General features: G+C 35.7%; 112 protein-coding genes, 1 tRNA gene and 1 pseudogene (2 of these 114 cut by a window edge). 73 read left to right on the top strand and 41 right to left on the bottom strand.

Going from position 1 to position 115,343, the window contains the following annotated elements; genetic code table 11:
* The 3 genes in view from MBBTH_RS11125 to MBBTH_RS09690 are tightly spaced (at most 33 nt apart) and all read left to right on the top strand, a layout consistent with a single transcriptional unit that may run on beyond the window.
* Positions 1 to 1,131, top strand: partial view of a GumC domain-containing protein gene (locus MBBTH_RS11125; protein WP_243409798.1) — the 3' portion only. 18 nt of this gene lie to the left of the window's left edge; only the last 1,131 of its 1,149 coding nucleotides appear in the window; its start codon lies beyond the left edge, outside the window; its stop codon occupies positions 1,129 to 1,131.
* A 33-nt stretch (positions 1,132 to 1,164) separates the two neighbouring features.
* Positions 1,165 to 1,659 carry a nucleoside deaminase gene (locus tag MBBTH_RS09695; RefSeq protein ID WP_116592833.1) on the top strand — a complete coding sequence of 165 codons (495 nt, stop codon included), beginning with the start codon at positions 1,165 to 1,167 and terminating at the stop codon, positions 1,657 to 1,659.
* Positions 1,637 to 2,014, top strand: coding sequence for a hypothetical protein (locus MBBTH_RS09690; RefSeq protein ID WP_116592832.1), 378 nt, complete (start codon positions 1,637 to 1,639; stop codon positions 2,012 to 2,014). Before MBBTH_RS09695 ends, MBBTH_RS09690 begins: the two co-directional genes overlap by 23 nt.
* A 22-nt stretch (positions 2,015 to 2,036) precedes the next feature.
* On the opposite strand, the gene lysS is transcribed toward MBBTH_RS09690, so the two are convergent.
* The 6 genes and pseudogenes from lysS to MBBTH_RS09660 all read right to left on the bottom strand — a co-directional run bounded on the left by lysS (position 2,037) and on the right by MBBTH_RS09660 (position 8,811).
* Positions 2,037 to 3,620: a lysine--tRNA ligase gene (lysS, locus tag MBBTH_RS09685; RefSeq protein ID WP_116592831.1), complete on the bottom strand. Its 1,584-nt coding sequence runs from the start codon at positions 3,618 to 3,620 to the stop codon at positions 2,037 to 2,039.
* 116 nt (positions 3,621 to 3,736) lie between these two features.
* Positions 3,737 to 4,675: a bile acid:sodium symporter family protein gene (locus MBBTH_RS09680; protein WP_116592830.1), complete on the bottom strand. Its 939-nt coding sequence runs from the start codon at positions 4,673 to 4,675 to the stop codon at positions 3,737 to 3,739.
* A 69-nt stretch (positions 4,676 to 4,744) separates the two neighbouring features.
* Positions 4,745 to 5,191 (bottom strand): annotated as a pseudogene (locus MBBTH_RS09675) (PfkB family carbohydrate kinase); the annotation flags it as partial.
* A gap of 131 nt (positions 5,192 to 5,322) precedes the next feature.
* Positions 5,323 to 6,621, bottom strand: a complete 1,299-nt coding sequence (gene thiC, locus MBBTH_RS09670) for a phosphomethylpyrimidine synthase (RefSeq protein ID WP_116592829.1) — start codon at positions 6,619 to 6,621, stop codon at positions 5,323 to 5,325.
* A 233-nt stretch (positions 6,622 to 6,854) separates the two neighbouring features.
* Positions 6,855 to 7,769 carry a carbohydrate kinase family protein gene (locus tag MBBTH_RS09665; RefSeq protein ID WP_116592828.1) on the bottom strand — a complete coding sequence of 305 codons (915 nt, stop codon included), beginning with the start codon at positions 7,767 to 7,769 and terminating at the stop codon, positions 6,855 to 6,857.
* A 172-nt stretch (positions 7,770 to 7,941) separates the two neighbouring features.
* Positions 7,942 to 8,811 carry a LysR family transcriptional regulator gene (locus MBBTH_RS09660; RefSeq protein ID WP_116592827.1) on the bottom strand — a complete coding sequence of 290 codons (870 nt, stop codon included), beginning with the start codon at positions 8,809 to 8,811 and terminating at the stop codon, positions 7,942 to 7,944.
* Between the two features lie 58 nt (positions 8,812 to 8,869).
* Between MBBTH_RS09660 and hxlB the strand changes: the two genes are divergently transcribed.
* Positions 8,870 to 9,460, top strand: coding sequence for a 6-phospho-3-hexuloisomerase (gene hxlB / locus MBBTH_RS09655; RefSeq protein WP_116592826.1), 591 nt, complete (start codon positions 8,870 to 8,872; stop codon positions 9,458 to 9,460).
* On the opposite strand, the gene fdhD is transcribed toward hxlB, so the two are convergent.
* Positions 9,452 to 10,198, bottom strand: coding sequence for a formate dehydrogenase accessory sulfurtransferase FdhD (gene fdhD, locus MBBTH_RS09650; protein ID WP_116592825.1), 747 nt, complete (start codon positions 10,196 to 10,198; stop codon positions 9,452 to 9,454). The genes hxlB and fdhD overlap by 9 nt on opposite strands.
* A 620-nt stretch (positions 10,199 to 10,818) precedes the next feature.
* On the opposite strand from fdhD, the gene MBBTH_RS09645 reads away from it, so the two are divergent.
* The 3 genes from MBBTH_RS09645 (at position 10,819) to MBBTH_RS09635 (ending at position 15,104) form a co-directional block, all read left to right on the top strand.
* Complete coding sequence (locus MBBTH_RS09645) at positions 10,819 to 11,625, top strand: formate/nitrite transporter family protein (protein ID WP_116592824.1); 807 nt, start codon at positions 10,819 to 10,821, stop codon at positions 11,623 to 11,625.
* Positions 11,626 to 11,715: 90 nt separating this feature from the next.
* Positions 11,716 to 13,881, top strand: a complete 2,166-nt coding sequence (gene fdhF / locus MBBTH_RS09640; protein ID WP_116592823.1) for a formate dehydrogenase subunit alpha — start codon at positions 11,716 to 11,718, stop codon at positions 13,879 to 13,881.
* Positions 13,882 to 13,898: 17 nt separating this feature from the next.
* Complete coding sequence (locus MBBTH_RS09635) at positions 13,899 to 15,104, top strand: Coenzyme F420 hydrogenase/dehydrogenase, beta subunit C-terminal domain (protein ID WP_116592822.1); 1,206 nt, start codon at positions 13,899 to 13,901, stop codon at positions 15,102 to 15,104.
* Between the two features lie 82 nt (positions 15,105 to 15,186).
* Here the strand turns inward: MBBTH_RS09635 and moaA are convergent, their stop codons facing one another.
* On the bottom strand, positions 15,187 to 16,116 hold the full coding sequence (gene moaA / locus MBBTH_RS09630) for a GTP 3',8-cyclase MoaA (protein WP_116592821.1): 930 nt from the start codon (positions 16,114 to 16,116) through the stop codon (positions 15,187 to 15,189).
* 4 nt (positions 16,117 to 16,120) lie between these two features.
* Positions 16,121 to 17,155, bottom strand: a complete 1,035-nt coding sequence (gene mobB, locus MBBTH_RS09625) for a molybdopterin-guanine dinucleotide biosynthesis protein B (protein ID WP_116592820.1) — start codon at positions 17,153 to 17,155, stop codon at positions 16,121 to 16,123.
* A 590-nt stretch (positions 17,156 to 17,745) separates the two neighbouring features.
* Here mobB and MBBTH_RS09620 point away from each other — a divergent pair.
* The 9 genes from MBBTH_RS09620 (at position 17,746) to MBBTH_RS09580 (ending at position 24,811) form a co-directional block, all read left to right on the top strand.
* A complete protein-coding gene (locus MBBTH_RS09620) occupies positions 17,746 to 18,216 on the top strand; it encodes a 4Fe-4S binding protein (protein ID WP_116592899.1) in 471 nt (156 codons plus the stop codon).
* The gene (gene fwdF, locus MBBTH_RS09615; RefSeq protein WP_116592819.1) at positions 18,209 to 19,306 is read left to right on the top strand and encodes a tungsten-dependent formylmethanofuran dehydrogenase subunit FwdF; all 1,098 of its coding nucleotides are present in this window, start codon (positions 18,209 to 18,211) and stop codon (positions 19,304 to 19,306) included. Before MBBTH_RS09620 ends, fwdF begins: the two co-directional genes overlap by 8 nt.
* A gap of 8 nt (positions 19,307 to 19,314) precedes the next feature.
* Entirely contained in the window at positions 19,315 to 19,545 is a 231-nt protein-coding gene (locus MBBTH_RS09610) for a 4Fe-4S dicluster domain-containing protein (RefSeq protein WP_116592818.1), read from the top strand.
* 12 nt (positions 19,546 to 19,557) lie between these two features.
* The gene (locus MBBTH_RS09605) at positions 19,558 to 20,127 is read left to right on the top strand and encodes a molybdopterin dinucleotide binding domain-containing protein (RefSeq protein WP_067040048.1); all 570 of its coding nucleotides are present in this window, start codon (positions 19,558 to 19,560) and stop codon (positions 20,125 to 20,127) included.
* Positions 20,117 to 21,493, top strand: a complete 1,377-nt coding sequence (locus MBBTH_RS09600; RefSeq protein ID WP_116592817.1) for a formylmethanofuran dehydrogenase subunit B — start codon at positions 20,117 to 20,119, stop codon at positions 21,491 to 21,493. Before MBBTH_RS09605 ends, MBBTH_RS09600 begins: the two co-directional genes overlap by 11 nt.
* Positions 21,494 to 21,500: 7 nt before the next feature.
* The gene (locus tag MBBTH_RS09595; RefSeq protein WP_116592898.1) at positions 21,501 to 23,219 is read left to right on the top strand and encodes a formylmethanofuran dehydrogenase subunit A; all 1,719 of its coding nucleotides are present in this window, start codon (positions 21,501 to 21,503) and stop codon (positions 23,217 to 23,219) included.
* Between the two features lie 2 nt (positions 23,220 to 23,221).
* Positions 23,222 to 24,097 (top strand): formylmethanofuran dehydrogenase subunit C, encoded by an 876-nt coding sequence (locus MBBTH_RS09590; RefSeq protein WP_116592816.1) that lies wholly within the window; start codon positions 23,222 to 23,224, stop codon positions 24,095 to 24,097.
* Between the two features lie 42 nt (positions 24,098 to 24,139).
* A complete protein-coding gene (locus MBBTH_RS09585; protein ID WP_116592815.1) occupies positions 24,140 to 24,430 on the top strand; it encodes a DUF2097 domain-containing protein in 291 nt (96 codons plus the stop codon).
* Between the two features lie 90 nt (positions 24,431 to 24,520).
* Positions 24,521 to 24,811 (top strand): DUF2097 domain-containing protein, encoded by a 291-nt coding sequence (locus MBBTH_RS09580; RefSeq protein WP_116592814.1) that lies wholly within the window; start codon positions 24,521 to 24,523, stop codon positions 24,809 to 24,811.
* Here MBBTH_RS09580 and MBBTH_RS09575 read toward each other — a convergent pair whose 3' ends face one another.
* The 4 genes from MBBTH_RS09575 to MBBTH_RS09560 form a co-directional block, all read right to left on the bottom strand.
* Positions 24,812 to 26,494, bottom strand: a complete 1,683-nt coding sequence (locus tag MBBTH_RS09575; RefSeq protein WP_116592813.1) for a DUF128 domain-containing protein — start codon at positions 26,492 to 26,494, stop codon at positions 24,812 to 24,814.
* Positions 26,495 to 26,530: 36 nt separating this feature from the next.
* Entirely contained in the window at positions 26,531 to 27,886 is a 1,356-nt protein-coding gene (gene glnA, locus MBBTH_RS09570) for a type I glutamate--ammonia ligase (protein WP_116592812.1), read from the bottom strand.
* A 236-nt stretch (positions 27,887 to 28,122) separates the two neighbouring features.
* Positions 28,123 to 29,289 (bottom strand): aldo/keto reductase, encoded by a 1,167-nt coding sequence (locus MBBTH_RS09565; protein ID WP_116592811.1) that lies wholly within the window; start codon positions 29,287 to 29,289, stop codon positions 28,123 to 28,125.
* 107 nt (positions 29,290 to 29,396) lie between these two features.
* A tRNA-Met gene (locus MBBTH_RS09560) sits at positions 29,397 to 29,506 on the bottom strand.
* 164 nt (positions 29,507 to 29,670) lie between these two features.
* Here MBBTH_RS09560 and MBBTH_RS09555 point away from each other — a divergent pair.
* On the top strand, positions 29,671 to 30,921 hold the full coding sequence (locus MBBTH_RS09555) for an adenosylhomocysteinase (protein WP_116592810.1): 1,251 nt from the start codon (positions 29,671 to 29,673) through the stop codon (positions 30,919 to 30,921).
* Positions 30,922 to 30,948: 27 nt separating this feature from the next.
* A complete protein-coding gene (locus tag MBBTH_RS09550) occupies positions 30,949 to 31,599 on the top strand; it encodes a DUF2119 domain-containing protein (RefSeq protein WP_116592809.1) in 651 nt (216 codons plus the stop codon).
* A gap of 48 nt (positions 31,600 to 31,647) precedes the next feature.
* Here MBBTH_RS09550 and fen read toward each other — a convergent pair whose 3' ends face one another.
* From fen to cyaB, 5 genes are read right to left on the bottom strand one after another with little or no spacing between them, the layout of a single operon-like run.
* Entirely contained in the window at positions 31,648 to 32,631 is a 984-nt protein-coding gene (fen, locus tag MBBTH_RS09545; RefSeq protein ID WP_116592808.1) for a flap endonuclease-1, read from the bottom strand.
* A 9-nt stretch (positions 32,632 to 32,640) separates the two neighbouring features.
* Complete coding sequence (locus MBBTH_RS09540; protein ID WP_116592807.1) at positions 32,641 to 33,204, bottom strand: chorismate--pyruvate lyase family protein; 564 nt, start codon at positions 33,202 to 33,204, stop codon at positions 32,641 to 32,643.
* A 9-nt stretch (positions 33,205 to 33,213) separates the two neighbouring features.
* Positions 33,214 to 34,467 carry a homoaconitase large subunit gene (gene hacA, locus MBBTH_RS09535; protein WP_116592806.1) on the bottom strand — a complete coding sequence of 418 codons (1,254 nt, stop codon included), beginning with the start codon at positions 34,465 to 34,467 and terminating at the stop codon, positions 33,214 to 33,216.
* 9 nt (positions 34,468 to 34,476) lie between these two features.
* Positions 34,477 to 35,640: a homocitrate synthase family protein gene (locus tag MBBTH_RS09530; RefSeq protein WP_116592805.1), complete on the bottom strand. Its 1,164-nt coding sequence runs from the start codon at positions 35,638 to 35,640 to the stop codon at positions 34,477 to 34,479.
* Positions 35,641 to 35,678: 38 nt separating this feature from the next.
* Complete coding sequence (cyaB, locus tag MBBTH_RS09525; RefSeq protein ID WP_116592804.1) at positions 35,679 to 36,215, bottom strand: class IV adenylate cyclase; 537 nt, start codon at positions 36,213 to 36,215, stop codon at positions 35,679 to 35,681.
* 358 nt (positions 36,216 to 36,573) lie between these two features.
* Here cyaB and MBBTH_RS09520 point away from each other — a divergent pair, with 358 nt between their 5' ends.
* From MBBTH_RS09520 to MBBTH_RS10950, 3 genes are read left to right on the top strand one after another with little or no spacing between them, the layout of a single operon-like run.
* Positions 36,574 to 37,122 carry a TATA-box-binding protein gene (locus MBBTH_RS09520; protein WP_116592803.1) on the top strand — a complete coding sequence of 183 codons (549 nt, stop codon included), beginning with the start codon at positions 36,574 to 36,576 and terminating at the stop codon, positions 37,120 to 37,122.
* A 12-nt stretch (positions 37,123 to 37,134) separates the two neighbouring features.
* Positions 37,135 to 38,886 carry a phosphoserine phosphatase SerB gene (serB, locus tag MBBTH_RS09515; protein ID WP_116592802.1) on the top strand — a complete coding sequence of 584 codons (1,752 nt, stop codon included), beginning with the start codon at positions 37,135 to 37,137 and terminating at the stop codon, positions 38,884 to 38,886.
* 44 nt (positions 38,887 to 38,930) lie between these two features.
* Positions 38,931 to 39,089 (top strand): hypothetical protein, encoded by a 159-nt coding sequence (locus MBBTH_RS10950; protein ID WP_165814068.1) that lies wholly within the window; start codon positions 38,931 to 38,933, stop codon positions 39,087 to 39,089.
* 35 nt (positions 39,090 to 39,124) lie between these two features.
* Here the strand turns inward: MBBTH_RS10950 and MBBTH_RS09510 are convergent, their stop codons facing one another.
* Positions 39,125 to 40,228, bottom strand: a complete 1,104-nt coding sequence (locus tag MBBTH_RS09510; protein WP_116592801.1) for a glycosyltransferase family 2 protein — start codon at positions 40,226 to 40,228, stop codon at positions 39,125 to 39,127.
* A gap of 142 nt (positions 40,229 to 40,370) precedes the next feature.
* On the opposite strand from MBBTH_RS09510, the gene topA reads away from it, so the two are divergent.
* The 19 genes from topA to MBBTH_RS09415 all read left to right on the top strand — a co-directional run bounded on the left by topA (position 40,371) and on the right by MBBTH_RS09415 (position 58,329).
* Positions 40,371 to 42,551: a DNA topoisomerase I gene (gene topA / locus MBBTH_RS09505; protein ID WP_116592800.1), complete on the top strand. Its 2,181-nt coding sequence runs from the start codon at positions 40,371 to 40,373 to the stop codon at positions 42,549 to 42,551.
* A gap of 159 nt (positions 42,552 to 42,710) precedes the next feature.
* Positions 42,711 to 45,398, top strand: a complete 2,688-nt coding sequence (locus MBBTH_RS09500) for an STT3 domain-containing protein (protein WP_116592799.1) — start codon at positions 42,711 to 42,713, stop codon at positions 45,396 to 45,398.
* A gap of 175 nt (positions 45,399 to 45,573) precedes the next feature.
* Positions 45,574 to 46,311 (top strand): Cna B-type domain-containing protein, encoded by a 738-nt coding sequence (locus MBBTH_RS09495; RefSeq protein WP_116592798.1) that lies wholly within the window; start codon positions 45,574 to 45,576, stop codon positions 46,309 to 46,311.
* Between the two features lie 93 nt (positions 46,312 to 46,404).
* Complete coding sequence (locus MBBTH_RS09490; protein ID WP_116592797.1) at positions 46,405 to 47,499, top strand: OBG GTPase family GTP-binding protein; 1,095 nt, start codon at positions 46,405 to 46,407, stop codon at positions 47,497 to 47,499.
* A gap of 1 nt (position 47,500) precedes the next feature.
* Entirely contained in the window at positions 47,501 to 48,025 is a 525-nt protein-coding gene (locus tag MBBTH_RS09485; protein WP_116592796.1) for an adenylate kinase family protein, read from the top strand.
* Between the two features lie 229 nt (positions 48,026 to 48,254).
* Entirely contained in the window at positions 48,255 to 48,620 is a 366-nt protein-coding gene (locus tag MBBTH_RS09480; RefSeq protein ID WP_116592795.1) for a ribonuclease P protein component 4, read from the top strand.
* On the top strand, positions 48,589 to 48,846 hold the full coding sequence (locus tag MBBTH_RS09475; protein ID WP_116592794.1) for a YhbY family RNA-binding protein: 258 nt from the start codon (positions 48,589 to 48,591) through the stop codon (positions 48,844 to 48,846). Before MBBTH_RS09480 ends, MBBTH_RS09475 begins: the two co-directional genes overlap by 32 nt.
* Before the next feature lie 93 nt (positions 48,847 to 48,939).
* Entirely contained in the window at positions 48,940 to 49,377 is a 438-nt protein-coding gene (locus MBBTH_RS09470; RefSeq protein ID WP_116592793.1) for a 30S ribosomal protein S19e, read from the top strand.
* Positions 49,378 to 49,398: 21 nt separating this feature from the next.
* Positions 49,399 to 49,755 (top strand): DNA-binding protein, encoded by a 357-nt coding sequence (locus MBBTH_RS09465; protein WP_116592792.1) that lies wholly within the window; start codon positions 49,399 to 49,401, stop codon positions 49,753 to 49,755.
* A gap of 5 nt (positions 49,756 to 49,760) precedes the next feature.
* Positions 49,761 to 50,345 (top strand): DUF7411 family protein, encoded by a 585-nt coding sequence (locus tag MBBTH_RS09460; protein ID WP_116592791.1) that lies wholly within the window; start codon positions 49,761 to 49,763, stop codon positions 50,343 to 50,345.
* A 20-nt stretch (positions 50,346 to 50,365) separates the two neighbouring features.
* The gene (locus tag MBBTH_RS09455; RefSeq protein WP_004032463.1) at positions 50,366 to 50,521 is read left to right on the top strand and encodes a 50S ribosomal protein L39e; all 156 of its coding nucleotides are present in this window, start codon (positions 50,366 to 50,368) and stop codon (positions 50,519 to 50,521) included.
* A gap of 13 nt (positions 50,522 to 50,534) precedes the next feature.
* Positions 50,535 to 50,780 carry a 50S ribosomal protein L31e gene (locus MBBTH_RS09450; RefSeq protein WP_116592790.1) on the top strand — a complete coding sequence of 82 codons (246 nt, stop codon included), beginning with the start codon at positions 50,535 to 50,537 and terminating at the stop codon, positions 50,778 to 50,780.
* 28 nt (positions 50,781 to 50,808) lie between these two features.
* Positions 50,809 to 51,483: a translation initiation factor IF-6 gene (locus tag MBBTH_RS09445; protein WP_116592789.1), complete on the top strand. Its 675-nt coding sequence runs from the start codon at positions 50,809 to 50,811 to the stop codon at positions 51,481 to 51,483.
* Between the two features lie 24 nt (positions 51,484 to 51,507).
* On the top strand, positions 51,508 to 51,732 hold the full coding sequence (gene rpl18a / locus MBBTH_RS09440) for a 50S ribosomal protein L18Ae (protein WP_116592788.1): 225 nt from the start codon (positions 51,508 to 51,510) through the stop codon (positions 51,730 to 51,732).
* 18 nt (positions 51,733 to 51,750) lie between these two features.
* Positions 51,751 to 52,185 carry a prefoldin subunit alpha gene (gene pfdA, locus MBBTH_RS09435; protein ID WP_116592787.1) on the top strand — a complete coding sequence of 145 codons (435 nt, stop codon included), beginning with the start codon at positions 51,751 to 51,753 and terminating at the stop codon, positions 52,183 to 52,185.
* A 116-nt stretch (positions 52,186 to 52,301) separates the two neighbouring features.
* Complete coding sequence (ftsY, locus tag MBBTH_RS09430) at positions 52,302 to 53,666, top strand: signal recognition particle-docking protein FtsY (protein WP_116592786.1); 1,365 nt, start codon at positions 52,302 to 52,304, stop codon at positions 53,664 to 53,666.
* Positions 53,656 to 54,720, top strand: a complete 1,065-nt coding sequence (locus MBBTH_RS09425) for a CapA family protein (RefSeq protein WP_116592785.1) — start codon at positions 53,656 to 53,658, stop codon at positions 54,718 to 54,720. Before ftsY ends, MBBTH_RS09425 begins: the two co-directional genes overlap by 11 nt.
* Positions 54,721 to 55,006: 286 nt before the next feature.
* On the top strand, positions 55,007 to 56,788 hold the full coding sequence (locus MBBTH_RS09420) for a putative glycoside hydrolase (protein WP_165814067.1): 1,782 nt from the start codon (positions 55,007 to 55,009) through the stop codon (positions 56,786 to 56,788).
* A gap of 2 nt (positions 56,789 to 56,790) precedes the next feature.
* Positions 56,791 to 58,329, top strand: coding sequence for a putative glycoside hydrolase (locus tag MBBTH_RS09415; protein WP_116592783.1), 1,539 nt, complete (start codon positions 56,791 to 56,793; stop codon positions 58,327 to 58,329).
* Between the two features lie 8 nt (positions 58,330 to 58,337).
* Here the strand turns inward: MBBTH_RS09415 and MBBTH_RS09410 are convergent, their stop codons facing one another.
* Positions 58,338 to 58,691 (bottom strand): DUF4258 domain-containing protein, encoded by a 354-nt coding sequence (locus MBBTH_RS09410; RefSeq protein WP_243409796.1) that lies wholly within the window; start codon positions 58,689 to 58,691, stop codon positions 58,338 to 58,340.
* A gap of 61 nt (positions 58,692 to 58,752) precedes the next feature.
* Here MBBTH_RS09410 and MBBTH_RS09405 point away from each other — a divergent pair, with 61 nt between their 5' ends.
* Positions 58,753 to 60,207 (top strand): sodium-dependent transporter, encoded by a 1,455-nt coding sequence (locus MBBTH_RS09405; RefSeq protein WP_116592782.1) that lies wholly within the window; start codon positions 58,753 to 58,755, stop codon positions 60,205 to 60,207.
* A 23-nt stretch (positions 60,208 to 60,230) separates the two neighbouring features.
* On the opposite strand, the gene MBBTH_RS09400 is transcribed toward MBBTH_RS09405, so the two are convergent.
* Positions 60,231 to 60,446 carry a hypothetical protein gene (locus MBBTH_RS09400; protein WP_116592781.1) on the bottom strand — a complete coding sequence of 72 codons (216 nt, stop codon included), beginning with the start codon at positions 60,444 to 60,446 and terminating at the stop codon, positions 60,231 to 60,233.
* 198 nt (positions 60,447 to 60,644) lie between these two features.
* Here MBBTH_RS09400 and MBBTH_RS09395 point away from each other — a divergent pair, with 198 nt between their 5' ends.
* From MBBTH_RS09395 to MBBTH_RS09380, 4 genes are all read left to right on the top strand, one after another.
* Positions 60,645 to 61,076 (top strand): hypothetical protein, encoded by a 432-nt coding sequence (locus MBBTH_RS09395; RefSeq protein ID WP_116592780.1) that lies wholly within the window; start codon positions 60,645 to 60,647, stop codon positions 61,074 to 61,076.
* A 333-nt stretch (positions 61,077 to 61,409) separates the two neighbouring features.
* Positions 61,410 to 61,871 carry a hypothetical protein gene (locus MBBTH_RS09390; protein ID WP_116592779.1) on the top strand — a complete coding sequence of 154 codons (462 nt, stop codon included), beginning with the start codon at positions 61,410 to 61,412 and terminating at the stop codon, positions 61,869 to 61,871.
* Between the two features lie 49 nt (positions 61,872 to 61,920).
* Positions 61,921 to 62,370 (top strand): hypothetical protein, encoded by a 450-nt coding sequence (locus MBBTH_RS09385; RefSeq protein WP_133241960.1) that lies wholly within the window; start codon positions 61,921 to 61,923, stop codon positions 62,368 to 62,370.
* A 350-nt stretch (positions 62,371 to 62,720) separates the two neighbouring features.
* Positions 62,721 to 63,740: a Fic family protein gene (locus MBBTH_RS09380; protein WP_116592777.1), complete on the top strand. Its 1,020-nt coding sequence runs from the start codon at positions 62,721 to 62,723 to the stop codon at positions 63,738 to 63,740.
* 356 nt (positions 63,741 to 64,096) lie between these two features.
* On the opposite strand, the gene MBBTH_RS09375 is transcribed toward MBBTH_RS09380, so the two are convergent.
* Entirely contained in the window at positions 64,097 to 64,480 is a 384-nt protein-coding gene (locus MBBTH_RS09375; RefSeq protein ID WP_116592776.1) for a DUF2283 domain-containing protein, read from the bottom strand.
* Complete coding sequence (locus MBBTH_RS09370; protein WP_116592775.1) at positions 64,461 to 64,784, bottom strand: hypothetical protein; 324 nt, start codon at positions 64,782 to 64,784, stop codon at positions 64,461 to 64,463. Before MBBTH_RS09370 ends, MBBTH_RS09375 begins: the two co-directional genes overlap by 20 nt.
* A 501-nt stretch (positions 64,785 to 65,285) precedes the next feature.
* Between MBBTH_RS09370 and MBBTH_RS09365 the strand changes: the two genes are divergently transcribed.
* Positions 65,286 to 67,205 (top strand): peptidoglycan-binding protein, encoded by a 1,920-nt coding sequence (locus MBBTH_RS09365; protein WP_116592774.1) that lies wholly within the window; start codon positions 65,286 to 65,288, stop codon positions 67,203 to 67,205.
* Positions 67,206 to 67,375: 170 nt separating this feature from the next.
* On the opposite strand, the gene MBBTH_RS10830 is transcribed toward MBBTH_RS09365, so the two are convergent.
* On the bottom strand, positions 67,376 to 67,960 hold the full coding sequence (locus MBBTH_RS10830; protein WP_133241959.1) for a hypothetical protein: 585 nt from the start codon (positions 67,958 to 67,960) through the stop codon (positions 67,376 to 67,378).
* Between the two features lie 59 nt (positions 67,961 to 68,019).
* Here MBBTH_RS10830 and MBBTH_RS09360 point away from each other — a divergent pair, with 59 nt between their 5' ends.
* Positions 68,020 to 68,427: a hypothetical protein gene (locus tag MBBTH_RS09360; RefSeq protein ID WP_116592773.1), complete on the top strand. Its 408-nt coding sequence runs from the start codon at positions 68,020 to 68,022 to the stop codon at positions 68,425 to 68,427.
* Positions 68,428 to 68,456: 29 nt separating this feature from the next.
* Here MBBTH_RS09360 and MBBTH_RS09355 read toward each other — a convergent pair whose 3' ends face one another.
* Positions 68,457 to 68,819 carry a hypothetical protein gene (locus MBBTH_RS09355; protein ID WP_116592772.1) on the bottom strand — a complete coding sequence of 121 codons (363 nt, stop codon included), beginning with the start codon at positions 68,817 to 68,819 and terminating at the stop codon, positions 68,457 to 68,459.
* A 119-nt stretch (positions 68,820 to 68,938) separates the two neighbouring features.
* On the opposite strand from MBBTH_RS09355, the gene MBBTH_RS09350 reads away from it, so the two are divergent.
* Positions 68,939 to 69,982 carry a hypothetical protein gene (locus tag MBBTH_RS09350; protein WP_116592771.1) on the top strand — a complete coding sequence of 348 codons (1,044 nt, stop codon included), beginning with the start codon at positions 68,939 to 68,941 and terminating at the stop codon, positions 69,980 to 69,982.
* A gap of 3 nt (positions 69,983 to 69,985) precedes the next feature.
* On the opposite strand, the gene MBBTH_RS10825 is transcribed toward MBBTH_RS09350, so the two are convergent.
* Positions 69,986 to 70,291 (bottom strand): hypothetical protein, encoded by a 306-nt coding sequence (locus MBBTH_RS10825; RefSeq protein ID WP_165814066.1) that lies wholly within the window; start codon positions 70,289 to 70,291, stop codon positions 69,986 to 69,988.
* A 30-nt stretch (positions 70,292 to 70,321) separates the two neighbouring features.
* Here MBBTH_RS10825 and MBBTH_RS09345 point away from each other — a divergent pair, with 30 nt between their 5' ends.
* The 15 genes from MBBTH_RS09345 (at position 70,322) to rhuM (ending at position 88,047) form a co-directional block, all read left to right on the top strand.
* Positions 70,322 to 70,696 carry a LapA family protein gene (locus MBBTH_RS09345; RefSeq protein ID WP_116592770.1) on the top strand — a complete coding sequence of 125 codons (375 nt, stop codon included), beginning with the start codon at positions 70,322 to 70,324 and terminating at the stop codon, positions 70,694 to 70,696.
* Positions 70,697 to 70,939: 243 nt separating this feature from the next.
* Positions 70,940 to 71,227, top strand: a complete 288-nt coding sequence (locus tag MBBTH_RS09340) for a hypothetical protein (RefSeq protein ID WP_116592769.1) — start codon at positions 70,940 to 70,942, stop codon at positions 71,225 to 71,227.
* A 333-nt stretch (positions 71,228 to 71,560) separates the two neighbouring features.
* Entirely contained in the window at positions 71,561 to 74,716 is a 3,156-nt protein-coding gene (locus tag MBBTH_RS09335) for a helicase C-terminal domain-containing protein (protein WP_116592768.1), read from the top strand.
* Positions 74,717 to 74,730: 14 nt separating this feature from the next.
* Complete coding sequence (locus MBBTH_RS09330; RefSeq protein WP_116592767.1) at positions 74,731 to 76,551, top strand: RNA-binding protein; 1,821 nt, start codon at positions 74,731 to 74,733, stop codon at positions 76,549 to 76,551.
* A 1-nt stretch (position 76,552) separates the two neighbouring features.
* Positions 76,553 to 79,135 (top strand): DISARM anti-phage system protein DrmE domain-containing protein, encoded by a 2,583-nt coding sequence (locus MBBTH_RS09325; RefSeq protein ID WP_116592766.1) that lies wholly within the window; start codon positions 76,553 to 76,555, stop codon positions 79,133 to 79,135.
* Positions 79,136 to 79,191: 56 nt separating this feature from the next.
* A complete protein-coding gene (locus MBBTH_RS09320; protein ID WP_116592765.1) occupies positions 79,192 to 80,160 on the top strand; it encodes a hypothetical protein in 969 nt (322 codons plus the stop codon).
* A 109-nt stretch (positions 80,161 to 80,269) separates the two neighbouring features.
* Positions 80,270 to 81,376, top strand: coding sequence for a tyrosine-type recombinase/integrase (locus MBBTH_RS09315; protein WP_116592764.1), 1,107 nt, complete (start codon positions 80,270 to 80,272; stop codon positions 81,374 to 81,376).
* 674 nt (positions 81,377 to 82,050) lie between these two features.
* Positions 82,051 to 82,209: a hypothetical protein gene (locus MBBTH_RS10945; protein ID WP_165814064.1), complete on the top strand. Its 159-nt coding sequence runs from the start codon at positions 82,051 to 82,053 to the stop codon at positions 82,207 to 82,209.
* A gap of 152 nt (positions 82,210 to 82,361) precedes the next feature.
* Positions 82,362 to 82,703 carry a hypothetical protein gene (locus MBBTH_RS09310; RefSeq protein ID WP_116592763.1) on the top strand — a complete coding sequence of 114 codons (342 nt, stop codon included), beginning with the start codon at positions 82,362 to 82,364 and terminating at the stop codon, positions 82,701 to 82,703.
* A 138-nt stretch (positions 82,704 to 82,841) separates the two neighbouring features.
* Complete coding sequence (locus tag MBBTH_RS09305) at positions 82,842 to 83,183, top strand: hypothetical protein (RefSeq protein WP_116592762.1); 342 nt, start codon at positions 82,842 to 82,844, stop codon at positions 83,181 to 83,183.
* Between the two features lie 63 nt (positions 83,184 to 83,246).
* The gene (locus MBBTH_RS10940; RefSeq protein WP_165814063.1) at positions 83,247 to 83,402 is read left to right on the top strand and encodes a hypothetical protein; all 156 of its coding nucleotides are present in this window, start codon (positions 83,247 to 83,249) and stop codon (positions 83,400 to 83,402) included.
* Between the two features lie 33 nt (positions 83,403 to 83,435).
* A complete protein-coding gene (locus MBBTH_RS09300; RefSeq protein ID WP_116592761.1) occupies positions 83,436 to 83,936 on the top strand; it encodes a hypothetical protein in 501 nt (166 codons plus the stop codon).
* A gap of 25 nt (positions 83,937 to 83,961) precedes the next feature.
* Positions 83,962 to 85,938, top strand: a complete 1,977-nt coding sequence (locus tag MBBTH_RS09295; protein WP_116592760.1) for an AAA family ATPase — start codon at positions 83,962 to 83,964, stop codon at positions 85,936 to 85,938.
* Between the two features lie 95 nt (positions 85,939 to 86,033).
* Positions 86,034 to 86,507 carry a BTB/POZ domain-containing protein gene (locus MBBTH_RS09290; RefSeq protein WP_116592759.1) on the top strand — a complete coding sequence of 158 codons (474 nt, stop codon included), beginning with the start codon at positions 86,034 to 86,036 and terminating at the stop codon, positions 86,505 to 86,507.
* A gap of 496 nt (positions 86,508 to 87,003) precedes the next feature.
* Positions 87,004 to 88,047 (top strand): RhuM family protein, encoded by a 1,044-nt coding sequence (rhuM, locus tag MBBTH_RS09285; protein WP_012955174.1) that lies wholly within the window; start codon positions 87,004 to 87,006, stop codon positions 88,045 to 88,047.
* Between the two features lie 189 nt (positions 88,048 to 88,236).
* Here rhuM and MBBTH_RS09275 read toward each other — a convergent pair whose 3' ends face one another.
* Complete coding sequence (locus MBBTH_RS09275) at positions 88,237 to 90,222, bottom strand: ABC transporter transmembrane domain-containing protein (RefSeq protein WP_083777622.1); 1,986 nt, start codon at positions 90,220 to 90,222, stop codon at positions 88,237 to 88,239.
* A gap of 594 nt (positions 90,223 to 90,816) precedes the next feature.
* Complete coding sequence (locus MBBTH_RS09270) at positions 90,817 to 91,518, bottom strand: winged helix-turn-helix domain-containing protein (protein ID WP_012955172.1); 702 nt, start codon at positions 91,516 to 91,518, stop codon at positions 90,817 to 90,819.
* Between the two features lie 166 nt (positions 91,519 to 91,684).
* On the opposite strand from MBBTH_RS09270, the gene MBBTH_RS09265 reads away from it, so the two are divergent.
* Entirely contained in the window at positions 91,685 to 92,230 is a 546-nt protein-coding gene (locus tag MBBTH_RS09265; RefSeq protein ID WP_116592757.1) for a flavodoxin family protein, read from the top strand.
* Between the two features lie 26 nt (positions 92,231 to 92,256).
* On the top strand, positions 92,257 to 92,664 hold the full coding sequence (locus tag MBBTH_RS09260; protein WP_012955170.1) for a flavodoxin family protein: 408 nt from the start codon (positions 92,257 to 92,259) through the stop codon (positions 92,662 to 92,664).
* A 447-nt stretch (positions 92,665 to 93,111) separates the two neighbouring features.
* Here the strand turns inward: MBBTH_RS09260 and MBBTH_RS09250 are convergent, their stop codons facing one another.
* The 6 genes from MBBTH_RS09250 to MBBTH_RS09225 form a co-directional block, all read right to left on the bottom strand.
* On the bottom strand, positions 93,112 to 94,521 hold the full coding sequence (locus MBBTH_RS09250; RefSeq protein ID WP_165814062.1) for a phage terminase large subunit: 1,410 nt from the start codon (positions 94,519 to 94,521) through the stop codon (positions 93,112 to 93,114).
* Complete coding sequence (locus MBBTH_RS09245) at positions 94,514 to 95,323, bottom strand: hypothetical protein (protein ID WP_116592754.1); 810 nt, start codon at positions 95,321 to 95,323, stop codon at positions 94,514 to 94,516. Before MBBTH_RS09245 ends, MBBTH_RS09250 begins: the two co-directional genes overlap by 8 nt.
* Positions 95,324 to 95,333: 10 nt before the next feature.
* Positions 95,334 to 95,582: a hypothetical protein gene (locus MBBTH_RS09240; protein ID WP_116592753.1), complete on the bottom strand. Its 249-nt coding sequence runs from the start codon at positions 95,580 to 95,582 to the stop codon at positions 95,334 to 95,336.
* 147 nt (positions 95,583 to 95,729) lie between these two features.
* Positions 95,730 to 95,927, bottom strand: a complete 198-nt coding sequence (locus tag MBBTH_RS09235; protein WP_116592752.1) for a hypothetical protein — start codon at positions 95,925 to 95,927, stop codon at positions 95,730 to 95,732.
* Between the two features lie 359 nt (positions 95,928 to 96,286).
* Positions 96,287 to 97,468, bottom strand: coding sequence for an alpha/beta fold hydrolase (locus MBBTH_RS09230; protein WP_207773363.1), 1,182 nt, complete (start codon positions 97,466 to 97,468; stop codon positions 96,287 to 96,289).
* A 5-nt stretch (positions 97,469 to 97,473) separates the two neighbouring features.
* Positions 97,474 to 97,917 (bottom strand): flavodoxin family protein, encoded by a 444-nt coding sequence (locus tag MBBTH_RS09225; RefSeq protein ID WP_116592751.1) that lies wholly within the window; start codon positions 97,915 to 97,917, stop codon positions 97,474 to 97,476.
* Between the two features lie 99 nt (positions 97,918 to 98,016).
* On the opposite strand from MBBTH_RS09225, the gene MBBTH_RS09220 reads away from it, so the two are divergent.
* Entirely contained in the window at positions 98,017 to 98,436 is a 420-nt protein-coding gene (locus MBBTH_RS09220; RefSeq protein ID WP_116592750.1) for a MarR family winged helix-turn-helix transcriptional regulator, read from the top strand.
* Between the two features lie 293 nt (positions 98,437 to 98,729).
* Here the strand turns inward: MBBTH_RS09220 and MBBTH_RS09215 are convergent, their stop codons facing one another.
* On the bottom strand, positions 98,730 to 99,539 hold the full coding sequence (locus MBBTH_RS09215) for a pseudomurein-binding repeat-containing protein (RefSeq protein ID WP_243409795.1): 810 nt from the start codon (positions 99,537 to 99,539) through the stop codon (positions 98,730 to 98,732).
* 251 nt (positions 99,540 to 99,790) lie between these two features.
* On the opposite strand from MBBTH_RS09215, the gene MBBTH_RS09210 reads away from it, so the two are divergent.
* A complete protein-coding gene (locus tag MBBTH_RS09210; protein ID WP_116592749.1) occupies positions 99,791 to 100,513 on the top strand; it encodes an abortive infection family protein in 723 nt (240 codons plus the stop codon).
* A gap of 16 nt (positions 100,514 to 100,529) precedes the next feature.
* Here MBBTH_RS09210 and MBBTH_RS09205 read toward each other — a convergent pair whose 3' ends face one another.
* The 5 genes from MBBTH_RS09205 to MBBTH_RS09175 form a co-directional block, all read right to left on the bottom strand.
* Positions 100,530 to 100,928, bottom strand: coding sequence for a hypothetical protein (locus tag MBBTH_RS09205; RefSeq protein ID WP_116592748.1), 399 nt, complete (start codon positions 100,926 to 100,928; stop codon positions 100,530 to 100,532).
* Positions 100,929 to 101,039: 111 nt separating this feature from the next.
* Positions 101,040 to 101,966, bottom strand: coding sequence for a phage major capsid protein (locus MBBTH_RS09200; RefSeq protein WP_243409794.1), 927 nt, complete (start codon positions 101,964 to 101,966; stop codon positions 101,040 to 101,042).
* Positions 101,967 to 101,978: 12 nt separating this feature from the next.
* The gene (locus tag MBBTH_RS11120) at positions 101,979 to 102,917 is read right to left on the bottom strand and encodes a hypothetical protein (protein ID WP_243409793.1); all 939 of its coding nucleotides are present in this window, start codon (positions 102,915 to 102,917) and stop codon (positions 101,979 to 101,981) included.
* 11 nt (positions 102,918 to 102,928) lie between these two features.
* Positions 102,929 to 103,423 (bottom strand): hypothetical protein, encoded by a 495-nt coding sequence (locus tag MBBTH_RS11115; RefSeq protein WP_243409791.1) that lies wholly within the window; start codon positions 103,421 to 103,423, stop codon positions 102,929 to 102,931.
* Positions 103,424 to 103,661: 238 nt separating this feature from the next.
* Entirely contained in the window at positions 103,662 to 104,060 is a 399-nt protein-coding gene (locus MBBTH_RS09175) for a hypothetical protein (protein ID WP_116592747.1), read from the bottom strand.
* A 146-nt stretch (positions 104,061 to 104,206) separates the two neighbouring features.
* On the opposite strand from MBBTH_RS09175, the gene MBBTH_RS09170 reads away from it, so the two are divergent.
* Genes MBBTH_RS09170 through MBBTH_RS09145 form a run of 6 tightly spaced genes read left to right on the top strand, consistent with a single transcriptional unit; the run spans position 104,207 to position 114,967 of the window.
* Positions 104,207 to 107,443, top strand: a complete 3,237-nt coding sequence (locus tag MBBTH_RS09170) for a helicase-related protein (RefSeq protein WP_116592893.1) — start codon at positions 104,207 to 104,209, stop codon at positions 107,441 to 107,443.
* 4 nt (positions 107,444 to 107,447) lie between these two features.
* Positions 107,448 to 108,239 (top strand): DUF4391 domain-containing protein, encoded by a 792-nt coding sequence (locus MBBTH_RS09165; RefSeq protein ID WP_116592746.1) that lies wholly within the window; start codon positions 107,448 to 107,450, stop codon positions 108,237 to 108,239.
* A gap of 1 nt (position 108,240) precedes the next feature.
* Positions 108,241 to 110,217, top strand: coding sequence for a site-specific DNA-methyltransferase (locus tag MBBTH_RS09160; protein ID WP_116592745.1), 1,977 nt, complete (start codon positions 108,241 to 108,243; stop codon positions 110,215 to 110,217).
* A gap of 9 nt (positions 110,218 to 110,226) precedes the next feature.
* Positions 110,227 to 113,202 carry a type III restriction-modification system endonuclease gene (locus MBBTH_RS09155; RefSeq protein WP_116592744.1) on the top strand — a complete coding sequence of 992 codons (2,976 nt, stop codon included), beginning with the start codon at positions 110,227 to 110,229 and terminating at the stop codon, positions 113,200 to 113,202.
* A gap of 19 nt (positions 113,203 to 113,221) precedes the next feature.
* A complete protein-coding gene (locus MBBTH_RS09150) occupies positions 113,222 to 113,998 on the top strand; it encodes an HNH endonuclease (protein WP_165814061.1) in 777 nt (258 codons plus the stop codon).
* A 21-nt stretch (positions 113,999 to 114,019) separates the two neighbouring features.
* Complete coding sequence (locus MBBTH_RS09145; RefSeq protein WP_116592742.1) at positions 114,020 to 114,967, top strand: hypothetical protein; 948 nt, start codon at positions 114,020 to 114,022, stop codon at positions 114,965 to 114,967.
* Here MBBTH_RS09145 and MBBTH_RS09140 read toward each other — a convergent pair.
* On the bottom strand, positions 114,964 to 115,343 hold the 3' portion of the coding sequence (locus tag MBBTH_RS09140; protein ID WP_116592741.1) for a hypothetical protein. 136 nt of this gene lie beyond the right edge of the window; only the last 380 of its 516 coding nucleotides appear in the window; its start codon lies off the right edge, out of view — the gene reads right to left on this strand; the stop codon is at positions 114,964 to 114,966. The two genes, MBBTH_RS09145 and MBBTH_RS09140, sit on opposite strands and share 4 nt — an antisense overlap.

The following is a 115,343-nucleotide window of genomic DNA, read 5'->3' as shown; positions in this document are numbered from 1 at the left end:
ATGAACACCATGTATGGTGGAAAGATAAAATTGGATTTAGATAAACTCAAAAATAGATCTAAAAGTAAAACAGAAGAAAAGACAGTTGAAGCGATGGATGTGGAACCTGTAAAAGAACAAGTTCCGGAACCTGTTGTTGAAACTCAAGAAGAAGTAGTTGTTGAAGAATCTGTGGAAGAAGTTGACGACCTTCCAGAACTGGTTGATGAGGAAATCGTTGAGAGTGTTTCCGAACCTGCTGAAGAGGTTGTTGAGGAGCCGGTCGTTGAGGATGTTCCTGAGCCTGTTGAAGAGGTTGTTGAGGAAGCAGTTGTTGAGGATGTTCCTGAGCCTGTTGAAGAGGTTTTTGAGGAAGTTCCTGAAGTTAAGAAGAAATCTTCCAAACCTAAGAAATCAAAAAAATCCAATAAGAAATCCTCTGACAATGCAGATTTGAAACAGAAATTGGATGAGAAAGATAAAAAACTGTCCAACCAATCAAATGAACTAAACTACTTGACCAACAAAGTAATTCCAAAACTCAAAAAGGAAAACGCTGAACTCAAAAACATTAAAAACGAGTTAACTACCGCACTGGAAAAGACATCAAGAAAATACTTTGACCAATTGGACATCAATGCCGATTTAAGTAACACTATAGGAAAAATCGGTGCAGAAAGTGCAGTTCACAAAGTAAGAGCCGATAAACTTGAATCCCAATTGGATTCAGTCAAGGAAGATTTGGAATCCCAAATCGCAGAGTTGAAAGAAGAGCTTGACAACTCCAACGTTGTTGAAATCAAAAAGGAAAACGGCAAGCTATCCAATGAAGTCAAAGAGTTAAAAGAAAAGTTATCCGATGCAAGAAAAGAAAACATATCACTTTCCGAAGAAGTCGATAAGTTAAGAGCTGAAATCATCGAGTTTGGAAATTATAAGGAAGAAGTCGATGCCCAAAACAAGAAGGAAATCGACGGATACAAGGAAGAGATTTCCTCACTTAAAACACAACTCAAGATTAAGGAAAGCAGTTACGACAAACTTTCAAACGAATCCAGCAAGACTATTGCCGATTTAAGAAAGCAAGTAACCAAACTTGAGGAATCTGCGGAAAAAGCATCCGGCAAAGGATTATTAAACAGATTTAGATAGATGATTGATTTCATCTATTAACTTATTTTTTTCATGAAAACTGACGCTTATTTTATGGATGAGGCCATCAAGGAGGCTGAAAAATCCTTAGAGGAAGGGGGAATTCCGATAGGGGCCGTCCTCGTTAAGGATGATGAGGTAATATCCAGAGGGCATAACAGACTGATTCAAAACGATTCCGTAGTTCTGCATGCCGAAATGGATGCCATTGAAAATGCGGGACGCCTGGAATATGAGGATTACCGCAGATGCACATTGTACACAACACTGTCTCCCTGCCCGATGTGCTCAGGGGCGGTGATATTATATAACATTCCCCGTGTCGTGATAGGGGAGAACACAACACTGATGGGGGCCGAAGGCCTTTTGAGATGCAATGATGTGGAAGTCATTGTGCTTAATGATATAAAATGCAGGGATTTGTTCTTAAGATTTGCGGCCAACAATCCTGAAATATGGGATGAGGAGCTTAAGAAAGTTGGAAACACTACCGAGGTGGAAATGAATGGAGATAACAGTAACAGATGAGCAAGATGAACGTTTTATTGAATTTTGCAAATCTTTCGGATGTGAAGTAAACGATCCTCAGGTTGTGCTGCTTTTAAACAACTACAAAAAAACAGTTGGATGCGCCAGCTTCAAGGTGTACGACAGTGAGTCCGCTGAAATCATAACTCTTTTTTTAAACTCATATGACGATAGGGACAAGATAGCATATAAGCTGATAAGGCAGCTTGAAAAGGTAGCGATGGACTATGAATTCAAAAGCATTGTCGTCAGCTTCGATTCAAAAGAGGACATTCTCGTTGATATCTTTGAAAAGTTAGATTATACGTTCGTGGATGATCTTCTAATGAAAAAAGAGTTTAAAAGTTTAATTTGAAAAAAAAGAAAAGTTTGAAAGATTAAGCTTCTTTTCTTAATCTTTTTACTACAAAGTCTTTGTCCAAACTCAATAAGAATGATGCTGCTCTTGGGCCTTGTTTTTGACCGAGAATCATTTTATAGATAGCTTGGAAACCTTTTTGTGGTTTTAATCCTTGAGCTTCCAGGATTTCATACATCGCATCGTGCAATTCGGTTGCATCGGTGAAATCATTGTTTTCAATCAAATCGGCAAGGTCAGCCAGGAATTGATCTTGCTCAGGGGTCAACGGCAATTTAGGCACGCTTTTTTCCTGAACTTTGAATTTCACGAAGTTAGGTGCATAAGTGTCAAGCCAGTAGATTACGTTGTCGACCCTTTCCCTGTATTGTGCCAATTCGGTTTCGGTCAAGTCGCCGAACTCCTTGTCCTTGAAGCTTTTGGTCAATTGGGAATTTCTCTTGAGGATGTCAAATATTTTCTCAAGGTCATCTCCGGCAATCTGATAAGCGTTGACGAGGAATCTGAATGGCGGTCTGAAAGGTAGTGGACTTCCAGGTTCCATTTGGACAATCTCATAGATTTCCTTGAATTTTCTTCCTTCTTTTTCTGATGGAGCTTCAACTTCATCGTAGAACACTTTTTCAACAGTATCGAACTGGTCGATAAAGTCTAAGAAAGGCATTTTCGGGGAGAAATCCTTTGCTTTCATTGGTTTTGACCTGAACAGATAGTAGTGAAGACTTTCAGCAGGTCCGATTTTAAGCCATTCTTCAGGAGCGAAGAAAACCCCGTGGGATTTACTCATCGCTTCACCGTCAAGTGTAATCCATTCGTATGGCACTGGGTATGGTGCAGGATAGTCGAAAATCTTTTCGGATATCACGCTACTTACATCGTAGGATCCGCCGCTTGCTGCGTGGTCTTTTCCGAACGGTTCGCATGTGGTTCCGAATATCTTCCATCTTGCTGCCCATTCAACTCTCCATGTGAGCTTACCGTTTCCGGACTTGATGTCCATTTCACCTTCGTGGCCACATTCACATCTGTACTTGATGATGTCGCCGTCGTAATCGTATGCGTATGTGGTATTTACACGTCCACACTCATCACAGATAGGGTTGTATGGCAGCCAGTCGTCAGCTAATGGCTCCCTTCTGTATTGGTTAAAGATTTCCTTGATTTCATCTACTTTTTCCAAGGAAGTCCTGATGTAATCGTTATAGTCTCCGTTCTTGTACATTTCAAAACCGGATTTAGCTTCCATTTCAATGCCATAATCGTCCATGACTGAAAGCAGCGGTTTTTCAAAGTGCTCTACAAAGTTTGCACAGCAGCCGTCTGGGCATGGAATCATTGAGTATGGCATTCCTAAGTATTTGTCGTAAGATTCAGGTAAAGGATATGGAACTTTTCTGAGCGGGTCGTGGTCGTCTGCAATCCATATTGTTTTAGCCTTCTTTCCCATTTCCCTTAATTTTTTTCCAATTCCGTTAGCTACAAATATGTCGCATGAGTTTCCAATATGAATAGAACCTGAAATGGAGGTTCCACTCGCAATAACATGCTCTTCTGTGTCTCTTTTAGCTAGTTCAATAGCTACATTTTCAATCCAATGTGTCATTTATATTCACCGTTTCTAATAAAAGAATTATCATAAAATAAGTATTATAATAATATTATCTTTCTATTAATATAAAAAGATTATTTTAATGGGAAAGTTACCCAAATCATTGATGTTCACAAATATCTTCTAAATAAATATGCAAGAATTGACCCCGCAAAATTCTGCCAGACGGAATAAAGCGCTCCTGGCACCGTTGCCTGGGACAAGGTTGGAAAATGGGTCTTTGCAAGGCTTGTTGACAAGCCTGAATTTTGAAATGCCAGTTCTATAGCTACAGTAATGATTTGTTTTCTGCCCATTCCCACCAGGTATCCCACTCCAAATCCAAGCGCCATCGCAATGAAGTACTGAAGGACAATCACGACGATTATGATTGTGGATGAAGTTAGGATGGCCTGCTTGTTGGCACCGATCACTCCCGCAACAATCAGACAGATTACAATTGAGGATATTGCAGGCAGATAGTCTTTCAGCTTTTCGCAGAAATCCGGGAATTTGTAGTTCAAGGTCAAACCTATGGCGATTGGCACAATCACGATTTCGACAATGGAGATGAACATGTCAACAGGATTGAATTGAATCTGATTGCCGATTAAAAGCAATGTGATCAATGGTGTCAGGATAGGCGAAATCACTGTGGAAACCGCAGTCAGGGAAACGGACAGTGCCACATCACCCTTTGCAAGAAAAGTGATGACGTCGGAGGCTGTTCCTCCAGGCACGGTTCCGACAAGGATGATTCCAACTGTCAGAGCTGTGTCAAGTGAAAATGCGCTTGCAAGGCAAAATGCTATCAGGGGCATTATAATGTACTGCGCTGATATTCCCGCTGCAATCTCTTTGGGATTTTTAAACACGTTAATGAAGTCATCCACTTTCAATGTGGTTCCCATTGTAAAAAGAACAATACTTAAAAGTAGATTTATGATATTGATGCCGTTGTATTCGCTCAATACCCATGCGAATGAATTCGGATAAAGCAATGAAATGCCTACGGCCAGCAATATGATTATGAAAAAATACTTCTCAATAAATTTAAAAATCCTTTTCATGCTTCAATATTAGGTTTGAGCATTTAAAAAAATTATGATAAAAAAAGTAAAAGAGAAAAAATAAAAGAATTAGTAGAATTCATTCATTCTTTCAAAAGCCTCATCAAAGGTTGGCATGTTGGTTTGGCAGCCTTGGTGTTGAATGATAAATGATGAGACGGATGATGCGAATTTTGCGGATTCTTCAAGTGATTCTCCGTTCAGGAATCTTGATAAAAATCCTGCCCTATAGGAATCTCCCGCACCGGTCGGGTCGATGGCTTCGGTTGGGATTGCATCGATTTTTATTTTATCCTCATTTGAGTAGATTTCACATCCGCTGGCTCCGCAGGTCTTGACAAGGATTTTAGGACCCATTTCCCTTAATCCGTTAAGGTCGACTTCAAGCGCATCAAGAATCCTTTCATATTCATGATGGTTACCGAAAAGGATTGTAGTGTTTTCAATCACGTCAATCAGCTTTTTGGTGTCATACATTCCAAGGTCTTGGCCAGGATCGAATGAAACAAGCAAGTCTTCTTTTGAAGATTCACTAACGGATCCCATCAAATCACCTTTGAGGGGGATATATGTAAAAAATAGTATTTATTTTATGGTGAATTCCAGAGTTTAAAAAAATAAGAATAAATAGATTAATGTTAATCTATCTATTTTATGAGGTCGGAATCGGATTGGTCCAACCATTCGTTAACGATTTTCACTGCACAATAGTTTCCGCACATTGTACAGGTGTCTTCCTCTTCAGGAGGTCTTTGGTCTCTTTTTGCACGTGCAGCTTCCGGAAACATTGCACAAGCGTATTGTGCTTCCCAGTCAAGTCTCTTACGTGCTTCTGCCATTGCAAGGTCTTGTGAACCGTCGATTTGGCCGGTTGCAAGGTCTCCTGCATATGCTCCAATCTTGGTTGCGATGACTCCTTCCCTAACGTCATCAGGGTTAGGCAATGCAAGGTGCTCAGCAGGAGTAACATAGCAGATGAAGTCTGCTCCTGCTTTTGCTGAAGATGCAGCTCCGATAGCGGATACGATGTGGTCGTAACCTGGTGCAACATCACATACGATAGGTCCGAGCATGTAGAAAGGAGCGTTGGAACACATTTTCTTTTGAATCATTACATTTGTTGGAATCTCGTTGATTGGAATGTGTCCTGGCCCTTCAATCATACATTGCACTCCGGCTTCACGGGATCTGTCGATTAATTCTCCTAAAATGATCAATTCTTGTATTTGTGCCCTGTCTGTTGAATCGGCAATGGATCCTGCTCTCATACCGTTTGCAAGTGATAATACCACATCATGTTCCTTTGCGATTTCGAGAACGTAATCGAAGTTGGCGTACAATGGGTTTTCCTTTTCATTTTCAACAATCCATCCGGACATGAATGACCCTCCACGGGAAACGAGTCCTGTCACACGGCCTTGTCTTTTGAGTCTGGTTAATGTTTCGATATTGATACTGCTGTGAACGGCCATAAAGTCAATACCGTCTTTTGCTTGCTTTTCAATGGTGTTGAAGAGGTCATCCTCATCCATGTAAACCACTGAACCGTCTCTTCTGATGCTTTCAATTGCTGCTTGATAAACTGGTACGGATCCCACTGGCAATGGGGACATGTCAAGAACTCTTCTTCTTATTACGTCAAGGTCTCCTCCAATACTTAATTCCATAAGGCAGTCTGCACCATGGTCTATTGCGATTTGTGCCTTGTGCACTTCCTCATCAAAATCAACGATATCTGTGGAGGTTCCGACGGTTGCGTTCACTTTTGTCCTGAGTCCGGCTCCAATTCCTGCAGCCTCAATGTCTCTGTGTACGTTGCTTGGAATTACAATGGTTCCCTGTGCCACTGATTTTAATATAAAATCTTGTGAAACACCTTCAATTTCTGCAACGTGCTTCATTTCATCTGTTAATATGCCTTTTTTTGCATCGCTAATTTGTGTCATAACAATTCCTCAATTTCATTTTAAAACAGTCAAATTTAATTTAAAAATTTCTCATATTTATTTGATAATTTCTTATCTTAATTTAATAGTATTTAAATTAATGGGATAAATTTTAATTCCACTGTTATTGATATAAATCAAGTTTTTTTTAAAAAATAGTTATTATGTAGGATTATATTGGAAATAAAGCAGTATTGATAAAAATAAAGAAAAATTGAAAAAAATGTAGGAATTTAGTAAAATTCGTTCATTCTTTCAAATGCTTCATCAAAGGTTGGCATATTGGTCTGACAGCCTTGATGCTGAATAATGAATGATGAAACGGATGATGCAAACTTGGCTGATTCTTCAAGTGATTCTCCGTTTATGAATCTTGATAGGAATCCTGCCCTATATGAATCTCCCGCACCGGTCGGATCGATGGCTTCGGTTGGGATTGCATCGATTTTGATTTTGTCCTCGCTTGAGTAGATTTCACATCCGCTGGCTCCGCAGGTCTTGACAAGGATTTTAGGACCCATTTCCCTCAATCCGTTAAGGTCGACTTCAAGCGCATCAAGAATCCTTTCATATTCATGGTGGTTACCGAAAAGGATTGTAGTGTTTTCAATGACGTCAATCAGCTTTTTGGTGTCATACATTCCAAGGTCTTGGCCAGGGTCGAATGAAACAAGCATGTCTTGGTCTTTTGCTTCAAGGGAACATTTCCAATTGAATTCAGGGTCTCCTGTTGCAAGGTGAACTGCTTCGGCATCCTTGATTGCTTTTGTAGGAACTTTGCTTTCGCTGAATTCCTTTGCAGCTCCCCAATAGAAGTAGCTTATCTGGTCATCGTCATCGTTGGTTAAAACAAATGCGGTAGGTGTTTCCTCGCCCGGAACAAAGATTAGGGATTCGGTGTCAATACCCAAGTTCTGCATGTGTTCATAATATTCTGTTCTTTTGAAATCTCCTCCAACAGCGGAAACGAGGGAGGTTTTTAAACCTAATTTTGCTCCAACACAAGCTACATTTGCAGCGGCTCCACCATTAAAAGTTTTCATCTTGGTTATTGGTGCTGAAAAGTTAGCTTTTGGAAATTCCGGCACTCTAATAATGTAATCATGAGCAGAGTGGCCAATTGCTAGTAAATCTCTGTTTTTTGCCATAATATCGCCTTTTTATAATTTCAATTTTATATTGGTTCTTATCATTATTTAATGTTTTGAAAGTGCACATTGTCGCACATGTGAACCCATTAAACATTAATTTCCGATGTGTGATGGTATGTACTATATAATAATATTATATTACAGTTTTGCCGAGAGCATTTGGAAAGTACTATCCCATTGGTGTGAAGCCCTGCTGCTCAATCAGCCTCTGGCCTTCGTTTATCAGGAACCTGACATATTCATCAACTTCGGCCTTGTCCTCGTTGACCTTGATGACGCTGATTACATGCTGGGTGTCATACTTCAGGAGGTCATTTCCCTTGAAATAGCTGGCATTCAAAAAGGTATAGAGATTCTTTGAGTTTCTCACAATCTTGAATGCATCGAATTGGGAATTGACGCTTTCCTTTATGTTGTATTCAATGTCATAATGGTTAAGGCTGTTCCATGCAAGCCTTTGGGCGGAACCGTTGACGTTTACAAAATCAAGCCCCTCCAGGTCGGATATGCTCTCGATGCTTTTGGATTCCGGGCTTGAGACCAGAACGAGATAGTCATAGGCTATCGGCATGAAATTGATGTCCCTTTCATACGCAATCAGAGGGTCGTCCAATGTCAGAATATCCACCGCACCCCTTTTTGCAAGCTCGAATGCGTCCTCGTCGCTGCTGCTGTAGATGTTGGTGTTGAATGGTGTGTGTATGCTTTCAAGAAGCCCTGTGCTGATGTGCCCTCCGGCAATGTTGATGTTTGGTGTCTTCTCGATTTGGATCATATACTTCTTGAACTCCTCAAGCAGGGCATCGCCATCCGGTGTCAAGAGTGTGCCGTTGCCGACCTTTCGGGTAATCTTGACGCCTAACTTGTCCTCAGCCTTAAGCAATCTCCTGTTAAAGACTGTATGTGAAATGCCCAATTCCTTGGCGGATTTTCTTTGGGACTGGGTTCGAGAGAGTGATTCCAGGCTTTGGTATAATTTATAGTCGTAAACCTTTCCGTCAATCTCTATACTTATCAATCCCTTACTTTCAAATTTCATTAATTATAAATAAAATTGTAATCATAATTAATAATATCGATTTATGGATTAGATAAAAATGGAAATAATGAAAACCTCTATCAGGGCTATATTGGACAATATTGAAAGTGCACAAGACTATTTGGATGAAGAAGCTATTGAAAAATTTGAAGATATCATCATAAGCTCCAAAAACATCTTTGTTACTGGAGCGGGAAGATCTGGACTTGCCGCAAAGGCATTTGCCATGAGGTTAATGCATCTGGGATTGAGTGCCTATGTTGTGGGCGAAACCATATCTCCGGCCATTTATGAAGATGACTGCATTATTGCCATTTCAGGTTCAGGTGAAACAAATACCATAGTGTCCGCAGCCAAAATCGCTAAAAATAGAGGTTCCAAGGTATTGGCCCTAACATCTTATCCTGACTCCACATTAGGTCAAATGTGTGACAGCTATATCCTTGTCAAAGGAAGAACAAAAAAAGAAGTGGATGATGAAAACTACATCAAACGTCAAATCCACGGAAACTACACTTCCTTGACTCCATTGGGAACAGCTTTCGAGCTGACCACTCTCGTATTTTTGGATGCAATCGTTTCCGAGCTGATGGAAAAGATGCATCAGACTGAAAGTGACTTGAAGGCAAGACACACAGTTCTAGAATAAGATCCTATTCTGGTTATTATATATATTACAGCGTTGGCCCCTTAAGAAGCCGACCAATGTAATATTTCCTTTTTTTGCGATATTGTATCCTGAGTTAGCGGGAGCTGCGTTTGATGCCAGAATCGGAACGCCGGCCCTTGTCATTTTGATGACCATGTCCGCAGGCATTCTTCCGCTGTATATCACATATGAGTTTTTCAGGTCGAAATCGTGCAATATTCCATATCCTATTACCTTGTCCACGGCCACATGGCGGCTTACGTCTTCCTTGACGACGAACTGACCATCATAAACGATTCCCGCAACATGTGTTCCTCCGGTGGCCTGCCAGATTTCAGCATTGTTTTTAAGTTCCTCTATCCTGTCGAGCAGTTCCCTGACGCTTACCTGAAAATCGGATTCGACAGGGTTGACGTCCTTGATCTTGCTTCTCCATCCTCCTGCTGAATCGGAGCACAGAACTGTCTCATTTGTCCTTAAAAGGGTGTCGTCGATTTCGACATTGATCTGCGGACCGTCGATTTCAATGCTTTTGATGTCGTCAAGGGATTTCACCATGTTCTCGTTGAACAGGTACCCGACTGCAAATTCCTTAAGGGAATCCTCGATTGCAGACAGGCTGCGTGAGATGTTTCCGTTGATTGTCAATGTTATTGTTTCATCCTTCACAACATTTTCCTTAACTTCTGTGGCCTGATCGTTTTTGAATTTTATTGCATCGATTTCTTCTATTTTCATGCCTTCCACCATATATTATTTTAAGTGTCATTATATTTTAAAATTATTTGATAAATCTCGTTATCATCGACGCTTTTCAATGATTTTTCAAGTGTTTCTTAACAAATCTTTTTTTGTTATCCAATCGATTTTGACCTTTCATATAATTTTAGTTGGCTTAAATTTGAATTTTGTCAAAATTATCTTTCATCGATTTTCATTTTTAATTTTCCATTATTTTGAAGTGATGTTAATTTTAAGCAATTTTTTGTTAAAATAAGACGATATAAATATATTTTCATATTGTAACTTTTTCAGAATTATTAAATTAAAACAAGTGTAAAGTCAATATTAATAATCTTCAACGATTTTTAATATAGTATAATAAAATTTAAGATATAATTAAAGGTATTTTCGGAAAAGAAGAATAATTTCACGATGTGTATGTAATCCATCATGATTTATCATTATGTTTAATTTTGTAGCTTTGTAGTATTTAAATATTTCTTTTAGAGTCTAATGAAAAATCCTTTTTATATATAAAAGTAATATATAATATCATAATACTCTTTGAACTAAATTGTGGGTTTCATTAGTATTATAAAAAATTAATAAAAAAGGGAATAAAAGAGGTTGATAATATGAGTTCATCTTTTAAAAGTCCAGTAGACACTGCGAAAGCAATTTCCGCAACTGCTGGAGCAAAAAACTCTGCAAATATTGTTAATGTAATATTGCTTTCCTTCTTAGCAGGAGCATATATTGCATTTGGTGGTTTATTAGCTGTTGTAGCTAGTGCTGGTATGTTAAAAGCCGGCGCACCAATCGGTTTAGAAAAATTCGTATTCGGTGCAGTGTTCCCTGTAGGTTTGATCATTGTAGTTCTCGCAGGATCAGAACTCTTCACAGGTAACGTAATGTTCATGACCCTCGGTGTTTTAGACGGTAACGCATCTGTTGGCGGTCTCGCTAAAAACTGGGTAATAAGTTGGATTTTCAACTTTGTAGGTGCATTATTCGTAGCATACGTTCTCGCTTTCATGGGAGGAATTACTCCTACTGACGCAACCGCACCAGCTTACGCAATTTCTGCAAAAGCAATCGCTGTAGCAGAAGGTAAAGTAACTATGCCATTCACAGTTGCAATGATTAAAGGTATTGGTTGTAACTGGCTTGTATGTTTAGCTGTATGGTTAGCTAACGCATCAGACGATATCATCGGTAAAATCGTTGGTATTTGGTTCCCAATCATGGCATTTGTATGTATCGGATTTGAGCACAGTGTTGCAAACATGTTCTTCATACCATTAGGTATGTTCTTAGGTGCTAAAGGTGTAACCTGGAGTACTATTATTATTAATAACTTAGTACCAGTTACTATCGGTAACATCATTGGTGGAGCAGTCTTTGTAGCATGTATCTACTGGTACACTTACTTAAAAGACTAAGCTAGTAAATTCAAGAAGAAGCTTTAAAGCTTCTTTCTTTATTTATTTATTTATTTAAATAAACAAAAATATTATTTTGGAGATTATAAAATGGTTGAAATTAAATATGTACCAACTATCTGTCCGTACTGTGGTACAGGTTGTGGACTCAACTTTGTAGTCAAAGACGGAAAAATCGTTGGTGTAGAACCTTTAAAAAGACACCCTGTAAACGAGGGTAAAGTATGTCCAAAAGGTAACTTTGGATATCAGTTTATTAATAGGGAAGACAGATTGACTACTCCTTTAATAAAAGAAAACGGTGAATTCAGAGAAGCTTCTTGGGATGAAGCATTAGATTTAGTTGCTAACAAACTCAAAGAAGTATCTGACGAAGATCCAAACAAAGTTGGATTCTACGCATGTGCTCGTTCACCTAACGAAAACATTTACATTACTCAAAAATTAGCAAGAGTAGCTTGTGGTACCCAAAACGTAGACCACTGTGCACGTATCTGTCACGGTCCTACTGTAGCAGGTTTAGCTACCACTTTCGGTTCCGGTGCTATGACCAACGGATTCGACAGTATTAAGGAAGCTGACTACATATTCTGTATTGGATCAAACAACATGGAAGCACACCCATTATTTGGACGTAAATTAATCCAAGCAAAACAAAACGGTGCTAAATTAGTTGTATTAGACCCAAGATTCACTCCTACTGCTAAAATCGCAGACGAATATGTACAATTCGAAACTGGTACTGACGTAGCTTTAATGAACGCTATGATTAAAGTCATCATCGACAAAGACTTGCAAGATGATGAGTTTATTGCAAACAGAACCAAAGGTTTCGAAGAAATGAAAGAAGTTGTACAAAAATACACCTTAGACATGGCTTCTGAAATTACCGGTATCAAACCTGAAGTAATCGAACACTTAGCTGTAGAATACGCATCTGCTGACAAAGCAGCTATCGTATACTCCTTAGGTATTACCGAACACTCCCACGGTGCTGACAACGTAATGTCCACTGCAAACCTTGCAATGTTAACTGGTAACATTGGTAAACAAGGTACTGGTGTAAACCCATTAAGAGGACAAAACAACGTACAAGGTGCTTGTGATATGGGTGCATTACCTTCCGATTACGTAGGTTACAGAAAAGTTAAAGACCCAGAAACCACCGCATGGTTCAACGACTACTACAGTGGAGAAGGTTACGAAGTTAACTTACCAACCACTCCTGGTTTAACCTTAGTAGAAATGATGAACGCTGCTCACGCTGGCGACTTAAAAGTATTATACATCCACGGGGAAGACCCTGTACTCTCCGATGCTGACGTACAACACACCAAAGAAGCACTCGCTAACTTAGAAATGTTAGTTGTTCAAGAATGTTTCTTAACCGATACCGCACAATGTGCTGATGTTGTATTACCTGCAGCAGGTTGGGGTGAACAAGAAGGTACCTTCACCAGTGGTGAAAGAAGAGTACAATGCTTACACAAAGCACAAGAACCTCCTGAAGGCGCATGGTTAGATTGGAAAATTATGGAAGAAATCGCTGTCAGAATGGGCGTACCAAGACCATTATTCCACTACGAATCTGCTGAAGAAATCTTTGATGAAATCAGAGAATGTGCTCCTATCATGGCAGGTATGAACCGTGAAAGATTAGACACTCCTGAAGCACTTCACTGGCCTTGTCCTTCCGAAGACGACCCATGTCAACCATTAATGCACAAAGAAAAATTCGCACACCCTGATGGTTTAGGTGTCTTCCAAGCATTAGAACACAAAGGACCTGTTGAAACTGTAGATGATGAATACCCATTATTATTAACCACTACAAGGATCTTGTTCCACTACCACGCTGCAATGACCAGAAGATGTGAAACTTTATCCAACGAAGTTAAAACCGGTTTCATTGAAATCAACACTAAAGATGCTGAAGCTAGAGGAATTATCAACGGTGAAGTAGTAAGAGCATTCTCAAGAAGAGGAGAAATCGCAATTCCTGCTCGTGTAACCGATGACATCAGAGAAGGTATTGTAAACATTCCAATGCACTTCGTAGAATGTGCAGCAAATGTATTAACCAACTCCGATTCCTTCGACCCTAAATCCAAAATGGTTGAATTGAAAGCTTGTGCTATCCAAGTCGAAAAACTCGATGAAGTTGTCGAAATGAAAGGTGAAGTATACAAAGATGGTACTGACACCGAAATCAAAGCTGAAAACATGGCAACTACCACCGTAAAAGTGGGTAAATAAACAAGGAGTAGATTTAAATGAGCGCAAAAATTAACGATATGTATTACGCATACTCTGCAATTGATGATATCAAACAAAAAGGAGAATACGGTGGAGTTGTAACTACTATCATGAAATACCTCTTAGAAGAAGGTATTGTTGATGGTGTCGTTGGAGTAACCGAAGGTCACGATATTTACGACGGTGTACCAACTCTCATTACCGACCCTGCTGATGTTATCAAAACCGCAGGTTCCATTCACTGTGGTACCTTAAACATTGCTAAATTCGTATCCAAATACTTAGACGGTGCAAGATACATGAAACTCGCTGTTGCATGTAAACCTTGTGATGCAATGACCATCCGTGAATTAATGAAAAAAGGCAAAATCATCGAAGAAAACGTAATTATGATTGGTGTTAACTGTGGTGGAACTATGTCACCTGTTCCAACCATGAACATGATTAGAGATGTATACGAATTAGATCCTAAAGACGTTATCAAAGAAGAAATCGCTAAAGGAAAACTCATCATGGAAACAGCTGATGGTGAAAAAGGTTTCAAAATCGATGAATTAGAAGAACAAGGTATGGGAAGAAGAGAAAACTGTCAAAGATGTAATCTCAAAATCCCTTCCAACGCTGACTTAGCTTTAGGTAACTGGGGAGTTATCGGTGAATTAGCTGGTAAAGCTACCTTCGTTGAAGTATTCTCAGAAACTGGTGCAGAAGTATTAGACAAAGTTATTGAAGCTGGTTTAATCGAAACTGCTGAACCTATTGAAAAAGGTATCAAAATCAGAGAAAACATCAACAACTTCATGTTAAAAGAATCTCAAGCTAAGAAAGAAGTTGATTACGCAGGCACCACTGGAGACATCATCGACGTATTCTACCAATACGAAGACGAATTCTCCAAATGTATGAAATGTTACGGCTGTCGTGAAGCATGTCCATTATGTTTCTGTGAAGACTGCTGTCTCGAAGCTGAAGGTCCTGAATGGGTACCTGGTGGATACACTCCTGCTGCTCCATTCTTCCACTTAACACGTTTAGTGCACATGGTTGACGCATGTACCAACTGTGGACAATGTTCCGAAGTATGTCCATGTGAAATCCCTGTAGCTAAAGTATGGAGTACTGTAAACAACAAAGTAAGAGAAATCTACGGATACATCCCAGGTATGGGCAGTGACGACCCACTTCCATTTACCGACCACGTATCCAAAGCTAAATGGTTATAAGGATTTTTCCTTATTTCCTATTTTTTTCTTTTTTTTGAGATGAAAAGTTAACACTGTTATATTATTTGCTAAAAAAATAAGGTTAGGAATTGAAGGGTTCCCTTTTGTTAATTCCCTTGATGAAGATTTCCTCTAGTTTTTCCTCGCTTTCGCCATTTCTCACATGTGAAATCAACTCGACCAGGTTATCATTTCTCAAAAGACATGGCTTGATTTTACCATCCGGTGTAATCCTCAATCTGGAGCAATTTGCGCAAAATTTAGCATTATCGACAGGCTTGACTACCTCGATTTCTCCACCGTTAATGTAATATTTCTTACGGCCCTGCATAAATTCACGTTCTCGCACATCATCAGCTATATCAGCCAACTCTTTTTCGATGTCATCGAGCTTGTAGTGGTAGTCCACACTGAACTTGTCGTCGTCACAGTTTTCACTTTCAATAAGTTCAATCAGCTGAAGCACGATGTTGTTCTCCTTACAGAATTCGAACATGTCGTCAATCTCATCCTGGTTGATGTCCTTCATTATGACCATGTTGATCTTTACGGGATAGAGTCCAACCTCAACGGCCTTGAGAATTCCCCTTTTTGCATCTTCAAGATAATCCTTTTTGGTGATGAACTCGAATGTTTCACGGTTGAGGGTATCCAGGCTCACGTTGACCCTGTCAAGACCGGCATCCTTTAACTCTTGAGCATACTTTTCCAAAAGGATTCCATTTGTTGTCATTGAAATGTCCTTAAAGTCAAGGCTTGCAATTCTCTCAACGATTTCAACGATGTCATTCTTGAGGAGTGGCTCTCCTCCTGAAAGCCTGATTTTTCTAACGCCTATCTTCTTGGCTATTTTACATATGGTGTAGAGTTCATCAGCGGTCATCTCATCCTTTGACTTGACCATACCGTCATGATGGCAGTATAGGCAGTTAACGTTACACCTGTTTGTCAATGTGATTCTCAGTGAAAGAATCGGTCTTTCATACTTATCCAAAACAACTCCGTCCAACATGATATCATTCTTCCACTTTTATTTTTATTTCTTTAATCTTCTCGTCAACTTTCAGGCTGCTGATTATGGCGAATATTGTCTCTTTCAGGATTCCTTGTGTGAATTCATTTATTTCAACGTCATGGCCGTTTGTCTTAAGGCTGATATCAGCATCAATCAGCTCCTTTTCGATATTCATTATTTCGATATCTATTGTCCTGACGTTGTCTTCGGTTTTGATGGCGCTGACCATTCCCTTGATGGAATTTGAAACGATTGTCCTTGTGAAACTGTTGATTTCAAGGTCCTTGTCATTGATTTTTATTGCGCATTCCGCATCCGCCGGACTTTTTGGAGTATTTTCATTAGGAATCAGCAGTTCTATCTTGCCGATGTCGTCCACTCCGAAGTCCTTGAGGTTCAATGTGTTTATAACGCCAATAACGCTCCGTTTGAGGTAATCGCTTACAAACCTGTTGAGGCCGACCACCTTGCCGTCTATTGACAGGTAACTTTTCACGTCATCCAGATCGTCAACGGTCAGCTCGCCCTGACGGATTTTTCCTGCGATGACTTCGCCGTCATTGTATCCGCAATTGTTTGCAAATAGGGTGTCGACGATGTCATGGCCCCTTTCCTCTATCAGGTCGGCCAATTCGCTCACTTCTTCAGGGGTTATTGTGAATGAATCCACTTCCTTGATTGTGTATTCGTCCTTTACATCTGGGGAGGTTATGATCTTAGGGTAATTGTAACTCTTGTATCCTTCTATTATCACGAAATCAAAGTCGTCGAAGTGCTTGAGCAGGTATAGTATTCTGTTCAGGTCATGCTCCTTTCTGGCATTGAAGAAAGTGGTTGACCCGACGCCCACCACCAGGTTGGCACCGGCCTGCTTGTGCTTCCAGGTGTCGGTGTTCTCCTTGTCCATCTCTATTGAGTGGTGAGAATGCTTTATTGAGGCCACATTGTAGCCCCTTTTTGTCAGCTCCTCAATAACCTTGACAGTTAGAGAGGTCTTTCCCGTATTTTTCTTACCTACTATGGATACAATTTTCATTTTTACTCCCCTTGTAATAATATATGTTTTTGTATTAATTATATCTTTTTGATAAGGATGTGTAGTTACTACACATTTTGATAAAATGGCATGTTTTTTTAACATAATTCGATGGCTCTAAAATCTGAAATCCAATCGGTTTTTGATGAATTTTTGAAAAAGATTTCAATTTTGGCAAAGCAAAAAAATTGAAGATTATGGGGTATTTCGATGTTTTTATTGATTTTCATGTGTTTTTGCAATTTTGATGTGTAGTTACTACACATTTTAGGTTAACCTAAAAATTTTTTATAAATTTTCACGATTTCGTAATACTTTTTTGATAAATTATTATTACAAATTTTCATGAATTTTCTTCTTTATTCAACAAAATTATGATTGTTATCATCTAATTTTTTATAATGCTTATTAAAATTCATTATCAATTCTTATGGCATCATGATTTATTGATATTGATGATTTTAGCTTGTTTCAATCAATATCTCAATGTTTAAATGTGTACTATTACCACAGTAATATATAAGTATTTCTATTTAAATCTAGTAGGCAACTATATTTATATAAGTAAATATATTTTATATCATTACACATTGGTGGTTCAAATGCCGAAACATATTGCATCTGGTTTAAAATATTTGGCTGCGGTCAAGTTGAAGGATGCGGGTGAAAGTCATCAAGCAATTGCTGACGAGTTGGGTGTTGACAGGTCTACCATTTCACACTATCTGAATGGCAGAAACCTTTCTTGGAACTCAATAGACGTTGCAAGAACAATAATCGAACTATGTCCCAGAGATTTCTTGAAAATGACCGAGGCAATATTTGAGGAACCAGAACAGAGTCGAAAAATTGTGAATATTTGCAGAGAAAGAGATTTCGAAGTAAAGATAGAAGATTCCTGTATTGGTTGCGGCTTATGTGTAAGTGCATGTACGATGAAAGCTATTAAGTTAGAATCATTAAAAGCACATGCAGACTCCATACAATGTTGCGGTTGTCAGCTATGTAGCGAGGATTGCCCAACTAATTCTATAAAAATTTTGGAGATTGAATATGATTAGAAATTTAAAAGAGGTTAAAGACAACAACTTTGACATCACAAGATCTGCTGAGGAAGTCAGAAACTTGTCTTTTAATGACGATGTATGTTTAGGTTGTGGGATTTGTGAATCTACCTGTCCTGTAGAAGCAATTACCTTAAACGCAATTGCTGTGGACGCACGTCACAGAATCTCAAACGACGTATACTTCAGTGGTCATGAAAAGATTGCTCAAAACTTCAAAGATGATTTTGATGTTCAAAGAATAAGCATTGACGAAAGTAAATGTGTATTATGTGGTATGTGCAGTGGTTTATGTCCTGTTGATGCATTAGTATTAACTATTGACGGCACACCAATCAAAGAAATCGACGCATATCCTCATTATAACGCTTTCTCAGAAATCGATGATGATGAATGTATTTACTGTAAAAGATGTGAAATCGCATGTCCTCGTGATGCAATTGTCATTGAAAGAATTTTACCAAACCGTGCTGATTTAGTAACTGGTGAAATCGAAGTAAATGAAGATGATTGTATTTACTGTGGCGTATGTGAAGAATTATGTCCTGCAGAAGCAATCGTTGTAGATAAAGAAACTGGAAAAGAATCCATTGTTATCGACAAAGATGCATGTGTATACTGTTTAGTATGTAAAAAATCTTGTCCTACCAACGCTATCAAAGCATTATGTAGAGCATGCAGCTATGGTGAATATGATTTAGACCCAGCTAAAGCTGTTGTTACCGGAAACTCCGTTATCGACCCAGATTTATGTGTATTCTGTGGATGGTGTGAAGGAGTATGTCCAACTGACGCTGCTAAACACAAAAAACCATTCCAAGGTTCTATTGAAATCGACGATGACAAATGTCAAGCTTGTGGAGCTTGTGTAGATATTTGTGGATGTAACGCATTAGCATTCCCTGTATCCTCAGGTCCTGGTTCTAGAATGGAACACGTAATTGCTTACAATGACTACTGTGTAAAATGTAAAGCATGTGCAAAAGCATGTCCTAACGGCGCAATTACCGTAACAAGAACTGAAATTGACCACACACCTATTAGCTCAACTACTTGGAAAGAAGCTTTAGATGCAATTAAAGACTAGGTGATTATATGGAACTTAAAGTAGAACAAGATAATTGTTTAGGATGCGGGATTTGTGTAATTGCATGTCCTGTAAACGCTGCTATCAGTCCAGAAAACGCTGGTGGAGCAGGTGCAAAGACTGAAGAAGTTATTATGATGGTTGAAAACGGTTTTATCAAACTTTTCAGTCCTGAAAAATGTGAAGAGTGTGGAACATGTCAAATGTTCTGCCCAGTAAATGCTATATGGTTAGAATAGGGGGATTAACTTATGCATTATGCTAATACTTATTTAGAAAAACCTGTAGTACCTGATGTAAAAATTACTGGTGAAGGAACAACCGATGTTTTAAAATGTATGTTAAACACTGGTTCTGACATTTACCAAGGTGCTTGTAAGAAAAGAGGATCCACTTTAAAAGAAGAATACAAAAACGCTTCCGGTACTTGTTACATGGATCCTAGAGATATGGCAAAATTAGGTGTAAACAACTGGGATACCGTACTCGTAAAAACCGATTTCGGTGAAGTAGTAGTAAACTGTGCAGTATCAAGAGATGCACCTCACGAAGGAACTGTATTCATTTGTAAAGGACCATGGGCTAACACCATTGTAAGTCACGACACTTACTGCTGTTCTGACCCTACCTACAAAGGAATCAGATGTACTGTCGAAAAAACCGACAGAAAAGTATTACTCATGGCAGACTTAATGAGATGGGTATACAAAAAATACGTTGATGAAGAAGATGACGATGTTGTTGAAAACATGGAATCTTTAGGTGAATTACCTGTTTATCACGGACGTAAATGGGAGGAGTTGATTGATCATGACTTATGAACCACCTGTAACTGATTATGATTACATTGTTGAAAATTGTACCTGTGCATTCTGTGGTTGTAACTGTGACGACTTAGATTACTTAGTTAAAGATAATCACGTAGTTGCTGTAAGACACGCATGCAGATTAGGGGCAAGTAAAATCATGGAAGATATGGACCAAAGGTTACTTGTTCCAATGATTAGGGATGAAAACGGAGAACTCAAAGAAGTTGACTGGGATACCGCTTTAGACAAAGCTGCTGAATACATCGCTAATTCCATCAGACCAGTATTCTACGGTTGGTCAGAAACTTCAACTGAATGTATGAAAGAAGGTGTAGCATTAGGTGAATACATCGGTGCAGTATTAGATAACCAAGCTACCATCTGTCACGGACCTTCTCTCCAAGCTGTGCAAAACGCAGGTTACCCTATTCAAACCTTAGGGGAAGTTCAAAACAGAGCAGACGTTATTGCTTACTCTGGAAGTAACGCTATGAACTCTCACCCAAGACACATGGCAAGATACGCAGTATTCTGCCGTGGATACTTCAGACAAAGAGGAAGATTCGACAGAACCGTTATTACCATGGATCCAAAATTCTCAGATACCGCAAAATGTTCTGACAAATGGATCGGATTCGAACAAAACGGAGACTACGGTTTCTACAACGCTATTAGAGCAGTTCTCAGAGGAAAAGAATTATATCAAGACGTAATTTCCGGTATTCCTAAAGAAGACATTTACGAATTAGCAGAAGAAATGAAAAACGCAGAATTCGGTGTTCTCTTCTTCGGTTTAGGTTTAACCCACACTTTATCAAAACAAAGAAACATTGATATCGCAATTAAAATGGTACAAGACCTAAACAAATACAGTAAATGGGGTCTTACTCCAATGAGAGGTCACTTTAACGTAAACGGATTCAACATTTTCATGGCATTCGAATGTGGATTTGCTTTCGGTGTTGACTACTGTAGAGGTTACCCAAGATATATGATGGGTGAAACCAACACTATCGATTTATTAGTAAGGAAAGAACCAGACTGTTTCATGGTTATTGCAGCTGACCCAGGTGCTCACTTCCCTAACGGAGCAAACCAACACTTAGCTAACATTCCTGTTATTCAAATCGATATTCACTGGGGTCCATCAACCGAACTCGCTGACGTAGTATTACCAGGTTCATTCATCGCTGTAGAATGTGCTGGTACCAGTTATCGTATGGATGGAGTTCCTATCTACATGAAGAAAGCTATCGACAAACCAGAAACCTGTCGTGACGACGAATGGATTGTCCGTGAATTGAAAGAAAGAGTAATGAAACTCAGAGAAGAGCCAAACGTAGCTCCAAAATATGTGCCAAATCCAAACGCACTATAAAGGTGATATAATGGAATATATTCTTAAAAATGGTATTGTCTACGACCCTGCTAACGAAATCAACGGGGAAAAGATGGACGTCATGTTCAAAGACGGCCTTATTGTAGATAACGTTTCCGCTGATGCTGAAGTCTTAGATGTTACCGATAAAATAGTCATGCCAGCAGGTATTGACCCTCACGCACACGTTGCAGGTCCTAAATTAGTAGTAGGAAGATTATACAGACCTGAAGATTCCAGAAGAGGTGTTACTCAAAAAACTAAAGTATTAAGATCAGAATCTGGATTCTCCATTCCAAGTTGTCCTGCAACCGGTTACAGATACTCAAGATTAGGTTACGGTACTGTTGTAGAAGCAGCTATGCCTCCTCTTGAAGCAAAACACACTCACGAAGAAATTGCAACTATTCCACAATTAGACATCCCAGCTATGCCTTTATTCGGTAACAACTGGTTTGTAATGGAATACGCAAAAGATAATAATATTGAAGACATTGCAGCATTCGTAGCTGCATGGTTAAAAATATCCAAAGGTTACGGAATTAAAATCGTAAACCCATGTGGAAGTGAAGCATGGGGTTGGGGTATGAACGTACACGGTGTAAACGACAAAGCTCCTTACTTTGACGTAACTTCCAAAGAAGTTATCGTTGCACTCGCAAAAGCTAACGAAATGTTAAACTTACCTCACTCTATTCACATTCACCCTAACGACTTAGGACACCCTGGTAACGTACCAACTACTATCGAAACCATGGACGCTGTTAAAGATGTTAAAAAAGGTTCCAAAGCAGCTGAAATCAGAGATCAAGTTATGCACGTTTGCCACTTACAATTCCACTCTTACACTGGTAACAGTTGGAAAGATGCAGGATCTGGTGCAGAAGAAGTTGCTAAATATGTTAACAAACACGACCACATCACTTGTGACGTAGGTCAAGTAACTTTAGACGAAACCACCACAATGACTGCAGACGCTCCTATGGAATACGACTTATTCAAATTATCCGGTCTTAAATGGACCAACAAGGATATTGAATGTGAAACCGCAGCAGGTATTATTCCATGTATTTACTCTGGTAAAAACCCTGTTAACACTTTACAATGGGCTATCGGTTTAGAATTGTTCTTACACATTGACGACCCTTGGAAAGTATGTTTAACCACTGACCACCCTAACGCAGGACCATTCACTAGATATCCTAGAATCATCTCCTGGTTAATGAGTAACTACAGAAGAATGGAAATGATTGAAAACAGAGAAGTTCACAAATGGGCAGAAAAAAGAACTACCCTTGCAACTCTCGACAGAGAATACGATTTCTACGATATTGCAACTATTTCCAGAGCTGCTCCTGCTAGAATCTACGGATTCACTGACAGAGGTGCACTCACCCCTGGTTACAGAGCAGACATTGCAGTATACGACATAAATCCTAATGAAATTGACCCATCCAGACAATACGCTGAAATCGAAAAAGGTTTCAATGTTGCTGATTACACAATCAAAGATGGTCAAATCTTAGTAAAAGACAAAGAAATTGTTAAAGTTAAAGAAAGTCAAAACATTTGGGTTAACGTAAAAGGATGGGAACAAAACGAACAAAAAGTTCTCGACAACATTATGCCATTCTTTACACAATACTACTCAGTCAAATGGGAAAACTACCCAGTACACGACCACTACGTATCCAACCCAATTAGAGTTGACGTTGACGGTAAATAGGGGTGATTAGTGTGAAAACAATTACATTCGATCAAATTAAAACTTCATCAATCGCTTTAGAATTTGATGAATTGATTCCTGATGAAATTTACTCATGGACCGAAGCTGATTTCGCTAAATATCAAGTCCCAATTGGAAACTCCAGATTCCCAATCACTGACTTCTTCAAAATAACCGTTGAAGGAGAAGCTAACGGACCTGAAGAAGTTGAAATGATTTTAAACGGTGACTTAAACAGAGTAAAATACATCGGTTGTAAAATGAGTGCTGGTAACATTCTCTGTAACAGCAGTGTAGACTTACACGTAGGTGCAGAAATGTCCGGTGGATCCATTCTCGTTAAAGGTGACGCAGCTGCTCACGCTGGAAGAGAAATGTCTGGTGGATACCTTGAAATTGAAGGAAACACCAAAGAATTCACTGGTGCTTCTTACATTGGTGAATGGAGAGGTATGACCGGAGGACAAATCGTTGTTGGCGGTAACGCTGGAAAACAATGTGGTGAATGTTTAACTGGTGGTAGAATCCACGTTAAAGGTAACTGTGATATCTTAGCTGGTATTCACATGACCAAAGGTATCATTGAAATTGACGGTGACGTAAACCGTTGGCCTGGTGGACAAATGAAAAACGGTAACATTATCATCCACGGTTTCCTTGGAAGATTACTCGAAGGATTCGTTCTCGACGGTATTGTCGTAGATCCTGAAGTAGACGGTGTTACCTTCCCTGGTAAATACATTAAATATACTGGAGATATTGGTCTTAACGGTAAAGGTAACCTTTACTTAGGCGCTGAAGCTAACAAAGAAAAATTAGCTGAATACGGCGAATTAGACGACGAATATACTTCAATCAGAGAATACAGGAATTTATAATTCCTCATCTCTTTTCTTTTTTTATTTTTAAAGGCGATTATTATGGTAGAAGAAGTTCAGATGACTCTTGAAGAAGCAATTGAATATGTTAGAAACGAAGTTAAGGAAACTGACACTCTAGAAATTTCCTACAATCGTATTTTTGCTCCTGGTGAAGTTTTAGGAATCACAGAAGAAGATGAAGAAACAGGAGAAGGACTTAGAGTCGCATTGCAATTGAATGGTGAAATATTAAATCAGTCCATTGAAGTCGATTTCAACGAAATCGGTGAGGATTTAATTGAAATGCGCCACATAAACGAAGATAAAGAAATAATTATAGAACTCCTATAATTCTATTTTTTTATCAAAATTTTTTTTGTTCGTAATATTACAAACATTTATATACATGAAAGTCTATCTTAATATATCGGAGTTGATATCATGAAAACTTTAGAGTTAACTACACAAGAAGCGGTCAATTACCTAAAAGAAAATGTTAAGATTCATGATAGGATCGAACTTTCATATAACAGAATCTTTGCGGAAGGAGAAATCCTAAACGTCGATTTTTCAAAATATTTCGGCGAACCTGGCTTCAGACTGCTGATTTCCCTTGACGAAAGCGATCTCGGCGCCACAATTGAAGTTGACGTGTATGAGGTTCAGGAAGATATAATAGAATTTGTTCATTATCCAAAAGATGGTGAAGATGTGGATGTCACTGTAATCTAATTACAGTCTTTCCATCTTTTCAAAAGGCATCAGTTTCTCGATTGCCTTTACGTGTATGTCCACGCCTTTTTCTCTAACGGCAGCTATCAGATTCAGACCACTTCCGGCAACGATACCGAAGTTATAGTTGTCTGCCTTTGCATTATATGCCAATTCCCTTGGCTTTCCTATTTTGTATATTGAAAATCCTATCTTGTCAAGGGTGTCCAATAGTTCCACCGCATAATCCCTGGATATGTAAGGGATCTCTTTAAAACTAGCCAATATTTTTTTAGGACCCATTTCCGGAGCCACTGCAGTCATGTCCTTTGCTATGAATATCTTATGAGGGTCCACTGTTGAACCGTTATATGAAATCAGGTCAATGAACAGTGACGGTTCAGTAAGTTCCAACAGGCCGCCGTATTTCGGATTGCATATTATTCCGTTGTTTATCAGGATGCCGTCAATGCTTAAGCTGCATATTGTGGCTATTCCAACCTTGTCTTTGTCTGTCGGATGGTCCACAACCTTATAATACGGATTGATGTGCTTAGGGTCCTTGTTGTAGGCATCTTCCATAATCTCCAATGCCTCATTGAGGTCTTCCCTTTGAAGGTAGGAAATGTTCGCTACAATGTTGCCCTTTCTTTTTTCAACGTCGAAGTCCACCTGCTGAATCAGATTCCATGATTTGGAAAGCACGAATGATATTTTCGGCTGCAGGTCATGTGTGACCGGTTTCAGGTGGTTTTTAATGGTTGATGTAATCGGGGACAATGTCTTGAAGTCGGTTATTTCCTCAGCTATCTTTATGTTGATTTCTTCGCCGTTTTCCTGAACTGCCCTGAATGGGGTTATTCCACCGACTATTGCAATTCCGACCATTCCTTCAGGAACCGGAATTCCAAGGATGTCCTTTCCCTCATCGGATATTCCAATCACTCCGCCGATTCCGATATTGTCAAGCTTCTTGATTATATCGACGGTCTTTTCGCGCCCGACGCCTGGAATTAGCCTGAAGTTTGCAGGTATAAGTCCTGTTCCGGAATCTATAACGTCCAAAACTGATGTCCTGTTAGGTGATGAGAAAGCGTCCAGCGGTGTCAGTGAGGTCTTCTTGTAGGATATCAGTTCCTCGAACCTTACCGGCTGGTAGTCCTCGATTTTCAGAAGTCCCCCGTATTGCGGTTGTGAGGATATTCCCTCATTCAAAAGTATCCCATCGATTGTTGTTCCGCACAAAGTGGTGACTTCGATTTCGCCCTTGCCTTTTCCTTCATTTATATTGACATAAGGGCTAACAGAAAGGCCACTTTCAATAATGCTTTTAATTATATTGATTGATTCTTCATTATAAATGGTTGATGTGTTGACAACAACATTTCCTGTTTGTGTCATATAGTTAAAGTCAGTCAGATAAATCATTTCTTCAAATTTTGAATAAATGAAATCGACTTGGTCATAAATGAGCCCCTTTTCCAATTTTTCGAGGCCAAGGTCAGTAATCACCCTTCCGGAATACCCCTTTCTTTCGGTGTATCCCTTCTGATCCAAAATCTGCATGTGATATCTTACAGCACGTTCTCCCAAGTTGAAGCCCTTCTCCCTCAGCTCATCGGCAATCAGCTTGGATCCGGTGGGATTTTCCTGCTGGCTCAATATTCTCAATATCTCTATCATTCGAGGTTCTGAATCTGACATGATTACTCCTAAAAAAATAAAAAGTCAATATTTAGATTAGATATCTAAATATTTTCTTTGTTCGTATCCGAACACTTGGACACGGTATTCGTCCCATTCCTTATACTTGAGCTCTAGGAATTTTTCACTTATGTGAGGTCCCAATGCATTCAATATCAATGGGTCATCTTCAAGGGCATGATATGCTTCCCACAAACTTGTAGGCAAGACTTTGATGCCTCTTGCTTCGATTTCCTCTTCGCTTAACTGGTAAAGGTCAACCTCAACAGGGTCTCCAGGGTCGATTTTGTTGACGATACCGTCAATACCTGCCTCAAGCATTACAGTGAACGCAAGGTATGGGTTACATGCAGGGTCAGGTGACCTGTACTCGATACGTGTAGCTTTTCCACGTGCTGCAGGCACTCTGATTAAAGCGGACCTGTTTCTAAGACCGTATGCCCTGTAAACTGGAGCCTCATAACCTGGAACTAGACGTTTGTATGAGTTAACGATAGGGTTTGTGATTGCTGTTATAGCTGGAGCGTGCTTGAGTAATCCTCCCATGAAGTAAAGTGCGTCTTTTGAAAGTCCGGTTTCTGAATCAGGGTCTGAGAATAGGTTTTTGTCTCCCTTGAACATGGATTGGTGACAGTGCATTCCACTTCCGCTCACGCCGAAGAAAGGTTTTGGCATGAATGTTACCCTGTAATCCATTTGGTCAAAGGTAGCCATGTTGTCTACGATTGCCTTGATAGCCTGTTTGAATGTTATGACCGCATCAGCAGTTTTAAGCGCATCCTTGAACTTGAATGCGATTTCGTTTTGACCTGGAGCGACTTCGTGGTGGGAAGCTTCCACTTCAAAGTCAAGGTCCTCGAGGTTCAGGGTCAGTTCCCTTCTGAAGTCAGGGCCCTTGTCCAAAGGTTCAACATCGAAGTATCCCGCTTCGTCGTATGGCATAGGGTATCCTTTTTCATCGATGTCCACAATGAAGAATTCAGGTTCAGGACCGATGTTGTATTGCATTCCCATGTCTGCGATATGCTTGAGGGATTTTTTCAAAAGTCCCCTTGGGTCGCCTATGAACGGCTCTCCGTCGGCTGTCCATACGTCACAGATAAATCTGCAGGTTGCTGACTCCTCTGGTCTCCATGATAATCTTGAATAAGTGCTGATGTCCGGTTTTAGGACCAAATCACTTTCATTGATTCCAACGAATCCTGCTATTGAGGATCCATCAAATAACATTCCTTCGTTAAATAATTCACTCATGTCTTCGCCATTGAATGGTATGACGATATTTTTTACGGTTCCGTTAATGTCGACAAATTGCAAACGGATAAACTTGATGTTATCCTCTTTCATCTGTTCGACTACTCTTTCAATTTTTTCTTCTGGAATATCGCTCATTAAAATCAAGCTCCACTTTTAATAGTCGGAAAACATCTTCCTATTAGAATTATATTTCCAATTTGTAGTATATAAATCTTTATATATATTGTAATATGTCATTTTTAATATATAAAATAAAGAGTTTTATTTTTTTCACTGTATAAAATACACTAATTTTTAAAAATTAATATAAAATTGTTCAATACAATATGGAAATGAATAAAAAATTTGACTTAATGTATAAACAAGCCAAACTAGAAATGGTCAAACTCACTTCCGAAATACTCATACACCTTCTGAAGTTCCGCCGGAATATCGATCATCTGGGTGCAGAATGGAATGCATTCCCTGCAATCAACGCAGCTGTCCGCCCTTGAGTCGTCATCAATCAGGCTGAAATACTGCATTGCGCTGGCCTTAGGGTCTCCCATCATGTGTGCAATGTTGTACTCGGTGAGACAGTTGATGATGTCAACGCCGTGAGGACAAGGCATGCAATAGCCACAGCGGGTGCACCTATTTCCCAAAAATGTCCTATATGTTCTTGCAACTTCACGAATCAGTTCCTGGTCATTGTCGGATATGAGGTCCTCTGTTGAAGCTATCCTGATGTTGTCCTTGACCTGCTCCAGGCTGGTCATGCCGCTGAACACACAATCGACATCGTCACGGTTCCATAGGTATTGAAGGGCCCATTCGACAGGAGTCCTTTTAGTTTCGGCCATGTCCCATAGCTCCTGGATCTCCTTTGGAATGTTGTTGACCAGTCTGCCTCCGCGCAGTGGTTCCATAATCATGCTGCCCATATTGACCTCCTTGAGGTAGTTTGTTCCCATGACTCCTGACTGGTAATACTCGTCCAGATAGTTCAGTTGGGTAAGGGCAACCTCCCATTTCGGATACTCGTCAATGATCTCGACAATGTAGTCGACTTCAATGTGTGATGAAAAGCCCACATGTCTTATCTTGCCGCTTGAAAGGGCGTCATCCAAAAAGTCAAAGACATCCAGTTCCTTGACCTTTTCCCAATCAGGAACGGTCAGTGAATGAAGAAGGTAAACGTCAATGTAGTCTGTCTGGAGCTTTTCAAGCTGCTCATCCAAAAAGTCGTCAAAGTCAGACTTTTGCTCCACTGCCCAAACGGGTGATTTGGTCTGAAGAATGATGTCGTCCCTATATGAATTTTCACTGAAGAATTCGCCGAGGAACCTTTCACTCTCTCCGCTTCCTTCCAGGCCCTTTGCGTGATATGGGTAGGCTGTGTCGATGATGTTCACGCCGTTCTCAATGGCATATTCAAGCATTTTTGTGGCTTCAACCTTGTCGATGTCTGAATTGTCACTTTTGGTTGGAAGCCTCATTGTTCCAAAACCGAGTCTTGAGACTTTCAGACCGGTTTTTCCAAGTGTATTATATATCATTTCAAATCCTCAATGGTATTTTAGTCAAAATAAGTATAAAATTGTTATGATTTTGAAAAAAGCTTAAAAAAATAGTAGTTAGATGGAAATATTCCTGGGATTTAGGATGCCGGGGGCGGGATTCGAACCCGCGATCTCACGGTATCCCAGGAATAAGCTAGAGCACTGCTTTATTACCCTATGAGCCGTGCGCTCTAACCAGCTGAGCCACCCCGGCATCTAACAAATATATATATTTTAATCATTACATTTAAAGTTTTTGCTTTAATGGCATTTTTTGTCGAATTTTCAATAATTTATAAAATATTAATAGTAAAAAGGTAATATTTAATAACATTCAAATTCAAAAATCTATTTAATTAAACAATTAATGATGATATTATGAGCAAAGTAAAAGACATGTCACTAGCACCTGAAGGTGTAAGAAAAATCGAATGGGTTCAAAAACACATGCCTGTTTTAGAACACATCAAAGCAGAATACTTAGAGACCCAACCATTCAAAGGAATAACAATCGGGTCATGTTTGCACTTGGAACCTAAAACCATCAATTTAGGTTTGACATTGATGGCCGGTGGGGCAGAAGTTGCAATGACCGGATGCAACCCGCTATCCACACACGACGATGCAGTTGCAGGGGCAGCCGATTTAGGTTTGAACGTTTACGGTTGGAGAGAACAGGACGACGAAGAATACTATCAGACCATCAACATGGTACTTGACCACAAGCCTGACATTATCATTGACGACGGAGCAGACATGATCATGGTGCTTCACAATGAAAGAAAGGAATTGTTAAGCCACATTAAAGGTGCATGTGAAGAGACCACAACCGGTGTTCACAGGTTACAAGCAATGCATGCTGACGGCGCATTGAAATTCCCTGTTATCGCAGTAAATGACGCTTACACAAAATACCTATTTGACAACCGTTACGGAACCGGGCAATCAAGTTTCGACGCAATCATGGGAACAACCAACATGGTTATTGCAGGAAAAACTGTTGTAGTATGCGGATACGGATGGTGTGGAAGAGGACTTGCTTTAAGAGCAGCAGGTCTTGGTGCTGATGTAATCGTAACAGAAGTCGACCCAATCAGAGCATTGGAAGCAAGAATGGACGGATACAGAGTAATGACCATTCGCGAAGCTGTCAAACAGGCTGACTTAATCATTACCGTTACAGGAAATGCAGACATCATCTGCGGCGATGACTTCAAGTACATGAAAGACGGATGTATGCTTGCAAACTCCGGACACTTCAACGTTGAAATCAACAGGCCAGACCTTGAAGCTATTTCAACCGAAGTGAAAGAGGTACGTGAAAGTATCGAGGAGTTCACCACCAAGGACGGACGTAAGATTTATCTTTTAGCCGATGGCCGTTTGGTAAACCTATCCGCAGCACGTGGACAAGGACACCCTGCCGAAATCATGGACATGAGTTTTGCAGTACAGGCATTGTCCGCAAAACACATCTTGGAAAACGATTTACCTGTTGGCGTGACCAAAGCGCCTGATGAAATCGACTACAATGTGGCAAGCATGAAATTGAATGCAATGGGCATTGAAATCGATTCATTAACCCAAAAACAGAAAGACTATTTGGCAAATTGGCAAGAAGGAACATAGGTTTCCTTCCAACTCTTCTTTTTTTTCATGTCATATTTCAGATACATTGACAATGGCAAGGGACCCACTAAACTGTTTATTGGAGGGGTCCACGGCAATGAGGGATTGACATCCTTAAAGTTCATTAAAAGAATTAAAGACAGCGATTTGTCCCTAGGACAGTTCTACTTTTATAACTTCGACAAGACACCTTATATCTCAACCATAAAAAAGGAATACTATGAAAGCGAATTGGGATTGAAGATTCTTGATCTGATCAACTATTTCCAGCCTGATTTCTACACGGAGCTTCACTGCTATAACCTTAAGAACTATGAGAAGCTGACATCAATGGAACGTTACAGAAAGACTGGAATTCCTCCATTGATAAAGCTCGGAAATCATGTTTTAGTGTCCTCAGTATCTCCTTTGATACGCATGACCTATTTTTCAACCGAGACTGTATGCAAGACACTTGAATTTCCATGTTTTGAGAAATTGACTCCTGAAATCGTTGAGAAATATGATTTCAATAAGGATTTGGCAGTAAAGACCTATGAAGATTTGCTTAAGCTAATTTTAAAGTCTCCATCACGTGATTATTTTGAAAGGCAGATGCTGATTGATTATGCCGATCAGGTTGCTTTGGCGGTTGAGTATGCAAGAAAAGTTTTCGGTGAAGATTTCCCTCCTTATTAAAGCAAATCCTTTATTCTAAAAATTAGGGTATTTAGTTTGGTTTTAATGTTAGAACCATGCATCAAGGCTTCCCTGTGATGAATTCAAGTTCTTAAGCCTGTCACTGGCTCTGCTGACACGTTCAACTGAAAAACCATGCTCATAGCACATGAATTCAATTAGCTTGTCCTTGTCAGGCTTTTCCCATTTGATTTTGTAGTCGGTGTTGACGTTATGCTTCAGGAATATGTCTCTCACTTCATCAAGGTCATGTGTGGATTCCTTTTGAAGTTCAGCTATTTTTTCTTTCAGTTGTCCGTTGTGGGCCAATTTAAGTGCGGTTTTTGCACCCACTCCCTTAAGGCCTTCACAGAAGTCGGTTCCTATCAGGATTCCCATGTCAACAAGCTCCTCACGGGTCACGTTCAATTGCCTTAGCACCTTGTCCAGCTGGTAGAATTCAAGGTCTCCAAGGTTTGAGCTTACCGCAAGGTTTCTCACAACCCTTTTGGCGCCAAACATCAGACAATCGTAATCCTGTGATGCCACTGCATATGCGTCTCCATTTGCCACCAGGTATGCGGCTTGCGCTTCACCTTCGCCTTTGGCCTCGACATATGGAATTCCCATAAGGGTCAATAGCTTTTTGGATGATTCGATTATTTCCGGTGACAGTTTTGATGATCTCATTGCAAACTTGCGGGCCTTTTCGGTGTCTCCGGCTTTCAGGGCTTCCTTATAGATTTGTTCAGCCTCATCCCTAACCTCTCGCCTTTTGGCCTGGGTTTCGCTTTTGAGTTCAGGGGCTTTTCCATCAAAGATATAGATAGGTTTAATGTCCTTTTCAATCATTGAGGAGTTACGGTAGAGTATTCCACTTAAGTGTGAGGTAACGTTGCCGTGCTCGTCTGTCAGTGGCCTTCCGTCCCTTTGCCTTATGGTTGACAGGAACTGGTAAAGAGTGTTGAATGCGTCTATTGACACTACCCTTCCCTCCAAGTCCTTGAAGCTTATTGATTCCGGTTCAACTATATCCTTTAATTTTACGCCCATTTTATTCACCTATATCTCTGCAAAATAGCTTACAGGGAACATTTCCTTAATCCACATAAGTATCTCATCGTTGTTTATGATGACATAGTCACGTGCCAGGAAATCCTCATCCGTGCCGAAGAGCTCTTTCAGCTTGTCGTTTGGCTTTTCGATGAAGATGTTGTTGACTTCCCTTCTTGATTCGATGTGGTAATTCTTTAAAATCCTTCCGATTGGGATGTCCGCCCGGAGCAGGTCATTGCAGACTTCCTTTGAGCAGCGTCCCAATGGAACGTGTGAGATTGCATATATCAATGGCTGCTCACCCTTATGCATCAGGACTTCCCTGAAGTTGATCTCATCACCCTCATTGACGTTTACCAGCTTTGCATGTTCCGCATCAGCATCCTCGAGATGCTGGTCAAGTGTGTCCAGTTCGATTTTCCCGTATAGGACATCTAAAATCGCTGTTATTGATCCGTCTGTGGTTAACAGTATTTTCTGTGTATTGGAAAATTTCTGACCGTAATCATCTTCAAGGTCGTTCATTTTCTCAATAAGCCGTTTGTTTGCTTCGTTTTTGTCTTGTGCCATTTAAAACACCTATATGTCTTTTGGATTTGTTATGACTCCGGTGAGTGCAGATGCTGCAACAACTTTGGAGTTGGATAAGTATACTGATGAGGCAGGATCTCCCATTCTTCCCTTGAAGTTCCTGTTGGTTGTGGATATGCATGATTCGCCTTCTGAAAGCACTCCCATGTGTCCTCCAAGGCATGGTCCACAGCCGGGATTGCAGATGATTGCTCCTGCGTTGATGAAGGTGTCGATGTATCCCAAATGGATTGCCTGCTGATAGATTTCCCTTGAAGCAGGTAATATTAACAGTCTGATGCTGTCGTCGATGCTGTTTCCTTCGAGGATTTCAGCCGCATCCTTGAGGTCTGACAGTCTTCCGTTTGTGCATGAACCAATCAGGCACTGGTCGATTGATGTTCCCTCGATTTTTGAGATTCCCTTGACGTTGTCGACATCGTTTGGACATGCAATCTGCGGTTCCAAGTCATTGATGTCAAAGTGCATTTCCTTTTCGTAAACGGCATCGTCATCCGATTTCACGATGTTCAGTTCGGATTCCCTCTTGCCTGTTCTCTGGCAGATGTAGTCGATGACTTCCCTGTTAGGTTCCATTATGCCGTTTTTGGCACCCATTTCGATTGCCATGTTACACATGGTGGCCCTTCCTTCGACTCCCATGTTCTCGATGGTCTCTCCGCAGAACTCCGCTGTCTTGTAGGTTGCCCCGGCTATTCCGATTTCACCGATTATGTTTAGGATGATGTCTTTAGGTGCGATATACTGGTTAATCTCACCGGTCACTTCCATCTTGATTGCGGACGGAACCATGAACCATGTCTTTCCGGTTGCCCAGACCATTGCAAGGTCGGTTGCTCCCATACCTGTGGAGAATGCTCCGAATGCGCCGTAGGTACATGTGTGTGAATCGGCACCCACAATCACCTTGCCCGGTTCGACAAGTCCCATTTCGGGAACGACCTGGTGGCAGATTCCTTCGCCGTGAATGTAGTTTTTAGTGATATTTTGCTTGCTTATGAAGTCACGGCAAACCTTCTGGAACTCCGCTGAGCCTATTGTGTTTGCCGGAACGTTGTGGTCGAATATGATGGCTATCTTTTCAGGGTCCCATACCTTCTCCGCAATCCTTTCGAATGTCTTGATTGCAGGGGGGCTTGTTCCGTCATGAGACATTGCAAGGTCCACCGGGATTTCGATTATTTCTCCTGGTGTAACTTCATGTCCCGCCTTTTTTGAGAGAATTTTTTCAGTGATATTCATGATCATGACCTATTTCTTGGTGTTCTTGACTATTTCCTTGAAAACCTTGTCGTTGATGTATTTTCCTTCTTCCCTTTGCTTTTTGACTTGCCTTACGATTTCGATAAGCTCGTCATCGGTAACGTCAAGTTCGCATTCGTTGAGCTTTGCCCTTACTGCCCTGCAGCCTGAATGCTTACCGAGCACCAGCTGGCGTTTTTGTCCGACAAGTTCGGGAAGGTATGGCTCGTAGCATAACGGTTCCTCGATGACCGCATCGACGTGGATTCCTGATTCGTGTCTGAACACGTTGTTTCCGACAACAGGCTTGTTGTAAGGGATTGGAAGTCCGCTTGCCTTTGAGACGAGGTCGGAAAGTTCCTTGATGTATTTTGTCTTGAATCCGTAGTCCTTTCCATAGAGGATTTTTATTGCCATGATTAACTCTTCGAGTGATGCGTTACCGGCCCTTTCGCCGATTCCGTTGACTGTTGTTGAAACGGCTTTTGCACCTGCAAGGACTCCGACGATTGAGTTGATTACCGCAAGACCGAAGTCATTGTGAAGGTGAACCGCAAGGTCAAGCTTCAAGTCCTTTACAAGCTCTTTGACAAGATAGTCAATACCTTGAGGGGTGATTGCACCTGTGGTGTCTGCAATGTGCACCCTGTCGGCTCCGCACTCTTCAGCTTTGCCGTATATGCGTTTCAGGAATTCAATATCGGTTCTTGTGGCGTCCTCTGCTGAGAATGCAACGAACAGTCCGTGGTCTTTCGCATAGTCGACTGCGGTTTCGCACAGGTTGATTGCGTCCTGCCTTGTGATGTGCATCTTGTGGTCAAGGTGGATGTCGGATGTTCCCACAAAGGTGATTACCCCGTCCACGTCACAGTCAAGGGCAGCATCGATGTCTTCTGTCTTTGTCCTGGTCAGACCGAGGATTGTTGCGTCAAGACCCTCATTTGCGATTGCCTTAACTGATTCCTTTTCCTTTTCAGAGACTATAGGAAAACCCGCTTCAATCTGGTGTATCTTGAACTGATCCAGTTTTCTTGCGATTTCCAATTTCTCATCAAAGCTGAAACAGACTCCAGGGGTCTGTTCACCGTCTCTTAATGTTGTATCATAAATGGTAATGTCTTCAGGAAATGTCAATTCACATTCCTTGTTATAATGACTTATAAAATATTGCAAAATTATCACTTCTTAAATTTAATATTTAATATTAGTAATTATATACTATTTAAATTTTCCAAAAGTTCCATATATGATGTCCTCTCAAAGCCGTCTGTGATGCCCAATTTCTCAAACAGCTCAAATATTTTGCCTTGGGCTTCGGTGTAATCTGCATCGTCTTTCATTTCTATTTCTATTTCCATATATGGTGGAAGACCTTCAACGTCGTCCAGTGATATTTCAAAGTTTTCATAGGTGTAGTACTGGCGGTTCTTTCTCACGGTCCTCACTTCCCTGAAGCCGATTTCCTCAAATATATCCTTTGCCTTTGCAGCACTTTCGATACTCATCTCGACCTCTTTTCTTGTTTTGGCCTTGTCGTTGAGTTTCGGACCCTTGTATGTTATGAAAATGTCATTGTCAGTGGTCCTTATTCTCAATGCCTCATCGGTTTGGGCAAAATCGACTATTGGGCTTGCAAAGTAAATGTCCTCTTGGAATTCCGTTTTGCTCTTTTCGGCGCCCAGTGTTTCAAGTTTGTTTTCGATTTCTTCGAAACTGTTTATTTTCGCTTTGACTTCTACTTCTATCATGACAATCAACTAGTTAAAACTTTTGGATTAATGTATTATTATATATTTCTCAAGTTTTTGAAAATGGATTTTCCTAAAATTAATATTCTTATTTGTTTTTTTGTTTTTTTCACTTAAATGTAGTAACATTTATAAATGAGTATTTTCTATATACTGTTTGCAATTTCATTTATAAATAAAAAGTTTTTTTGATGAAATTTAAAATTTTGAATTTTTTTAAAATTTTTGTTAAAATTTCAAATAAACATACCTTTATATACTATTTAAATATAATATTTAATTAGTAAAAATTTAAATCGATTTTTCGTTTTCTATAATTTTTACTTACTACTTTTAATAATTGATTGGAGGTTTTAAATTGACCGATGTTGAAATTAAAATTGAAAACATTGTAGCTTCTGCTAGTATTGGTAAAGATATTGACCTTTCCGTAGTAAAAACAGCTTTAGAACCTGATGTTACTTTTAATCGTGAACAGTTTCCGGGATTAGTTTTTAAACTCAAAGATCCTAAGACTGCAGCATTGATTTTCAGCTCAGGAAAGCTTGTTTGTACCGGCGCAAAGTCTATTGACAATTCTAAAACAGCAATTAAGAAGACTGTTGATTTGATGAGGTCAGTGGATACCGATATTCCTGAAGAGTTTGAAATTAAAATTCAAAACATTGTGGCTTCTGCAAACTTGGAATCCACATTAAATTTAGAAGCAGTAGCTTTGGAACTTGAAGATACTGAATACGAACCGGAACAATTCCCTGGTTTGGTATACAGATTATCTGACCCTAAAGTGGTATTATTATTATTTGGTTCCGGTAAAGTTGTTTGTACCGGTGCGAAAACCAAAAGTGACGCTAAGTTAGGCGTCGAAAGAGCTTACGATAGATTAAGTGAGCTAGATTTAATATAATTGGTGGTATTATTGATTGAACTTGTAGTATTTGACTTAGATAACGTTATTATTGATGGTGAAGCAATAGATGAGATAGGAAAATTAGCAAATGTTGAAGATGACATAGCTGCAATAACTGAAAAGGCTATGCAAGGTGAAATAGACTTTGAAACTTCTATTAAAGATAGAGTTCAACTTCTTGAAGGAACTTCTATTGAAGATATCGAGAAATTAGCTGATGAACTTCCATTAATGCCTGGTGCTTGCAAAACCATCAAATGTCTAAAAGAAAAAGATGTAGATGTAGCTATCATTAGTGGTAGTTTTGATGTAGTGGCTGATAAAGTTAAAGATAAACTCGGTGTTGACACAGTTTATACTAATAGTTTCACAGTCGAAGATGGTAAATTAACTGGTGAAGTGACTGGTCCTCTCGTTTCCGGAAACAAATTGGACGTATTGAAAGACCATGTCGAAAAAGCAGGAATTGCATTAGAAAATGTAGTTGCTGTTGGAGATGGCGCTAACGACATTTCCATGATTGAATCAGCTGGATGCGGAATTGCATTCAATGCAAAAGATTCCGTAAAAGAAATAGCTGATGTAGTAGTAGAAGAAAAAGACTTGTGCAAAGTCTTATGTGAAATCCTTAATCAATTAACCACTGAAACTGTAGAAGACGAAATCGAAGAAGCTACTGAAGAAGAAGCTAGCGAAGAAGAAGTTGTTGCAGAAGCAGCTGAAGAAGAAGCAACCGAGGAAGCTGTCGAAGAAGAGGCTACCGAAGAAGTTGCTGAAGAAGAAGCAGAAGAAGAAGCAGCTGAAGAAGAAGTTGCTGATGAAACTGTCGAAGAAGAAGCTAGTGAAGAGGAAGCTACCGAAGAAGTTGCTGAAGAGGAAGCAACCGAGGAAGCTGCAGAAGAAGAAGCTCCTAAAGAAGAATTTGTTCTCGCTGACACCATGGAAGGCGTTAGAAAACAAAAAGATGAAAAAGAAGCTGAAATTGCAAAAGTAGCTGAAGAAAGGGAAGAATTCAACAAAACAGCTAGAGAACAACGTAAAATAAGAGATGAATTAAACGCATCCTTAAAAGAAAACTTAAACAAAGCTATTGAATTCAGAAATGAGCGTAATGAAATCAACAAACAAGTTGAAGAAGCTAAAAAAGCTCGTAATGAAGCTAATGCAAAAATCAAAAGTCTCGAATGGAATTCTGGTAAACGTAACAAAATCAAAATTGAAAACGAGATTAAAAAGATCGATAAGATTATCGAAACCCGTGTATTAGACATCAAGAAAGAAAACCAACTTGTTAAAAACGCTAATGACTTAAGAAAACAATTAATGGAAATCCATGAGGATGAAGCAGCTAAAGGCGAAGCTGAAGAACTCAAGAAAGTTTCCGAAGAAGAACACGAAAAAGTCATTGAACTTTCCGAAAAAGCTCAAGCAGCTCACGAAGAAATGCTTAAATACTTCAGAAAAACCGATGACATTAGAACCGCAGCTGATGAAGCACACAAAAAATTCATCGAAGCACGTAGAAATGCATCCGAAAAACACGAAGAATTCAAAGCAATCTTAAGTGACATCCATGTTATCAACAAGAAGTTAGGTTCCAACAAACCTAAACGCAGAAAATCCGATAACAAAGGATCTTCCGGTTCCAACAAAAACCGTGAAGAAAGACAAAGAGCTCAAGAAATCTTTGAAAAATTCAAACAAGGTGGAAAAGTCTCTACCGAAGAGATTTTACTCTTGCAAAAATACAATATAGGTTAAATTCAATTTTAACCTTTAATCTTTTCTTTTTTTAAGGTTTTAACATGTCTGAAGAAAAAATAGAAACATGTTTTATCTGCGGTCAGAAATTTGACATGAACAAGGCAGAACTTGGATATTACCGTAACGGCAAGTTTCCAATTTGCGATTTCTGTGCTGATTTTTACCGTTTTTACAATGAAGACCTGACTTCAAAAAAATAATTTTTTTTATGCAATTATCTTTTTTTCTTTTCGAATCACTCTTTTGAAGTGTAGATTTTAGTTTCTATTGCGGTTGTCATTGATGAGAGCAGCCATTTGGTTTTTGTATCTGTTTTATGTATTTTCTTAAGCTTGTTGACCTTGCTCAGCAGCAATTTATTTTCTTCCTTGGTGAATGGTGAGTTTTTCCATGTGTACATCCAATGGAGGAGGTGCGGATTGACGCTGATGTTTTTAATTTCCTTGGAATATCCTTCTGTGCATTTCCTGCAGTAAATATAGGATTCCATCAGCTCATCCAAAAGGCGCACATTCACATTATTTGTGATTGACTTGTCGCTTGGAAGATCGCGTATATAATAGTCATAGCACATGAAATTGTTCAGGAACACGATTCCGTCAGCCTTCAGGAGGGTTTCCAGGGCAAATGCCATGTCGTCGCCTGAAACGTATGGCTGGAAACGAATGTCGTTATCCATGATAAGGTCCCTTCTATATATTTTACTCCACACTGAAGGGTGCATCTTTAAGATGTCAGGTTCCTGTTCGATGCTGTCAACGTGAATTGTGTCCAGCGGACTGTTGCGGGGATAGGTCCCTTCGATGGTCTTGCCGTAAATAATGCTTTCAAGGACATTGTCCCAAATGAAATCCGGAACATTGATGAAGTTTTCGGTTTCAAAGGTCTCATCCGGATAGGCCTGCTCCAGGCTGTCCATGTATGGAGAGTATGATTTCTGGACAGTTCCTCCGTATTCGAATATTCTTCTGAAACGTCCGAAAGCCACTTGCGCATTATTTGCCTTAACTGCCCTGTACAATGTCTCACATGAATCAAGTGTGTACCTGTCGTCAGGGTCCAGAAACATTATGTAGTCCCCAGTGGATGCTTCAATACCTGTATTGCGGGGAGTGTAAGCCGCACCGCTGTTTTTTTCATGATGAATAGCTATGCAGCAGTCATATTTCTCGGCGTACTCATCTATGATTTTATCAGATCCGTCTGTTGAACAGTCATTTACCATTATTATCTCTAGATTTTCATTTCCTATGGTTTGGTTGACCAATGAATCTATTCCACCTCTCAGGTGGTCTCCAACATTAAAAATTGGCAAAATAATACTAATTTTATCATTCATTTTATCATCGAACAAGATTTAATTATATAATATATTTTTTAAAATGATATTTAAAATCTCCTTTTCTGTTCATAGTAATACTTTTATATGATAACTTTCTTTAAAATATATTTAATAAAAAAATTGAGATAGGTACGAAATAATGCATGAAGTAATAGTTTGCGAAAAACCAACATCTGCGGAAAAGATTGCAAAAGCGCTTTCACCAAGCGCCAAAAAGAAAGTATACAATAAGAAAGTTAAATATTGGGAACTCAAGAAGGATTCAAAGGATATCACTGTCGTATCCGCTGTGGGACACCTATATTCATTGACACCGGACAACCCTAAGGACAGGGTCTATTTCGACCTTCACTGGGCACCGGCATATGAGGTGAACAAGAAGGGCAGCGGATTTACAAAGGATTATGTCAGGGCAATCAAGAAGCTGGGCAAGAACGCCGATTCATATGTTCATGCCTGCGATTATGATACCGAAGGGACATTAATCGGCTACAATGCATTGAAATATGCATGCGGTCAGGATAATCTCAGTAAAATCTCAAGAATGAAGTTCTCCACATTGACAAAAAAGGATTTGCTTGAGGCATATGACAACAGAATTGATTTGGACATGAACCAGGTCGATACTGGTATTGCAAGGCACGTTCTAGACTATTATTTTGGCGTAAATATCTCAAAAGCTTTAATGAAATCTGTAAGCAGCGCAAAACACAGATTCTTAAAATTATCCGCAGGACGTGTGCAGACTCCTACACTATCCATTCTCGTTGAAAGGGAAAACGAAATAAAGGATTTCGTTCCCGAACCGTATTGGCTCATCAAGGCATTGGTTGAAGGCAGGACCGAAGACGGCGTTGAGGACCACATTGAAGTGGACCACGTCGACGGCAAGATATTCGACAAGGCCCGTGCCGAGGAAATCATGACCAAGTGCCAAGGCAAGGACGCCAAGGTTCACAAGATTTCCCTGTCAAACTCCAAAACACAACCTCCGGTTCCGTTTAACCTGGGAGGACTTCAGTCTGAGGCTTATAACGTTTTTGGATTTTCTCCTAAAAAGACACAGGTCATAGCCCAAAACCTATATACTTCAGGTTACACTTCATATCCGCGTACCTCATCACAAAAATTGCCTGAAAGCTTAGGTTTCAAGGAGATCTTTTCACAATTGTCACATGACGGAGAGTTTAAAAAGCACATTTCACAATTGCCGTCTAAACTAAGGCCAAACAACGGTAAGAAAGAGGATGCGGCTCACCCTGCAATTCACCCTACAGGAATATTGCCTCAAGGCCTATCCAGAGACGACAAGAAAATCTATGACTTGATTGTCTACAGGTTCATTTCAGTTTTCTTTGAGGCGGCCAAGTTCGAGACAATGAGCACAACCCTGGACATTGAGGGCGAAAAGTTCCGCTTCAGAAGGAGACGGGTCACCCATAAGGGCTGGATGGAGCACTATCCTTATAGGAATATTGACAATGAGGAATTCCCTGACATCAAGGAAGGCGACATCCTGAAGGTCTTAAAGCTTCTTGCCGATGAGAAGGAAACCAAACCTCCTGCAAGGTATAACCAGGCATCCCTAATCAAGGAGCTTGAAAAGAGGGAGTTAGGTACAAAGGCCACACGTGCGGACATCATAGACAAGCTTTATGACAGAAAGTACATCACAGGCGACAAGCAGATTGAAGTAAACCAGCTGGGAACCAACATGATTGACACACTGTCCACCTACTGTAATGACCTTACTTCAGAGGAACTCACAAGGGCCTTTGAAAACAAGCTTGAGGGCATTGACAACAACACCTCCACACGTTCAGAGGTAATTGAAGAGGGTAAGAAAGAGGTTAAGATCATTTTGGGTGACATCACCAAGAATTCCAAGGAGATCGGAACCAAACTATATGAATCCTATCAGGAAAGCAACATTGTCGGCACCTGTCCGACATGTGGAGGAAATCTGGTTAAAAGGTACTCTTTTAAGACCAAGGCGTCATTTGTCGGATGTTCCAATTATCCGGATTGCACAACCATTTACTCCATTCCTAAGGGAACCAATTTCCTTAAGAAAAAATGTGAGAAGTGCGGTCTGCCAATCATTTCATTCGGAAAGCCTAGACAAAGGGCATGTCTTGACCCTAACTGCGGAAAGGACACCACAAAACCTCATCAGCCTGAAAAAGTTGGTGAATGTCCTGAATGTGGAAAACAATTGCTTAAGCGTTCCGGACGTTATGGAGATTTCATTGGTTGCAGCGGTTTTCCAAAATGCCGTTTCACTTGCTCAGTTGAAGAGCTCGAGCAAAAACTAAAATGAAATTTATTTTTTCTTATTTTTCTTTTAAAGGATAATGTATTAATAATATAAAGATAAAATATATTATTCAATAAAAATATTTCTTCACATTGTGAAATTATTTTTATTTTATTTAATAATTTTGATTTTTATTAATGAAATTAAAGTAGAGGATTTTTAATGAATAGAGAAACGTTATTGACAGTGGGTAAAGGAATTATCATAATTTTAATTCTTTTAGCTGTTGTTTTCGCATTAAAAGCTCCTGCAGCTGATTTGAATATGCTCGATGACAGCATCAAGTCCGAGTATGTTGACTCATCTGGTCTTCCTTATTTCAGTGAAATGGATTCATACTATAACTATAGGCTGACCAATGATTATGTCGATCACGGCTATGTGGGAGATGAAATTGTAAATGGTAGTGAATGGGATATGCATAGGCTAGCTCCGACAGGAAACCAGATTAATTATGAGCTAGGTATTGTATGGCTGACTTCCTGGTTGCATGACGTTGCAAACAGTTTCCTTGGAGGAAATTATTCAGTTAAGGAAGTTGCATTTTGGACTGGAGCCATTATATCTACATTGGCAGTAATCCCAGCATTCATATTTGCTAGAAGACTTACTAATGATTATGGGGCGATTGTAGCAACATTGCTTATTGTGCTAGCTCCGAATTACTTTGCACACACATTCCCAGGATTTTTCGATACAGATATGTTCTATTACATATTCTCGATATTCTTCATATTCTTCTTTGTTGAGTCAATCAGAAGCAATAACTGGATATGGAAAATTGTCTTTGCAATCTTGTCCATCGCATCAATAGGATTGTTCTCACAACAATGGACTGGTTACATCTTTTATGTAGCTTTAATGGGACTGTTTGCTGTGCTATACTTAATCGCAACATTTATTTTCAATGTTGGCGATGATAGAAATGATTATCCGAATGTTATTCAATGGCTAATCCATCAAAAGGCATTTTTATCAATTGTGGCCTTGGGTATAGTCGGATTTATGGGTCTTGCTGTCTTCCAAGGTGTTGACGGTGTGCTCGGAATCTTTGGCCGTGTACTCAACTTATTGAACTTGCAATCTGCTTCAGTAGTTGTTGGCGGATTCCCTAACGTACTTATTTCCGTTGCAGAGATGCAAACACCATCAATGCTTGGTGCAGGAATGACTTCATTGTTCTTGGCTAACACCAATGGTGCTGTTAACGGTATAGGTGGTATCCTGGTACTGTTCGCAGCGTTAGTTGTATTATATATCTTAGTATCAAGAGCATGGAAATTCAGAAGTGCTGATATGGCAGTCGATGATTCCAAACCTCAAAAAGGTCAAAGGTTATCCGCTGCTAAAAAGTTAGACAATGACCGCAAATTCCAATTTTCCATGGCTGACTTGAAATTTGGTGGAGATAATCCGATTTTAGCCGACAAACGTTTGACTGTATTATATGCAACTTTATTTGTTGTATGGGTAGTAATTACCGCTCTTGCTGCAACCCGTGGTTCAAGGTTCATTACCACTCTCGTATTGCCATTTGCGTTCCTTACAGGTATTTTCGTTGGATTCGCATGTGATTATATCAAATCCAGATTGGATAATGACAAATGGATAGTTGTTGCAGTGATATTCTGTGCAGTATTTGCTGCTGTGCCATTGGCTACAATCAACAATGTTTTAGGTGCGGTTCTATTCGTTGTAATTGTTGCAGTTGGTTTGGCTTCAGTTTACCTTCTTAAAGATAATTCCGCTGACAAAAAACATGTTCCAATCAAAAAATATGTTTTAATCGTTGCTTTGGTCCTTGCACTTGTAACTCCAAGTATTTGTGGAGCTTACCAAACTTCCGAACAGGTAGTTCCAGGTACCAGCGATTCAATGTGGAACGCTATGAAATGGATTAATGAAACCCAACCTGAAGACACAGTAGTCACATCCTGGTGGGACTTCGGTTACCTCTTCGAGGTTGCGGCCGACAGGCAAGTAACATTCGACGGAGGTTCTCAGTCAGGGGAACGTGCTTTCTGGCTGGGTCAGGCGATGACAACAGACAATCTGGAATTGTCTGCAGGTATATTTAGAATGCTGAACACTAAAGGTACCTTGGCTGATGAATATTTAACAACAAATGTAACAGGTTCAACAGGTAACACTACCGCCATTCTCATTGACATTTTACCTAGAACCGCTGATGATGCTCAAAAAGTGCTTACAACTAAATATGGATTGTCTGCTGCAGAAGCTAATCAGACAATCGAGTACACTCACCCAAGCAACCCAAGACCTGTAACCTTCGTTGCTTCCAGCGATATGTTAAGCAAAGCGGGCTGGTGGAGTTTCTTCGGAGCATGGAACTTTGAGAATCAATCTTCCGAAAATTACAATTACTACGTGCCATATGATCAGGTAACAGTTAAGTCAGGCGAAAGCGGCAAGCTTCAATTGTTAGAGGATCAAGGTATGACTGTTAATGCTGTAATTGAAAGAGGAAGTGGTAACAATACCACAACCGCGCATGTGGAATCTGTTTACACTGACAGTGGTGAACCAATCAAGGTCAACGGTAGTGAATACAACCCATTGAAGGCATCCAGATTAATATTAATTGAAGATGGATACATCATGAAAAACGAGTCCATCAAGGGTGCGGACGATGGTAACTATACCCTGTTCATTATGGGCGACAAAGATCAGTACACTCCACTTCTCATGAGTAATGAACTTGAAAATTCAATGTTCACAAGGCTATACCTGTTAGGTGGAGCAAATCAGGACATCTTCGAGCCTGTACATGCTGAGAATGGTGTAATGCTGTTCAATGTAAACTTTAATAATACCAAAGCCGGTAGTTAGATGAATTAGTCATCTAATCTACTCTTTTTCTTTTTTTTATTTTGAAATTGTCAAAATAACGATTTTTCTCACATCATCTAGTAAACTATATATGGCCCTTGAGGTTTGTCCATTTCAAGGGGGATTAAGAAATTTTAAATAGTTCTCAAATCAAACTCTAATTAAGGTGTTTATAATGAAAAAGATAACATTAATTTTTGCATTCCTGATTCTGTTGGTTGTGTCTGTTTCCATCGTAACCGCAGATACTAATGATTCAGATATCATATCCTCCGATGATAGTCAGGATGACCAAATTTCACAGGCTGATGATTTGGATAAGGTTTCAACAGATGATGACAAGGACAAGGTATCTAGTAGTGATGATAAAGACAAGTTAAAAGAGGACCAGGGATTCTCAGTTAAGAAAGTATGGAATGACAATAACGACTCTAAAAACAAAAGGCCAGATTCAATCAAATTCAAAATAAAACTCAATGGTAATTATTGGGGCGATGAAAAGGAATTAAACAAATCTCAAGATTGGAAAACTACCATCCAATCAAAGTTTTCAGCTAATGATGAAATTGAAATTGTTGAAGTGGAAGTTCCAGGTTATACCTCCAAAGTATCTGGAAATCCTGAAACAGGTTTCACAATCACCAACACCCTAGATGATCAGGATAATGAAACATCCGCTGATGATGGTGATGATTCACCCGATGATGGTGATGATGACTCATCAGACAAGGATTCACAAATAACAACCAAGATAACAACCAAGACAACAACTAAAACAACCACCACTAAACACCCTGATAAAAAACAACCTGACAAAAAGAAAGACAAAAATAAAACTGGTAATCCAGTCTTATTAGGTGTTCTTGCAATTTCTGTTGCAGGTTTAGCTTATCAATTACGTAGAAAAGAATAGATAAATATTCTTTTCATTATTATTTTTTTAAGATTTAAATAATATAACAATCTTAAATATTAACTAATTATTCTTATTAGGAGTTTAACCTAAATGGGTATTGAAGAAAAGATTAAAGATATTGAGGAAGAAATTCAAAAAACACCTTACAATAAAGCAACTTCCCACCATATTGGAAAATTAAAGGCCAAATTATCCAAATTGAAAGAAGAGTCTTTGCAAAGAAGCAGCGGTGGGTCCAAGGGACAAGGTTTCCACGTCAAAAAGTCCGGTGATGCTACTGTAGTATTGGTTGGTTTCCCATCTGTTGGAAAATCCACATTGTTGAACAACATCACCAACGCTGAAAGTAAGGTGGGCGCTTATCAGTTCACAACTTTGGATATAGTTCCGGGTGTTATGGAGCATAAGAATGCAAAAATCCAGATTTTCGACATTCCTGGAATCATCACAGGCGCAAGCAGCGGTAAGGGAAGAGGTAAGGAAATTCTATCCGTAGCTAGAACCGCAGATTTGATTCTTGTCGTGCTGGACACATTCAATCCACAGCATATTGATGTTATTTTAAAAGAATTGAGGGCAATTGGTATCAGGCCAAACGAAAGGCCTCCTGATGTCACTGTAAAAAGGAAAAAGCTCGGTGGTGTCAAGGTATCCTCAACCTGCAAGCTGACCCATTTGGATGAAAAGACAATCCGTTCAATTCTAAACGAGTACGGATACATCAATGCCGATGTGCTCTTTAGGGACGATGTCACCATGGACCAGTTCATTGACGTGTTGGACCGCAACAAGTCATATGTTCCAATGTTGATCCTATTGAATAAGGTTGATCTCGTCGATGAGGCATACATTGAGGAGTTAAAGAAATACATTCCCGAATTCATCCCGATTTCAGCGGACAAGAACACCAACATCGATGAATTGAAGGACATCATATTTGATAATCTGGACCTTGTCAGGGTCTACCTGAAGCCGCAAGGGCGCAAGGCTGACATGGAGGATCCTCTGGTTATCAAGAAAGGCTCAACAGTAATCGATGCATGTGGCAAGCTTCACCGTGAATTCGTTAAGAACTTCCGCCATGCGAAGGTATGGGGGACATCCGTAAAGTTCCCTGGCCAGAAGGTGGGTCCGGACCATGTCCTTGAGGATGAGGATGTATTAAGGGTAATCCTGAAGAAATAACATGACAGCTATTTTTATAACCGGCACTCCATGCACCGGAAAGACAACTCTTGCAAGCAAATTGAATGGGCATCTGATTAAAATAAATGATATTGCCATTGAACATGATTTTGTCCTGGGCATCGATGAGGATAAGGGATATAAGGTCATTGACATTGAGAAATTGAACGCCCATATAGGTAAGATAATCGACAATTGCGACGAGACACTTATTTTTGAGGGGCACCTGTCACATCTCTGCGATGGCGCCGACAAGGTGATTGTGCTGAGGGTGAATCCGGAGATTCTGGAAAAGAGACTAGAGGCAAGGCAATATTCACAATCAAAAATCAGGGAAAATCTTGAGGCCGAAGCGCTTGGCGTGTGTTCAGCTGAGGCATATGAAAAATATCAGGACGATGTCTATGAGCTGGACGTCAGCGACTTGACAATAGACGAGGCGGTTGATTTGATTGGTAATGTAATCTCTGACGGCGGCAATTATCCGGTGGGTTCGGTTGACTATATGGATTGGTTAATGCAATAGATAAATCACCGGTTTTGGTCAATAAATCAAATTCATTATTTTTAATTATTTTTTCAAATTTTAAAAAAATCCCTAAAATTCGCAACCTTTATAAATGGTGATATACATATTTATTCTTAATATTCATATTAACCTAAGGTTAAATTATTTTAACTATGGTTTTTGTTTTAAATTGCGCAAATCATTTTAATCCAATTTTGAATATTATATCCTACAGAGGGAGGATATTTTGACTAGAGGAAAACGACCGAAGTGGATGATTGATATAGCGATTGAAAGAATGAATATTCTTTTTAATCGGGCTGAGATGGAATTCATCACCCATCCGGAAAGATCCAATCGCTACGTGGAACTAGCACTTAAATTGTCCACCAAATACAATACCCCTGTACCTGAAGAATGGTCCCGAAGGTATTGTAGGAATTGCAAGAGTTTCCTCAGGCCTGGTCGCAATAGCACCGTCCGGCTAGTTGACGAATCGGTCAACATTTTTTGTGGTGAATGCGGTCATGTAATGAAAATTCCTTACAAAAAGGAAAAGAAGTTTAAAAGGAGAGCTAAATATGAGTCACGAAAAGAAAGAAATGATGAATAGAGCTCTTAATGCGATGACAATTAACATTGGCAAGTCAGGCGTTAACGATAATGTAATCGAAGAAATCAAACGCCAATTGAAAGCTAATGAAATCGTTAAACTTAAATTTGCAAAAAATATCGCTAGAGATAAAGATAAATACATCGACGAAATAGTCTCTAAAACAAGAGCAAAGCTCATTGACGTTAGAGGACACGTTGCTGTTATTTACAAGAAAAAGCCTTAAACATTATAAATTTAGAGTTACAGGCCCTATTTTTTTAGGTCTTAAATTTACAGTGGATTAAGCTACAATAAAAATAAATATTGGAGAATTAATATGACTACTGTATTTGATGTACCTGCAGATTTATTAATTGAAAAAGTCGCAGAAGAATTTAAAAATAACGATAAAATCGAATCTCCTGTATGGTCCAATTTTGTTAGAACTGGTGTTCACAAAGAAAGAAAACCAGAAAATCCTGATTGGTGGTTTGTAAGAGCTGCTTCAATTATCAGAAGAGTTTACATTGACGGACCTGTTGGTGTTGAAAGTTTAAGAACCTTTTACGGTGGTAAAAAAGACCGTGGAGTACGCCCTGAAAAATTCATGAAAGGTAGCGGATCCATTATCAGAACTGCACTCCACCAACTTGAAGACGCAGGATATGTAGAGAAAGTTGAAGGCGGAAGAGTTGTTACTCCTCAAGGAAGATCCTTTTTAGATAAAATTTCTGGAGAAATAATTAAAGACATTCCTGAACTTGAAAAATATTAATTATGATTTGGAGAGTTTGATATGAGCGATTTAGATGAAATTCGTCAAAGAAGAATGGCTGAATTGCAAGCTCAACAAGCTGCTGCACAAAACCAAGCTCAACAACAAGCTATGGCGCAAGCTCAACAGCAAGAAGCTCAAGCACAATTCGAAGCTCAGAAAAAACAAATCTTAGGTCAGATTATGACTCCCGAAGCTCGTCAAAGATTGGCTAATTTGAAGTTGACAAAACCTGAATTGGTTAATCAGATTGAAATCCAATTGATTCAATCCGCACAAGCTGGAAGCCTAAGAGGAAAAGTAACTGACGATCAATTAAAAGTCTTGTTAAGACAAATTGCTGGTCAGAAAAGAGAAATTAAAATTACAAGGAAATAATATCGATGAAGGCAGCTGTTTTGTATAGTGGAGGCAAGGATTCATCCTTTGTGGCAGTCATGCTTGAAAGGTTGGGTCTTGACGTTGAATTATACACTGCAAATTTCGGTGTTTATGATTCATTTGTTCCTGCCGGAAAATCCGCAGAGGCATTGGGTTTCAAGCACAACGTTTTGAAAATGGATAAATGCATCCTCGAAAAAACCTGTGACATGATAATGGCCGACGGATTTCCAAACGATGGGATAAAATACATCCACGAAAAAACCGTTGAAAAGCTGGCTGAAAATCATGATATTATAGCTGACGGGACAAGAAGAGACGACAGGACCCCAAAGCTAAACATCAATCAGATAAGAAGTCTCGAAGACAGAAAACAGGTCCAATACATTAACCTGGACAGTTTCGGTCACAAGTCAGTAAAGCTGATAACCGAAAACCTCTTTGAAATTTCAAAGGAAAAATCCAACAAGGACAACAGTTCTGATTTTGAGGTGGAAATAAGAACATTGATTGATGAGAGGGGCGGAAACTCTTTGGACATATTCCCTGAGCATTATCAAACTCGCGTTATCGGATATAAAAAATAATTATTATTACAGGTGAGAAAATGAGTAGAAATAAACCATTAGCTAAAAAATTAAGAATGGCAAAAGCAAACAAACAAAATAGGAGAATTCCAATCTGGGCTTATGCTAAAACTAACCGTAAACTTAGATACAGACCTAAACCTAGACATTGGAGAAGAAACAGTCTTAAATTATAATTGAGGGGTTAACATGGAAAGAGTTTACACAATTCCACTAAGAAACGTAAAAGATATTAAAAGGACTATCAGAGCTCCTAGAGCTATTAGGGAAATTAAAATCTTCTTAACCAAACACATGAAAGCAAGTGAAGTTAAAATTGACGAATCTGTTAATCATGCTATTTGGGCAAGAGGTATTCAAAAAATACCTTCTAAAATTACTGTGAAAGCAGTTAAAGATGATGATGGTGTTGTAACAGCTACTTTAGCAGAATAGACACTAATTTAAAATGTGAGGTAACAATATGTTAAAAAGAGTTGATATTGTAGGAAATCCAAATTTAGGAGTATTCATCACTGCAACCGATGATGTAGCTATTGTTCCTTATAACCTTTTAGATGAAAAAGTAGATATTATTAAGGAAACATTAGAGGTTGACGTAATCAAATCTTCTATTGCTGGAAGCAGCCTTATAGGATCTTTAACTGTAGCTAATTCAAATGGTATAGTTGTTTCCCCACATGTTCTAGATAGAGAAGTTAAACAATTAGAGGATTTAGGTTTAAAAGTTGCTACTATTCCTGGAAGATACACTGCTGTCGGTAACATTGTCGCAGCAAATGACAAAGGAGCAATAGCTAGCCCATTTTTAGACCAGGAAGCTATTGAAGTTATTGAGGAAACCCTGGACGTTAATGTTCAAACCAGCCACATCGTTGGAAGCGACATTATCGGTTCCCTTATTAAGGTGACCAACAAAGGATTCCTTATAAGCACAAACGCTTTGCAATCCGAAGTTAACTTTGCTCGTGAAGTATTTGGTGTTGAAGGAGATATCGGTACTGTTGGAAGAGGAATCTCACTTGTGGGAGCATGCATCATTGCAAACTCAAACGGTGCAATTGTTGCCAAAGACAGTACTGGTCCTGAAATGGCTAGAGTTGAAGAGGCGTTAGGCTTTTTAGATGATGATTTTTAATTAATATATCATGAGGGATTTTATATGATAACAAAAATTTACAGAGTTAAAGGTACTTTTGTAATGGGTGACGAATACCATGATTTCACTAAAGAATACAAAGCTACCAGCGAAAGCGACATAGAACAAAAAATCTATGAAAGATTCGGTAGTAAACATGGTATCAACAGGAACCAAATTTCAATTGAATCAATTGAAGAAATTGCTCCTGAAGACGTTTTAGACCCAATTGTAAAAGAAATTTTATAAACACATTGAGGCGTTATTATGGAAGATCAACAAAGATTAAACAGTCTTCTTAATGAAATTAATGTGTACAGACAACAAGCGGAATTAATTCAACAACAAATTGAATTGATTCAGGCTTCCATTGCGGAAGTTGATGCATTATTCAATACTTTGGATGACATTGAAGGCAAAGAATCCGTTGAGGCATTCGTTCCTGTCGGTGCAGGTTCCTTTGTTAAAGGGGAATTGAAAAGCACTGATGAAATCATTGTAAGTATTGGTGCAGGGCTTGCGGTCAAGAAAGATGCCGCTGGTGCTCGTGAAATTATTTCTGGGCAAAAAGAAGAATTGAAAGAGAGCATGGACAAAATGCTTGCCAACTTACAGCAAGTAACTGACATTGCCGGCAATCTTCAGGCTCAAGCTGAGCAAATCGCAGCTGCAGCTCAAGGTAATATGACCCAAATGGGTTAGATTATCTTCACTTTATTTTTTTTTAACTATTTTTTTAACAATTTTTTAAATATTATAAGCAACATAATAATACATAATTTTTGAAATACTAACTAATTTATTAGGTTGGGTTAATTTTGTTTGAATCATTGAAGAAGAAATTCTCACGAACAAGTGAAAAATTGGAAGAAGAGTTAATCGAGGAAGCGGAAGCGGAAGATAATCTTCAAGAGGAATCAGGTTCAAGGTTTTCATTTTTCTCTTTCGGTAGGAAAACGGATGAAAAAAAGGAAGAGGAAGTTGTAGAGGAAGAGGAGAATCTCCTTCCTGAAGCCGAGGAAATTGAGGAAGTACCTGAAGCCGAAGAGGTAGAGGAAATTCCTGAAGTTGAGGATGAGGAGATTGAAGAGGAACCTAAAGAGGAAAAGAAATCCCGCTTCTGGCATAGGAATAAGGATAAGGACGAGCCCGCTGAAGAAGCTGAGGATGAAGAGATTGAAGAGGAGCCTAAAGAGGAAAAGAAATCCCGCTTCTGGAGCAGGAACAAGGACAAGGATGAAGATGAAGAAGATGTTTCTGCCGACGGCGAGGCAAAAGGTGGAATATTCTCATTTGTACGTGAAAAAACCATTCAGGAAAAACACGTTGAAGACATTCTGTTTGAACTTGAAATGGAACTCCTGCAAGGTGACGTTGCAATGGAGGTCGCAACAGAGGTTGTGGAAAACGTCAAGGAAAACCTTGTAGGTAAAAAGATTAAAAGAAGCAATGATATCACAGAGTACACTTATTATGCCCTTAAGGATGCGGTTGAGGAAATCATCAGCATTCCGGGCAAATCAATGACTGAGATGATTGAGGAGAAGAAAGCTCAGGGTGAGCCATTGGTCGTTATGTTCGTTGGAATCAACGGTACAGGTAAGACAACAACCATTGGAAAGCTGGCCAATTATTACCTGAAAAAAGGCTACACTCCTGTTATTGCAGCATCAGACACTTTCAGGGCTGGTGCAATCGAGCAGGTCACCTACCATGCAGACAATGTCGGGGTTAAAATCATCAAGCACCAAAAGGGTTCAGACCCGGCTGCCGTTGCATATGACGCAGTTGAGCATGCCCGTGCCCAAGGCAAGGAATTGGTTTTAATCGACACTGCAGGAAGGATGCAAACCAACACAAACCTTATGGATGAGATGAAAAAGATCAAAAGGGTTTCCAATCCTGACCTGGTCATTTTCGTTGGTGATGCAATCACAGGTAATGACGCAACCGAGCAGGCCCGTAAGTTCAATGACGCAATCGACATTGACGGTGTAATTCTCACCAAGGCCGATGCGGACAGCAAGGGCGGAGCTTCACTCTCAATAGGTTATGTAATCCAAAAGCCAATCATGTTCCTGGGTGTCGGCCAGGGATATGACGACATCATGGAATACGACCCTGAATGGATGCTCAATCAGTTATTCTCAGAAGATGAGGAAATAGTGGAAAATGAAGCTTAGAGATATTTTGCTAATTGTTTTGGCATTACTTTTGATAGTTGCGCTATGGGCAACAATATTCAATCCCACAACTTCCGTTGTGAACATTGAGCCAAAGGAAGACGCATCTATTGCAGTCACCGGTGATGTGATGTTTGCACGTAAGATGCCGAATGTGTTGAGCATGGATTCATCACCGTTCAGCGGTGTAAGCGATGTCACTTCAAACGTTGACTTGCTATTGATTAACTTTGAAAATGCGGCAACATCATCAGGCGATGCCTTGAAAGGCGATGTTCCTTTGAAATGCGACCCGAGTTATGTGCCGTTGGCAAAGGCCAACAATGTCACTGTTGCGGGATTGGCAAACAATCACGCAATTGATTACGGCATAACAGGTATGCAGGACACACTTGAGAACCTCAAGAGTGCCGACATCACTCCGATGGGAGCGGGAAATACTGAAGATGAGGCTCATCAGGCTGTCGTTAAGGATGTCAACGGGCGCAAGGTCACCATATTGAACTATATGGATTCTGAGAATTTTGCCGAATATTCATATGAGGCGATGCCTTATGCGAACGGGTCAAATCCAGGATATTCCGCATACGATTCAGAGGATGCCCAAAAGCAAATAGCAGCGAACAACGATTCAGATTTAATTGTTGCTTACTTGCATTTTGGAAATGAGTATTCCAACTCACCGAATGAAAACCAGGTCAAGATTGCCCATGAGCTGATTGACTACGGTGCGGATGTTGTGGTCGGTTCCCACCCGCACGTAACTCAGGGAATCGAGATGTATAATGGAAAGCCAATCTTCTATTCATTGGGTAATTTCATATTCGACCAGTCCAACACTGCAACACACTCAGCCTACTTTGTTCAAATCGATTTGGTCAACGACACCGGTGAGTGCACAGTCTATCCGATTTACATTTCCAACTACCTGCCTCAGCATATGAGTCCGGATGATGGTACTTCACTTTTAAGCGGATTATCTCCTCAATGCAGCGAACTGGAAATCACAAGCAACGGAACTGGAAAATTAAGGTTTAATTTAACTGATAGTTAATATTATCAGTTAATTCTTTTTCATTTTTTCTTTGGCTTATTTTATAATCAATATTTGAAATCTTGAAAAGTCACTATTTTTTTAATTTCAATTCAATTTATTTAAGCTTTGTATAGCTAATTTTAACATATTTATTCTTTTAATTATTATTTCCATATGTTATTAATCTATTTTTACCGATTTAAGCCATTTTAATCCTATTTTTTAAGTAAAAAGATTTATATATGTTTTTAGATATATCATTATCTACAAGGATGGTGAAAGAATTTCGATAAGGAACAAGACATTGTTGTTATCAATCTTTTTAATTTTATTTTTCACGATAGGTGCAGTAAGCGCAAGTGACAATTCAACCTTGAGCGAGGATGCTGATGTAATCTCATCCGGCGAGGAAGAACTGGTAATGGAAGAGGAGGGAACCGATTCCAATGACGTTTCCTCACCGATTGCAAATGAAAGCATTAAGACATCACTTCAAAGCAATGATACAACAGTGATAAAGGGACATGAATTTTCAGTAAAGCTGGTTGACGAGAACGGCACTGGAATAGCCAACAAGACAATCAAATTCACCCTGAACAAGGTCGTGAGTGAGGTCCTGACGGATGATGACGGGATGGCCAAGTTAAAGGTGACAGTCAATCCGGGAACCTACACAATCAAGTATTCATTCAACGAAACAGGCTACTCCATAAGCAAAGCCTCAAAGAAGATTCTTGTCATACCGACAGGCACCTCCAAAATCGCAGCATCAAACTATGTTGCATATGTGGGCGCTAGGAATAAGTATACGGTTCAGCTGGCTGTAGGAGACCTTCCCCTGCAGGGAAGAACAGTCACATTCACTCTGAACGGCAAGAAATATACCAAAGTAACAAATTCCAAAGGAAAAGCCAGTCTAAGCATTAAACTTCCAAAGGGAAGCTATAAAATAAGCTATTCCTATGATGGGGAAGACAACATCAAGAAGACTTCAGGATCAAAGAAGATAACAGTCAAGAAGGGAATGCCTGTAAAAATAACCAAATATTACTCCAAAATATACAGAAACAAACAGGCAGGCAACTTCAAAATCAAGTTCGTTGATGTTAGAGGCGACGTTTTGGCGAATAAAAAGATAAAGTTCAGATTCAACAAGAAAAACTATGTCAAGAAAACAAATAAGAACGGCATAGCCACAGTCAAAATCAAGTTGAAAACAGGGTCATATAAGGTGAAGGTAACTCATTCGAAAGAGTCCCTTTACAATAAGGCATCAAAAACCTTTTCCATTAAGGTCAAGCCGAAACAGGCACGTAACAATGGAATGTGGCTTTTGTCCACTGACATGAAAAGCGTTGACTTTGACAAGCTTGAGCAATACGGCACAAAACACATTTTCTTAAACTCCAAGGCCATTGAGCGTTTCGGTAAGGGTTTTGTTGAGTCATGGGTTAAGGAAGCCAAGGGCCATGGAATCAAGGTGCACCTGTGGATGCAGGTATTCTACAAGTCAAACACCTGGAAACTGCCGATTAAAGGCGGTCAAATCGATTATGATTTCATCAACACCAAAGTCCAGGAAGCCAAGACTTTAGCTAAGGTTAAGGGAGTGGCCGGAATTCACTTTGACTATATAAGGTTCCCAGGAAATGCCTATAAATATGATAATGCCATAAAAGCTGTAAATCACTTCACTAAAAAGGCATCAAATGCCATTCACAAAGTAAGTAAGAAATTGATTGTTTCAGCTGCGGTAATGCCTGAACCGTCTTCAATGAAAACGTATTATGCTCAGGACATTCCTACAATGAGCAAATATCTTGATGTCATTGTCCCAATGGTCTATAAGGGCAATTATCATGCGGGTCCTAACTGGATTAAGTCAGTGACCAAAACATTTTCCCAACAGTCCAAGAAGGCAAAGATTTGGACAGGTCTTCAAACCTACAAATCAGACGCAAGTCTAAAGAAACTGTCTGCAAAGGAACTGATGGGCGATGCTGATGCTGCAGCTTTAGGTGGCGCTTATGGTGTAATATTGTTTAGATATGGTTTGTTTAACTACATTAACTTTAATGAGGTTTAATAATGAAAAGGATACTGTTATTAATGCTTATCACATTAACATTGCTGTCAATCACTGCAGTTTCAGCGGAGGATAACGCAACGTTGATTTCTGATGAAATTGCGGTTGATGATGAGCCATTGGCTCAGGACACTTCCGATGAGATAATGGGCAATGACACAGGAGGTGGCGATGAAAGCGATGTGGAGGTCAACAAAACCGATTCCACAATAACGGCCTCAAACGTAAAGGGATATGAGTCATTTACAACCACAGTTAATATCAAGCTGACATCAAACGGCACTGCATTGTCTTCAAGGGCGCTTCAAATCGTATTGAATGGCGTCACTTACAATAAGGTAACCGATGCCAACGGTGAGGTTAAGCTCAAAGTCAAATTGGATAAGGGCAAATACACAGCCAAAATCACTTATCTTGGAGATGATTTGACAAGCAATGCAACAAAAACCTGCAAGATAACAATCGGCGCTCCAAGCGCAACCAAACTGAAGATTGGGGATAAGTACATAAATTATCGTCAAGGATCAAAATGCCTCTTCTATGTGAAGTTGCTTGATGCCAACAACAAGGCCGTCAAGAACCAGGACGTGACATTCAAGGTTGCGGGCAAGACCTACACTGCCAAAACCGACAAGAATGGTGTAGCCAAGGTTTACCTGAATCTCAAGAAGGGAACACATACAGTAAAGTATTCCTTTAAGAAGAATGCTCCTTATCTCTCTTCAAGCGGTTCATTTAAAATAAAGGTCAGGGCCAAGATGGCAAAGGGCAACGGCTATTGGCTATGGTCCTCACACATGAAAAATGTCAATCTCAAAAGCCTTTCAAAGAAAGGAACCAAACATATCTTCCTTCACGTTCAGGCGATATCCATGCATGGAAGGTCCGCCGTCGTGTCATTCATCCAGAAGGCGCACAAGTGCGGAATGAAGGTTCATCTATGGATGCAAGTCTGCTACAGTGGCGGAAAATGGGTAAGGCCAATCAACGAGAAAAACCAGATTAAGTATTCCTTCCTCAACAAGAAAATCAATGAGGCCAAGAAATACGCAAAAATCAAGGGTGTAGATGGCATTCACTTTGATTATGTGCGTTTCGGAGGCACAGCACACCTGTATAAGGATCCGAACCGTGCAATCAACTACTTCATGAAGAAGGCTTCAACCCAAATCCATAAGGTCCGTGCGAACTGCATAGTCTCTGCGGCGTTGATGCCTGAACCGAGCATGATGACCTACTATTACGGTCAGGACGTTTCAACAATGAGCAAATACTCTGATGCGTTGATTCCTATGGTTTACAAGGGCAATTATCATCAGACAAGGTCATGGGTCACTTCAGTAACCAAAAAGTTCACTGAACAGTCTAACGGCGCTCAGATATGGACAGGTCTGCAGTCATATCATTCAGATGACAATGCCAAAAAACTGTCTCAGAAATCCCTTCTCAAGGATGCAAAGGCAGCGATGAAAGGCGGTGCAAAAGGTGTGGTCCTGTTCAGGATAGGTATAAGTTGTAACTTTAATTTTAAAAAGGTCTAAACGCCTTTTTACCATTTTCTTTTTGACAATGCCTTAAGGCGTTTTTTCTCAATGCTTTTTTTCTTTTCAGACTGATATTGCCTGTTCTGGCGATTGGTTGTTGTTTCATTGTTTCTCATGACGGTGACAAGGTCAATTGAATTTCCCTTGCATGCCAACAGCAATCTTATCTCTTTGTAATCCTTTCCTGGAGGGGCGTTATAGACAACTGCATATTTTTCGGCTTCAACATGCTCATAGGTAATCGGCTCTTCCGTCATCAGGCAATCGACAACATATTCCCGTGATATGCCGTTTTCGGATAGCCTGTTGATGAAGTGCCTGTTTTCAAAGCACCAGTCTATGCCTGTTGTCTCTCCCATCAAAAATTTATCGAACACATTCATTACAATTTTATATGTTAGAAATATCATATATAATATTATGACAGAACGTGCACAATGGGATTCATCATTATCATTCATTTTTGCTATGATAGGGGCTGCCGTTGGACTAGGGAATATTTGGAGATTTAGTTATGTGCTCTATTCTAATGGTGGGGGATCATTCTTCATCCCTTATCTGATAGCTATAGCCATTATGGGAATTCCATTTTTAATTTTAGAGTATGGTGTGGGATTCTCATTTAAGGAATCCTATTCAAAGATTATGTCGGACATTAATCCAAAATTTGAGGTTATTGCTTGGATTTTGGTATTGTTTGTATTTGTGGTTACAATTTATTATATGGTTATTCTCAGTTGGGACCTTGTTTATCTTGCAAGCAGTTTCACATTCAGCTGGGGAACCGATGCCGCCCAGTACTTCGTAAGCAATGTTGGTGGAAGTTCCAACCTTTCAAATGCCAGTTTCTTGCTTATTCCAACTACAGTCGGCGTTTTACTGTTATGGGTAATATTATGGTTCATTTCCCATAGAAACGTTGATAAGGGTATCGGTAAGGTTTCAAAAATACTTATCCCTGCGTTGTTTGTCATAATGGGATGTATCATCGTTTACGCCTTGACCTTGCCTGGTGCTGGAATCGGTATCAGCACTCTGCTTACCCCTGACTGGGCTAAGCTAATGGACATCAACATATGGCTTGCGGCATTTGCACAAATCATCTTCTCATTGAGTATGGGACAGGCCATTGCCGTTACATATGCAAGCTATCTGCCTGAAAACTCAAAACTGATCGACAACGTACTGATTGTTGTCGCTTCAAACTCACTGTTTGAGATTTGTACAGCATTTGGTGTATTCTCCATTTTGGGTTACATGTCCTATACCGGTGGAACACCGATGGTTCAGCTGATTACTGAAGGAACCGGACTGATATTCATCGTATTCCCAATGATTTTCAACATCATGGGACCTATCGGAAGAATATTGGCACCATTGCTGTTCCTGGCCATTTTATTTGCAGGAATCACTTCCGCACTCGGATTTTTCGAGCCGATGTTGAATTCCACCAGTGAAAAACTTGGCTGGTCAAGGAGAAGGACAGCAACAATATTGTCCATTGTCGGTTGTGTATTCTCATTGATTTTAACAACAGGTATCAGCAGTTATCTGGTCGGTATCATTGACGGATTTGTGAACGAATTCGGTATCTTGCTCCTTATTGGAATCCAATGTATCATATTCGCTTGGTTCTATGGAGTGGACCGCTTCCTGCCTGCATTGAATGAACATTCAACTTTCAAAGTGGGAAAAATATGGTCCTTTGTAATCAAATACCTGCTTCCGGTCGTATTGATTATAATGTGGATTATAGGTATTATCAATTTGTTCTCAAATGCTGCCCAATTCGAGATAATTATTGATTTGATTATTATTGTTGCAGTATTGGTCGTTGCGGCCGTAATGTATAAAGTTAAACCAGCAAATGATTAATTTCATTTGCTCAAATTCTTTTTTTAATAATTTTTGTATGCATCATAACCTGCGTATAGATGGTATAGGGTTTGTATAACGCTTCCGAAAGGGTTGTTTGCGAAAAACCAGATGAAAATGTGCAATACAATAGCTATTCCAAACAAAGCCAGTCCCTTTTGCTTATCGCCGTTCAGTGCCTGGCCGAGTCCGGGGATTATGAATGAGAATATTCCATTTTTTAGAGAATTTGTATCCATTTTATCACTCCATGTAGATTAATAAAAACATATTCTGTTTTTTAATAATTTGAATCAATTAAATTTACTTTGTAGTTAATTATTTTAATAGTTTTTGGACTAGGGATTTGAATTATCTAAGCTACCGTTCATATTTTTGATACTTTTTCAGTTGCTTATCGCAATATTTATTTTAGATAATGTCAAAATATAATAAACATGAGAACAATCAGGACAATTTCGCTAATACTTTTAATATTTTTGCTCGTTGGAATTGCAAGCGCAAGCGAAGATGTTAACTTTTTCAACAATACCACAAACATTACCTTTGAAGGGGTAAACTTTACAATTCCTCAGGGTTTCGGTGAATTGAAGGGCGCCCAGGATTTTGATGAGTTGGGATCTGAAGGAAAAACCTGCTTTTATATCAATGAGGCGGGAGGAGAAATACAGATAACCGTCATTTCCGACTGGATGGGCTTGAACCTTGATGAACTGTACAAGGATGGGGCTCAAAAAACCAAAATAAACGGCCATGAAGGCTGGAACTACACTTATAACAACATGACATACTTCGGATATGTTGAAAACGATATAGGCGTACTTGTAGGTGCAACAAACCAGACAAGGCTATTTGAAGTTGTCTTATAAAGCTTTTTTTAAAATAAGATAGGGTTCGGTCCTAAAGGAAGAATCCTTCAGGACTCAAACTAAAAAATTTTTTTAGCAACACGGGAAAGTGTTACAAGTTATACTATTATTTTAGGTGTTATTTAAATTTACTTATTTAACTTTTTTTAAGGATTTTAGGCATTACTAAATTTTATCATTGAAAAAGGATTAATTTCAAAGCTTTAATGAGAAAATTTCCGATTAATATGGGGGTAATGGGTGATGTTTGAGTAATCAGGCATCGTTTTTTTGCAATAGATTTATCATAATGTAAGAATATAGATTATCATATAACTATTGGAGGTTTACGTTATGAACAAGAGAATAATTGCAATACTAAGTCTGCTGATTGTAGTGGCAGGTGCAAGTGCGGTTTCCGCATTCGGTTTTGACGACTTAATGGGTGGCGATTCCAATGAGACTGTTACCATAAATGGATTCGATTTCAATGTCCCTGCAGGATTTGAAGAGGATGCCAACTATTCCAAAGAGAACGAGTCCGCATCAGTTGGAGTAATTGATTATACTTATGATCAAAAGCTGTTCGAAAAGGGACCTGTAGCCGTTTCAATTCTCGTAGCTGATTACGGCGAAAATAAAGTGACTGATGATGTTGTTGCCGCTATCGGCGGAAATCAGACAACAATTGCAGGCATTGACGGATATTTGGATTACAATAACGGTATCTACTCATTCAACTATGCCAAAAACGACAAGCTGGTCACAATAACATCATCCGATGAGGATGTAATTTCCGATTTCATAATAGCCTAACCGGCTATTATCATTATTTTTTTATACTTGTTTTTAAATACTATTAATCATGATTTTCAATAGGAAGAAGATTCTTATCCTTTTGATTTTTATAGCGGCATTGTTTTTCATAGTTGCGGTCAGCGCCGAAGCGGACAGTGCGGCCAAAAGCACAACTAAGAAGGTCAATGTGAAAATCTATAACTTCAAGCCGGGAGTTTTATGGGCTCCGAAAGCTGTCAAGCTCAATAACGGTGACGGAATAGCAGGTTACGTCGCATATAACGACAACATGCAGTTCGACAGGGGAACCGGAGTGACAGCATGGTATATCGGAAACGGATTGAATGGGGATTTAGAGCCTCATCACACCAAATTCATAAAAGCCAAATTCTTCTTTAAGAACAAAAAGGGTAAGGTCAAAACAAAAACAGTTAAGGGAAGCGGTGCTCACATCAGCACTAGCCTGATAAATGGATATACTCCTTATAAGGCTACAGTTTGGTTTAAATCTTATTAATTGGGGAAATCATTAATTCCTCAAGCTATTTTTTATTTATTTTTAAAAAAAGAAAGTGAACATTTATAGAAAGATGAAAATGGGTTTTCTTTTTTTTAACAGTATTTTTGATGAATATTTTACCATCAAAACATTCAGAAACATGGGTAAGTAAATATCAGTTTATATGACTTTGAGTCATAATCATCAACCTCAATCATCAACCAAAACCATTTTTTTATTTTTTATTAAAACTCTTTAAATCATAAAATAAGTATTTTAAAGAATTTAAAAAAATTAATCATCAACCAAAAAATACTTAATCATCAACCATATATAATTATAATAATTAAGAAAAATAAGTTGATAACATGTTTGATCCTCAGTTTAAGTATACCGATAAAATTGTAAAGTATATTGCACAAATCGCTTCAGCTAAAGAAATTATTAGCAATGCAAAAATTATCCCATTATATGACACTAAATTGAAACAGGATGCTCTAATTAAGTCTTCACATTATTCAACATCAATAGAAGGAAATCCTTTAAACTTGGAAGAAGTAAAAACATTAATCAATAACAATCAAAAACCAACAACAAAAGCAGAACAAGAGGTATTGAATTATTTCAATGTATTGAACAATTTAAATAAATATTCAGATAAAATCATTACTAAAAACACAATTTTATCTGTTCATAAAGATCTCACTAAAGACTTATTAAAAAATCAAGAATATGAAGGTAAATTCAGGGACACTCGTGTATTCATTGGTAATTTACACACTAAAAAAATAAATTATATTCCTCCGGATGCTTATAAAGTACCTGGTTTGATAGATGAGCTATTGGATTGGTTAAACAATTCAACAGATGAAATGTATCCGGTCATTATCGCAGGAATTCTTCATTATGAATTAGTACGTATACATCCATTTATTGATGGAAACGGACGTACCAGCCGACTTATGGCAACATTAATATTGTCAATCCATAAGTTTAATATTGATAACTACTTCACCTTGGACGAATATTACAATCAAGATAGGCAAGCTTATGTTGATGCGCTAAAAAGTGCAGATAAAAACCATGATTTAACAAATTGGTTGGAATATTTCTGTCAAGGTGTGCTATATTCAATTGATAAAGTTAAATCTGAAGTATTGAAGTTAGATCAAATCACATCAAAATATGACAATACTATTGAATTAACCCCAAATGAAATTTCTGTATTGACTCTTCTTGAAGAAAAAAAGCATATTCAAAATAAGGATATTCAAGAGATGTTAAACATTTCCCCTCAAGCCAGTTATAAAATTATTAGAAAATTAAAAAATAAAGAATTAATTAAAAGCACAGGAAAAGGTAGAAATACTGAATATAATTTAAGATAATTTTTTTGATTAAAACATTAATCATCAACCTCAATCATCAACCAACACTATTTTTTTATTTTCCATTAAAATGCTTTAAATCATAAAATAAGTAATTTAAGGAATTTAAAAAAATTAATCATCAACCAAAAAATATCTTAATCATCAACCAGATTATGAATTCTATTATTCATTTGGCACTGCCAAACCAATAAGTATATAAATATCAGTTTATAGCTAATTTTTTATTATTATACGGTTTAACTTGTAAATAGGTTTTCTTAATTGCAGAAAAAAGTTGAGACATAAATAATTATAAAAAACTATCTGTTAAATAATTCAAACAATTTCATTAAAAAAAGAAAAATTTACTGAATTTAAGCAGTTGCAAATTCAGTTTCCATAGAAGGTATATTTGAATAGTTGCTGGTAAATGATTCTAAAACAGGAGTCTGTTCGCTATTGTGTAACATAACCTTAAAGTTAGCACATACACATATGGATTTATCATCCACTGAAACACTCATTTTAAAATCAATTAAATTCTTCAAACTATATTTTGGAACATTTAGTCTTTTGGAAGCATCAAGAATCTCTAAAGACACTGGAACATTATCTTCATCAAAATCCAACAAAACCCCTTCATCCATTTCAACAGTCTTATCATATTTAAATGGTCTGGTAACTTTAATTGCCAAAACATCATATGCATAATCATATCTGTAATCCACTTCAAAAGAATTATCTGCGTTTCCTTTCATGTTCTCTCCTCTTCTTTTCTTCGGGATAAACAGTGATGACACTTACATTTTCATCATCACTAATTTCAATAATCACATACAAATCCATTGTCGGCTTTGTTTCATGTGGATATATTAGCTTAAAACGATTATAATAGGTTTTAGAAATCGATAATGGTATCTTATTAATTAGACAATCTACAGTGTAATTAATTTTAAAATCTCTTTCTAACCAGCGTTCTTCCACATGAGGAATGATTTTTAAGTTATCGGGGTCTTGTGATTTTAAAATTTCTCGAGCTTCATCGATATTATAATCTCGCACGAAAATCACATACCATAAAATCTAATTAATAATTATAATCTAATTCTTATTTAATACTTTCTAATGCCTTAAATAAATATTGATTTCTTCTTGTTAAATTTTGTTTTGAAGTTTATGATTAATGGATATAAGATGAAAAGAACATTCTCCTAAATTAGATCTTTTCACTGAAATATAATGCAGATTCATTGGGAATTGAGATTATTAATAACTTTATGATTCATTTTTCACAAGCAAAACTGATAGGAATACAAATATCAGTTTATATGCTTATTTCCAGTTATATAATTGCTCAAGTTTATCTTTTTTTTCCTCTTCAATTTTTGATTTTTCATGAATGTTTAGATAAACATCATCACCATGGTTTGTTTTCTTATATCTAATCAGTTTGTCTTTGTATAATTTTTTTAATCAAATCGCCTGATGGCATTTATTTTTTACACTAAATATATATATCTCTCGTGATAAACATTCAATCATAATTCCAAATAGGGAGGGATTATGGAAATGAAGTTTAAAAAGAGCTTTTCAACATTAATATTGCTCCTTTGCGTCCTGTTCACCATGACCTGTGCCTTTGCAGGTGATGTGAATGACACGATGGCGGTCAGTTTGGACAATTCGCAAATGGAAATGTCACAAGATGATGAGAACAGTGAAGTCATTTTCGCTGATGAGGCCCAAACAATCGGTGAAACTGATGATGGAACATTTGCAGCTTTGGAAAGCAAAATCAATGCGGGCTACGGTTCAACAATAACATTGGAAAACAATTATACATATGAAGGTTCTGGATACACCAACGGAATCAAGATTGAACGCAGCATAACAATCGACGGTAAAGGTCACACTATCGATGCCGACGGCAAGGCAAGAATATTCGATGTTGAGAATGGTGTGGTGACACTTAAAAACATAGTTTTCAAAAATGGATATCAAAGCTTCTTTTATGGAGGGGGTGCTGTTCGCGTTAAGACAATTGACTGTGTTATTGACAACTGCACATTCATTGACAATTCAGCCCCTAAAGGAGGAGCCATTGAATATCAGGGAGGATGGAACAATGTGACTAACTGCACTTTCATAGGCAACTATGCCCAACAGGGTGGAAGTGCCATATATTTGGGTGCCGCCAATTGCATGTCAATTTCAAGATGCCTGTTCATAGGAAATGAGATTGGAGGATCTCAGGCTGATTCGTCTAAAATCAATAACAACATTTTCATCTTTTCAGGTGCTTCTTTCGACTTTACATTCAATCTCGACTTAAACAACAACTGGTTTGGAAACAATGCTTATTATTATGATGAAGCGCCACAGGATAACATGAACGCCTGGCTGTTTTTAAATGCAACAGCTGAACCTGATGAAATTCCATTTTCAGGCACTTCAGATGTCACATTCAAGCTGTACTTATATAACGCATCTTCCGGTAAAGTCTTAGACTATGACAATTCCCTGTTGCCTGAGTTTCTCATGACACTCTTTGCCTCCAACGGGAAACTCAGTGATTATGAAAACGTCACCCTCGGCCAAAAAGTCCAGTTCACAGGAACCGCTCTTGGAGTTGGAACAGTCGGTCTGGCGATGGATGATTATTCATTTGAAATTGAAATTCCAATCACACAGATGAAAACAGAGATTGCAGCCGATGACGTAACCTCATCATACAATGACAACAAAAACCTTGTCATAACCTTAAAGGACGCAAACGGCAAGCCTGTGGCAGGAGCTAGCATAAGCGTTGACTTGAAAGGTGTTAAAAAATACACAACCGATGCAAAAGGACAGGTTAAGGTGTCAACCAAGGGCCTTGCTCCGGATAAGTATGTGGCAAAGATTGCATTTGCAGGAAATGACAACTATACTGCATCATCAAAAGAGGTCAAGGTCACAGTCAACAAGCTGGCATCAAAAATAACCGCCAAGGCAAAAACCTTCAAAACTACTGTTAAAACCAAGAAATTCACTGTAACATTGAAGGATGAGACAGGTAAATCAATCAAAAAAGCCCAAGTTACATTGAAAGTCAACGGTAAGACATACGAGGCCACAACCAACAGCAAGGGCAAGGCGACCTTCAAGATTGCCAAGTTGACCAAGAAGGGAACCTACAAGGCAACAGTCACATTCAAGGGTGATGCATACTACAATAAGGCAACCAAGAAAGTGAATATTAAGGTCAAGGCAGCCTTCAAGACAGTTTCCAAAGGAAGCAAGGACAAGGCAACAGTCAAAAAGATTCAAAGGGCACTGAAAAAGAACGGATACTATCTGTCATACAAGGGCCACTACCTAATGGTTGACGGAATCTACCATGACTGCACTGTCAGGGCCGTCAAGCAGTTCCAAAAAGCCAAGGGACTGAAAGTGACCGGTAAGGTTGATGAGAAGACTGCCAAGAAACTTGGTATAATCTAAAATCAAAATCAAGTAGGTGCGCAATGCATCTACACATTTTCTTATTTTTTTAAACCCCTAAGATGCTTTTAGTCCGCTTCAATAATTCACTGCTTTTTTTATTTCAAAGGCAATCTGACGGATGACATTTCAATTATTTTCTACCATGGCATGATAATCCATGCAGTAACTTAGCTCCATGCACATTGGAATGGTGTTGGGAGAGATTTGGGATAAAGTCGGCTGAGGTTCGCCAGAATGTTGGGATTCATTTGGAGGGAATTCGGAATGGTGTCGGAAGATCCCTTGAATAAGTTCGGAATGGAGTTGGAAGACAGTTTGTATGCTTTCGCAATGATGTTGGGAGAGTGTTTGAACTGATTTTGGAGGATGTTGGAATGGCATTGGGGGATTGTTGGGATGCATTCGGAGGGATGTTGGGAGAGTGTTTGGATTGATTCTGGATAATGTCGGAATGGATCTGGTACAGGTCCGGTATAACGTGGGGATTGGTTTTGTATAATTCTGGAATGGTGTTGGGACAGGTTTGGGATAATGTGGGGATTGGTTTTGTATAATTCTGGAATGGTGTTGGGAGATTGTTGGAATTTTTTTGGGATAATGTTGGAATGGGTCTGGTATAACATGGGAATGGATTTTGAATAATCCCGGAATGGATCCGGTATGGCGTTTGGATAGTTATTGGTTAATGTTGGAGGGGCTTTGGGATAGTCTTGGGACATTACCGGGTGAAGTCTGGAACAGTTTTGGAACAATCTCCGACAACTTTAATTAGCATCACGCCATTATTTAAATCATGAAGAGAAAATTCCTAATGATAATGATAATATTGTCCCTTGTGTCCGTGACAGCGGTTTCAGCAAACGTTTTCTTCACACAGGTCGACAACGTGACAGTCGATGTGGTGAACGTCACAGACGGCGAGCCTTTCAAGAACAAGTGCACAAACCTCTCCGGAGGGGATGCGGTGATTTGCTTCAACGAGTACAGGACAGGCATGCAGTACTCCCAGGGAGTCCACATTGACCACTGGTATGTCGGAAACGGGTCAAAGGACATTGAGCCCCACAATACGAAACTGGTCAAGGCGGAAGTCTTCTACAGGTCAGCTGACGGCAAGGTGATGTCCAAGGTGCAGAATGCAACCGACGGGTATATCGAAGGATTTCCGTTGATCGACGGCTATGAGGCATGCAACGCCACCATATGGTATGAAAAATAGAAAATTATGGGTTTGATCAATAATGTTGTCTAAACCCATTTGATTTTATAATACAGATGCCCTTCCCCGGCGCTGTTTCTCTGCTTGCAGAAATTCCATCCCACCTTGTCGTATCCGCTTGAGTAGGTTGTATGATATAAACGGAACTTGTGCCCTCCTTTCTTTTTGGTGCTGTCGTAGACCTTGTCCCCATACATTTTTGTGGCCTTCTTGTTTTTCTTGAGCTTGGCTTTGTAATTGTGGCCTTTGTACTTGAATTTTACTGTGTAGTACTTTTTGCCTTTTTTGATTTTTGCAATCGGTTTTGCGTCAACCGGCTCGCAGGCATATGCGCAGATCATGCCCACCACAAAGATTGTCAGGATGGCCATAATCAAGAGTTTCCTATTCATTTTTTCCCTCCTGTGTGAAACTTTTTTTCCACTTTTTGCAAAAAATGGATGTCATATCATATATTGGTGTTACTTATTTATATCATTTTAGACACAATATTATAATAGTGGTGATAGACATGAAGATGAGACATGCCGTTATTTTAATGTTCATTGCTCTGGTTTCCATCTCAGCGGTCTCAGCAATGGACAATCAGACACTGTTTTCAGCCGAAAGCGATGATGCGCTGTCCGCAAGCAGTGACGAGGACACTCTTGAAAAGACTTATTTCTATGACGAGGACGGCGAGGAGTACGTTGACGACACGGTCGTCACCCATAACGTCGTCAAGTATTACGGTGATGAGGACACTAAATTCAAGGTCAAGGTCTATGATGACGACTACCTTCCGATGGAGGGGGTTTACGTGTCATTCAGGCTTGACTGGGGAAGCTATAAGGAAAAGGCAACCAACAGCAATGGGGAGGTTTACTTTCCATTGAACTATAAGGTCGGAAAGTATGATGCTGAAACCTACATCGAGTCAGGGGACGGAAGAGGCTACTGGAGCGCCGACAATACCGTCACAATCAAGTCCACAATACCTGCAAAGGAGCTTGTCAAGTTCTCCACATCCAAGAAGAAATTCAAGATCCGCTTTTTGGACACAAAAGGAAAGGCGCTGAATGGGCACGCCGTTAAAATCTGGAAGAACGGCCATTGGTACAAGCTCAAGACCGACAGCAATGGATATGTGAAAATCAAGAGCAACTTCAAGGTCGGAAAGAACAGGATAATCGCATACAATCCCGTATCAAAGGAGAAAAGAAAGATTCCGGTAGTGGTGCTTAAGAAGGGAACCCACAGGGTCAATGTGGCAATCGTGGTTTCAAAAACCGCCATCAAGTCCAAAAAGCTTAAAAACGGCGACTACATAGATACAGTCTATGAGACCGAATACAGGCAATACAATCCGGGAGTCTATGCGCAGGCAAACGGCGGGGGATTGACTAATGCAAAGCACACCAAGCTAGTGAAGGCCAAGTTCTACTTCAAGAACAAAAACACCGGCAAGGTCATCACCAAGACCTCCAGGAAGGTAAAGTATGGCTGCATTTCCATAAAGCCTGTAACTGGATATGTTCCGTATAAGGTTACGGTTTGGTATAAGGATAAGAAATAGTTTTTATTTCTTATTTTCTCTTTTTTTTAGATATGTCTGGGATAACATTGGGATAGTGTTGGAATAATCTTGGAATGAGTTAGGAATATGTTTTGAATAACAAGGGGAGACTGTTTGAATGGTCTTGGAATAGGATTGGAATTGTTTTGGTAGGGTGTTGGAATAACTTTGGAATGATGCCTGCGGAAGGAATCTGATGCTGCACTCATGGGATTTTTCCCTGCAAGGGTGTCTGGAACCTTGAGATGATAGGTTTTTCGGTTGGTGTCTTGCCAGTAAGATATGATGTAAAACAAATATTATATACAACTTATACACAAATATAATTTTGGTGATACTATGAAAATAAAGACCAATCATATTCTTATTGTCGTATTGGTTATTTTTGTCATTGGAATGACTATGGGTGCGGCTACAGCAAAGACCGTAACTTTCAAGTCAAAAGACAAATGGCAAACCAAAAAAACTGGAAAATATAAGATTAAGACAAGAACATGGAAAATTAAAAGCTATAGTATGGGCACTTACTATGACGTGGACATTCAAGTTCTTAAAAACGGTAAGCAATTAAGCAGCAGTAAATACTTGACAAAATACAAGTATAAATCCAATGGCAAATGGCACTGGACAAAATGGAGACATGGCGGTGTTGATCATGGATACCATAGGTACAGCACCAATCACAAAGTCAGTCAGGTTAAAGTGAGAGTTTAATGCTCTCCTTTTTTTATTTTTTTTAAAATTTTTTAGTAGTTAATAATTAATATTTTTTAATATTTGTTTATATATAAAGGGATATTGTTTTGGCTGTGTTTTTCATGCATGAAAATTTGCAGGTTGATTTATCTTATAAATATTGGATAATTGATACGAATTTATAATTATGAAAGAGATTAAAAAAATACATTTAATATAGAATATTTCAATAACCATTGAAATTAAATTGGAGTGAGATAAATGGTAATATGCCCTAACTGCTATGAAGAAATCAATGACGAAGACAAAGAGTGGGTTTGTCCGTTTTGTGGATATGAGGATTATGGCGAAGGTTTTTATGAATGCTATAATTGCGGAACTCTCTTTGATTGGAAAGGAGATTTATGGGAATGTGTAAATTGCAATAATGAGGGAATATGCCTTCCAAGGTGTCAGTATATTGATTATAACGATTTTGATGATGACGAATACTGTGAAGATGGCATTCCTGATGTCAATCAAGGTTGGGTTGGAGAGCATTATGGATAAAATGCTTTGATTTATTTATAAGATATGTAATCATATTTTTGTTATAATGTAGTGCAAACTGATTTTTTTTATTTTATTTTTTTGATTTAAGATCTAATTTTTTTGATCTCTTTTTGATCTTTAATATATGATCTAATTTCATTTTTTAAGTTTTTTTAAAATGTTTATTTTAAGTTTAAATGGATTAAATGTACTTATTTTTATTAATAATTTATATTTTGATAAATAAATATTTAATAATTATTTTTTTTTAAAATAACTAAATTTAAATAGTTTTTAATTTAAATAATAATTTAACCACATGTTATAATATTAGATAAGGATGTTGATTTGATGTTGCAGGATTATAAAAATTTTGCGGATATTCTGGCTAGTGATGTTTTAAGTAAATTAGAGGGATCGCATGACGATTTCTTTAGATTTCGTTCTGTTAATAGACCTTCTAGATCAATTGTAATTGGTTCTTTAGCAGATGCGGATATTAAGAATAATAGGTCAAAAACTTCGGTGAAAAACAATAATATGTCTATTAAATTTTTGTTAAACCAAATGGTTGATTCAATTGAGGTTACTCCTTCATTTTGTGTATTTTATCGAGTTTTTCCAACTTTTGAAGAACAACTTTCCTACGTCACTGAATTAAATGATGATAATGATAAACATGTTTTTGCTAAAGTTTGGAAGCGAAAAGAATTTAAAGGAAGTCCTGTTTCATTAAATTTTTTAGAAAATAATATTGAATTAGATTTATCTAAGTTCATCGATGAGATATATGAAGATGATTTACTGTTTACCGCTACAAATAAAGATGAGATTACATGTGATAGTGAAGATGGGTACAATGATCAGTTAGAAAACTTTAAAGGAAGAGGTACCTATCCTAATTTTGAATGGAAATGTAAACTTTATTTAAATGATTCGGATCTATTTGAATATGATGAATTACTAAAATTAATTGAGATTGGTATTGTAAATCTTACTGAAAAAGGAAATTTTGAAACATTTTTATTTAATTGTCATTTGGAAATTAATCTAAAAACTAATCAATTAAGACCATTTCATTATTCTTATGAAAAAAATGATCAAAAGAAAATTTATACAAATAAACTTAGGACTATAAACTGTCATGCTATTTTGGATGATGAAAATAAGATTAATACAATCCATTATTCACGTTATGAAGATCCTAAAAAGTCTCCACGCACTGAAAAAGATGGTTTTAAGGCAACTTTTGAGAAGTTTATTTCCGATGAGTGTATTGAATCACTTGAAGAATTATATGAGTTAATGGATAATTTTAACAAAAATTGTGAAATTAATTTAGATAATTCTGACGAGTTCACAAATTTTCAAAAGTCTAAAGAAAATTTTTTAAGGGGAATTAATTGCTTAAAAGATAATAATAATGCATTAAAAGCATTTAAATTGATGAATAAGTCATTTTTAAAGAATTCTAATGGGAAATACTCTTCATGGAGGTTGTTCCAAATAGTTTTCATAGTTTCAATGATACCTGAAATTGTATGTAAATCAAGTTCAAGAGAGTATTGTGATTTATTACATGTAATGACTGGAGGGGGCAAATCCGAATCATATTTTGGGATTGTAATTTTCACAATTTTTTATGATAGATTGATTGGAAAAACATTTGGAGTATCTGCTATAACTAAATTTCCATTAAGAATGTTGTCTATTCAACAATTACAAAGAATTTCTAGTTTATTTATTTGGGCAGAGAAAATAAGATTGGATAATAAAATAAAAGGTTATCCTTTTACTGTAGCATATTATGTGGGAAATCAAGATGATAGCACATTTCCTAAGGACAATGTAGAAATTATTGAACAGATTAGGAATAATGATGAGATTCCTGGAAAAATTATTTCTGTTTGTCCAATTTGTGGCGAGAAAGTTTTTTTAACTGTTGATGAAGAAAAATCATTAATTTTACATCAATGTTCTGGATGTGAACGAAAATTCGGATTATTTTATACAGATTATGAGATCTTTCGTGTCTTACCAACTTTCATTGTTTCAACTGTTGATAAATTAGCTGCAATTTCTTTTCAAGAGAGAGTTAAAAATATCTTTGGTGGAAAAATAGATAAGTGTTCAGAAGGTCATGGTTTTATTGTTAGAAATGGGGAATGTGATATTAAAGGGTGTAATGGTGAGAATCGACCTGTTAATGTTGGTTTTAATACTGGTCCGTCATTAATTATTCAAGATGAAATGCACTTAGTTAAAGAAGGTTTTGGAACTATTGATTCTCATTTTGAAACATTATATGATGCATTTTCTTATGAATGTAATGGTGAACATCTTAAATATGTTGTAATGACTGCAACGGTTAATGGAGCGGAAAAGCAAGTTAAAGAATTATATAATAAAAAATTAAGAATATTCCCTCCTAATTTAACAGATATTGGGGGAGAAGAGTTTTTCTTTGAGTATCCAAAAGAAAATGATTCTCCAATTATCAATAGACAAATCATCGGTTTGAAACCTAATAATATTGATAATAACTCTGCAATAATATTATCTTTAAGATATGTTTCCGAATTTATTAAATCTGTTGAAGAAGATATGGATTTTGCTAATAAACTGGGTGTTGATCAAGATTCATTAAGTAAAATTGTGGGTTCTTTTAAAAGCATGTTATCTTATCATTTAAAAGTTTCTGATGTTCATAATACTAGGAATTTTGTAGGGAGAAATATTAATGATTCTAATTTTGATGTATATCGTATAGATTCTATGACTTTAACTGGTGCAGATGATCTAGAAGATATTAAGGAAGTTATGCAGGAAATTGAGGATTTCAAGGAGAATGATCAAAAATTACAATTAACATCTGCAACTAATATTGTTTCACATGGTGTTGACTTGGATAAATGGAACCTTATGTTTTTCCAAGGAATTCCTAGAAGTACTTCTGAATATATTCAGGCATTAAGTCGCGTAGGTAGAAAATATCATGGTTTAATTTTCTTATGGTTTTATCCTAATAGAGTTAGGGACCTTAGTTTTTATCAAAATTTCAATGAATATCATAAGATACTTCCTTATAAAGTTGAAAAAGTTCCTATAGCTCGTTGGACAAAATTAGGATTTAAACAAACATTTACATCAATTTTCAACGCAGCGGTTATTAATTATCTTTCTAATGAATTAGAAAAATCTTGTTTTAAACTAAAAGATGCAAATAAAGCTCTTAAGAATGATACTAATAGGCAAATGGTCATTGAATTTATTAAAAAAGCTTATGTTGTTAATAATGAGGATATTGGATCTGATTACTTTAGGGAAAATATTGAGATTGAAGTTGATAAAAGAATTAATCATTTAAAAGGGTATACTGGCGATGAAATCTCTTTACCATATGTTTTAGAAGATAGTCCTTATACCTATTTTAAAACTCAAACTGGTATGAGAGGTATTCAGGATAGTATTAATGTTAAACGAATATTACCTATGTGTTATAGATGATTTTGGTGATTTAAATGGCGGTTAATAAAAATATTTCATATCCCGTGAATAGTGCTTTGTTTCATGTAGTGGATAATTTAATTATTTCTAGAGAAAATATTTCATTTAAAGTGAATAAAATATTCCCTGATGATGATAAAGATAATTTAAATGTTAATAATGAGTTAAGACTAAAAAAATATTTATTCAATGAAATTTCTAAGAGATATAATACGAGAATTCAGTATTATGGTTTGTTATTTAATAATATCTCAAAATCTTTTTTAAAAAATTTTGAAATATTTCCATATAAAATCTATCAAAGTAAAAATTCATTTTCAGCTTTAGCTAATGTTTATCCTAAAGCATTTGCTTGTAGAAAGTGTAATCATTTTATTTCTTTTAAGGAAAATGAGTATGAAAAATTTGATCACTTTGATTTTGATAATTGTGAATTGGGTTGTGGTGGAAGTTACGAACAGATTATCCAAATGAAATTTTGTGAAAAGTGTGGAAGTATTGAAAATTTATCTTCTTATTGTAAAGTTCATAAAAACAATGCCAAATGGAAATTATTGAGGGATGATAAGTTTCAACCAATAACATGGAAATTAGAATGTTTAGATTGTTCAAGGGAAAATAATAATTATGCTCCTAAGGATATTTTAGCACAAAAATGTTATCATAATAATCGTTCAAATGAGGATCCAAGTAGATATACTCTTTTAACGGCAACTGAAGGTTCAATTTTTCATCCTATTGTATTAACTACAGTAGATATTCCAAATACAGATTATGATTCCTTATATTTGGATTATATTCTTTTAGGATTGTATTTACATAAATTTGATGAGTTTTTGGATAGGGAACCCTGCAAGGATAATGATGACCATAAACAAGTAATATTGCATATAAACAATTTTTTAGACATGTCTCAAAATGAAGTTGTGATGGATAAAATTGATCCAAATACTAAAAAATCTGTTGAAATGTTACTAGATTTATTAAATGAATTAGAAGAAGAATTTGATAATTATTCTTTTGTTAATATTAATGATCATATGGTTCTTAGTGGTAGTTTATCTAAAGATTTAATCGATTCTGTTAGTTATAATGACTTTATTAAAGGAAATGAAAAGTTAACAAAAGAATATGGTTCATTTAAAAAGATCTATAAAATAGAACAAGTTAATTACCTTTCGAATATAAATTTAGTTTCAGCGGTAATTGGTTTAAATGTAGGTTTAAATAAATTTTATGAAGAGGATTTTGTTCCTCATTTTGAACCTATTTGGGATTACAAAAATGAATCCATCAGATCATATGTGGTTCCTTTTGAAACTGAGGGATTAATGTTTAATTTGGATAAATGTGAAGTAGTCAATTGGTTAATTGACTTAGGTTTATTGGATATGGAATATGTTTCAGAAGAGGATTTTGCTGTCAATATATTGATGGGGATGCAAAACGGCAGTGAAGAATATTATGCTGTTAAAACGTTAATTCACACATTATCTCATATTTTAATTAGGAGATCTTCTTTATATACTGGACTAGAAGAGGACTCATGTGGCGAAATGTTGTTTGTCAATTCAGCATCATTTTTAATATATTCTTCATCATCAATCAATATTGGAGGATTTTCTTTTGTTTTTGAAAATGCATTATTTGATTGGTTTGAAGGAATTAAACGAGATATTGAGGATTGTTCTTTAGATCCTTCTTGCATTCAAGAAACTGGTGCATGTTTCTCATGTTTATATTTGCCAGAGTATGTTTGTTCAGAATTTAACATGGATTTGGATAGGGATGTATTAATCGGCAAAACTAATAGGTTTTCAAAGGGCTTTTGGTAATATGAAAAATTGGAAAAGTTTTGTATCAAACTTAGGAGCTTATAATTATAATTCCACTCGAGAAGATAAAGATAAACCGGATTATAAGATTCCATTAGGAGATAATTTAAGCCCTACAACAAATATTTTTTTAGATTTGTTTTCAAATTTAATCACTGAAAAAAATTTAATTTTATCTTTTCCAGATAATGTTCTTAAACCGATACCTATTTTAGCACATATATTCGCAAAAAATCAAAAGAAAAGTGTTTTAATTTTCACATCTCACCATAGAGGGTTTAAAAATAGAAATGTAAAAGAATTTCATAATTTAAATTATTGTATGTTATACCATTATGCAGGAAGTTTTGTTTTTTATACAAATATTATAGGTGCTATACGTAAAGGAGTTCTAAAGACGGATATTAAATTTCCAAAATCCGCTGGTAAAAAGAAAATTGCCATAGAAAAACAGAATTTAATTGATAGATTGGAAATGAATGAGCCTAAAATATTATTATTCACTGAGGATAATTTAAATATAATCGAAGAGATATCCGAAGTTCAAATTGATTCAAAACTATCCACATTAAGTGATTCTTCAATTGACTTAGGATTGGTAATTTTTGAAAATGTTGATTTATATGTAAACTCAAAATATACTGCTGAGCGTTTTTTGAAATGGATATCAAAATATTTGGATAGTGAAATTAAATTTTTGTTTCATTTTTCTAATCCTAATTCTAAATTCATTAATCTTGTTAAAAATAAAACAAATTCATTTTTAATACCTTTTAATAAAAATCTATTATTAGATTCAAACTTACTATCTAAATCTCAAGAATATTACTCTAATTTGGAGGATTTTCCTAAAAGAAAACAAGTTATACCAAATTATAATTTGGATTCAAAAATTTTATTCAATTCTCATTCAGTTGATAATAAATGCAATGTATCTATTGTTAAACCATTATTGAGTTTAGGTAACTTTCAGTCACTTTACGGATATGGTAAAAGCATACTAAGAAACATTGATGGGAATAATGTTGTCAATAAGCGATTGTTTAGGGTTTCACAAAAATTATTTTACTCTTTTTTAGATCTATCTGTAAGTCCATTGGGATATAAAGTTAAATATTGTGCTGATAATGGGGATTGTAAACATCTACGTTTAGTTCATTTTTTAGACATATTTAAGAAAAATCTATATAAAGAAAATGACCCTTCAACTCAAAGCTTATTGAATGATTTTATTGATTGTCTAATGAGCATTATTTTTGAATTAGGCAAATCCAGACATTATGGTGAAAAAAACTCATTTAATAGGATAGGTAAAGAATATAAAATATTGGATATTGCAAAAAATAAAAAAAAATATTTTGGCAATGATAAAGATGTAATAATCTGTTGTTATAATTCCGGTGAAGTCGCGTTACTTAATGAAAAATTGATTAAATTTAATATTTCAGGCGTTATTGTTAAAAATATTCATTGGTTACATAAATCATTGTTAGTTAATAAAGAGGATTATAATCTTTTGTTGCCAGGCGCAGTTCCATTAAAATATTTTTCCGAATTATTCATGCCCTATGATACTATTCTTATAGTGTCATATGAAGGATATTGCTATGAAAAAATTTCTAAACAAATAGAATCTATTGAATATATAAATAAAGCAGATGATAGGTTCAGAATCGAAAGTTTTAAAGAAATGTATGAATTTTTGGGGCATGATGATGATACTGGTTTTATAGAGTCTATTGATAAAAACTTTGAAATTCCAACAGATATTGACAAGGAACTCAATGACGAATCATTTGAGGAGGATTATATTTCTCTTATGATAAAAGATATTTTCAAATCTTCTAAATTTAATGAAGATTTTGAAGTTTCTGAAAAAATTGAAAAAGAAATCGAAAAAGATAATAGGGAATCACTGGAAGCAGAAGAAAATTCCGGAGTTAAAACTATTAAATTCAAATTAAAAAATGTTGAAACAGGTAGTGTAATTTATAAAAAATTGCCAGTTAACAAATCTTATAACTATTTAAATGATAAAAGTGAATTTTTGGAGGGGGCCCCAAAATTAATCAAAGAAGGGAATTTTCTAATATTTGTTGAGGGTGATGATAAAAAACGATTATTAGATGTTATTATTGAGATTTATGATTTAGACCTGGCTGTAGATAAAAATTCAATTGAGTACTGGAAAAATAAGGTTATGAATTTCTTTATAGTTAATAATTTAAATTACACTTCTTTTAATAAAAAATTTAATGAAGTTGGTGGTGAAAAAACCATTCCTGCTACTAGTAAGTGGGTAAAAGGAGAGGTTCTTGGACCTCAAAATCCCCATGATTTATTTTTATTAGGTAAATTAATTGAGGATGACATTCTTATGGAAAATTACAGATTTATGTTTCAAGAAATCGAAAAAATAAGGACTATTCATAGATTAACTGGTAAAAGGGTCAATGCTATTGTTAAGACTATTGTCAATGGGAAAGATTCTATTGATAGTACTAAATTAGGTTATACTGGCCAATTATTTTATGATAAAGTTAAACAGGGAATATATGAGGTCATTGAAAAAACTGAAGATTGACTTAAAATAATGATTGTAAAAATTTAATATAGTTTAATTCTTGTATGGGTGTTATTATGAAAACAGAAAATTTTTCGGAAAATTCGTTTTATAAGTATCTTATAGATAATGGATATTTATTTGATAAATATGTTGTTGAAAATTTTTTATTATCTTTAAAAGTCAAATCGTTTGTTATATTTACAGGTAATTCCGGTACCGGTAAAACAAAATTGTCTCAATTGTTTTCTAAATTTTTTAAAGAATATTATTATGATGATGAAGATTACTTAACAGTTCAAGTAAAATCTAATTTTTCATCATGGAGTAATCAGTCATGGACTCTTAGTCCTATTTTTTTCGAAAGGATATTTCCGATTAAGGAATCTCAAATAACATTTAATATGAATGTGGATGGTATTCCTGCTGTGGGGAGTTTATATCCAACAATTCAATTAAAATATTATAGTGATGAATTAAAAAATTATTTTAAAGAAAAATTTGATGAAAATCAGGATCAAGATATTGATCTAAAAATTGAATATGATTCATTAAGAAATTTAAGGTCTGATGATTATATCGATTCAGAACAGAGTATGCAATTAATTCAAAAATCTAATAAATCCTCATATGAAGATAGACAATGGATGGCCAATAAAGCCATTTATGATTATACTCCTTTTAATCAAGGTCAAATCCCTTGCAATATTGTTGTCAATGGAATTAAATCTCAAGGAGATATGAGAATTATATTTAAATTATCTTATAAAAAAAATGAAGTGCTACAAAAATATTTAAAACAAAATTTGGGCAAGGAAGTTAAAATTATTATTGATGTTGATGATTGGGATTTCAAAGACTTTAAATCAGATCTAGATTTAGAAGAATCTGATAAAAGATTAGATAAGAATTATAGAATAGTTCCAGTTGGCGCTAATTGGACAGATAATACAAATATTGTTGGCATAACGCACTTCAAATTATCTACTACTTTTAGTGAAATTTGTTCGATACGATACGAACAAAAAAAATTAAAAAGTAAATGAATTATCTACTACTTTTTAGTTAGATTTGTTTTATAGTTAACGAACAAATATTACTTGTCAAATGCTCTCACTAAAATCCTATAATATTAAAAAAATAGAAAGTGATATTATGGACAACGAGTTAATTGAAGAAGTACATATTATGAAAAACCACAGCGAGAGAACGGAGAGAATCTACAAACACGCTGTGAAAAAGTATACCGAATTTTGTGGAAAGAGTTTGACTGAACTCTTGGAAGAAGCTGAAGCAGAAGAAGATGCAGGTATAAAATGGAAACGCAGAAAATTAAAAAGAAGACTGTTGACCTTCAGGCAATACCTTCTTGACAATTTTTCATTGAATACTGTAAAAGCAATGTTCACACCTATACTTGTAATCTACAGGTATTATGAAATTGAACTTTTCGAATTGCCCCCAATAAATAAAAAAGCTGCAAACACATCTGCACCTATACAATTTGAAGACTTGCCTGATAAGGAAATCATCAGAAAGGCCGTGGATGTGGCTACACCAACAATTAAACCCATCATATTATTTATGGCGTCCAGCGGTTGTGCCAGAATGGAAACACTAAACCTGACCATCGGAGATTATATTGAGGCAGTGAGTGAATACACAAACGAAACCAATATCTTTGATATAATTGCTGATTTGGGTAACTGTGAAGGTGTAGTTCCAACATTTCACATCAAAAGACAAAAAACAGGAAAACATTTTACCACATTCTGCAGTCCTGAAGCAACTCTTGCAATAAACAATTACCTGCTGTGGAGAATAGACTCTTTACTTGATCGCCGTCGACTTTTTAAGGTAGACCCTAATTATTTTACACATGGCTTTTCACTTGTAAATGAAAGATTAAACTTAGGTAAAGTAGGTAACTACAACCGTTTCCGCAGCCACATGCTGAGAAAGTTTCATGCAAGCGCATTGTACAATGACGGCATGCCAATGGAAAAGGTAAATGAATTGCAGGGAAAGGCTAAAAACCAAACTGATACTGCTTACTTTATGGCCAATCCTGATGATCTGAAAGAAGAATATATTCAGCATTTACCTGCACTTACCATGAGCAAGGAGATTGAAAAGATTACCGTCAAATCTCCAGAGTTTATTAAGATGGAAAAGGAAAATGCAGAGTATAAAAAACGAATGGACGGTATTGATGAAGAAATCAGACAGCTTAAAAAGGAAGTCTTAATGAATATCAAATAAAAATTATTAAGTTGAAAATGTAAATTATACATTTCAACATTTTTTCTTATTTTTTTCTAAACACCAATTTTCAAAACACCGATGATTATTTTTTTAGGGTGTACAATTTAATATAAAATAACTCTTTTTACTGAATATTATTCATTAAAATAAGAATAGTAATGTTTATATATTCATTTTGACAAAGTATGATTAGCCATTACTAACTGAAAGCAATTTTACGAAGTGAGAACAATTTTTCACACTCGTACAACTTTTTTTTAGTACGGCTTGAAAATCAATATCTGGAGGTAAAATATCAAAAAAAGCAATGAGAAAAAAAGATCATGATAAAGGATTATACAAAAATAATTTTTCGTGGACAACGAGTTATATTATTTTTTAATATAATCCTAATGGGTCAGTAAGAAAAATAAAAATAATTAGACACGTCGCCAAACGATGTTAAAAATTAATACTTTTCAAAACTTAACCCAATATTTAGTTTATTTTAAGGAATATATAAATATTTATACATTTTAAATTAAAAGACTTATTTTACTCTAAATATCCGGTAAATAATTGAAAACTATTTTTAACAACCTACTATTTTTATTTCAAAGACTTCTGACCCACATTGAGTTTTAGATTGTTGAATATACACCCACAAGGGAAAAATCAGGAGACAAAACATAATGTGTGAAGTAATTAAACCCAAGCCCAATGAAATAATAATTTTCAATAATTTCAGGGCACTTGAAGAATGTATTGCTGAAATTCAGGAAAACGAAAACATTCAAAGTGAAAGGGAATTTTTCAAGTCATACAGAATCAAGATAATGAAACTTGATTAACACCAGACGGATGAACAACATTAAAACATTAACAGGAGTCTTAATTATGATAGAAATGAAAGACATTGACGGAGAACCTCACGTAATAGTTCCAAAAAACATATGGGACAGAATGTGGGATTTATTTAATAAAATTGAATCAGGTGAATAGTATGAATAGCTATTCCCCATTTTCAAAACATTGCATTAACGGAGATGATCAAATGACAACCACCGTTAATCAATTCCAAGATAATTACCATGGCATTTTAACTCACAATGGTGAAATTAAAGTTGCCAAATGTGATGTAGAACAAACAATCCTCCATATTGATGACAACGGTACTGTATTAGTTAAAGGCAGGAAAAAAGCATATGTTACCCAAATTCATGCAAAGCTATTGTCATTAATGCACTATGCGGCTGAAGGTGATATTGGATTTGTAAAATTCAGAAGAGGCGAAGCATATATTGTTGGATTTAGGAAAAATAACGGAGCTAACAAAAATGTCTAAACCAGTTAGATTATATCCTAAACCTGAACCGATGAACCTCAATCCACGATTAATATTAATTGGCAGCATATTATTTGCTTTAGTGATAGGTTGGATTGGAATTATAACAAGTACTGTAGGATTATAAAAGGTGATAAAATGGTTAAAGCCGAAATTATAGAAAGTCCAGAAGTTTCTAAAGAAACTGAATTAATAGCTACCGATAATGTTCCAAATGTTGATGTAGCTATTGAACAATGGGACGCTTATCAAAAACTCTGTAAAGGATTATTAAATGAAACAGATTATCAGGAAATTATTGTAAAAGAAAAAGATGAGAACGGAAACTACGTTAAAGTGAAAAGACACTTTAAGAAAAAATCAGCATGGCAAAAGCTATCACGTGCATTCAATGTTGACACTCACATTGTTGATCGTGACATTGAAAGGACCAAAATGGGAAGAGTACGTGAAGCTTACTATTGCGTTAGAGCAACATAACCTAATGGCCGTAGTGTTGAATCAGATGCATTGTGTTCCCGCAGTGAAAAAGGAAAAGACAAAGTGAGCGATCACACTATAATGTCTACTGCAAAGACACGTGCAACCAACCGTGCAATAGCTGAACTGATAGGTGCTGGAGAAGTTAGTGCTGAAGAAATGACAGCTGAAAAAACTATTCAAAGCCAATCAAAATTTTTAAAAGAGGATGCAAACTAAATCCTCTTTAATATTTTTAAATGAGATGATAAAATGAGTTTTAATGATAAACAAACTATATTCACAGATACACAACTTGATTATGAAGAAATTGTAGAAATTCCAGACGGATATGAAAAAGCAGAATTAAAAGACTTTGAAGATGGTAAACTCTTAACCGGCAGGCCAGAAATGTCTTCTGTAACTTCATACACCTTTGATGATGATGGTGAAGAAAAAACCGTGAACAGATTCAAATTATACATCTTCCAGGATGATGACCAATTATACATTGAAATCAACGTCAACCTCAAAAACGATGGTGACATCCACAAAAACATTCGTAAAGGCAGTGTATTATTTGACTTCATTACCAGTATTCTTGAATTGGAAAATGCAGGTTCTGTTGGTAAATCCAATATCATCAGAAATGTTAACCTTGCTGAATACCGTGAATTCGTTAACAGATTAGGTGAGATGACTATTCAGGTTAAGGAAAAAACCGGAAGCTATGTCTATTACAGTTTCATTGTACGTGATGTCCAAGTGAAATAGCTATATTGAATGGAGTAAACTCACAATGGCAAGCGGTAAAGCACTGTTGAAAAAATACATTAAGGACAATCATTCCGAAGAGATTGAAAAGCTCAAATCTCAAAATAAACAGTGTAAAGTCAGTATTGATTATGAAAGCCTAAATCAATTCCTAATTGAACAGTCAGGAAAAGATTTCTGGAAACATCAGATTTATGAATTTATAGATCAGATGGAAGAAATTTTCAATACTGGCAATGTTGCCTTAAAATTCATGAATGTGCCTGAAAGAGATAATCTCCATGATTTAGATGCCACAAGCAATAACAAATGGATAAGCACCAGAGCCATGATTAAAAACATAACTGATGTGAGAGTTGATTTGAAACAAGCATGTTACATCTGCAGAGAATGTGGAACAATAAACCTGGTTAACATTAACGATCCCAATCAGGCTGAAGTGATTCCAAAATTCTGTAAGAACAATCAATGTGCAGGAACCAGTAAATCAATGTTTTTTGATAAAGACAGTAGTATTTACAGGAATTACAGATTACTGAAACTGGAGGAACCTTTAGAGTTAAGAGGTGGTGGCAGCACAAGAGAATTCAAAGCTATTGTACTGGATTATCTGGCATCACCATTTCATAACCTGAAAGTAGGGGATGTTGTTAATGTAACGGGTATTTTCAAAATCGAACCACGTAAAGTCAAAGGCAGAAGTGATGGACATGAATTTATTATCCATATTCATAACATTACTCCCGTTGATGATGTTTTTGAAGATTCAAGAATATCTGAAGAAGATGTAAAAGAAATAATTAATCTATCTAAACAGGATAATATTTTTGAATTGTTATGGCACAGTTTAGCTCCTGAAGTTTACGGTTATGACATGATAAAGAAAGGTTTGATTCTTCAATTATTTGAAGGCAACAGACCATTAAATGATAGCTTCAAATCCAGCATGATGGACAGGTGGACAATTCATGTGCTATTGATTGGAGATCCAGGAATAGGTAAATCCCAATTGATACAGTCTATGAAAATGCGTGCTCCTAAAAACATTACAATATCCGGAACAAATACATCACAGGCGGGATTGACAGTATCGACCGTTAAAGATGAATTGACAGGGACATGGACAATGGAAGCTGGTGCAACAGTACTTGCAGATACCGGCGTATTGTGTATTGATGAATATGACAAGCTTTCACCGTCAGCACAGAAGAGTTTGAACGAACCTATGGAACAGTCAAGTGTTAGCTCAGCAAAAGCAGGGCTCGTTCAAGTCATGTCAGCTAGAACATCAATACTTGCAGGTGCAAATCCAAAGTACAGTAAGTTTGACCCTTACAAATTATATCGGGATCAACTTGATATACCTGAATCAAATCTATCCCGTTTTGATTTGATATTTGTCTTAACAGATGAAGTTGATAAAGAAAAGGATTCCAAACTTGCAGATGCATTGCTTAATAAGGATTTCATTCTTGATGAATCTGAAATTCTAGATATTGATTTGTTTAAGAAATATATCACATGGATGAAGGCAAATTGCTTTCCCGTTTTAAGCAAAGATGCAAAAATATTGCTTAGGGAATTTTATGTCAATACAAGAAAAACCGCTTTGGAAACAAGTGACGGAAAACCAATCACACCAAGGGATTTGAAAGCTTTGGAGAGATTAACAATAGCTAGAGCAAAATGTGAATACAGACAAGAAGCTACAATAACAGATGCTATTGAAGCTATTGATATCTATAAAGAAGCATTAAGCGGTTTAGGATTAACATTAGCAACAGCCGGTGCATTACATGGAATTCATTCACAAGATGAATTAAATGTTATATCTGATATGGAGAATATGATTAAAAGCAATATAGCTATTGAAGGTATGCCATTATCTGCTGAATCATTGAGGCATTTGGAAATGGAGTGTGGCATGTTATGTCATGAGAAAGGCATTAATCGTGAGGGTATTTTTGACATTGCATATTCAAATGTGAAAAAATCTCTATAAGGTAACTTTTGAAATCATGGTCATATGGTCATAATGCCCATATGGTCATAATATTTCAAGACCCCTGACACCTTTTTGAGAATTGAGTATTACCAATGGAAGCTGAAAGTATGAGTAAGAAAAGTTTAAAGATCAGTATTGAAGAAGAAGTTTTAGAAAAAGCAAAAAAACATATACCTAATCTATCTGGATTTGTTGAAGAATGTTTAAAGCATTACTTCGGTTATGCAGATGGAATATTCCCTATAGGAAACGTTAATGAAATCACAGAAAAGATAGGTAAATTGCAAGTAGAATTGTTTTTAATTAATCAAAACTACGATGCTGAAGAAAGTAGGAAAAATGCAGAAAATGAAGAAAGAGATAAAGCCTGGAGATTCCTATGGAATGATTTTAAACCAACTTTAATTCCAGATGAAACTCTATTAGAAAAAGCTATTGAAATATTAGGAATCAATAGCGAAGAACTAGAAGATATTCTTGACTGGGTTTACATAACTGACATTAACGTTAACACTAACTCCTGGCAAGAAGTATTAAAAGCATATAATGAAAATAAAGACGAATAATAAATCTAAAGTGTTATGTGGAATACTACTTTTCCACATTAACTCTTTGTTGCTACTTTTATAGCTAATTTGACCATTTGCGGCTTAAGTCAGTGTCATTAAATACAGTTTTTTCTTGACATTCTTTTAACTCACTTATGTTATCTCTAAAGAATTTTAAGCAGAAATCTTTTTTTGCATTGAAATTATCGCAGTTTAAATGAATATTTTCCTGACAGTTATCACAACCAACGTCATTGCCTTCTTTGTTTTTACAGGATAATTCATCATTATCATCAAGATAACAATATAGAAATTATCTACTACTTTTAGTGAAATTTGTTCTACAACATACGAACAGATAAGGGCGAAAAGTAGCGGAATTATCTACTACTTTAGCAATAGATATTAAACAAATATTACTTATCAAATGCTCTAACAAAAATTGGATATAATAATCATTAACATATATAAAACCAATTATAAAAATTTTTAAATTAAACCAAGGAGGAAGTGTATGCCCGAATTCAAACTTATTGAAAAGTTACTATACAAAAGCGAACAGAACGATATAGAAGCTGAGTTTATAATTGGAAACGAAACATTATGGTCAAGTCAAAAAGTCATAGCAGAAATATTTGGAACAACATCAGCCAATATTTCAATGCATTTCTCAAATATAATCCAAGAAGGAGAGCTAGATGAAAAAGAAGTAAGCATATCTTCTAAAGACCTTTTTAAAGACAATCCCAATTTTATTAAGAAATCCTTAAAAAAATCAAATAATCGAGGTAGGCCCCAAAAATGGTATAATCTTGACGCAATCATATCAATAGGATACAGAATAAACAGTAAAGAAGCAACACAGTTCCGCCGTTGGGCCAATAAAATATTAAAGGAATATATGATAAAAGGATTTGTCATCGATAAAGAACTTCTGAAAAAAGGTGGAAGATTTACAGAAGACTATTTCGATGAATTATTAGAAACCATACGAGAAATAAGGGCTTCAGAGAGAAGATTCAATCAAAAAATCACAGACATTTATGCAACAAGCTTTGATTATAACAAAGATGCAGACATAACAAAAGAATTCTTTGCCACAGTACAAAACAAACTGATATTTGCAATAAGCAACCATACTGCAGCAGAACTCATAGAAACACGAAGCGATATTGAAAATCCTCATATGGGCTTGACAACCTGGAAAAAAGCACCAAATGGAAAAATACTACAAAGTGACGTGGTCATATCCAAAAATTATTTGAATCAAAATGAATTATCAAGATTAAATAGTTTAGTAGAAGGTTTTTTGAATTTAGCCGAATCACGCGCAGAGGATAGAATCCCAATGGGTATGAAAGATTGGAAAGAACTGCTGGATGACTACCTTAAACTTCGAAGGCTGCCAATTCTTGTTGGCAAAGGTAAGATATCTGCTGAAGAAGCACGAGAACATGTGCTTGAAAAATATGAAAAATTCAGAGTAGTGCAAGATGAAAACTTCATTTCTGACTTTGATCAAATGATTTTAGATATTAAACGTCTAGAAGGAAAATAATATAATTTAGTTTAAAATAATTTTTGTTGTAAATCAATATAACTGAGTTCATTGACTTCTTTTACAACAACACCAATCATCAATGGCAAATCGGATTATGAAACCTCAAAGAATTATTCAAAAAAAGCATCAATTCAAATTGCAAGAATAATTGAGCTTACATCAGACATCAAGATGATTGAAATTCAATTATTTATCGTTTTTATAGTCAATGATTGCAAATATCCTTTTGATGCTTGAAAATGAAGTTTCAATAGTGGCCATCGAGGAACTTAGCTTTTTAATAGGATCTGTTAATAATTGCCCATACATAATAACTGCCAATAGAGTCCCTATCTGAATCTCATTACCTGCTAAAAAGTAAATCCCCGCAATATAAACAGTTATCTTACTTATATTTGTTAAAAGGGTTGTAACAGGCACCATAAAATTAGTAACGTTTTTGGATTTGACATAATAGTCAATTACAGTTTGATTCATTTTTTTAAACCCTTTTTCATGGAATGAATCACGATTTGACAGGCCTCTTTCAAAATAGCTCATCAATCTCCCCAACTGCATTTGATGACCATCGTAATAGTTTTTAGATTTGACATCACATACATAAAAGCAAACGGCATAAACCGGCAATATCACAAGGTATATTAAGCTCAACCTGAAGTCTGTCATCACAATCAACACTATTACAAAGACTATAAATAGAATCTGCGCATAAATTTCAGTAAATTTAGATGAAACAAACTCCCTGATGTTCATCACATCGTTGTTTAGTCTGGATAGAACAAGACCCTTTGAATTTTCCTGAATGAAATCGGAACCAACAGCATCAAGCTTATCAAATAATTTCACTCTTAAATCATATGCTACTTTTTCACCTGTGGCCCCCATGATTCTCTTTGGAGGTAATTTAAACAGATATCCTACTGAATACAATACCAGCAACAGGGCAAGACTAATGTAGATAGCAGGGTCATTAGTTGAATTCCAATTGGAAGCCAATAAATCAACTGTTTTTCCGGCAACTTTTGGGGCATAAACCATGCACAATGTGGATATCGTAAGTAAAATCATTGATATTCTTACTTTGGCCTTATCCTCTTTTAACAATGCAGTGAATTTTTCAGAGATACCCTTTCTTTCATCCCATATGCCCTTAGCCTCTTGAGCAATATCCTCCTCAACAATCTCTATTTCCTTCAGATTATCATTTGTATTGGATTTTATGATTTTATCTTCAATATTCAAGACTTCCTCCAAACGCACAGAAGTGGCATATGCACGTGGCCATCTGTCAATTAATGCAGGAATATTAGCTAGAGTAGTGATGAAGTAGGCAACATATACCAGAATAATGAATGAATCAATTACACTATCAGTTTCAAATCCAATGGTGTATCCTGAATTAACCATTGCCAATGTAACCAGGACAATAACATATAAACCCCACATTAATATTGGTCCGAGGTAACATTGACTTTTAATATAGATGACATTTTTATCATAGGAGTTCTCACATGCCTTTTCAAATTCGACTTCATACTCCTGTTTGTTAAATGGAATCCTGCCAGCTATATCATTGATTTTGGATAAGAATAATAAATTTAGTTTACCATATGTCTTTTTAGCTCTGAAAAATATTTCCACAATCTGTTTCATTCTAAAAATTATGATTGCAGAAAGAACACCAATAAATCCTAAGAAAAATAATGCATAAGTTCCATCAATCAATGCTATTTCATATACAATTGCTACGAATGTAACTGGAATAAGCATTAACTGTTCGAGTATCATCACTATAAATCCCTGTTCGGAGGACATACCTCTGGTTGACCTTGTAACTAGCCCTGAAATTTTAAATTTATCAATTTCCTCACGAGGCAAGTTCATCAGAATATGGAATATTTTCTCACGGACAGTATATGCTGATTTTGAAGCCACTCTTGTTGTGAGAAAAGAGATGACATAAACGGCAATCATTGAAATGACGGTATACATTAACATATATAATCCTGATTTGAAAAGCAAATCAACGTTCTGTTCTTTGACTCCAGTCAAAGCCGCACCGAACAAATCAATTATTTCCATTTGAACGAATGTCTGAATGATTATTAATGCGAAAATAAACACTATTGTTTTCCATTGGAATTTTAATGCAACACTCAAAAACTTTTTCATGATAATAATTTAGTTTTAAAATTATAAATATTACATTATATGCAAAACATATCTTTTAATATATTCCACATACCACCAATTAAGTAATTATACTATTCATATTTAAGTAATTATACTAATTTTATTTAAGCAATTACTAATTTATTTTAAGAAATATATCAAAAAAAATAAATAAAAAATTTAATCATATTTTTATAGATATTATTAATTATAAACTATTTAAAATTATTTATTTTAATAATAAACGATTAAAATAAAATAAAACAATATTTAAGAATGATAACAATATTATAATTTCAAAACAATAATTTTATTGGCGAAATCAAATCAATGTTTGTTGGCTGTCAATATAGCTGGGTCATTTACCTCTTTTACAACTCCCTCTCTTTAATCTCAGCAAGTATCAACGGAGAATTAGGATTGTGTCACTTCTGGTTCCTTTTGACCAGTTCCATATTGGCGTGGGCATAATAATAACCAAATTCTCCGATACGTATAGTGAAATTTGTTCGTGAACAGTGAAAACAATATTGCTTGGCAAATTCTTTCTCAATGACACATTATAACCCGTATAAATGTGGCCAATTATTGTAATTACATTAATTTTTGAAATTGATTTATTAAGGACAAAGTTGTATAACCTTTTTTTGTGAGCAGGTATTCGCCACGGTCTTGTTTTTGTGAGATTAAACCTGCATCCTGTAGTTTTTCAAGGTGGAACAGTAGGTTTCCTCCCCTTAATTTAGTTAAATGTGAAAGTTGAGTATATGATTTGTTTTCTACATATAACGATTCTATTATGATAACCCTTTGCTTGCTCGATAACGGTTCAAATACATCGGAAATTAACATATCCACATCCAACTTTTCAATCGGTTCATTTTCATTAAGTTCATATGACACATTAATGGAATTGATCATCTTCAACTCTTCAAAGAAGTATTCCTTAAAGTTATTGTAGCATGGACTACATTCTACGCCACATACAGAATAAAATTTTTCATCCAGCTGTTCATTAAGTTTGTTGAGGTCTGTTTCTTGAGTATTTAAAAAAAGTTCTTTGAACTCTTGGACTATAAATTGTTTGCACTCTTCATTTTTGCAATTTGGGAGATAAAATTCACTACACTTCTCCCCCAGATTGTCTGCAAAATTTTTCTTGATTGAATTAGAGTAGGTGTCCCTAATGCTTTCAATGGCAGTTTGAAGGTTTTGATTGTAATTATTTTCTTTTATTGTAATCAATTCATTTTCTATTCTGTCCAGTCTTTTGATTATTTCATCACTTTCACTCATGTAATAGTCTTTGTAGGAGTGAATTTAAAAATGTTTCTATAGTGTTGTTAAAGGTTACCATTATGCACCTGCTACATTTATATAACGATTAACTATATTAATACGACCTCATATATCATAATATATAATAACTTTAAAGTTATTTCAACAAAGGAGAGTATTAATTATGGCAAAATATATCGTTATAAATGGAAGTACAAGAAAAGGAAACTCATATGCAATTGCAAATTTCATCAAAGAAAAAATTGATGGAGACGTTGAAATATTCAATATAAAAGATAAAGAAATCGGATTTTGTCAAGCTGATAATGCTTGTAAGGCAAAAGACGAATGCATAGTTCAAGATGATGCATATGATTTAATCAATGATCTGGAAGAATGTGACGGTGCATTTATTATCACCCCTATTTTCTTTGGAAGGCTTCCTGGAATGGTCGATGCTTTAATTGACAGATTCTATTCCAAATTCAATCCTGCAAAAGAGATGAAAGCACCAGACGAATCAAAAAAAATAGGTATAGTATTCAGCTATGGTGGAGGAGAAGCAGATTACACACCTGTAGCTGAACATGTCGCATTTGAATTTGGAGTATTAAGATTTGGTGCTCACAAAAATGTTATGTGTAGTGAAAACAATGATCCTAAAGGATTTGAAAGTAAAGACAACCAACAAAGCCAAATTAATGAGTTAATTAGTTGGGTTTGTGAGTAGTAATACAATTCAAGGAAGGTTTTAAAATGAAAATTGCAATAAGATATTATTCAAAAACTGGAAATACTGAAAAACTTGCAGAAGCAATAGGTGAAGCTATCGGTGTTGCTCCAAAAACAATAGATGAACCTTTAAACGAAGATGTTGACATATTGTTCTTGGGAAATAGTGTATATAATGCTGGAGCAGATTCAAAAGTCAAGGAATTCCTCAAAAATATTGATGTGAATGTTGGAAGTATTGTTAATGTCTCATCCGCAGCTCTTATCGAATCAACCTATAAGCAAATAAAAAAAGAAGCTGAAAAATGTGGATTAAACATGGATGATAGAGAATTCCATTGCAGAGGACAATTTAAATTCGTTCATAGAGGTCATCCAAACGAAGAAGATATAAACGAAGCCGTAAACTTTGCTAAAAGTATTGTCAGATAGTTTTCTCTTCTTCTTTTTTCTTTAAACACAATCTTGTACATTAAACTTCCTCGCCTTCCATAATGTGGGCCAGTTCAATAGTATTGAATGCAGGTAAAGCAGAGATTGTCTCTATTGAAAATGTAATTTTCTCTTAATATAAACATACCCCAATATTGCAAAACTAAAAATCAAAGCAACCTAGTTTGTGAATCAATATAGCTGGGTTCATTAACCTCTTTTACAACATCACCATCTTTAACTTCCCCAATCAGCAAGGGCGAATCTGGATTATGCAACTTTTGGTTCCTTTTGACCAGCTTCATGTTGGAGTTGGCGTAACGGTATTCACAGTCGTTAAATATTATATCATTCATAAAATCCAAATCCTCCGTTTTTTATTTTATCATATTACAATCTGTTAATAAGAGGATAAATAAATTATTATCTAAATTATAATTTATTTTTTTATGTAGAATACCATTTATCTACATTAACTCTTTTAGTTTGATTTTCTGTAGCTATTTTTTCATAACCTCCGGTGAATGCTACAACACAGTCATCATGAATAGCTTCATTTGGATATGCTGTTATTTTCTCTAGAAATTCCATGGCCCATTTTTTCGTGAACCCGGCCGAATCCTTTCCAACTAAGTAAATTCCATTTTTTTGAATATCTGCAGAAACTCTTCTTGCACGGTCTACTTTATTCTCTCTTGAGTTACCGGTTCCAGTAGTGAATCCTCTTCTCGTTAACTCATCAATTATTAATAATCCGAAGTTTTTACCTGTGCTCCCATCGAGTTCAATATACTGTACATCTGACTTGTCACGTGCTGCAGTGTTGAGGATTTCATTGATCAAGTTTCTTGACTCAAGCTGAAATTCATATGAATCAATAATGTAAATGTTGCCGTTTAGATCTTTAGCCAGCAGAACTCCAGCAGTAAAATCCGGATCACTACCTTTCAATTTGTCATCATTCAAAACTTCAGTTGCAGCAAGATCCCAATATCTGATAACTCTAACTATTGGTATTTTCATGTATTCATTATATGAGATTAGGTGGAAGTCTGATTCATCGAATAACTGACCTTTAACTGAAGCATACCAGTTACCATTCATTAACTGTTCCCTTGTGACCCTATCAAGACCCATGAGATATTCTTCATAGTCTTTTCTATCCAAATAAATGTTATCCAAATAGCTGGATGAAATAAATCTTATTTGTGATTTGTCCCGAATATCCTCATCAATCTTTTCAATGAATCTTTCACGTACCCATTTATTCCCACGCTTACCAGGATTACTGGAGCACATTAACTGTGTCGGAAGTTTATTGTCTTTAGTTTTCCTTACACGGGACCTCATATAAATATATTTGAATCTTTCAAGTTGTGTCAGTTCATCTATTCCTATGAATTGATATTCTGAACCTTGATAAGTATCCAAGTCGTTAATGTTTCTTAAATATCCGAATGTTAATGAATTGCCGTTTGGAAATGTCCATGAATGTTCAGTTCCATCCCATTTTGGCCTAATAGCCGGATTGTTTTGAATTTCTTTTCTGTTAAGCCATTGACTGGCTTTGTGGATTAATGCTCCTTTTCTTTTTAAATCTGATAATGTTCTTCTTAATATTAACGCATGATATTCATTGGCATCATCCTGAACATAGAATAAAGCCCTCATTAACAGACTGGTTGATTTACTTCCTCCAGCTGCACCACCAATCAACACTTCCTTTTCAGTAGCCAATATCATTTCAGCCTGCTTTGGAAATGGATTAAATGGTATATATGGATTTTCATATACACATTTTTGAAGAATAGCTTTATCTTTAGCGTCCAAATGGAATTTGCCGTTTTCATCATACATTGTTATCATCAATTTGTTTTGCAAGAATTTCTATCTCTTCCATCATATCCTTTTGTGAAAGTTCTATTTTCTTATCTTCAAGTTCAAGAACTCTGTTTTTGAATAACCTATCCATTTCATCTTTAAATAATTTGTTTTTAGCATCAAATGCTCTTACAGATAACTCCAGATATCTTATTTTCAATTCAGTGAGATCAAGTAAGTATCTTACTAAACTTTTTTCATTAGCATGATATCTTACTTCCTTATCCAGTTTTTCAAAGTCAATTTCAATATCAACTGCATTTTTGGTAATCTTGTCCAGGTTTTCAAGGCCTGTTTTGATATCTGTGACCTGTTGCTGAAGAATTGTATCAATAGCTAAATCAATATTGTCCTGATGAACGTTATTGTCAATTATTTGTTTTTGAGCAATGGCCCTATTTGTTAGTGAATCCTTATCTCTTGCTCTTGAGTCTTTCTCGTTGTCAATTAAATTATATTTCTTTTTGAATCTGGAAAATGTTGCTCTGCTTACTTCAAATTCATGTTCTTCAGCAAGCCACCTTCTGACACTTTCATCTGTAGCACCTGAAGTTTTCATTACCTGTATTTCATCCAGCAATGTTTCCAGGAAATCTCCTTTTGTTATTTTTAATCCTGCTTTAAATTCTTTGAATGTTGAAAGTGAAACTTCACGGCCATACTTTGTTTTTAACAATTCTAGGATTTCCTTGTTGCTCATTGCCTTCTTGCAACAGTTGATGATTTCCTGTTCGTGCTGTTCTAAAAAATAGTGCACATCTGAATTTACTCGACCCATAGGTAACCTCCTATAAATCTCTTAATTCTCTTTCAAGTTCTTGTTTTCTTGCTTCAATTAAACTGTATTCGGTTTGTTTTATGATTCTTTCAAAATCAGGATTGGTGTTTATTAGTGCTAAGGTGTCTTCTGCATTTCCCATAGCTATTAGTTTTGCTCCAAGTTCATATGCGTCCTTGTGGGTGAAGGCTGAGTCTTCAACAATTTTTTTGAGAGTAATTTCCACTCTTGCACTAATATTGGTTTTTTCAGGTAACATAATATATAATTTTATTATGTATTATATATAAAATTATATTATGTAAAAAATATAAAAGTAATAATAAATTTTATTATTACCTTTTACAATCAAAAATAGTTTCTGTTAAGAGCAATATCCTGGAGATATATTTTTTGAAGTTGGCTATTATTCTTCTTTGTCCATTTGATCAAGTTCTTTTTGGAGGTCTGCAATTTGCATTTCTTTGTAGAATCTTTCGAACCTTCCAGTTTCAATGAGAAAAGCTGAAACTTCAAGAGCATCTCGATAGGTATAATTAGACTCTTTGATAATTTGCTTTTTGTCTTCATCCATGTAGGATGATGTATTATTTATATTGGCCATAGCTATTACAACCTGTATATAATAATTAATATAATATTTTATTATTTCAATTATATAAAATTATCATTATTAAATTCATAGAAAATAATTAATTTTTCATAGCTATTGTTGCCTATAGAATAATGAATGTAAGAGCCGATTAAATTAATAGATATTTTTTTCCTTTAATTTAATGGAATGACATTAACATTAACGGACGCTATCTTGTAAATAAAATCTGATTTTAAACTGCGATATATATGCAAGGGTTTTGAAAAGAAGTTTTTAATAACTGAACCCAATCGTTAATGTTAAAAATGGATGTTATGTTTCCAACAGCATATGTGGTTAAAGTTTAAAAAATTAGAAAAAAGAAATGATTATTGGATTAAGTGCTTTTCGACTAAATCCAATAGCATTTCGCTTGCTGTTGCATATCCCCCCATTTGGGCATGCATCTGTGAACCGGAATCTTCATCAAACAATAAATATTCCTTTTCACATTCAAGCATATCATAGAATACTTTTGCTTCACCTTGTGTCATTTCTGAGGTTCCATCCATTACAATGGTCAAACAATCCAAATCCTTAATAATGTCAGTATTGTCGAATTTTCTAAGTTCATCACAAATGGTTTCGGATGTTGCTCCGTGCTTGTAAATGTAATCTTCAAGCATGAAGTCCAATTGTGCGGGACGAACTTCTTTTGGCATTTTTTGAATCATTTCAAGTCTTTTAGCAAAGGCACCGCCCCAGTTTGCATTGCCTGGATCAACAATACACATTCTAACACGTTCATCATAGATTGCGGCTCTAGGCACTAGAAATCCTCCAAAGCTTATTCCGAAAAGTATTATGTTTTCCTCATCTATGCCTTCAAAGTTTTCTAAACAGTAATCGATAATTGGGGTTATTACATTTTCTATATCATGTCTGAATGGAATTCCGTTCATTCTAAGGGCAAATCCCTGACCTGGACCGTCATACACAAGACAGTTTATTCCTCTTTCGAGTGCCTGTCTGTAAACCCATGCAGTATCTTCTGCGAAAGTATCTCTTCCAGGAGTCAATATCATTAACGGTGCATTTTCATCTGCAACGGGAGATTGATAATAATGTGCTGGAAGAAATGAGTCTCCATAAGGGATTTCGATATATTCTCCTGGGAAAGTGGATACTTCTAGATATTTATGATAACAATCCAAACTGTTTTGAGAATACTTGGAAAGTCTATCATCATCAATTGAGTTAAAATACATTAAAGCAATTCTCCAATAGGTTGATGCCCTTAGATATGCACTTTCTTTTGTCACGTTACTGTTGGAGTTTTCTGCTCTTTTTTCAAGTGTTGTTGCCATTTCAGACCATGCATCAATCCATTCTTTTCCTGCTTTGAATTTAGCAACTGTTTCCAGTACTTCCCCTACATCTGCCATTTGCAGGTAGGTTAATCCTAGTGCATGTCTTATCAGTGCATCCTGCAGGACATTGTCGCTGAATTTATCCGCTGACCAGTGGCCTTCAACGCCAACTGACGGCATTTTATTCATCATTTTTTTCATTAATATCACCTCAAATTGTTTTTTATAAATTCACGAGCTTTTCTAAAGTCTTTTTCGTTGGGATGGTTTTTGGCTATTCCACCGATTTTTTCGAAAAATCCATATGTGTCATATCCTCTGCAGCTGAATCCTCCAATGAATTCGCAGTCTTGGGATCTGATTGTTTTTTGGATGCCTCTTGCATAGTTTATGTAATTAATACCGCATGTGTAAACAGTGAAAACCTTTTTGCCGGTCAAGTCAATTTCTGAAGCCAGCTTTTCGATGCCTTTGTGGAATTTATGGAAATATATTCCTGAAGCAAATCCTATTGCATCATAAACTGAAAAATCTGTTTTTTTAGCTTCAGATATTTTTAATAAGTCGATATCATTTGAATATGCCATTACGTCGAGAACTTTTTTTGTATTTCCATGGTGTGATGAAACATATATTATTGCGGTTTTCATTTTTTATCATCTCGAAAAAATTTTATTTCCTATAAAATAATTTCCTATGAAACTATTTCATAGAAAACTATTTAACAATAATCATATATAAACATTGCTATGGAAGAAAAAAAATTAGGATTCCTAATAGCCAATCTATTCAACGATTACACAAACTACATGAATAGCTATCTTAAAGAAATGGATTTGACATTAAGTCAGACAAGAGTGCTCCTTGTTTTAGCATTGAATAATGGTGTTTCTATAGATTATCTTGCAGAAAAAGCAAACATAGGAAAAAGCAGCGTAACCAAATCTGTGAAGATACTTGAAAAGAAAGGATTTCTGACAAAAGAAATTGATCCCGAAGACAATCGTAGGAAAATCGTTAAAATCACAAAAAAAGGAAAAGAAATACAAAAGGCAGCTCTTCAAATCAATAATGAAATAGAAGAATCAATAATCTCTAAAATAGGTGAAAATGAAATTAAAACCTTAAAAGAACAGTTAATCACATTAGACGAATTAATTAAAAATTAAAAAACAGTAAATAACTTTTTGAAATTTAAATAAGGTTTTGTTTCCAATTGTGTATATTTTAATAATAGTTTGAATATACCTATTAAATATGTCAGAACTAACTATTGAAGTTTTAAAAGAAATTGTTGAAAAATTACCTAATGATTTTATAGTTGAATTTAAAGATAGAAACGGTTCTACTGTTACTGTATCAGATGATTAACGTTAAGATATCTGAAAAAAAATTAGTATTGAAAACCTACTAAAATATTTGTTAATTTTTAAATAAAAAAGAAAAAGAGTTAACATTAACGTTAACTACTGTATAAATCTGTAAAAATCCAGGATGGATCATAAGCTATAAGATATCCATCTTCACACCAGATTGCTCTGACATTTCCTGAAGTTGTATCTGCAACTGCAGCAGGATCTCTATTAATCCAATTACCTCCAGTATGTTTTTTATGCTTTAATCTTAATCTGATGTGGCCAGTTCCGGATACTCTGCATTTGACATGGACAAACTGCACATCATAACCTAAGCTTTTAGCTATTCTATAATACACCTGTCCCCAGTCAACACAATTTGAACCCTTGCCCTGACTGGCATCATTGATTGTTTTCTTGTCTGTCTTTTGTGAATTAAAGTATTTGCTGTACAATTTCTTCTTTGCTATAATAGCTAAAGCCTCATCTATTGTGTTTCCTTTGTAATTGAATGTCTTGATAAACAGCTTCATTGTTGAGTCATTGTAATCCGGAAGCTTTGACATTCTGTAAACGATTGCAGGAAGCCTTCCGTTTGCCCTGATATAGCTTTCAGTCCTTATAGCCATGTCCACATATTCGGCCTTGTCTATTTTGGTTGAGTTCTTTAACATTACATAGTTTGGAAGGAAATCCAAAGAACTGTTATCCTTAATCACCGCCATTGTATACATTGCAACCAGCTTGTCTGAACCTAATTTTTTGGCTTTCTTTTCAATATCGCTGCAATTACCTTTTAATGTTAATATTTGGTAATAGTCACGCTTCTTGTACTTCTTTTTGTTCTGGATTAACCAGAATGCTATTGAGTTCATTGCCTGACAAAAACTTGTCCAGCTAATATTATCTTCTGTCATATATTATAATTTGTATTATCTTATTTATTATATTTTTTATATAAAATTAATAATATATTTGTTGCAATATTCCTTTTAATAATTAAAATACATTAACATTAACATTAACAATAAGCATCGATAAATCTACATTAAGAATAGATAATGCAATATGATTTTTTATAGAATAAAATTATGTAGATAATAATCAGAATAAGATACTCTTATTAGCATTAAAGAAAATTGTAAATATAATTCTATATGGTGCAAAAATGACTAAAAATTTAAAATTGAAATCATTAGAACTTGGAAATTTGATAATTGAAAATGAAACTCATGTGGATTGGGAAAATATCTTAGGTGCATTCGAATTTGATTATTTATTAGACCAAATTCCTAGATTAGTTCAGAGCCAATATTGGGGAGATCCGGATTATAAAGATTGCGTTATAAAAGTTATTTATCATTCAATTGAAGACAATAAAAACAACGCTTTTCAAATGATTCAATATATTTTGAATAATTGCACTGAACTTGATGAGGATATGATTAATAAAGCCATATTGGAAAATAATGCTGATATTTTACTGACAAAAACAAATGAAGATGAATTAAATGATTTAATTAGTAATATAAATAATTCTTTAATGGATGGAAAACCTGTATTTGCATTAGATAGATTGCATACATTAATGCACAAATGGGCAAAAGAATTATGTTTAAAACATGACATTGAATTTAATGATAATGAAGCTTTAGATACATTATTTAAAAAATATGTAAACTATATTGATGAATATATTGAATCTCAAATGACTAAAACAATATTAAAATCAAATATTAGTTTATTTTCACAATTTAACAATATCAGAAATAATTATACCTGGGCTCATGATAATGATGTTTTGAATGATATTGAAAGTAAATTAATATTTAAAAACATAGTTAATGTAAAAATTTTTGTCGAAGAGATTGAAAATAAATATTTTTATTAATTGATATAGAATTTAATTAAATTTTGTCAATATTTTTGTTATGAACCCATTCACGGTGCTTTCCAATAGCTACCCTAACAATAACATCAATCAAATCAGTTTCATCTTCCTTTTTGAAATAGTAATAGGCCGGTCCTTCCAGCATCTGCCTTAAATCATAGAATGGTCTAGGTTTAACTGCATCAGGATGCATCAATCCATAATTCTTAAGTAGCTTGACGTTTTCTGTTTCGTATTTCTCCAGTTTGGATTTCTGGACTTTAGTAGCTACTGTCTTTTCTTTTTTATCAAACAGTTTAGCTATTTGAGAGCTATCAATTAATATACTGGATTCTATCAATATCAAGGTTATTTCTTTACCTTTAACTGTTAATGTGGTTGGATGTGAATTTTCAGTATCTAATATCAGTTTCATTTTATAGCCTCGCTATATTATATGGCGATTATTGCATATAAAAAAATATGAGCAGAAGAAATTAGTGAAGCTATTGAAACTTCACTAATATTTAGGAGATAAAATATGGTTCTATGCTCTGAAATTACCTTTGATGATTCTGTTAGGCGCATTCATTAATACTCCAACGCTTGACAGGATGAAGAGTTTGGTGTACATCGGCAATTCATCCCTGATGTCCTTTCTCATGAATTCAATCAATGGATAGAAATCATACATCTCACCGTCAGGACCTAAAGGCGCAACGGTTGTTCCGGTAGTTCTTGAGTATAACAATTTCATTCCCGGATTGATGTAGTCCATACCGATGTAGGTCTTATCACCCATCTCGGAACCTCCATCGCATACTGCTGTTCCCAGGATATCGATGTTGTCAACACCGTAATAGCTTTTGATAAGTTCTACCGGTTCGACCTGTCTGTTGTTTGAGAATATGTCTGATTTCAGGGTTGTGAGTGACTTGTAGCTCACGGCCATACTGTTTAAGTTGGCATAGCTTCCAGCTGATTCCTTGAATTTTTCCTGAGCTTTAAGGATGGTCATACCAGTGTCATCGCCACTTTCGAAGTTGTATGTAGCAACTTTACTGGAGTTCATAATCATGTCAATAGCTGCCTTTTCAATGCTTCTGCCGATGAGAATTCCAACATCCTGCAGCATGTCATTAACGGAGATCAAATTGGAATCAAGCATTTGAGCGGAAACGTTTAGGACTCCTCCGATAGTGTCAATGGAGATTGTTTCTGAGATTGGTTTTCTGACGTTTAATTCCTGTAAAGTGGCACCGGGAGCAATGTCTTTAGCCTCACCAAGAACGCCCGACTGAATAGCTTCCTCGATATTGACCCTTTGAGACATGTAAGTGTAATACTGTGAGTTCTCTTCAATTTCCTGCTTTGGTAATAATCTTGTGAATTTCATCCACTTTGCAGAAGTATCTGCCACGATTTGCGCCATCACTTCATTTTGTACTTTTGCATCATTTCCTTTAGTTAACATTAACAATCCTCCTTATGGCCTGCAAGTACCTTTCAGGGCAAGTCCCGGTTTATTTAACAATATTCCGACTTTACTCTGTATGAATAATTTTGTATATTGGGGTAATTCATCGTAAATGTCTTTACGCATGATTTCAATTATAGGATAGAAATCTGCAATGTTTTCATCTGATGTAATAGGTGCAACAGTAGTTCCGGAAGATTTGGAATATAATACAGTTAATGGAGCGTTTCTTAAATCGAAACCGATATATTGTTTGTCACCTATTAATGATCCTCCGTCAGCTTGTGTAGTTCCTAACAAGTCAATGTTATCAATGCCGTAGTATTCCTTAATGTCTTCTACTGGTTGGACTAACTTGTTTGATGAGTAGGCCAACTGTTTAACGTATGATAATGTCTTGTAGGACTCGGCCATTATTGTTAAATCAGCACCTGCTCCGGCATTGCCTTTGAAAGCTTCCTGTGCTTTGATGACAAAGTTGCCGAATGCATCCATAGTGTCATCGGTTTGAGTTGTGTTATATTGCGGAACGTTCGGTGAGCTGATTAAAGTATCGTAGATGTTGTATTCAATACGGTTTGCAATAACAGTAGCCACATCGCCCAACAAATCCTCAAATGAAACGATATCTGAGTCGAAAACATCCTTGTTGACATTTAAGACTCCTCCGACAGTGTCAATGCTGATTGTGTCGGTTACTGGCTTTCTGATATTCAATTCTTGTAAGCTTGCGCCTGGAGCAATGTCTTTAGCCTCTCCAAGCAATCCTTTTTTGATAGCTTCATCGAGATTGATGTTCTGTCTGAAGTATGTGTAGTAATCGGAGTTCTCTTTGATTTCTTGTTTAGGAAACAATCTGGCTAACTTCAATCTTTTTGCGGTTTCATCAGTAATGGTTTGAGCTATTACCTCATTTTGAACTTTTGTATCATTTCCTTTTGTAATCATTAATTATCACCTTAAGTTGAACCTGTGGTTCCGATGTCATATGGTCTGAACACTTCGATGTATTTGTAATCATCTGAGCTTGTTACAGGATGCATTGCAATATATTCTCCTTCATCGGATTTGATGGCGCCGGTGCTGGTTAAAGCTATTCTGTTATTAACAGCAATGTTTGATATTCCACTGGCTAATTTTAATCTGAATAAATGGCCTAATACGAGAATAGCTGTTTTTCTTTTACCTCCAGTCATGGTAACCGGATCGTTGACTGCAATTCCTAAAATTATTTCACCTTCCGCACCAGTGAATTTTTTAACAGTTGGTTTTCCGATGTCTGAGTTGGCTGATAGGGTAACTGCGTCATCGACTTTTATTTTGGTTCCTGCGTATTCGTAACCTGGAGTTTCACCTGTAGGGGTTGTGACTGTGGTTGCGGTGATTGTACCTTCATCCAGAAGGAAGGTTGTGACTTCTTTTCTCTCTTCAAGTAAAATTATAGAATCTGCCATAAATGTCCTCCACTTAATTTATTATATAATTTATTACTTTTAATATATAAAGATTTATATATAATAGCTATTTTTTTAAAATTTAGTGAGTATTGACATTAACGGTTGGGATTTTAAAAATTAGGGATAGAATAGAAATAAGCCAATAATTGTTAAGGGTTAATTGCTCTGGCTTATTCCTATCTTGAAAACAATAGGAGTAATAGTTTTGTTTCCAATATACTGTATGTTAGTCATATTATTTATTTTCATCATCAATAATCATCTGTTCTGCTTCACCAGTTTCAATCATCTTAATTGCTAATTCAAAATTAGTTTTAATCTCACCCATTAACTGCAATTCAGAGTTCCAGGTTTCATTTTCCTGTTCTCTTGCGATTCCCCAAATACTAGCATCTAATTCGCCTTCAATTAATTCTTCATTAACTAATTCGTCATAAACTGAAAAGTATTTGGCTTGGATTTCTTCACGGAGCTTTTTTAAGTCTTCATAATCTTCTATTAAATCTTCAACTTTGTATTTGTATAACTTGAATTTATTGTAATCTGCAAGTAGTTTCATTTGTCTGAAAACGTCAAGTACTTCTTTTTCATCATCTTCAAGCTCATCATATTTTCTAAATCTGTCTTCGGTCATTTTTATCACCATTATTTTTTAAACCTCAATCTAAGAGCAATATTGATTTCGTGTGTAATACATTAATATATATAAAAACTTATATTGCTTTTTTTATAAAAATAGTAACAAGTTATAGATATTGTTAAGGGTTGATTATATTGGTAGTGAAAGCTCCAAAAATTTTAGATAACAAATTTAATTTTGTTTATCAAGAGCTTACTGAAAACATTAGAAAAGGCTCCAAACTTTCTGTTGTTTCAGCCTTATTTTCAATGTACGCTTATGATAAACTTAAAAAAGATTTAAATAAAATAGACAGCATGCGTTTTATTTATACAAAACCTAGTTTTTTAAAAGATGATGCGAAAGAATCTCGTCAATATTATATTGATAATAATAGTATTTTTGGAAATGATTATGAGATTAAACTTAAAAATGAATTGACACAAGGTTCCATTTCAAAGGAATGTGCTGAATGGATTCAAGAAAAAGTTGAAATAAAATCTTTCAAAAAACCAAATGAAGCACAGCCACGTATGATTTGTGTAGACAATAGGGATGATTCAAGTATAGCTATTAACGGTACAGTTGATTTTACCACTGCAGGTTTGGGATTAAATAAATCAGACAGACAAGACATGAACCAATGTGTTTACGGAAAAGACTTCGTACAATCTTCTTTAATGCAATTTAACTTCTTATGGGATAACGAGGATTATCTAGAGGATGTTAAGGAAGAAGTCTTAAATCAAATGCAAACAATGCACAAAGAAAATCCTGCAGAGTTCATTTACTTCTTATCATTGTACAATATCTTTTCTTCAGAACTAGATTCACTTGATGAAGATAACATTGTCCGTAAAGGAAACAATTTAAAAGAAAGTAAAATTTGGAATAAATTATATAAATTCCAAAAAGATGCAGCTATTGGTGTAATCGATAAAATAGAAAAATACAATGGATGTATTTTAGCAGACAGTGTAGGACTTGGTAAAACATTCACAGCACTAGCTGTAATAAAATATTATGAATCAAGAAATGATCGTGTGCTTGTTTTAGTTCCTAAAAAGCTCCGTGATAACTGGACAATCTATACAAAGAATGATAAAAGAAACATCTTCGTTGATGATAGATTTAATTATGATGTTTTAAATCACACCGATTTAAGTCGTGACAGAGGTAAATCCGGAGATATTGATTTAAAGACAATTAACTGGGGAAATTATGATTTAGTAGTAATAGACGAATCACATAACTTCCGTAACAACCCTGCAGTTAAAGATCGTGTAACTCGTTATCAAAAATTAATGAATCAGATTATTAAAGGAGGGCATAAAACACGTTTGTTAATGTTATCTGCAACTCCGGTTAATAATAAAATGACAGATATTAAAAACCAAATAGCTTTTATAACAGAAGATAATGATTCAGCTTTAGCAAGTATTGGAATTAATAGTATTGAAACAACCTTGAAGAATGCTCAGAAGGCTTTTAATAAATGGGCTAAACGTCCAGAAAGCGAAAGAACAGGTGCAACATTCATTGATGAAATTGACTTGGATTATTTCCAACTATTAGATACATTAACAATTGCTAGGTCTAGAAGACACATTGAAAAATATTATGATTTAGCAGAAATTGGAGACTTCCCAGAAAGACTATCACCAATCAATGTAAAATCAGAAATTGATACAGAAGAGATGTTTCCATCACTTGAAATTATAAATAAAAGAATTTCAAGCTTAGAACTTGCAATTTACTCCCCAATGAGATATATTCGAGTTGATAAAAAACATGAATATGAAGAAAAATATGATATGGAAGTTGGTCATGGCGGGAAATTCAAACAATTGGACCGTGATATGAACGTTACTCATTTAATGAGAATTAATCTCTTGAAGAGGATGGAAAGTTCAATTTATGCATTTAGACTTACAACTGAACGTATATTATATTTAATTAATCAAACATTAGATAAATTGGATAAAGGAATAGATTACAATCCTGATTTGGGAATCAATAACATTGATTTAGAAGATGATGATGAAGATTGGGATAATTTAATGATTGGTAAAAAAAGAAAAGTTTTGCTACAGGATATTGATTTAATTAAATGGAGACAAGACCTGGAATTGGATAAACAAAAACTTGAAGATTTATTAGCTGATGCATCTGAGATTAACCCTCAAAGAGATGGAAAACTCAAAGATTTAAAAGAAAAGATAACTAATAAAATTTCAAATCCAATAAATCCAAATAATCAAAAAATAATTATATTTACAGCTTTTGCTGATACTGCAAAGTATTTGTATAATAATATTAGCAGTTGGGCTTTAGATGAATTTGGAATTCATTCCGCTCTTGTAACTGGTGGAGATGCAAATAAAACAACACTTGATAAAGTAGTTCAAAGTGATTTAAATGATATATTAACAAACTTCTCACCAAAATCAAAAGAGAGAGTAAACATCGACCCAGACGCAACAGATGAAATTGATATATTAATTTGTACTGATTGTATCTCTGAAGGTCAAAACTTACAGGATTGTGACTATTTAATTAACTATGATATTCACTGGAACCCAGTACGCATAATTCAAAGATTCGGAAGAATAGATCGTATAGGTTCTGAAAACACACAAATTCAGCTAGTTAATTTCTGGCCAAATATGGAACTAGATGAATATATAGATCTTGAAAGTCGTGTCAAAAATCGTATGGTAATGGTTGATGTTTCCGCAACAGGTGAAGAAAATATTATTTCAGAAGATCAAAAGATGAACGACTTGGCTTATCGTAAGAATCAACTAGAAGAATTACAAGATAGAGTATTAGATTTGGAGGATATAGGAAACTCCATTTCAATTACAGACTTAACATTCAACGACTTTAAAATTGAATTAATGGACTTCATGAAAGAAAATAGAGTTGAATTAGAAAAAGCTCCAAGAGGTATTTATTCAATATCAGATATTCCTTCTGATTTATTGGGTGAAATAGAGCCTGGAGTTATATTTTTACTAAGGCAAGTTTCTGGAACAACAGAAAACCTTGAGAAAAATCCATTAAGTCCATATTACCTTGTATATATTGGTGAAGATGGTGAAGTTAAATTTTCATATATGAAATCTAAAAAAGTATTGGATTACTACAAAAAACTCTGTTTAGGCAAAAAAGAAGTTTTAAATGATTTAGTTGATGAATTTAACTTTGACACTAATGATGGAAGAAATATGGGTAAATATTCAGAACTTTTAGTTGAAACCATTGAAGATATAATTGGTAAAAAACAAGAAACTGGTGTTAAAAGCCTATTTAACAAAGGTGGAACAGCAGTTATCAAAAAAGACATTAATGGACTCGAAGAGTTTGAATTAATAACATTTTTAATTGTGAGATGAGATTATGGTATTAATAGAAGATATTCTTGAAGTTCCAAGAGATTGTATTGTTGATAGCGTAATTCCAAAAAAAGATGTTTTTGAAGCTGCTGAGTTAAATAATAAAGATAAAAGAATCTTTACTGATTTAGTTAAGCAAATTAAATGGTGTTACAATTTCACCGAAGATAACATTCGTGTTAGTAAATTTATTGATGAAACTCGAAGTTATGACGAAGTTGAATTGATTAATATTGCTTTAAAATACGATAATGTTCATAAAATTGATATTGGTAAATTCAAGGAAGATGATAAGATTGATAGGATTGCCGATATAATGATGCGTTTTATACCTTATCCAATTTTCTTAACAATGCAATATGATAATGAATTAAAATTTTACTCAGCACACATACGTGAAAGTAAAGCAGATTCAGAAAAAATTGTTATTGACGGAAAAATATTATCCACCAATTGGATGAACATAGATAATTTAAGTGAAATTGAAGATGATTTTATTTCTAAAATACAATTTAATAATTTAGACCGTACTGACTTCTATAATTTTTATAATACTTATTTTGAAGCCGTTGTCCAACATGATGGTGCAATAATGGCTGGAGGAACAGTAAATCTGTCTGTTGAAGAGATTAAAGAGATTTATGACGAAATTTCAATTTTAGATTCAAAGATTAAAGATATTGAAAAAGAAATGGCTGAAGAAGATAACTTTAATGCTAAAATGGATTTGAATATTAAAGCACATAGATTCAAAGAAGAAAAAGAAATGTTATTAAATGAATTAAAAGGTGAGTAGTGTGGAAGAAATTAAATTAACTGGTGAAAGCAAAGATATTGTTGCAGAAAATATATCACAATTAAAAGAATTATTCCCTGAAATAGTTGTCGACGATAAAATTGATTTTGATTCTTTAAAAAAAATTTTAGGCGAAAGTGTTGATGATACAAAAGAAAAGTATAGTTTTACTTGGCCAGGCAAATCTCAAGCTATTAAAGAATCACAAAAACAATCCACAGGTACTTTAAGACCTTGTAAAGATGAAAGTGAACATTGGGATAAAACACAAAATATATATATTGAAGGAGATAACCTAGAAGTTCTTAAACTTTTACAAAAAGGTTATTATAATAAAATCAAAGCAATTTACATTGATCCTCCATATAATACAGGTAATGATTTCATTTATACTGATGACTATAAAGATAATTTAGATAATTATTTGAAAATTTCAGGTCAAATTTTAGATTCTGATGATAAAGAAAGAGGAAACATTGGAATTAGATTGAGTACTAATACCGAAAGCATGGGTCGTTATCATTCAAATTGGTTGAATATGATGTATCCTAGATTAAGATTAGCTAGAAATTTATTAACTGAAGATGGAATTATTTTTGTTAGTATTGATGATAATGAGGTTGAAAATTTAAGAAAACTAATGGACGAACTATTTGGTGAAGAAAACTTTATGGCACAAATTATTGTTGAGGGCACTCCAAAAAATGACCCTCACATTATTTCAACAGCTCATGAATACTGCTTAGTATATGTTAAAAATTTTAATGAAGCAAAAATGAGTAATTATGGTTTAAAAAATCCATTATATTCTGAGATTAATACTATATTTGAAAATGGGGGAAATAATTTTAAATTAATAGAAAAAAATCTAAAAGAATTTTATGATAAAAAGGGATTGAAAAAAGATAATATTTCTAATTATAAGTTTGCAGATAAATTAGGAGTATTTAGATTAGGTCCTATAGATGATCCTCAAAATAGTGGTCCTAAAGATGAAAGAATTAACCCAATCACTAACACTCCTTGCATTGTTCCAAATAGGGGTTGGAGTTGTAGTATTGAAACTTGGAATGAATGGATTAATAATAATTTAATTTATTTTCCTGAAAATAATGAAAAAATTCCTGCAAAGAAGACATATATACAAAGCGATAGGCTAGATGTAATGAAAGCATATGTAAAAATTCAAACAAGAAAAGATACTGATGCTTTGAAAAAATTATTTGGTTTAAAAATGACTCCATTTCCAAATCCAAAACCTGTAGAATTATTAAAAATGTTTATTGATAATTGTAATGATAAAAATATGATAATTTGCGATTTTTTCTCAGGTTCAGCTAGTACTGCAGAAGCAACAATAAGATTAAATGCTGAAGATAATGGGAATAGAAAATTTTTATTAATCCAAATTCCTGAAGAAATCACAGAGGAAAATAAATCTGGAAAAAGTAAAAAAATTGCTCACGAATCAATTAAATTTTTAAAAGAAAACAATAAGGAACTTAATATCTGTGAAATTGGAAAAGAAAGAATTCGTCGAATTGGAAAGAATATTATTAAAGAATCAGAAAATAAAAGTTTAGATATAGGGTTTAAAGTTTTCAAACTTGATTCAAGTAATTTAGAAAAATGGGAGCCTGATTTTAATAATATTCAACAATCATTAATTGTTGATGAAATTAAAAAAGATAGAACAAATGAAGACTTAGTCTATGAAATTATGTTAAAATATGGTGTTGATTTAACATTACCAATTGAAAAACATGATAATATTTATTCAATAGGTTTTGGTGCTTTAGTAATGTGTTTAGAAGATAATATTACAACAGAGGTTACTGATAAAATTTTGAATATAGTTAAAGATTCATCTATTACAAGAGTAGTGTTTAAAGATAGTGGTTTCGCTTCTGATGCTGATAAAACCAATATAAAAGAAATATTAAAAACAAACCATATTGATGAGTTTATAACAATATAGGGGATTAAAATGAAACTTAAATTTGATTCCAATCTTGATTATCAAACTGATGCAGTTAAAGCAGTTACTGATTTATTTAATGGACAAAATTCTATGCATCAATATTTTACAGTAACTGGACAATCTACTTTAGACTCAAGTCAAGGAATTGGAAATAAAATAGATATTTCAAATGAAGATATCCTAGAAAACTTAAGAAAAATACAATCATACCATAAGCTTGCACCTTCTGAAACACTTCCAAGCTTAGATTTCAATATAGAAATGGAAACTGGCACTGGTAAAACTTATGTTTATTTAAAAACAATCTTTGAACTTAATAAGAAATACAACTTTACAAAGTTCATTATTGTAGTTCCGAGTGTAGCTATTAAAGAAGGTGTAAACAAAACTATTGAAATTACAAAAGAACACTTTAAAGGACTTTATGACAATGTAATTTATGATTATTTTGTTTATGATTCTTCAAAATTAGAACAAGTTCGTAACTTTGCAGTTAACTCTAACATTCAAATAATGATTATTAATATTGATGCTTTCAATAAAAGTTTCAAAGATCCATCAAAAGAAAGTAAAGTCAATATTATCCACAGAGAACAAGACAAATTAAGCGGATATAAACCAATTGATTTAATAGCTGAAACTAATCCGGTTGTCATTATTGATGAACCTCAATCTGTAATGGGAGGTAAAGGTGAAGAAGCAGTCTCATACCTCAATCCTCTTTGTACTTTAAGATATTCTGCAACTCACAAAGAAATTCAAAATCTTATTTATAAGCTTGATGCTGTTGATGCATCTGAAATGGAACTAGTTAAACAAATTGAAGTAGCGGGTTTTGTGTCTGAAGGATATCACAACGAAGCTTACTTAAAATTAATCTCAACTAATAATAAACCAGATTCCCCAATATCTGCAAAAATTGAAATTGATAAAAATGAAAAAGGTTCTATTAAAAGAAAAGTGGTTACTGTTAAAAAGGGCAGTGATTTATCAGAAGCTAAATTAGGTAATCGTGAAATTTATAATGGTTACGTTGTTGATGAAATATATTGTGAAGAAGGAAATGAATATGTTTCATTCACTCAAAAAGATGAAATTTTAACAATTGGTAAAGTCTTTGGAGATGTGGATGATTCAAAACTTAAAAGAGCACAAATTCATAAAACTATTGAAGAACACTTAGATAAAGAACTTGCTTTTGCAAGGACAGGTAAAAAAATTAAAGTATTAAGTTTATTTTTCATTGATAAAGTAGCTAATTACAGACAATATAATTCAGATGGAAATCCTGTTAAAGGACCATATGCTGAGATATTTGAAGAAGAATACAAAAAAGTTATTCAAAAACCTAAGTACTCTACTTTATATAATTATGTTGATTTGGATCTTGCAGCAGAAGAAGTTCATGACGGATATTTCTCTGTTGATAAAAAAGGAAAAGTTAAAGATACAAAAGAAACCAAAGCTGGAAAACTTAAAGCAAATAAAGATGATGAATCAACATTTAATTTAATCATGAAAGATAAAGAAAGACTTTTAAGCTTTGATACACCATTAAAATTCATTTTTTCACACTCTGCACTAAGAGAAGGATGGGACAATCCAAATGTTTTCCAAATTTGTACTTTAAACGAAACCACTTCAACTATGAAAAAACGCCAAGAAATTGGTCGTGGTTTAAGATTATGTGTAAATCAAGATGGTGAACGTATTCATGATAAAACAGTTAACACATTAACTGTAATGGCAAACGAATCATATGAAGACTTTGCACGCAATCTTCAAAAAGAAATGGAAGATGAAACTGGAATTAAATTCGGTACAATCCAAAAAACTGCTTTTGCACATATTCCATGGATAAATAAAAAAGGTGTTGAAGAACCATTAGGAAAACAACATTCACTAGCTATATTCAACCACTTTAAACTTAAAAAATACATTGATTCAAAAGGTAAAATACAAGAAGCTCTTAAAGTAGCTGTAAGGGACGGAACTGTTGATGTTCCAGAAGATTATGCTCAAATTAAAGAAGACATTGTTAAAGTTGTTGAAAAACCAACTAAAGGTCTTAAAATACGTGATGCTAATAAACGTCGTCAAGTTAGACTCAAAGAGGGTATTTTAAACAATGAAGAATTTAAATTATTCTGGAATAAAATTAAGCATAAAACAACATATTCTGTTGATTTTGACACTGAAGAATTAGTTTCAAAATGTATCAAAGTAATGCAAGAGCATTTAAATGTTCAATCTCCAAAACTATTATATACAAAGAGTGGATTAACAGTTGAAGCATCAGGTGTTAATTATGATGAAAATGGAGTTATATCTACTGCATACTCAGAAGAGGATGAAATAGCTCTTCCAAATATCGTGAAATATTTACAAAATGAAACTGATTTAACTAGGAGGACTATTGTCCGTATTCTAAAAGAAAGTGATACTTTAAATCAATTTAAGAAAAATCCTCAAGAATACATGCAGGAAACAGCTAAACTAATCAATAAAGTAATGGGCGAATTAATAGTTGATGGAATAAAATACACAAAAACTGATGATGCATATTCTCAAGAACTATTCAAGAATGAAGAGTTATTCGGTTACTTAGAAAAGAATCTTATCAAGGCAGATCACTCTGTTTATGATTATATTATCTATGACAGTGAAAATGAAAAATCATTTGCTGAAAGATTAGATAACGACCCTGAAGTTAAACTATTCGCTAAACTTCCTAGTTGGTTTAAAATCAAAACCCCTATTGGAAATTACAATCCTGATTGGGCCGTAATGTTAGGTGAAGAAGGCGAAGAGAAAATGTATTTTGTTGTTGAAACTAAAGGAACAATAGAATACTTAGGAAATAGGCCTAAAGAAGCTTATAAAATTAAATGTGGTAAAAAACACTTTGAAGCTTTAGGTAATGATGTCAAATTTACAGAATCAGATTCATATGATACATTCAAAAAGAAAATTGAAATTTAAGTAAAAAATGGTGAAACTAATGCAAATATGGATGATTCCAGCCAATCCCCTAATATATAATCATGCAAAATTTTTTGATGACTATGGATATGTGGACTGGAAACAACGTTTAAAATTTGAAGTTGGAGACATTGTATACCTCTACTGTTCAAAACCATTTCAAAAAGTAATGTATAAAACAGAAGTAATAAAAGAATCTATGCCTTTTTCAGAGTGCACAGAAGATATAGACTATTGGACTAATCCCGATGATTATGAAACTTCTAAATCTTATATGCGTGCACGGCTCAAATTACTTGGACGAGCAGATAGGGAAGAGTTATCTATTGAATATCTTAAGGATAATGGATTAAATGCAGCGCCACAAAAAGGTGTTAAAGTTCCAGATAATTTAGCAGAATATATGGATAAATATTTTGAATTAGAATCTCCTAATATGATATACCCTGAATCAGACATACCTGAAAACTATCATGAAGGTGCAGTAACAACAATAACAGTTAACAAGTATGAAAGAAATCCTCTTGCAAGAAAAAAATGTATTGAATATCATGGTTGTGAATGTTCTGTTTGTGGTTTATCATTTGAAAAAATGTATGGAGATTTAGGAAAAGGATTCATTCATGTGCATCATATTGTTCCATTAAATCAAATTAAGGAAGACTATGAAGTAGATTATAAAACTGATTTGATTCCAGTTTGTCCAAATTGTCATGCTATGCTCCATAGAAAATTAAATAACGAATATTATTCTGTTGACGAATTAAAATCAATAGTTAAAAGGAATTTTGAATAAAAATATAATGGTGAGAAGTCAATGGTAAAAATAAATTTATCAACATATAATATTATACTGTGGAATACGCAATCTGATGAAAAAGTAGTGTTAGATAAAATTAATTATAGTTCTTTACAACCCGATATACAACCTAAATCCATAATGGAAATATTATACAAGTTTTTTAGTGATAATATAGAAAATTCTCATTTTGATAAAGACAATAAAGTACTATTCATTAAAGATTTCAACACAGAAAATGAAAATATATTTTTTGGAGAATTTTTATATGGTACTTCAGGAAAAGAACACCCAGTCAAAAATATTTCCGACAATACCGATGATCGTATCATTTCAAAAGACCAATGCATATTAAATCCTTACTATTTTTATATTGAAATTCCTAAAAATAACAAGCAAGGATTATTGATTTTAGAAAGTAAAGGTACCGATGGGATTAAAACACTTTTCGAAGAATGGTTCGGAAATTTCATAAAAGACCACTCTTATACTAATTTACGATTAGAATTAAAATCATTTTTACCCGAACAAATTATTAATACTTATCTTAATCAAGGAGTTCTAAAAAGAATAAGATTTATTTCAAATAAATTGCCTGTTGATAAATTAGACATATTAGAAGGATATGAACCTGAAGAAGGATATGTCGAACTTAAATTACAAATAAATAAAGATAATAGGAAACCATTGGTCAATAAGATAAAAAATTTAATAAATAATGAATCAGATGAATCAAAAGAATACGATACTATAATTGGAAATAATTTAGAAACCGAAGATATAAAGTTAGAAATTGATTTACATGGTTCTGAAAGAACATTCACTATTAATAAACTTAAAAATGCTGTTCCGGCTAGAGACATCACAGATGAATTAAAAGATGGGGATGACGGCCATAGAACATTTGAATCAATACATAAAAAAGGAAAAGAGTATGCTGATGATATTTATAGATCTTCAAATTAATTTTCAAGATGATATTTAATTAAAATATGTCCGAATTTCAACACTCTAAATATTACTAAAAAGAATAATGAAATTAAAAAAATAACTGCAAAATTAAATATTATCCTAATCCAAAATAGTAAATCACTGGAAAATAAAATTAAGAAATTTTTATGCAATAAAGTTGCTAATAAAAGAATTATAACCAATACAACTGTAATTAAAATTTCAAATGAAAGTGTAACATGATATTCTATTAAAAAATTCTCAATATTCCACTCTTCCCTATTAACTTCAGTTGATTTAGCATTAGTTTCCTTCAAATTAAATGAAAGCAACATTAAATTTAATAAGAAACCTATGAAGATTGATAAGGATACCAATAAAATATTAACTA

This window comes from Methanobrevibacter thaueri (assembly GCF_003111625.1).
In the GTDB taxonomy this organism is placed as follows: domain Archaea; phylum Methanobacteriota; class Methanobacteria; order Methanobacteriales; family Methanobacteriaceae; genus Methanocatella; species Methanocatella thaueri.
This window is presented reverse-complemented; position numbering and strand designations above follow the sequence as displayed.

Excerpts from the sequence above, each read along its gene's own strand:
- MBBTH_RS09315 (WP_116592764.1), top strand. The coding sequence starts at position 80,270 with ATGGACAACGAGTTAATTGAAGAAGTACATATTATGAAAAACCACAGC.
- pfdA (WP_116592787.1), top strand. The coding sequence starts at position 51,751 with ATGGAAGATCAACAAAGATTAAACAGTCTTCTTAATGAAATTAATGTG.
- MBBTH_RS09150 (WP_165814061.1), top strand. The coding sequence starts at position 113,222 with ATGCAAATATGGATGATTCCAGCCAATCCCCTAATATATAATCATGCA.
- MBBTH_RS09470 (WP_116592793.1), top strand. The coding sequence starts at position 48,940 with ATGACTACTGTATTTGATGTACCTGCAGATTTATTAATTGAAAAAGTC.
- MBBTH_RS09380 (WP_116592777.1), top strand. The coding sequence starts at position 62,721 with ATGTTTGATCCTCAGTTTAAGTATACCGATAAAATTGTAAAGTATATT.
- MBBTH_RS09540 (WP_116592807.1), bottom strand. The coding sequence starts at position 33,204 with ATGGCACAAGACAAAAACGAAGCAAACAAACGGCTTATTGAGAAAATG.
- MBBTH_RS09645 (WP_116592824.1), top strand. The coding sequence starts at position 10,819 with ATGAGTTCATCTTTTAAAAGTCCAGTAGACACTGCGAAAGCAATTTCC.
- MBBTH_RS09555 (WP_116592810.1), top strand. The coding sequence starts at position 29,671 with ATGAGCAAAGTAAAAGACATGTCACTAGCACCTGAAGGTGTAAGAAAA.
- MBBTH_RS09265 (WP_116592757.1), top strand. The coding sequence starts at position 91,685 with ATGGCAAAATATATCGTTATAAATGGAAGTACAAGAAAAGGAAACTCA.
- MBBTH_RS09490 (WP_116592797.1), top strand. The coding sequence starts at position 46,405 with ATGGGTATTGAAGAAAAGATTAAAGATATTGAGGAAGAAATTCAAAAA.
- thiC (WP_116592829.1), bottom strand. The coding sequence starts at position 6,621 with ATGACACAAATTAGCGATGCAAAAAAAGGCATATTAACAGATGAAATG.
- hacA (WP_116592806.1), bottom strand. The coding sequence starts at position 34,467 with ATGAATATCACTGAAAAAATTCTCTCAAAAAAGGCGGGACATGAAGTT.
- MBBTH_RS09455 (WP_004032463.1), top strand. The coding sequence starts at position 50,366 with ATGAGTAGAAATAAACCATTAGCTAAAAAATTAAGAATGGCAAAAGCA.
- MBBTH_RS09245 (WP_116592754.1), bottom strand. The coding sequence starts at position 95,323 with ATGGGTCGAGTAAATTCAGATGTGCACTATTTTTTAGAACAGCACGAA.
- MBBTH_RS09270 (WP_012955172.1), bottom strand. The coding sequence starts at position 91,518 with ATGAGTGAAAGTGATGAAATAATCAAAAGACTGGACAGAATAGAAAAT.
- hxlB (WP_116592826.1), top strand. The coding sequence starts at position 8,870 with ATGGAAATAATGAAAACCTCTATCAGGGCTATATTGGACAATATTGAA.
- MBBTH_RS09580 (WP_116592814.1), top strand. The coding sequence starts at position 24,521 with ATGAAAACTTTAGAGTTAACTACACAAGAAGCGGTCAATTACCTAAAA.
- MBBTH_RS09400 (WP_116592781.1), bottom strand. The coding sequence starts at position 60,446 with ATGGATACAAATTCTCTAAAAAATGGAATATTCTCATTCATAATCCCC.
- MBBTH_RS10945 (WP_165814064.1), top strand. The coding sequence starts at position 82,051 with ATGTGTGAAGTAATTAAACCCAAGCCCAATGAAATAATAATTTTCAAT.
- rpl18a (WP_116592788.1), top strand. The coding sequence starts at position 51,508 with ATGATAACAAAAATTTACAGAGTTAAAGGTACTTTTGTAATGGGTGAC.
- MBBTH_RS09260 (WP_012955170.1), top strand. The coding sequence starts at position 92,257 with ATGAAAATTGCAATAAGATATTATTCAAAAACTGGAAATACTGAAAAA.
- MBBTH_RS09155 (WP_116592744.1), top strand. The coding sequence starts at position 110,227 with ATGAAACTTAAATTTGATTCCAATCTTGATTATCAAACTGATGCAGTT.
- MBBTH_RS09345 (WP_116592770.1), top strand. The coding sequence starts at position 70,322 with ATGAAAATAAAGACCAATCATATTCTTATTGTCGTATTGGTTATTTTT.
- MBBTH_RS09355 (WP_116592772.1), bottom strand. The coding sequence starts at position 68,819 with ATGAATAGGAAACTCTTGATTATGGCCATCCTGACAATCTTTGTGGTG.
- MBBTH_RS09220 (WP_116592750.1), top strand. The coding sequence starts at position 98,017 with ATGGAAGAAAAAAAATTAGGATTCCTAATAGCCAATCTATTCAACGAT.
- MBBTH_RS09295 (WP_116592760.1), top strand. The coding sequence starts at position 83,962 with ATGGCAAGCGGTAAAGCACTGTTGAAAAAATACATTAAGGACAATCAT.
- MBBTH_RS09385 (WP_133241960.1), top strand. The coding sequence starts at position 61,921 with ATGATTTTCAATAGGAAGAAGATTCTTATCCTTTTGATTTTTATAGCG.
- fen (WP_116592808.1), bottom strand. The coding sequence starts at position 32,631 with ATGGGCGTAAAATTAAAGGATATAGTTGAACCGGAATCAATAAGCTTC.
- MBBTH_RS09330 (WP_116592767.1), top strand. The coding sequence starts at position 74,731 with ATGGCGGTTAATAAAAATATTTCATATCCCGTGAATAGTGCTTTGTTT.
- MBBTH_RS09600 (WP_116592817.1), top strand. The coding sequence starts at position 20,117 with ATGACTTATGAACCACCTGTAACTGATTATGATTACATTGTTGAAAAT.
- MBBTH_RS09485 (WP_116592796.1), top strand. The coding sequence starts at position 47,501 with ATGACAGCTATTTTTATAACCGGCACTCCATGCACCGGAAAGACAACT.
- MBBTH_RS09175 (WP_116592747.1), bottom strand. The coding sequence starts at position 104,060 with ATGACCGAAGACAGATTTAGAAAATATGATGAGCTTGAAGATGATGAA.
- MBBTH_RS09375 (WP_116592776.1), bottom strand. The coding sequence starts at position 64,480 with ATGAAAGGAAACGCAGATAATTCTTTTGAAGTGGATTACAGATATGAT.
- topA (WP_116592800.1), top strand. The coding sequence starts at position 40,371 with ATGCATGAAGTAATAGTTTGCGAAAAACCAACATCTGCGGAAAAGATT.
- MBBTH_RS09495 (WP_116592798.1), top strand. The coding sequence starts at position 45,574 with ATGAAAAAGATAACATTAATTTTTGCATTCCTGATTCTGTTGGTTGTG.
- MBBTH_RS09310 (WP_116592763.1), top strand. The coding sequence starts at position 82,362 with ATGAATAGCTATTCCCCATTTTCAAAACATTGCATTAACGGAGATGAT.
- MBBTH_RS09340 (WP_116592769.1), top strand. The coding sequence starts at position 70,940 with ATGGTAATATGCCCTAACTGCTATGAAGAAATCAATGACGAAGACAAA.
- mobB (WP_116592820.1), bottom strand. The coding sequence starts at position 17,155 with ATGAAAATTGTATCCATAGTAGGTAAGAAAAATACGGGAAAGACCTCT.
- MBBTH_RS09200 (WP_243409794.1), bottom strand. The coding sequence starts at position 101,966 with ATGTTAACTAAAGGAAATGATGCAAAAGTACAAAATGAAGTGATGGCG.
- MBBTH_RS09350 (WP_116592771.1), top strand. The coding sequence starts at position 68,939 with ATGAAGATGAGACATGCCGTTATTTTAATGTTCATTGCTCTGGTTTCC.
- MBBTH_RS09215 (WP_243409795.1), bottom strand. The coding sequence starts at position 99,539 with ATGACAGAAGATAATATTAGCTGGACAAGTTTTTGTCAGGCAATGAAC.
- MBBTH_RS09300 (WP_116592761.1), top strand. The coding sequence starts at position 83,436 with ATGAGTTTTAATGATAAACAAACTATATTCACAGATACACAACTTGAT.
- MBBTH_RS09690 (WP_116592832.1), top strand. The coding sequence starts at position 1,637 with ATGGAGATAACAGTAACAGATGAGCAAGATGAACGTTTTATTGAATTT.
- MBBTH_RS09550 (WP_116592809.1), top strand. The coding sequence starts at position 30,949 with ATGTCATATTTCAGATACATTGACAATGGCAAGGGACCCACTAAACTG.
- MBBTH_RS09565 (WP_116592811.1), bottom strand. The coding sequence starts at position 29,289 with ATGATATATAATACACTTGGAAAAACCGGTCTGAAAGTCTCAAGACTC.
- MBBTH_RS09665 (WP_116592828.1), bottom strand. The coding sequence starts at position 7,769 with ATGGCAAAAAACAGAGATTTACTAGCAATTGGCCACTCTGCTCATGAT.
- MBBTH_RS09365 (WP_116592774.1), top strand. The coding sequence starts at position 65,286 with ATGGAAATGAAGTTTAAAAAGAGCTTTTCAACATTAATATTGCTCCTT.
- MBBTH_RS09210 (WP_116592749.1), top strand. The coding sequence starts at position 99,791 with ATGACTAAAAATTTAAAATTGAAATCATTAGAACTTGGAAATTTGATA.
- MBBTH_RS11120 (WP_243409793.1), bottom strand. The coding sequence starts at position 102,917 with ATGATTACAAAAGGAAATGATACAAAAGTTCAAAATGAGGTAATAGCT.
- MBBTH_RS09660 (WP_116592827.1), bottom strand. The coding sequence starts at position 8,811 with ATGAAATTTGAAAGTAAGGGATTGATAAGTATAGAGATTGACGGAAAG.
- MBBTH_RS10950 (WP_165814068.1), top strand. The coding sequence starts at position 38,931 with ATGTCTGAAGAAAAAATAGAAACATGTTTTATCTGCGGTCAGAAATTT.
- MBBTH_RS09680 (WP_116592830.1), bottom strand. The coding sequence starts at position 4,675 with ATGAAAAGGATTTTTAAATTTATTGAGAAGTATTTTTTCATAATCATA.
- MBBTH_RS09610 (WP_116592818.1), top strand. The coding sequence starts at position 19,315 with ATGGAACTTAAAGTAGAACAAGATAATTGTTTAGGATGCGGGATTTGT.
- fdhF (WP_116592823.1), top strand. The coding sequence starts at position 11,716 with ATGGTTGAAATTAAATATGTACCAACTATCTGTCCGTACTGTGGTACA.
- MBBTH_RS09445 (WP_116592789.1), top strand. The coding sequence starts at position 50,809 with ATGTTAAAAAGAGTTGATATTGTAGGAAATCCAAATTTAGGAGTATTC.
- MBBTH_RS09425 (WP_116592785.1), top strand. The coding sequence starts at position 53,656 with ATGAAGCTTAGAGATATTTTGCTAATTGTTTTGGCATTACTTTTGATA.
- cyaB (WP_116592804.1), bottom strand. The coding sequence starts at position 36,215 with ATGATAGAAGTAGAAGTCAAAGCGAAAATAAACAGTTTCGAAGAAATC.
- MBBTH_RS09575 (WP_116592813.1), bottom strand. The coding sequence starts at position 26,494 with ATGTCAGATTCAGAACCTCGAATGATAGAGATATTGAGAATATTGAGC.
- MBBTH_RS09225 (WP_116592751.1), bottom strand. The coding sequence starts at position 97,917 with ATGAAAACCGCAATAATATATGTTTCATCACACCATGGAAATACAAAA.
- MBBTH_RS09395 (WP_116592780.1), top strand. The coding sequence starts at position 60,645 with ATGAGAACAATCAGGACAATTTCGCTAATACTTTTAATATTTTTGCTC.
- MBBTH_RS09335 (WP_116592768.1), top strand. The coding sequence starts at position 71,561 with ATGTTGCAGGATTATAAAAATTTTGCGGATATTCTGGCTAGTGATGTT.
- MBBTH_RS09325 (WP_116592766.1), top strand. The coding sequence starts at position 76,553 with ATGAAAAATTGGAAAAGTTTTGTATCAAACTTAGGAGCTTATAATTAT.
- MBBTH_RS09360 (WP_116592773.1), top strand. The coding sequence starts at position 68,020 with ATGATAATGATAATATTGTCCCTTGTGTCCGTGACAGCGGTTTCAGCA.
- MBBTH_RS09240 (WP_116592753.1), bottom strand. The coding sequence starts at position 95,582 with ATGTTACCTGAAAAAACCAATATTAGTGCAAGAGTGGAAATTACTCTC.
- MBBTH_RS09465 (WP_116592792.1), top strand. The coding sequence starts at position 49,399 with ATGAGCGATTTAGATGAAATTCGTCAAAGAAGAATGGCTGAATTGCAA.
- MBBTH_RS09275 (WP_083777622.1), bottom strand. The coding sequence starts at position 90,222 with ATGAAAAAGTTTTTGAGTGTTGCATTAAAATTCCAATGGAAAACAATA.
- MBBTH_RS09290 (WP_116592759.1), top strand. The coding sequence starts at position 86,034 with ATGGAAGCTGAAAGTATGAGTAAGAAAAGTTTAAAGATCAGTATTGAA.
- MBBTH_RS09410 (WP_243409796.1), bottom strand. The coding sequence starts at position 58,691 with ATGGGAGAGACAACAGGCATAGACTGGTGCTTTGAAAACAGGCACTTC.
- MBBTH_RS09165 (WP_116592746.1), top strand. The coding sequence starts at position 107,448 with ATGGTATTAATAGAAGATATTCTTGAAGTTCCAAGAGATTGTATTGTT.
- glnA (WP_116592812.1), bottom strand. The coding sequence starts at position 27,886 with ATGAGCGATATTCCAGAAGAAAAAATTGAAAGAGTAGTCGAACAGATG.
- MBBTH_RS09230 (WP_207773363.1), bottom strand. The coding sequence starts at position 97,468 with ATGAAAAAAATGATGAATAAAATGCCGTCAGTTGGCGTTGAAGGCCAC.
- MBBTH_RS09605 (WP_067040048.1), top strand. The coding sequence starts at position 19,558 with ATGCATTATGCTAATACTTATTTAGAAAAACCTGTAGTACCTGATGTA.
- MBBTH_RS09695 (WP_116592833.1), top strand. The coding sequence starts at position 1,165 with ATGAAAACTGACGCTTATTTTATGGATGAGGCCATCAAGGAGGCTGAA.
- MBBTH_RS09250 (WP_165814062.1), bottom strand. The coding sequence starts at position 94,521 with ATGTATGATGAAAACGGCAAATTCCATTTGGACGCTAAAGATAAAGCT.
- moaA (WP_116592821.1), bottom strand. The coding sequence starts at position 16,116 with ATGTTGGACGGAGTTGTTTTGGATAAGTATGAAAGACCGATTCTTTCA.
- MBBTH_RS09450 (WP_116592790.1), top strand. The coding sequence starts at position 50,535 with ATGGAAAGAGTTTACACAATTCCACTAAGAAACGTAAAAGATATTAAA.
- MBBTH_RS09475 (WP_116592794.1), top strand. The coding sequence starts at position 48,589 with ATGAGTCACGAAAAGAAAGAAATGATGAATAGAGCTCTTAATGCGATG.
- MBBTH_RS09405 (WP_116592782.1), top strand. The coding sequence starts at position 58,753 with ATGACAGAACGTGCACAATGGGATTCATCATTATCATTCATTTTTGCT.
- MBBTH_RS09205 (WP_116592748.1), bottom strand. The coding sequence starts at position 100,928 with ATGAAACTGATATTAGATACTGAAAATTCACATCCAACCACATTAACA.
- MBBTH_RS09235 (WP_116592752.1), bottom strand. The coding sequence starts at position 95,927 with ATGGCCAATATAAATAATACATCATCCTACATGGATGAAGACAAAAAG.
- MBBTH_RS09460 (WP_116592791.1), top strand. The coding sequence starts at position 49,761 with ATGAAGGCAGCTGTTTTGTATAGTGGAGGCAAGGATTCATCCTTTGTG.
- MBBTH_RS09415 (WP_116592783.1), top strand. The coding sequence starts at position 56,791 with ATGAAAAGGATACTGTTATTAATGCTTATCACATTAACATTGCTGTCA.
- fwdF (WP_116592819.1), top strand. The coding sequence starts at position 18,209 with ATGATTAGAAATTTAAAAGAGGTTAAAGACAACAACTTTGACATCACA.
- MBBTH_RS09510 (WP_116592801.1), bottom strand. The coding sequence starts at position 40,228 with ATGAATGATAAAATTAGTATTATTTTGCCAATTTTTAATGTTGGAGAC.
- MBBTH_RS09305 (WP_116592762.1), top strand. The coding sequence starts at position 82,842 with ATGGTTAAAGCCGAAATTATAGAAAGTCCAGAAGTTTCTAAAGAAACT.
- MBBTH_RS09585 (WP_116592815.1), top strand. The coding sequence starts at position 24,140 with ATGGTAGAAGAAGTTCAGATGACTCTTGAAGAAGCAATTGAATATGTT.
- MBBTH_RS09320 (WP_116592765.1), top strand. The coding sequence starts at position 79,192 with ATGAAAACAGAAAATTTTTCGGAAAATTCGTTTTATAAGTATCTTATA.
- MBBTH_RS09390 (WP_116592779.1), top strand. The coding sequence starts at position 61,410 with ATGAACAAGAGAATAATTGCAATACTAAGTCTGCTGATTGTAGTGGCA.
- fdhD (WP_116592825.1), bottom strand. The coding sequence starts at position 10,198 with ATGAAAATAGAAGAAATCGATGCAATAAAATTCAAAAACGATCAGGCC.
- lysS (WP_116592831.1), bottom strand. The coding sequence starts at position 3,620 with ATGACACATTGGATTGAAAATGTAGCTATTGAACTAGCTAAAAGAGAC.
- rhuM (WP_012955174.1), top strand. The coding sequence starts at position 87,004 with ATGCCCGAATTCAAACTTATTGAAAAGTTACTATACAAAAGCGAACAG.
- MBBTH_RS09145 (WP_116592742.1), top strand. The coding sequence starts at position 114,020 with ATGGTAAAAATAAATTTATCAACATATAATATTATACTGTGGAATACG.
- MBBTH_RS09500 (WP_116592799.1), top strand. The coding sequence starts at position 42,711 with ATGAATAGAGAAACGTTATTGACAGTGGGTAAAGGAATTATCATAATT.
- MBBTH_RS11115 (WP_243409791.1), bottom strand. The coding sequence starts at position 103,423 with ATGGCAGATTCTATAATTTTACTTGAAGAGAGAAAAGAAGTCACAACC.
- MBBTH_RS09635 (WP_116592822.1), top strand. The coding sequence starts at position 13,899 with ATGAGCGCAAAAATTAACGATATGTATTACGCATACTCTGCAATTGAT.